General features: G+C 68.0%; 80 protein-coding genes, 3 tRNA genes, 1 other RNA gene and 1 pseudogene (1 of these 85 only partly in view). 33 read left to right on the forward strand and 52 right to left on the reverse strand.

Going from position 1 to position 93,937, the window contains the following annotated elements; all coding sequences use genetic code 11:
- A protein-coding gene (locus tag RAN53_RS03185) for a nucleoside deaminase (protein WP_305795366.1) crosses the window boundary here: on the forward strand, positions 1 to 194 show its final stretch. 283 nt of this gene lie to the left of the window's left edge; the window shows 194 of its 477 coding nt (coding positions 284-477); its start codon lies off the left edge, out of view; it ends in the stop codon at positions 192 to 194.
- Between the two features lie 12 nt (positions 195 to 206).
- Here the strand turns inward: RAN53_RS03185 and RAN53_RS03190 are convergent, their stop codons facing one another.
- The 6 genes from RAN53_RS03190 to RAN53_RS03215 all read right to left on the reverse strand — a co-directional run bounded on the left by RAN53_RS03190 (position 207) and on the right by RAN53_RS03215 (position 7,543).
- On the reverse strand, positions 207 to 1,088 hold the full coding sequence (locus RAN53_RS03190) for a glutathione S-transferase N-terminal domain-containing protein (protein WP_305795367.1): 882 nt from the start codon (positions 1,086 to 1,088) through the stop codon (positions 207 to 209).
- 87 nt (positions 1,089 to 1,175) lie between these two features.
- Complete coding sequence (locus tag RAN53_RS03195; protein WP_305795368.1) at positions 1,176 to 2,141, reverse strand: putative zinc-binding metallopeptidase; 966 nt, start codon at positions 2,139 to 2,141, stop codon at positions 1,176 to 1,178.
- A 210-nt stretch (positions 2,142 to 2,351) separates the two neighbouring features.
- Positions 2,352 to 4,163 (reverse strand): acyl-CoA dehydrogenase C-terminal domain-containing protein, encoded by a 1,812-nt coding sequence (locus RAN53_RS03200; protein ID WP_305795369.1) that lies wholly within the window; start codon positions 4,161 to 4,163, stop codon positions 2,352 to 2,354.
- A 197-nt stretch (positions 4,164 to 4,360) separates the two neighbouring features.
- Positions 4,361 to 5,125 carry an SDR family NAD(P)-dependent oxidoreductase gene (locus tag RAN53_RS03205; RefSeq protein ID WP_305795370.1) on the reverse strand — a complete coding sequence of 255 codons (765 nt, stop codon included), beginning with the start codon at positions 5,123 to 5,125 and terminating at the stop codon, positions 4,361 to 4,363.
- Between the two features lie 19 nt (positions 5,126 to 5,144).
- Complete coding sequence (locus RAN53_RS03210) at positions 5,145 to 6,818, reverse strand: AMP-binding protein (RefSeq protein WP_305795371.1); 1,674 nt, start codon at positions 6,816 to 6,818, stop codon at positions 5,145 to 5,147.
- 149 nt (positions 6,819 to 6,967) lie between these two features.
- Entirely contained in the window at positions 6,968 to 7,543 is a 576-nt protein-coding gene (locus tag RAN53_RS03215; RefSeq protein ID WP_305795372.1) for a TetR/AcrR family transcriptional regulator, read from the reverse strand.
- 198 nt (positions 7,544 to 7,741) lie between these two features.
- On the opposite strand from RAN53_RS03215, the gene RAN53_RS03220 reads away from it, so the two are divergent.
- Complete coding sequence (locus RAN53_RS03220; RefSeq protein ID WP_305795373.1) at positions 7,742 to 8,929, forward strand: acetyl-CoA C-acyltransferase; 1,188 nt, start codon at positions 7,742 to 7,744, stop codon at positions 8,927 to 8,929.
- On the forward strand, positions 8,929 to 9,711 hold the full coding sequence (locus tag RAN53_RS03225) for an alpha/beta fold hydrolase (RefSeq protein ID WP_305795374.1): 783 nt from the start codon (positions 8,929 to 8,931) through the stop codon (positions 9,709 to 9,711). The genes RAN53_RS03220 and RAN53_RS03225 overlap by 1 nt, the downstream gene beginning before the upstream one ends.
- 110 nt (positions 9,712 to 9,821) lie before the next feature.
- On the opposite strand, the gene RAN53_RS03230 is transcribed toward RAN53_RS03225, so the two are convergent.
- Together RAN53_RS03230 and RAN53_RS03235 are read right to left on the reverse strand one after the other, a co-directional pair.
- Positions 9,822 to 10,805 carry an MDR family oxidoreductase gene (locus RAN53_RS03230; RefSeq protein ID WP_305795375.1) on the reverse strand — a complete coding sequence of 328 codons (984 nt, stop codon included), beginning with the start codon at positions 10,803 to 10,805 and terminating at the stop codon, positions 9,822 to 9,824.
- A gap of 67 nt (positions 10,806 to 10,872) precedes the next feature.
- Positions 10,873 to 11,460: a TetR/AcrR family transcriptional regulator gene (locus RAN53_RS03235; RefSeq protein ID WP_305795376.1), complete on the reverse strand. Its 588-nt coding sequence runs from the start codon at positions 11,458 to 11,460 to the stop codon at positions 10,873 to 10,875.
- 541 nt (positions 11,461 to 12,001) lie between these two features.
- Here RAN53_RS03235 and RAN53_RS03240 point away from each other — a divergent pair.
- The 6 genes and pseudogenes from RAN53_RS03240 to RAN53_RS03265 form a co-directional block, all read left to right on the forward strand.
- Positions 12,002 to 12,145 (forward strand): annotated as a pseudogene (locus RAN53_RS03240) (arsenical resistance protein ArsH); the annotation flags it as partial.
- Positions 12,146 to 12,158: 13 nt separating this feature from the next.
- Positions 12,159 to 13,259: an ACR3 family arsenite efflux transporter gene (gene arsB / locus RAN53_RS03245; RefSeq protein ID WP_305795377.1), complete on the forward strand. Its 1,101-nt coding sequence runs from the start codon at positions 12,159 to 12,161 to the stop codon at positions 13,257 to 13,259.
- Between the two features lie 3 nt (positions 13,260 to 13,262).
- On the forward strand, positions 13,263 to 13,547 hold the full coding sequence (locus tag RAN53_RS03250) for a CC/Se motif family (seleno)protein (RefSeq protein ID WP_305795378.1): 285 nt from the start codon (positions 13,263 to 13,265) through the stop codon (positions 13,545 to 13,547).
- 47 nt (positions 13,548 to 13,594) lie between these two features.
- A complete protein-coding gene (locus RAN53_RS03255) occupies positions 13,595 to 14,806 on the forward strand; it encodes an MFS transporter (protein ID WP_305795379.1) in 1,212 nt (403 codons plus the stop codon).
- Between the two features lie 95 nt (positions 14,807 to 14,901).
- Positions 14,902 to 16,254, forward strand: coding sequence for a permease (locus RAN53_RS03260; RefSeq protein ID WP_305795380.1), 1,353 nt, complete (start codon positions 14,902 to 14,904; stop codon positions 16,252 to 16,254).
- Positions 16,255 to 16,297: 43 nt separating this feature from the next.
- The gene (locus RAN53_RS03265; protein WP_305795381.1) at positions 16,298 to 16,531 is read left to right on the forward strand and encodes a thioredoxin family protein; all 234 of its coding nucleotides are present in this window, start codon (positions 16,298 to 16,300) and stop codon (positions 16,529 to 16,531) included.
- A gap of 103 nt (positions 16,532 to 16,634) precedes the next feature.
- Here RAN53_RS03265 and RAN53_RS03270 read toward each other — a convergent pair whose 3' ends face one another.
- The 10 genes from RAN53_RS03270 to RAN53_RS03315 all read right to left on the reverse strand — a co-directional run bounded on the left by RAN53_RS03270 (position 16,635) and on the right by RAN53_RS03315 (position 26,634).
- Positions 16,635 to 16,985 carry a metalloregulator ArsR/SmtB family transcription factor gene (locus tag RAN53_RS03270; protein ID WP_305795382.1) on the reverse strand — a complete coding sequence of 117 codons (351 nt, stop codon included), beginning with the start codon at positions 16,983 to 16,985 and terminating at the stop codon, positions 16,635 to 16,637.
- 226 nt (positions 16,986 to 17,211) lie between these two features.
- Positions 17,212 to 18,450, reverse strand: a complete 1,239-nt coding sequence (gene arsJ / locus RAN53_RS03275; protein WP_305795383.1) for an organoarsenical effux MFS transporter ArsJ — start codon at positions 18,448 to 18,450, stop codon at positions 17,212 to 17,214.
- Positions 18,443 to 19,474 carry an ArsJ-associated glyceraldehyde-3-phosphate dehydrogenase gene (locus RAN53_RS03280; protein WP_305795384.1) on the reverse strand — a complete coding sequence of 344 codons (1,032 nt, stop codon included), beginning with the start codon at positions 19,472 to 19,474 and terminating at the stop codon, positions 18,443 to 18,445. Before RAN53_RS03280 ends, arsJ begins: the two co-directional genes overlap by 8 nt.
- Before the next feature lie 63 nt (positions 19,475 to 19,537).
- Positions 19,538 to 19,960 (reverse strand): arsenate reductase ArsC, encoded by a 423-nt coding sequence (locus tag RAN53_RS03285; RefSeq protein WP_305795385.1) that lies wholly within the window; start codon positions 19,958 to 19,960, stop codon positions 19,538 to 19,540.
- 146 nt (positions 19,961 to 20,106) lie between these two features.
- Entirely contained in the window at positions 20,107 to 20,943 is an 837-nt protein-coding gene (gene pstB, locus RAN53_RS03290) for a phosphate ABC transporter ATP-binding protein PstB (protein WP_305795457.1), read from the reverse strand.
- A 33-nt stretch (positions 20,944 to 20,976) separates the two neighbouring features.
- On the reverse strand, positions 20,977 to 22,143 hold the full coding sequence (pstA, locus tag RAN53_RS03295) for a phosphate ABC transporter permease PstA (protein ID WP_305795386.1): 1,167 nt from the start codon (positions 22,141 to 22,143) through the stop codon (positions 20,977 to 20,979).
- A gap of 18 nt (positions 22,144 to 22,161) precedes the next feature.
- On the reverse strand, positions 22,162 to 23,418 hold the full coding sequence (gene pstC / locus RAN53_RS03300) for a phosphate ABC transporter permease subunit PstC (RefSeq protein ID WP_305795387.1): 1,257 nt from the start codon (positions 23,416 to 23,418) through the stop codon (positions 22,162 to 22,164).
- A 105-nt stretch (positions 23,419 to 23,523) separates the two neighbouring features.
- Positions 23,524 to 24,534: a substrate-binding domain-containing protein gene (locus RAN53_RS03305; RefSeq protein ID WP_305795388.1), complete on the reverse strand. Its 1,011-nt coding sequence runs from the start codon at positions 24,532 to 24,534 to the stop codon at positions 23,524 to 23,526.
- A 188-nt stretch (positions 24,535 to 24,722) separates the two neighbouring features.
- Positions 24,723 to 25,457 carry a sulfite exporter TauE/SafE family protein gene (locus RAN53_RS03310; RefSeq protein ID WP_305795389.1) on the reverse strand — a complete coding sequence of 245 codons (735 nt, stop codon included), beginning with the start codon at positions 25,455 to 25,457 and terminating at the stop codon, positions 24,723 to 24,725.
- Entirely contained in the window at positions 25,450 to 26,634 is a 1,185-nt protein-coding gene (locus RAN53_RS03315) for a Bcr/CflA family multidrug efflux MFS transporter (RefSeq protein ID WP_305795390.1), read from the reverse strand. Before RAN53_RS03315 ends, RAN53_RS03310 begins: the two co-directional genes overlap by 8 nt.
- A gap of 134 nt (positions 26,635 to 26,768) precedes the next feature.
- Between RAN53_RS03315 and tal the strand changes: the two genes are divergently transcribed.
- Positions 26,769 to 27,707 (forward strand): transaldolase, encoded by a 939-nt coding sequence (gene tal, locus RAN53_RS03320; RefSeq protein WP_305795391.1) that lies wholly within the window; start codon positions 26,769 to 26,771, stop codon positions 27,705 to 27,707.
- A 73-nt stretch (positions 27,708 to 27,780) separates the two neighbouring features.
- Here the strand turns inward: tal and RAN53_RS03325 are convergent, their stop codons facing one another.
- The 9 genes from RAN53_RS03325 to RAN53_RS03365 all read right to left on the reverse strand — a co-directional run bounded on the left by RAN53_RS03325 (position 27,781) and on the right by RAN53_RS03365 (position 40,646).
- On the reverse strand, positions 27,781 to 28,293 hold the full coding sequence (locus tag RAN53_RS03325) for an STAS domain-containing protein (RefSeq protein ID WP_305795392.1): 513 nt from the start codon (positions 28,291 to 28,293) through the stop codon (positions 27,781 to 27,783).
- Positions 28,280 to 29,440 (reverse strand): PP2C family protein-serine/threonine phosphatase, encoded by a 1,161-nt coding sequence (locus RAN53_RS03330; RefSeq protein WP_305795393.1) that lies wholly within the window; start codon positions 29,438 to 29,440, stop codon positions 28,280 to 28,282. Before RAN53_RS03330 ends, RAN53_RS03325 begins: the two co-directional genes overlap by 14 nt.
- Positions 29,441 to 29,449: 9 nt before the next feature.
- Positions 29,450 to 30,226 carry a VacJ family lipoprotein gene (locus RAN53_RS03335; RefSeq protein WP_305795394.1) on the reverse strand — a complete coding sequence of 259 codons (777 nt, stop codon included), beginning with the start codon at positions 30,224 to 30,226 and terminating at the stop codon, positions 29,450 to 29,452.
- Between the two features lie 25 nt (positions 30,227 to 30,251).
- Positions 30,252 to 31,373, reverse strand: coding sequence for a beta-ketoacyl-ACP synthase III (locus tag RAN53_RS03340; RefSeq protein WP_305795395.1), 1,122 nt, complete (start codon positions 31,371 to 31,373; stop codon positions 30,252 to 30,254).
- 63 nt (positions 31,374 to 31,436) lie between these two features.
- Positions 31,437 to 35,462, reverse strand: a complete 4,026-nt coding sequence (gene hrpA / locus RAN53_RS03345; protein WP_414842952.1) for an ATP-dependent RNA helicase HrpA — start codon at positions 35,460 to 35,462, stop codon at positions 31,437 to 31,439.
- Between the two features lie 260 nt (positions 35,463 to 35,722).
- Complete coding sequence (locus RAN53_RS03350) at positions 35,723 to 37,408, reverse strand: AMP-binding protein (protein ID WP_305795396.1); 1,686 nt, start codon at positions 37,406 to 37,408, stop codon at positions 35,723 to 35,725.
- Positions 37,409 to 37,536: 128 nt separating this feature from the next.
- The gene (locus tag RAN53_RS03355) at positions 37,537 to 38,352 is read right to left on the reverse strand and encodes a class II glutamine amidotransferase (RefSeq protein ID WP_305795397.1); all 816 of its coding nucleotides are present in this window, start codon (positions 38,350 to 38,352) and stop codon (positions 37,537 to 37,539) included.
- Positions 38,345 to 40,180, reverse strand: a complete 1,836-nt coding sequence (locus RAN53_RS03360; protein WP_305795398.1) for a VWA domain-containing protein — start codon at positions 40,178 to 40,180, stop codon at positions 38,345 to 38,347. Before RAN53_RS03360 ends, RAN53_RS03355 begins: the two co-directional genes overlap by 8 nt.
- Before the next feature lie 37 nt (positions 40,181 to 40,217).
- A complete protein-coding gene (locus RAN53_RS03365) occupies positions 40,218 to 40,646 on the reverse strand; it encodes a hypothetical protein (RefSeq protein WP_305795399.1) in 429 nt (142 codons plus the stop codon).
- Between the two features lie 45 nt (positions 40,647 to 40,691).
- On the opposite strand from RAN53_RS03365, the gene RAN53_RS03370 reads away from it, so the two are divergent.
- Entirely contained in the window at positions 40,692 to 42,779 is a 2,088-nt protein-coding gene (locus RAN53_RS03370) for a S9 family peptidase (RefSeq protein WP_305795400.1), read from the forward strand.
- A 45-nt stretch (positions 42,780 to 42,824) separates the two neighbouring features.
- Here the strand turns inward: RAN53_RS03370 and RAN53_RS03375 are convergent, their stop codons facing one another.
- The 6 genes from RAN53_RS03375 to dnaX form a co-directional block, all read right to left on the reverse strand.
- The gene (locus tag RAN53_RS03375; protein WP_305795401.1) at positions 42,825 to 43,271 is read right to left on the reverse strand and encodes a YcgN family cysteine cluster protein; all 447 of its coding nucleotides are present in this window, start codon (positions 43,269 to 43,271) and stop codon (positions 42,825 to 42,827) included.
- Positions 43,271 to 43,582 carry a YcgL domain-containing protein gene (locus RAN53_RS03380; RefSeq protein ID WP_305795402.1) on the reverse strand — a complete coding sequence of 104 codons (312 nt, stop codon included), beginning with the start codon at positions 43,580 to 43,582 and terminating at the stop codon, positions 43,271 to 43,273. Before RAN53_RS03380 ends, RAN53_RS03375 begins: the two co-directional genes overlap by 1 nt.
- Positions 43,579 to 44,706 carry a ribonuclease D gene (gene rnd, locus RAN53_RS03385; RefSeq protein WP_305795403.1) on the reverse strand — a complete coding sequence of 376 codons (1,128 nt, stop codon included), beginning with the start codon at positions 44,704 to 44,706 and terminating at the stop codon, positions 43,579 to 43,581. The genes RAN53_RS03380 and rnd overlap by 4 nt, the downstream gene beginning before the upstream one ends.
- Before the next feature lie 42 nt (positions 44,707 to 44,748).
- Positions 44,749 to 45,354 carry a recombination mediator RecR gene (gene recR, locus RAN53_RS03390; protein ID WP_305795404.1) on the reverse strand — a complete coding sequence of 202 codons (606 nt, stop codon included), beginning with the start codon at positions 45,352 to 45,354 and terminating at the stop codon, positions 44,749 to 44,751.
- Positions 45,355 to 45,504: 150 nt separating this feature from the next.
- Complete coding sequence (locus RAN53_RS03395; RefSeq protein WP_305795405.1) at positions 45,505 to 45,834, reverse strand: YbaB/EbfC family nucleoid-associated protein; 330 nt, start codon at positions 45,832 to 45,834, stop codon at positions 45,505 to 45,507.
- Between the two features lie 20 nt (positions 45,835 to 45,854).
- Positions 45,855 to 47,795, reverse strand: a complete 1,941-nt coding sequence (dnaX, locus tag RAN53_RS03400) for a DNA polymerase III subunit gamma/tau (protein ID WP_305795406.1) — start codon at positions 47,793 to 47,795, stop codon at positions 45,855 to 45,857.
- Positions 47,796 to 47,954: 159 nt separating this feature from the next.
- Between dnaX and RAN53_RS03405 the strand changes: the two genes are divergently transcribed.
- Positions 47,955 to 48,920: a DNA-binding protein gene (locus RAN53_RS03405; RefSeq protein WP_305795407.1), complete on the forward strand. Its 966-nt coding sequence runs from the start codon at positions 47,955 to 47,957 to the stop codon at positions 48,918 to 48,920.
- Between the two features lie 12 nt (positions 48,921 to 48,932).
- On the opposite strand, the gene RAN53_RS03410 is transcribed toward RAN53_RS03405, so the two are convergent.
- The 5 genes from RAN53_RS03410 to ffs all read right to left on the reverse strand — a co-directional run bounded on the left by RAN53_RS03410 (position 48,933) and on the right by ffs (position 53,055).
- The gene (locus tag RAN53_RS03410; protein ID WP_305795408.1) at positions 48,933 to 49,979 is read right to left on the reverse strand and encodes a histone deacetylase family protein; all 1,047 of its coding nucleotides are present in this window, start codon (positions 49,977 to 49,979) and stop codon (positions 48,933 to 48,935) included.
- 31 nt (positions 49,980 to 50,010) lie between these two features.
- Positions 50,011 to 50,805, reverse strand: coding sequence for an ABC transporter ATP-binding protein (locus RAN53_RS03415; RefSeq protein WP_305795409.1), 795 nt, complete (start codon positions 50,803 to 50,805; stop codon positions 50,011 to 50,013).
- Positions 50,802 to 51,683 carry an ABC transporter permease gene (locus tag RAN53_RS03420; protein WP_305795410.1) on the reverse strand — a complete coding sequence of 294 codons (882 nt, stop codon included), beginning with the start codon at positions 51,681 to 51,683 and terminating at the stop codon, positions 50,802 to 50,804. Before RAN53_RS03420 ends, RAN53_RS03415 begins: the two co-directional genes overlap by 4 nt.
- 74 nt (positions 51,684 to 51,757) lie before the next feature.
- Complete coding sequence (locus RAN53_RS03425; protein WP_305795411.1) at positions 51,758 to 52,720, reverse strand: ABC transporter substrate-binding protein; 963 nt, start codon at positions 52,718 to 52,720, stop codon at positions 51,758 to 51,760.
- 238 nt (positions 52,721 to 52,958) lie between these two features.
- An RNA gene (ffs, locus tag RAN53_RS03430) (signal recognition particle sRNA small type) lies at positions 52,959 to 53,055 on the reverse strand.
- Between the two features lie 246 nt (positions 53,056 to 53,301).
- Between ffs and RAN53_RS03435 the strand changes: the two genes are divergently transcribed.
- The 3 genes from RAN53_RS03435 (at position 53,302) to RAN53_RS03445 (ending at position 57,433) form a co-directional block, all read left to right on the forward strand.
- The gene (locus RAN53_RS03435; RefSeq protein WP_305795412.1) at positions 53,302 to 54,525 is read left to right on the forward strand and encodes an ATP-grasp domain-containing protein; all 1,224 of its coding nucleotides are present in this window, start codon (positions 53,302 to 53,304) and stop codon (positions 54,523 to 54,525) included.
- A gap of 84 nt (positions 54,526 to 54,609) precedes the next feature.
- Positions 54,610 to 56,649 (forward strand): hypothetical protein, encoded by a 2,040-nt coding sequence (locus tag RAN53_RS03440; protein ID WP_305795413.1) that lies wholly within the window; start codon positions 54,610 to 54,612, stop codon positions 56,647 to 56,649.
- Between the two features lie 19 nt (positions 56,650 to 56,668).
- On the forward strand, positions 56,669 to 57,433 hold the full coding sequence (locus RAN53_RS03445; protein ID WP_305795414.1) for a TlyA family RNA methyltransferase: 765 nt from the start codon (positions 56,669 to 56,671) through the stop codon (positions 57,431 to 57,433).
- A gap of 52 nt (positions 57,434 to 57,485) precedes the next feature.
- On the opposite strand, the gene mscK is transcribed toward RAN53_RS03445, so the two are convergent.
- Positions 57,486 to 60,845 carry a mechanosensitive channel MscK gene (gene mscK / locus RAN53_RS03450; RefSeq protein WP_305795415.1) on the reverse strand — a complete coding sequence of 1,120 codons (3,360 nt, stop codon included), beginning with the start codon at positions 60,843 to 60,845 and terminating at the stop codon, positions 57,486 to 57,488.
- Between the two features lie 211 nt (positions 60,846 to 61,056).
- Here mscK and RAN53_RS03455 point away from each other — a divergent pair, with 211 nt between their 5' ends.
- The 4 genes from RAN53_RS03455 (at position 61,057) to RAN53_RS03470 (ending at position 63,222) form a co-directional block, all read left to right on the forward strand.
- On the forward strand, positions 61,057 to 62,118 hold the full coding sequence (locus RAN53_RS03455) for a phospholipase A (RefSeq protein ID WP_305795416.1): 1,062 nt from the start codon (positions 61,057 to 61,059) through the stop codon (positions 62,116 to 62,118).
- A gap of 96 nt (positions 62,119 to 62,214) precedes the next feature.
- The gene (locus RAN53_RS03460) at positions 62,215 to 62,538 is read left to right on the forward strand and encodes a DUF883 family protein (protein WP_305795417.1); all 324 of its coding nucleotides are present in this window, start codon (positions 62,215 to 62,217) and stop codon (positions 62,536 to 62,538) included.
- Positions 62,538 to 62,945 (forward strand): phage holin family protein, encoded by a 408-nt coding sequence (locus RAN53_RS03465; RefSeq protein ID WP_305795418.1) that lies wholly within the window; start codon positions 62,538 to 62,540, stop codon positions 62,943 to 62,945. The genes RAN53_RS03460 and RAN53_RS03465 overlap by 1 nt, the downstream gene beginning before the upstream one ends.
- Positions 62,935 to 63,222, forward strand: a complete 288-nt coding sequence (locus tag RAN53_RS03470; protein ID WP_305795419.1) for a YqjK family protein — start codon at positions 62,935 to 62,937, stop codon at positions 63,220 to 63,222. The genes RAN53_RS03465 and RAN53_RS03470 overlap by 11 nt, the downstream gene beginning before the upstream one ends.
- Before the next feature lie 7 nt (positions 63,223 to 63,229).
- Here the strand turns inward: RAN53_RS03470 and RAN53_RS03475 are convergent, their stop codons facing one another.
- Together RAN53_RS03475 and RAN53_RS03480 are read right to left on the reverse strand one after the other, a co-directional pair.
- Positions 63,230 to 63,712, reverse strand: a complete 483-nt coding sequence (locus RAN53_RS03475) for a barstar family protein (protein ID WP_305795420.1) — start codon at positions 63,710 to 63,712, stop codon at positions 63,230 to 63,232.
- Entirely contained in the window at positions 63,709 to 64,086 is a 378-nt protein-coding gene (locus tag RAN53_RS03480; protein ID WP_305795421.1) for a ribonuclease domain-containing protein, read from the reverse strand. The genes RAN53_RS03475 and RAN53_RS03480 overlap by 4 nt, the downstream gene beginning before the upstream one ends.
- Before the next feature lie 162 nt (positions 64,087 to 64,248).
- Here RAN53_RS03480 and RAN53_RS03485 point away from each other — a divergent pair, with 162 nt between their 5' ends.
- Together RAN53_RS03485 and RAN53_RS03490 are read left to right on the forward strand one after the other, a co-directional pair.
- Complete coding sequence (locus RAN53_RS03485) at positions 64,249 to 64,707, forward strand: CopD family protein (RefSeq protein ID WP_305795422.1); 459 nt, start codon at positions 64,249 to 64,251, stop codon at positions 64,705 to 64,707.
- 102 nt (positions 64,708 to 64,809) lie between these two features.
- Entirely contained in the window at positions 64,810 to 65,544 is a 735-nt protein-coding gene (locus RAN53_RS03490; protein WP_305795423.1) for a ParA family protein, read from the forward strand.
- Positions 65,545 to 65,585: 41 nt separating this feature from the next.
- Here RAN53_RS03490 and RAN53_RS03495 read toward each other — a convergent pair whose 3' ends face one another.
- Positions 65,586 to 66,761 (reverse strand): NAD(P)/FAD-dependent oxidoreductase, encoded by a 1,176-nt coding sequence (locus tag RAN53_RS03495; RefSeq protein WP_305795424.1) that lies wholly within the window; start codon positions 66,759 to 66,761, stop codon positions 65,586 to 65,588.
- A 234-nt stretch (positions 66,762 to 66,995) separates the two neighbouring features.
- On the opposite strand from RAN53_RS03495, the gene RAN53_RS03500 reads away from it, so the two are divergent.
- Together RAN53_RS03500 and RAN53_RS03505 are read left to right on the forward strand one after the other, a co-directional pair.
- Positions 66,996 to 68,090 (forward strand): efflux RND transporter periplasmic adaptor subunit, encoded by a 1,095-nt coding sequence (locus tag RAN53_RS03500; protein WP_305795425.1) that lies wholly within the window; start codon positions 66,996 to 66,998, stop codon positions 68,088 to 68,090.
- The gene (locus RAN53_RS03505) at positions 68,090 to 71,203 is read left to right on the forward strand and encodes an efflux RND transporter permease subunit (RefSeq protein WP_305795426.1); all 3,114 of its coding nucleotides are present in this window, start codon (positions 68,090 to 68,092) and stop codon (positions 71,201 to 71,203) included. The genes RAN53_RS03500 and RAN53_RS03505 overlap by 1 nt, the downstream gene beginning before the upstream one ends.
- A gap of 65 nt (positions 71,204 to 71,268) precedes the next feature.
- On the opposite strand, the gene RAN53_RS03510 is transcribed toward RAN53_RS03505, so the two are convergent.
- Positions 71,269 to 71,712 (reverse strand): DUF3617 domain-containing protein, encoded by a 444-nt coding sequence (locus tag RAN53_RS03510; RefSeq protein WP_305795427.1) that lies wholly within the window; start codon positions 71,710 to 71,712, stop codon positions 71,269 to 71,271.
- A 202-nt stretch (positions 71,713 to 71,914) separates the two neighbouring features.
- Here RAN53_RS03510 and RAN53_RS03515 point away from each other — a divergent pair.
- Positions 71,915 to 72,002: transfer RNA gene (locus RAN53_RS03515), tRNA-Ser, on the forward strand.
- A 157-nt stretch (positions 72,003 to 72,159) separates the two neighbouring features.
- Here the strand turns inward: RAN53_RS03515 and RAN53_RS03520 are convergent.
- Positions 72,160 to 73,662 carry an SLC13 family permease gene (locus RAN53_RS03520; RefSeq protein WP_305795428.1) on the reverse strand — a complete coding sequence of 501 codons (1,503 nt, stop codon included), beginning with the start codon at positions 73,660 to 73,662 and terminating at the stop codon, positions 72,160 to 72,162.
- 945 nt (positions 73,663 to 74,607) lie between these two features.
- Here RAN53_RS03520 and RAN53_RS03525 point away from each other — a divergent pair.
- The 9 genes from RAN53_RS03525 (at position 74,608) to RAN53_RS03565 (ending at position 87,190) form a co-directional block, all read left to right on the forward strand.
- Positions 74,608 to 75,690, forward strand: a complete 1,083-nt coding sequence (locus RAN53_RS03525) for a TRAP transporter substrate-binding protein (RefSeq protein ID WP_305795429.1) — start codon at positions 74,608 to 74,610, stop codon at positions 75,688 to 75,690.
- A gap of 2 nt (positions 75,691 to 75,692) precedes the next feature.
- Complete coding sequence (locus RAN53_RS03530; protein WP_305795430.1) at positions 75,693 to 76,319, forward strand: TRAP transporter small permease subunit; 627 nt, start codon at positions 75,693 to 75,695, stop codon at positions 76,317 to 76,319.
- Positions 76,312 to 77,670, forward strand: coding sequence for a TRAP transporter large permease (locus RAN53_RS03535; RefSeq protein WP_305795431.1), 1,359 nt, complete (start codon positions 76,312 to 76,314; stop codon positions 77,668 to 77,670). Before RAN53_RS03530 ends, RAN53_RS03535 begins: the two co-directional genes overlap by 8 nt.
- 108 nt (positions 77,671 to 77,778) lie before the next feature.
- Positions 77,779 to 78,048 (forward strand): hypothetical protein, encoded by a 270-nt coding sequence (locus RAN53_RS03540; protein WP_305795432.1) that lies wholly within the window; start codon positions 77,779 to 77,781, stop codon positions 78,046 to 78,048.
- 308 nt (positions 78,049 to 78,356) lie between these two features.
- Positions 78,357 to 81,071: an EAL domain-containing protein gene (locus RAN53_RS03545; RefSeq protein WP_305795433.1), complete on the forward strand. Its 2,715-nt coding sequence runs from the start codon at positions 78,357 to 78,359 to the stop codon at positions 81,069 to 81,071.
- A complete protein-coding gene (locus RAN53_RS03550) occupies positions 81,068 to 82,072 on the forward strand; it encodes a GGDEF domain-containing protein (RefSeq protein ID WP_305795434.1) in 1,005 nt (334 codons plus the stop codon). Before RAN53_RS03545 ends, RAN53_RS03550 begins: the two co-directional genes overlap by 4 nt.
- A gap of 133 nt (positions 82,073 to 82,205) precedes the next feature.
- Complete coding sequence (locus tag RAN53_RS03555; RefSeq protein WP_305795435.1) at positions 82,206 to 82,940, forward strand: helix-turn-helix domain-containing protein; 735 nt, start codon at positions 82,206 to 82,208, stop codon at positions 82,938 to 82,940.
- 159 nt (positions 82,941 to 83,099) lie between these two features.
- Positions 83,100 to 84,785: a diguanylate cyclase gene (locus tag RAN53_RS03560; protein ID WP_305795436.1), complete on the forward strand. Its 1,686-nt coding sequence runs from the start codon at positions 83,100 to 83,102 to the stop codon at positions 84,783 to 84,785.
- Positions 84,785 to 87,190 carry an EAL domain-containing protein gene (locus RAN53_RS03565; RefSeq protein WP_305795437.1) on the forward strand — a complete coding sequence of 802 codons (2,406 nt, stop codon included), beginning with the start codon at positions 84,785 to 84,787 and terminating at the stop codon, positions 87,188 to 87,190. The genes RAN53_RS03560 and RAN53_RS03565 overlap by 1 nt, the downstream gene beginning before the upstream one ends.
- A gap of 14 nt (positions 87,191 to 87,204) precedes the next feature.
- Here RAN53_RS03565 and RAN53_RS03570 read toward each other — a convergent pair whose 3' ends face one another.
- From RAN53_RS03570 to RAN53_RS03605, 8 genes are all read right to left on the reverse strand, one after another.
- Complete coding sequence (locus tag RAN53_RS03570) at positions 87,205 to 89,430, reverse strand: putative bifunctional diguanylate cyclase/phosphodiesterase (RefSeq protein ID WP_305795438.1); 2,226 nt, start codon at positions 89,428 to 89,430, stop codon at positions 87,205 to 87,207.
- 88 nt (positions 89,431 to 89,518) lie between these two features.
- Positions 89,519 to 90,019, reverse strand: a complete 501-nt coding sequence (locus tag RAN53_RS03575; protein WP_305795439.1) for a YiiD C-terminal domain-containing protein — start codon at positions 90,017 to 90,019, stop codon at positions 89,519 to 89,521.
- A 1-nt stretch (position 90,020) separates the two neighbouring features.
- Positions 90,021 to 90,581, reverse strand: a complete 561-nt coding sequence (locus tag RAN53_RS03580) for a nitroreductase (RefSeq protein ID WP_305795440.1) — start codon at positions 90,579 to 90,581, stop codon at positions 90,021 to 90,023.
- 259 nt (positions 90,582 to 90,840) lie between these two features.
- The gene (gene queF, locus RAN53_RS03585; protein WP_305795441.1) at positions 90,841 to 91,674 is read right to left on the reverse strand and encodes an NADPH-dependent 7-cyano-7-deazaguanine reductase QueF; all 834 of its coding nucleotides are present in this window, start codon (positions 91,672 to 91,674) and stop codon (positions 90,841 to 90,843) included.
- On the reverse strand, positions 91,671 to 92,444 hold the full coding sequence (locus RAN53_RS03590) for an ABC transporter permease (protein WP_305795442.1): 774 nt from the start codon (positions 92,442 to 92,444) through the stop codon (positions 91,671 to 91,673). The genes queF and RAN53_RS03590 overlap by 4 nt, the downstream gene beginning before the upstream one ends.
- Complete coding sequence (locus RAN53_RS03595; protein WP_305795443.1) at positions 92,441 to 93,433, reverse strand: ABC transporter ATP-binding protein; 993 nt, start codon at positions 93,431 to 93,433, stop codon at positions 92,441 to 92,443. The genes RAN53_RS03590 and RAN53_RS03595 overlap by 4 nt, the downstream gene beginning before the upstream one ends.
- A gap of 328 nt (positions 93,434 to 93,761) precedes the next feature.
- A tRNA-Gly gene (locus RAN53_RS03600) sits at positions 93,762 to 93,836 on the reverse strand.
- A gap of 25 nt (positions 93,837 to 93,861) precedes the next feature.
- Positions 93,862 to 93,937 (reverse strand) — tRNA-Glu (locus RAN53_RS03605).

The raw sequence follows: 93,937 nt of genomic DNA on the forward strand, positions 1-93,937 counted from the left end.
TGGGCCTGGGGCGGATCGTCTACGCCAGCTCCTCCCAGCAGCTCATCGGCTGGCTCGAGGAGATGGGCGTCTCGCCGGCGCCGGTGGCCCCGCTGCCGATCCAGCAGGTGGTGCCGAACGCGGTGGCCGAGGGCCCGGTGCCGGCCTTCGCCGAGCGGATCCGCGAGCTGCACCGCCGCCTGCACGGCGCCTGAGGCGCGCTGTCCTCAGCCGGTGACCCGCGCCTGCTCGATGAATGCCGCACAGCGCCGCTGGGCAGGCCGTTCGGCCAGGCCCGCCCAGTAGGCCTCGAACTCGGGGCGACGCGGCAGGGTGCCGAACTGCATGCCCCAGCCGATGTGTGAGCCCACGTAGACATCCGCCGCGCTGAAGGCGTTGCCGGCGATGAAGGGCCGGTCCGCCACGGCGCTGGCCAGGGTCTCCACCAGCGTCCAGTAGTCTCCATGGCCCATGCGCATCTGCTGCTCCGCCGTGGGCGTAACGCCCAGGCCGTTCAGCGCGATGGCGGTCTCCAGCGGGCCGGCGGCGAGGAACAGCCAGCGGTAGTAGTCGCCCCGCGCGGCGGGCGGTGGCGCAAGGCCCGCCCCGGGAAAGGCATCGGCGAGGTAGGCGCAGATGGCCGCTGCCTCGGTCACCACGGTGTCGCCATGGCGGATGGCCGGCACCTTGCCCAGCGGGTTGATGGCGAGGTACTCCGGCGCCTTCATGGTGGCGCCGTACTCCAGCATCACCGTGCGGTAGTTGACGCCGAGCTCCTCGAGCATCCAGTGCACGATGCCACCGCGCGACAACGGGTTGGTGTAGAACACCAGCTCGGCGGGCACCGCTTGGGCCGTGACACCCTCGCCCTGCCCGGTCGCCTCGGGCTCCGCCAGGGCCGGCGGCGGCAGGGTGACCTCGGGCGGCAGCACATACCCCTCGCCGGGCTGGTTGACCACCTCGATACCCACCGCGCGCAGCACGGCGATCTCCTGGTAGAGCGTACGCAGCGAGATGCCCAGCGCCTCGGCAAGGGCGGGGCCGGGCATGGGCTCCCGGCGATGGCGCAGCAGGCGGATCAGCGCCTGCAGACGGAGGGTTCGTGACATGGGCGATTCCTCTTGGACGTTGTTGTTGTGCCACTCGCCATCGCGGCGGAGCGTGAAGCGGTCATCATGCCTCCGACTCGTGTCGGCTTACAGCCCCTGGGCGCCACGACGCAGCCAGTCATGCACGAAGGCAAGCTTCTGGCGTGCGGCATCCGAGAGCGCGAAGGGGTAGAGATCGGAGAGCCCCATGGAGCGATTGACGTGGTTGACGCCTGCCACCAGGCTGGTCGCGACCCGGATCAGGCGCTCGGCGTCGGGCTCCACGTAGGGGTCCCAGTAGGGGCTCGGCAGCTCCGGGGAGGAGAGCCCCGCCGCCACGAAGCTGTCGGTGATATCGGTCAGGTGCAGCAGATGGGCGGCGGTCTCGGCCCAGTCCTCGTGGGGATGCGCGGAGGCGTAGGTGGTCAGGAAGCGTAGCCGCCAGTCCGGCGGCGGACCGTCATGGAAGTAACGCTGGAGCGCGGCGGGATAGTCCTCTCGTTCATCGCCGAACATGGCCCTGAAGGCCTCGAGGAAGTCCTCGCGCAGGCTGAGGCGCCACCACAGCATATGCGAGATCTCGTGGCGCATATGGCCGATCATGGTGCGGTAGGGCTCCTCCAGGGCCTCCCGGCGCGTGGTTCGCAGCACCTCATCCGCCTCGGCCACGCTGATGGTCACCACGCCCCCGGCATGGCCCATGGCCACCGGAGTCGGCCCCTCGGCCAGCATATGAAACACCGGCGGTGCGCCGGGATCCTCGGGGCGAAACCAGTGCCAGCGCCCCAGGTTGTCGAGCACCCAGCGCTTGGCGGCCTCGGTCTGCGCCCAGTTGGGCATGGCATCGGGAATGGAGGGGTCCGGCGCCAGCGCGGTCATGGCACAAGAGCGGCAGAAGGCGCCCTGCCTGGGGGCGATCCAGTTGCAGCCGATGACCTCGCGATTCACACAGAACGGCGGCATGGGTAAGAAGGCCCTGGCCTGGGGGTCATAGGCGACGGGCGTGCCGTCGGCGGTGGCGAGGTTGTCGAACCACAGGGCCCCGGCACCGACCGGGTTGGCAAAGACACGCATGAGGCAGTCACTCCGCGGTTACCGCAAGGCAGATGGCCCGACGCTCTATCGCGCATCGTCCTCCTTGTGCGGCAGCCGAGCAAACGCCACTCTCAACGCGAAACGTTCTTCCCAACCCGAAACGCCTTGCTCAACATAAAACAACAAGGCGGCAAAGGAAGCCCCTGCCGCCTGTCGTTCGTCGCGATGAGCGCAAGCCCATAACTCGACTCAGATTTCAAACCCCAGGCCGAAGTCCTCGGCGCTGATCGCCATCAGCGAGTCGGCGCCGGCCTCGATGGACCCCTTGTGGGCGCGGGTACGCGGCAGCAGGCGCTGGTAGAAGAAGCGCGCGGTATCCAGCTTGGCACGGTAGAAGGCGGCCTCGTCGGTGCCCTCGGCCAGCACGCCGCGGGCCTGCTTGGCGGCGCGGGCGAACAGGTAGGCCAGGGTCACGTAGCCCGAGTACATCAGGTAGTCGACGCTGGCGGCGCCCACCTCCTCGCGATCGCTCATGGCCTTCATGCCGATGGCCATGGTCAGCTCGCCCCACTCCTGATTGAGCTTGGCCAGCGGGCGCACGAACTCGGCGAGCTCGGCGTTGCCCTCCTCGGCCTGGCAGAACTTGTGGATCTCCCTGGTGAAGACCTTGAGGCTCTCGCCCTGGCTCATCAGCACCTTGCGGCCGAGCAGGTCGAGCGCCTGGATGCCGGTGGTGCCTTCGTAGAGGCGGGTGATGCGCGCGTCGCGCACCAGCTGCTCCATGCCCCACTCCTGGATGAAGCCGTGGCCGCCGAACACCTGAACCCCTTCATTGGTGGCCTCGAAGCCCACCTCGGTGAGGAACGCCTTGACGATGGGGGTCAACAGGCCCAGCAGGGTCTCGGCCTGTTCCTTCTCGGCGGCATCAGCGCCGTGCTCGACGATATCGATCATCTGGGCGGTGTAGAGCGCAAGCATGCGGCCGCCCTCGGCGAAGGCCTTCTGGGTCAGCAGCATGCGGCGCACGTCCGGGTGGACGATGATCGGGTCGGCGGCCTTCTCCGGCGCCTTGGGGCCTGAGAGCGCGCGCATCTGCAGGCGGTCGCGGGCATAGGCCAGGGCGTTCTGAAAGCTCGCCTCGGTGAGGCCCAGGCCCTGGATGCCGACGCCGATACGGGCGGCGTTCATCATGGTGAACATGCAGGCCAGGCCCTTGTGGGGCGCACCCACCAGGTAGCCCTTGGCCGCATCGAAGTTCATCACGCAGGTGGCGTTGCCGTGGATGCCCATCTTGTGCTCCAGCGACCCGCACACCACGCCGTTGCGCTCACCCGGCTCACCCGCCTCGTTCGGCAGATACTTGGGCACCACGAACAGCGAGATGCCTTTCGAGCCCTCGGGGGCGTCGGGCAGCTTGGCCAGCACCAGGTGGACGATGTTCTCGGCCAGGTCGTGCTCGCCGGCGGAGATGAAGATCTTGGTGCCGGTGATGTCATAGGCGCCGTCATCGGTGGGCACCGCGCGAGTCTTGATCAGGCCGAGGTCGGTGCCGCAGTGGGGCTCGGTCAGGCACATGGTGCCGGTCCAGGTGCCCTCCACCAGCCTGGTCAGGTAGGTGGCCTTCTGCTCGTCGGTGCCGTGGTGGCGCAGGGCATCGGCGGCCCCGTGGGAGAGCCCCGGGTACATGCCCCAGGCCAGGTTGGTGGAGCAGACCATCTCGTTGAGCACCATGGCAAGCGAGTGCGGCAGCCCCTGGCCGCCGTGCTCGGGGTCGGCGGCCAGGCTCGGCCAGCCGCCCTCCACGTACTGGGCATAGGCCTCCTTGAAGCCCTTGGGCGCCTTCACCTCGCCGCCCTCCAGCAGGCAGCCCTCGCGGTCGCCGCTCTGGTTCAGCGGCAGCAGCACCTCGCGGGCGAAGCGCGCGCCCTCCTCCAGGATCGCGGCGACCACGTCGGGGCTGGCCTCCTCGCCGCCGGGCAGGCGGGCGTAGTGGGCCGGGTAGTCCAGCATCTCGTCCATGACGAAGCGGATATCGCGCAGGGGGGCCTGATAGTCGGGCATCTCAACTCTCCACAATCAATGGCGCCGGTAACCGGGCGCAGGAAGGCGGCGGCGGCCGCTTTCAAACATGTGTTTGAAATTACCCGCGAGAGAATGGAGAGTCAAGCGTTCGTTTGAAGAGGCGGAAAGGATCAAGGGGTCAAGGAGTCAAGGGACGCCTCCCCTTGCTCCTTGACCCCTTGTGGCTGGCCGAAGGCCTACTGCATGCGAATGCCGCCGTCGAGGCGGATCACCTCGCCGTTGAGCATGGGGTTGGTGATGATCTGCTCGGCCAGGCGGGCGTACTCGTCGGGCTTGCCGAGCCTTTTGGGGAACGGCACGGCGGCGGCCAGGGCCTGGGCGGCCTCGTCGGGGATCTCGCTCATCATCGGGGTCTCGAACACCCCGGGCGCGATGGCCATCACGCGCACGCCGTGGCGCGAGAGCTCCCGGGCCGCCGGCAGGCTCATGCCCACCACGCCGGCCTTGGAGGCGCTATAGGCGCACTGCCCCACCTGACCGTCCATGGCGGCGATGGAGGCGGTGTTGATGATCACCCCGCGCTCGCCATCCTCGCTAGGGGTGTTCTTGGCCATGGCCGCCGCGGCCAGGCGCATCACGTTGAAGGTGCCCACCAGGTTGATCTGGATGGTGCGGTTATAGGCCTCGAGGTCGGCGGGGTTGCCCTCGCGGTCGACCAGTTTGGCCACGCTGACCACGCCGGCGCAGTGCACTACTCCGGCCAGGCGCCCGTCGCCGAGGGCCACGGCGGCGGCTACCGCGGCCTGGATGTCGTCACCCGAGGTGACGTCGCCACGCACCGCCCGGGCGGCATCGCCCAGGCGCTCGGCGTGGGCGTCGACGGCATCGCTCAGGTCGCAGAGCACCACCCGGCCACCCGCGGCCACCAGGCGCTCGGCGGTGGCCGCCCCCAGCCCGGAGGCGGCGCCGGTAATCAGAAAGGTATTGTCCTTGACTTGCATGTTGGTTTCCTCGGGGGCGTCATTTGGCCGGGGTCTCATCGGCCTTCTCGGAGGCATCGGCGCGCAGCTTGAAGCGCTGGATCTTGCCGCTGGGGGTCTTGGGCAGCTCATCGACGAACTCGATCACCCGCGGGAAGGCGTGGGTGGAGAGGCGCTCGCGCACCTGCTTGCGGATCGCCTCGGCCAGCTCGTCGCTTGGCTCGAAGCCCTCGCGCAGCACCACGTAGGACTTGATGATCTCGCCGCGAATCTCGTCGGGCTGGCCCACGGCGGCGGATTCGGCCACCGCCGGGTGGGTCATCACGCTGTTCTCCACGTCGGTGGGGCCGACGCGATAGCCGGCGGTGGTGATGATGTCGTCGTCGCGGCCGGCGAACTGGAAGGTGCCGTCGTCGTTGCGAATCACCACGTCGCCGGTCAGGTAGTACCCCTCGGCGAAGGGGTGCTTCTCCTGCCAGGTGTAGCCGGGGAAGAAGAACGCCGGGGAGTTCGCGATATCCACCGCCAGCACCCCCGGCTCGCCGGCGGGCAGCTCGTTATACTCGGCGTCGAGAATCGCCAGGCGGTAGCCCGGCATGGGCACGCCCATGCCGCCGACGTGCTTGGGATGCGCCAGGGCATGGTGGTTGTTGCAGGTCATGCCGGTCTCGGTCTGGCCGTAGTGGTCCATGACCGGGCAGCCCAGGGAGCGCTCCACCCAGGTGACCACCTCGCTATTGAGCGGCTCGCCGGCGGAGCTCGCCGCGCGCAGCTCGAGGGTCTGGTGGGCGTCGTCGAACAGGCCCGAGGCCTTCATCAGCCGGTAGGCGGTGGGAGCGGCGGCGAAGTTGGTGATGCGGTGGCGCTGCATGAAGGCCATCGCGCCCTCGGCGGAGAAGCCCGCCTCGCAGAAGTGGGTGGTGACGCCCAGCAGCAGCGGACCGGCGATGGCGTAGTAGAGGCCGTAGGCCCAGCCCGGGTCGGCCATGTTCCAGAAGCGGTCGCTGTCGCGCAGGTCGACGGCCAGCTCCATGTAGAGGGCGAAGGCCGGCATGGCGGAGAGCGGCACCGCCACGCCCTTGGGCTTGCCCACGGTGCCGGAGGTGAACATCTGCAGGAAGGGCGCATCCCGACCCAGGCGCGGCGGCGTGGCCTCGATCGGCGAGTGGGCCAGGGCATCGGTCCAGTCGAGGTCGTCGCCATAGTCGGCGCTGGGCCCGCCCACGGCGAGCACCGGCGGGCACTGGGACAGGCCGTCGAACTTGAAGCGGTTGGCGTGATCGGTGATCACCAGGCGGGTGTCGGCGCGGCCCAGGCGGTAGTCCACGGCATCCGGGCCGAAGGCGGTGAACAGCGGCTGGTAGACGGCACCGATGCGCCAGGTCGCCAGGATGGCGACCAGAAGCTGCGGCGAGCGCGGCAGCATGCAGGCGATGCGGTCGCCCACGCCCAGGCCGCGCTCGGCCAGCCAGCCGGCGAGCCGGGCGCTCTCGGCCTCGAGCTCGGCATAGGTCAAAGTGTTGACGTTGCCCTGGGTGTCCTCCTGGACCAGCGCCAGCACCTCGCCCCGGCCGGCGCGCAGGTGGCGCCCGCAGCAGGACTCGAAGGCGTTGGCCTTGCCGTCCTGGTGGTCGTCGAGGCGAGCGATGACCTCATCGATGGAGAAACGCTCCAGATAGTCGCGGTAATCGGGCAGATGGGCGTGCGTGCTCATGGGCTGTCCTCGTGGAAGGTTTGTGGTTGTTATGGATTGCAGTTAACGTAAGCGTAAACCTATCAAGCGCTAGGTCCAAGCTAGCGAGTCGGACCGCACAGGGCAAGGGCAGAGAGCAGGAGAAACGACTAGACGTTGGTCGACCGTATTCAGTCGGCCGAACCGGAGCGGGTGATCATGGCCACCAGTTCATCGGCCAATTCGTCGGGGGTACGGGGGCCTTCCGGGTCATACCAGCGCACCGTCCAGTTGAGCGCGCCCATCACGAAGCGCGACACCAGGAAGCGGTCGCCGTGGATGAGTCCTTCGGCCAGGGCCGCATCGATCACCTGCTCCCACAGCGCCTCATAGGCGTCGCGCAGATGGCTCAGGTGAGCGCGGGCCTCGGGGTCGAGACGGCGCCAATCGTAGAGGGCGACCACATGGGCGCTGCGATCGGTGAGCAGGGTCTCGAGGTGGGCGCGGGCCATGGCATGCAACCGCGCCGAGGCGCTGCTGTCACAGCGAGCGAGGGCCTCCCGGGCGATGATCAGGGCGTTCTGGGTCCCCTCCTCGATCACCGCGGCCAGGATCTCCTGCTTGTCGCGGAAGTGATGGAACAGGCTGCCGGACTTGATGCCCATCTCCTGGGCCAGCATGCGCACCGTAGTGCGGTCGAAGCCCTCCTGGACGAACAGCTGGGCGGCCTGGCGGGTCAACTCCTTGCGGCGCGGTGACTCATTCATTACATTCATCGACGTTTACACTAGCGCTTGCTTGGTTGACCCTGAGAAGACCACAGCCCCGCCGGTGGGTCAACGCGGTGCGGGGCAGCCTGCAATCACGAGCAATACAACCGCGAAATTCATTCGCGAAATACAATCGCGAAATACAATGACAAGGCGGCTCCAGCGGGAACCGCACGCCACACCGGGAGAATCACCATGAGCCACTCCAGCGATATCGTCTTCCTCGCCGCCGCCCGCACCCCCATGGGCGGGATGCTCGGCAGCCTCGCCAGCCTGACCGCCCCGGAGCTGGGCGCGGTGGCCATCCGTGCCGCCATCGAACGCGCCGGCATCTCTGCCGACAGCATCGACGAGGGCGTCCTGGGCTGCGTGCTGCCCGGCGGGGTCAAGCAGGGCCCGGCCCGCCAGGCCATGCGCCAGGCCGGCATTCCCGATGCCATCGGCGCCACCACCATCAACAAGCTGTGCGGCTCGGGCATGAAGGCCACCATGCTGGCCCACGACCTGATCCGCGCCGGCAGCGGCGAGGTGATGCTGGCCGGCGGCATGGAGTCCATGTCCAACGCCCCCCATGTGCTGACCAAGGCACGCACCGGCTATCGCCTGGGCCACGGTGAGCTCAAGGACCACATGTTCCTGGATGGCCTGGAGGACGCCGAGACCGGCAAGCTGATGGGGGTCTTCGCCCAGGACGTCGCCACGGCCCGGGACTACAGCCGCGAGCGCCTGGACGACTTCGCCATCGCGTCGCTCGAACGTGCCATGGCGGCCACCGAGGCCGGCCACCTGGACGCCGAGATGGCGCCGGTCACCGTCACCGACCGCAAGGGCGAGACCGTCGTCAACCACGACGAGCAACCCTTCCAGGCCAAGCTGGACAAGATCCGCTCGCTGCGCCCCGCCTTCGCCAAGGAGGGCACCATCACCGCAGCCAACGCAAGCTCCATCTCCGATGGCGCCTCGGCGCTGATCCTGGCAAGCCAGGCGGCCGCCGAGCGCCTGGGTGCCAAGCCCCTGGCACGCATGCTCGGCCACAGCACCCACTCCCAGCACCCCAGCGAGTTCACCATCGCCCCGGTGGGCGCCATCGACAAGCTGCTGAAGAAGCTCGACTGGACGGTGGACGACGTCGACCTCTTCGAGATCAACGAGGCCTTCGCGGTGGTCACCCTGCTGGCCATGGACGGACTGGACATCCCCCACGACAAGGTCAACGTCTTCGGCGGCGCCTGTGCCCAGGGCCACCCCATCGGCTCCACCGGCTCGCGGATCATCGCCACCCTGATCCACGCCCTGCGCACCAAGGGCGGCAAGCGCGGCATCGCCAGCCTGTGCATCGGCGGCGGCGAGGCCACCGCGGTGGCCGTCGAACTGATCGACTGATGGAGGCCTTCACCCTCGAGACCCCGGCGGGCAGCATCCATGTCGCCCGCTGGCGTCCGGAAACGACCGAGGCGCTGCGCAGCCCCATCGTGCTGCTGCATGATTCACTGGGCTGCGTGGCGCTGTGGCGAACGTTCCCGGCGCTGCTCAGCCAGGTGACCGGCCGCGAGGTGATCGCCTATGACCGGCTGGGGTTCGGCCTCTCCGCGCCCTACCCCGGCAAGCTGCCCATGAGCTTTATCGCCGACGAGGCCCGCACCACCTTCGCCGCCCTGCGCGAGGAGCTGGGGCTCTCGGGGTTCGTGCTGCTCGGTCACAGCGTGGGTGGCGGGATGGCCATCGAGGCCGCCGGCCAGCACGCCGACGGCTGCGAGGCCCTGATCAGCGTGGCGGCCCAGGCCTTCATGGAGCCGCGCATCCTGGCCGGCATCCGCGAGGCGGACGCCGCCTTCCGCGACCCAGACCAGCTGGCGCGCCTGGCTCGCCACCATGGCGACAAGGCGCAGTGGGTGCTGCGCGCCTGGGTCGACACCTGGCAGACCGAGGCCTTCGCCGATTGGGACCTGGCCGCGGCGCTTTCCCGGGTGCACTGCCCGACCCTGGCAATCCACGGTGAACACGACGAGTTCGGCTCACCGGCCCAGGCCCGCTACATCGCCGAGCGCAGTACAGGTCCCGGTGAAGCACGGATCCTGCCCTGCGGCCATGTGCCCCATCGCGAGTGCCCCGAGCGGCTGATCGCCACCCTTCTTCCCTTCCTGACAACGCAGACGACGGCCTGACGCCGGAGCGTCCGCCCGACACAACCGGCACGGCGGAAGCCCCGCCTGCGCCGGTTGCCGGTTGCCGGTTGCCGGTTGCCGGTCGCCGGTCGCTGAGGGTCAGTCACTCCTCAGCGCGTCATCTCCACCACCAGGCGCCCGCGGATCCGGCCGGCCAGCAGGTCGTCGGCCGCCTCGACGGCTTCGTCGAGGGCGATGGTGCGGGTGATGGCATCGAGCTGCTCGGGGGCCAGCAGCTCGCCCAGCCGCCGCCAGGCCTCGAGGCGATCCTCGCGGGGGCGCATCACACTGTCGATCCCCGCCAGGGTCACGCCACGCAGGATAAAGGGCGCGACACTGGCCGGCAGGTCCATGCCCTGGGCCAGCCCGCAGGCCGTCACCGTACCGCCGTAGCGGGTCGCCGCGAGGACGTTGACCAGGGTGTGGCTGCCCACCGAGTCGACCGCCCCCGCCCAGCGCTCCTTGGCCAGCGGACGCCCCGGCTCGGACAGCTCCGCCCGGTCGATCACTTGCTCGGCCCCGAGCGCCTTGAGATAGTCCGTCTCCTCCAGGCGCCCGGTGGAGGCCACCACGCGATAGCCCAGCCGCGCGAGCAGCGCGATGGCGTAGCTGCCCACGCCGCCGTTGGCGCCGGTCACCAGCACCTCGCCCTGATCCGGGGTGACGCCCTGACGTTCCAGCGCCATGACCGAGAGCATGGCCGTGTAGCCGGCGGTACCGATGGCCATGGATTGCCGGGCCGTGAAAGCCGACGGATGGGGGATCAGCCAGCGACTGTCCAGGCGAGCCTTCTCGGCCAGGCCACCCCAGTGGGTCTCGCCCACGCCCCAGCCGTTGAGCAGCACCGTATCGCCCGGGGCATAGGCCTCGCTCGTGGACGCCTCCACCGTGCCGGCCAGATCGATCCCCGGCACCATGGGGAACTTGCGCACCACCGGGCCCTTGCCGGTGATGGCCAGGGCATCCTTGTAGTTGAGGGTGCTGCACTCGACCCTCACGGTGACATCGCCATCCGGCAGGCGCGACTCGTCCAGCGTCTCGAGCCCTACCTGCTGACCCTTGTCGTTCTTGTCGATCAGAATTGCCTTGAACATCATGCACCTTGCGTTGCAGAGCATTTATAGACCGGTCGTCTATAAAAAAGCCATGAAAGGCACCCATCTAGCGGGGCAGCCCTTCCATGTAAGTCGTGATAAACACCTCCAGGGGGCGCGGACCGGCTTCCAGCCGGGCGCGCATCACGGCCCCTTCCCAGCCGATCCAGAAGGCCTCGGCAAGCCTGTCGCAATCGGCGTCCTGGCTGAGGTCGCCGGTCGCCTGGGCCTCGCGCAGACAGCGAGCCAGTCGCTGCTGCCAGTCGGCGAGAGTCGCGCGCAGCCAGTCGCGATAACCCGCCGGCAGCCCCCCGGCCTCCTGTCCCAGGTTGCCCACCAGGCAGCCCCGGCGAAAATCGTGCCGGGCCATGCCCGCCCTGGCATCCTCGACGAAGGCTTCGATGCGCGCCAGCGGCGGTCGTGCGTCGTCGCTCAGGTAGCGCTCGAGCTTGGCGGCAAAATAAGCCCCATAGCGCTCCATCACCGCCCGTCCGAAGGCTTCCTTGCTGTCGAAATAGTAATAGAAGGAGCCCTTGGGCACGCCGACCCGCTTGAGGATGCCGTCGATGCCCGAGGCGATGAAGCCCTGCTCGGTCAGCACCTCGAGTCCGCTGCGGATCAGCGTGGCGCGGGTGTCGGGGTCATCTCGTGCCACCTTGGGGGGCCGGCCTCGGCGACGGGGCTTATGGGAGGTTGTCTGAGTCATGGGATCAATATAGACCAGTCGTCTACTTATTCCAAGCCGCCTCGTGCAAAGGGCAGGGGTTCTAGCCGGCACGCCCCGGCTCGGCGCAATGCCCCTGAGCGACATGGCAAGGTTGTGCGCGACGGGCCGCGCCAACGTCGCCTTGTGCAGGGAACGACATTGAGGATATATGATTTTTCATATATCGTAAGCCGCACAACAGCCTGATCCCCGCCCCAGCGCCTGTCTCGATGGAGACACCATGAACGTACTGTTTCTCTACACCGGCAACGCCTGCCGCTCCACCTACGCCGAGGCTCTGCAGCGGGCCCGTGAAGAGATCCACCGGCGCGCCTCCCGGGAAGAGGCAACACAAGGAGATACCGCGTGCCCCCCATCCCCTGGACGACCTGCCCAATATCGATCGCGAACGGTTCCGGGTACCGGACGGCGTGAGCCTGGGCATTCCCACCGCAGGCGAGCACGTCCCGCGCATCCTGCGTCTCTCTCTGACAGCATCGTCGACGTGATGGAGGAGCCGGTGAAGTTCACGCTGCTGGTGCGCGGCCGCAGCGAGGCGCTGACCGACCGCTACTCCGAACGCAAGGAGTCGGTCGAGCAGCTCTCCGCCCGGGTCAATCAGCGCGCCATCTGACAGGAGTCACATCATGACCGCACATCAGGAATCCCAGTCACCCAGCACCAGTGAAGGCATGGGGCTCTTCGAGCGCTTCCTCTCGGTCTGGGTGGCACTGGCCATCGTCGCCGGGGTGCTGCTCGGCCAGTTCGCCCCGGCGATCCCCGAGACGCTCTCGCGGTTCGAATACGCCCAGGTGTCGATCCCGGTGGCGATGCTGATCTGGGCGATGATCTTCCCGATGATGGCGCAGATCGACTTCACCGCCATCCTCGGCGTGCGCCGCCAGCCCAGGGGGCTGGTCATCACCACCACCGTGAACTGGCTGATCAAGCCCTTCACCATGTTCGCCATCGCCTGGTTCTTCCTGACGGTGGTATTCGCCCCCTTGATTCCTGCCGAACGCGCCAGCCAGTACCTGGCCGGGGCCATCCTGCTGGGCGCCGCCCCCTGCACGGCCATGGTCTTCGTGTGGAGCTACCTGACCCGCGGCGACGCCGCCTACACCCTGGTTCAGGTCGCCCTCAACGACCTGATCATGCTGTTCGCCTTCGCCCCCATCGTGGTCTTCCTGCTCGGCGTCTCCAACATCCAAGTGCCCTGGGACACGGTGGCGCTGTCGGTCTTCCTGTATATCGTCATCCCGCTCACCGCGGGGTATCTGACCCGGCGCATCCTGATCGCCCGCCGCGGCAGCGAGTGGTACGACAACGTCTTCATGAAGAAGGTGGGCCCGATCACTCCCGTCGGGCTGATCATCACCCTGGTGCTGCTGTTCGCCTTCCAGGGCGAGGTGATCCTCGAGGCGCCGCTGCATATCGTGCTGATCGCCATCCCGCTGATCCTCCAGACCTTCCTGATCTTCTTCATCGCCTACGGCTGGGCCAAGGCGTGGAAGGTGCCTCACAACGTGGCGGCCCCCGGGGCGATGATCGGCGCCAGCAACTTCTTCGAGCTGGCGGTGGCGGCCGCCATCGCCTTGTTCGGCCTGCAGTCGGGCGCGGCGCTGGCCACGGTGGTGGGCGTGCTGGTGGAGGTGCCGCTGATGCTCGCCCTGGTGCGCATCGCCAACAAGACCCGCCACCACTTCCCCGAGGCCGGGACGAAGGCCACGGCCGAGGCCCGGGGCTGAGCCATGGCCATCGAGGTCAGTGACCGCGCCCGGGAATGGCTGCGAAAGAAGGGCGGCGTGGCCACGGTACGACTGTCTCCCCGCCACGGCTGCTGTGGCGGCGGGGCCGACATCGCGGTGGCCGAGGCCAAGGCCCCGGATGCGCCGGCGTGCTATACATGCGTCGAGTTCGAGGGGCTGAGGCTCTACATCGACCCGACGCTGGTCGACCAGGGACTCAGGCTCGACGTCGAAGGCTTCCTGGGCCTCAGGCATCTCTTCGTGGACGGCGTACCGGTGTCGAGATAGCCCTCTCGCCGCTTGCGCCGCGGCGCCTTCCCGGTGAGGATCAAGGAATGACTGCAACCCTCCTGCGGCGCTTCCCGCTGCTGACCATCGTGCTGGCCCAGCTGTTCGGCACCTCGCTATGGTTCTCCGTCAACGGCGTGGGGCTCTCCCTCTCCCGCGACCTGGGATTCTCTGAGGCGGACCTCGGCCGACTGACCCTGACCGTGCAGGCCGGCTTCATCGCCGGCACCCTGTTCATCGCCACCACCGGGCTGGCCGACCGCTTCCGCGCCAGCCGCATCTTCGCCGCCGCCTGCCTGGCCGGCGCCCTGGCCAACGCCGGCTTCGTGCTGGTGGCGGACCAGTGGTCCCTGGCGATCATGTTGCGCCTGCTGACCGGACTCTGCCTGGCCGGCATCTACCCGCTGGGCATGAAGCTGGTGATCGGCTGGACGCCGAAGCACACCGGGGCGGCGCTGGCCTGGCTGGTGGGCATGCTGACCCTGGGCACCGCCCTGCCCCACCTGCTGCGCGGCGCCAGCCTGGGCCTGCCCTGGGAGTGGCCGCTGCTGGGGGCATCCTGCCTGGCCCTCGCCGGCGGCGCCCTGATCCTGGCCCTGGGCGATGGCCCACACCTGCCGTCCTCGAGCGGCAAGGCGCGCCTGCTCGACGGGCTGGCGGCGCTGCGCGAGGCGCGCTTCCGCGCCGTGGCCGGGGGCTACTTCGGCCACTGCTGGGAGCTCTACGCGCTGTGGACCCTCGCCCCCTTCCTGGTGGCCCGCGAGGTGGCCCGACTCGGTGCCCCGCCGGCCTGGATTCCCTGGCTGTCGTTTTCCGTCATCGCCCTGGGGCTGGCCGGCTGCGTCGGCGGCGGAACCCTGAGTCGCCGACTGGGCAGCCTGTGGGTGGCACGCCGGGCGCTGGCCGCCTCGGGGGGGATCTGCCTGGCCTACCCGCTGCTGACCTGGCTGCCGCCGGGGCTGCTGCTGAGCGTGCTGGCGCTGTGGGGGCTGACCGTGATCGCCGACTCGCCGCAGTTCTCGGCGCTGGCCGCGGCCAGCGCCCCGCGCGAGCGGATCGGGGCGACCCTGGCGGTGATGAATGCGGTGGGCTTCGCCCTGACCATCCCCGCCATCTCGCTCACCACCAGTCTGTGGGAGCTGCAGGGCGCCTGGGTGCTGTGGTGGCTGCTGCCGGGGCCGGTGCTGGGCCTGTGGGCGATGCACCGCCTGCCTGCCGAACGCCTCGAGCCGACGACGACGCGCACCATCAAGGATTGATGCCGGTCAGGGCGACGGCGCGACACACTGGGAAATATACGATTATGCATATATTCTGACGAAATACCTGTCGCCCCGCCACCATGAGGCCACCGATGTCGGATACCTCCTCCAGTCACGACGCTGCCCCTGCCCGCCTGCTGGCGCTGGCCCGGGAGAACCCCGACCAGGTCCGCTGGATCGGCGCTGTGGTGGGCATCTTCCTGCTGGTCTACTTCCTGCCCGCCGGCACGGCGCGCTTCGACAACGCCGTGCTGGAGGGCATCCGGCTGACCCACTGGTACGCCCAGGAGCACGTGATCCTCTGCCTGCTGCCGGCCTTCCTGATCGCCGGCGCCATGGCCGCCTACCTGAGCCAGGGCGCGGTGATGCGCTACCTGGGCCCGGCGGCACCCAAGCCGGTGGCCTTCGGCATGGCCTCGGTATCGGGGATGCTGCTGGCGGTCTGCTCCTGCACCGTGTTGCCGCTGTTCGGCGGCATCTACAAGCGCGGCGCGGGCCTGGGGCCGGCGGTGGCCTTCCTCTACTCGGGGCCGGCGATCAACGTCATGGCGGTGGTGGTCACCGCCAAGGTACTGGGCCTGGAACTGGGCCTGGCGCGGGCCATCGGCGCCATCGTCTTCGCGGTGGTGATCGGGGTGATCATGCACCTCATCTATCGTCGCGAGGAGCTGGCGCGCAGCCAGCAGAGTGCTCGCGGCTTCGCCATCGACGACGACGGCCGTCCGCTGGGCCAGGTAGCGGCCTTCTTCGGCCTGATGGTGGGCATCCTGGTATTCGCCAACTGGGCCGCCGCCGACAGCCCCACCTGGATGGTCATCCACGCCTGGAAGTGGCAGATCACCGCGGTGCTCGGCGGGCTCTTCGCCCTGCTGCTGATGCGCCGCTGGGGCTGGCCGCTGCGCCAGGTGGCGGTGCTGTCCGGCGCCGTGGCGCTGGCCGCCCTGCTGGTGCCCGGCATACCGGAGCTGGCCTTCGCCGTAGGCATCATCGGCATCATGCTGATCGCCACCCTGCGCGACGACGACCGCGAGTGGGCCGAGCAGAGCTGGGACTTCACCAAGCAGATCATGCCGTTGCTGCTGGCCGGGGTGTTCGTGGCCGGGCTGCTGCTGGGGCGTCCCGGCGAGGAGGGGCTGATCCCCTCCGAGTGGGTGGTGATGGCGGTGGGCGACAATGGCTTCCAGTCCACCTTCCTGGCCTCGCTGCTGGGTGGCTTCATGTACTTCTCAACCCTCACCGAGGTGCCCATCGTCCAGGGCCTGATCGGCAACGGCATGGGCAAGGGCCCGGCCCTGGCCCTGCTGCTCGCAGGCCCCGCCCTGTCGCTGCCCAACATGCTGGTCATCCGCACCATCATGGGCACCCAGAAGACCCTCATCTACTGCACGCTGGTGGTGGTCATGGCGACGATTACCGGCTACCTCTACGGCCAGCTATGGCCCTGACTCCCGTCATTCCGGAACACCGCCATTCCAACAGGAGAGCACCATGAAACTGAGCATCTACGGCAAGGGCTGCAAGAAGTGCGAGCAGCTGACCGCCAACGCCCAGCAGGCCGCCGAGGCCCTGGGCCTCACGGTCGAGATCGAGAAGGTCACCGACATGAACGCCATCATCGACAAGGGAGTGATGCGCACCCCGGCACTCGGGGTCGACGGCGAGGTGGTGCTCGAGGGCAAGGTGGCCAGCGCCGAGGAACTCGAGACGCTGCTCAAGGGCTAGGCCTGAGGCCTTTCTCGGGTCGAGCGGCCTCAAATCGGTCAGTCTCGACCCGATTTGCCGCAATACGAGTTTCCTCAACCCGATCATCTCAACACGCTTTTCCTTAACACAGCGCCGCCCGTCGTTCTGGGCGGTTGCCCATGCTCACCAGACGCACCTGCAGCGCCGCGACGCCCGCCGCCTGCCCCTCGGCTGCGGCCTCCAGGGCCGCCGTCGCCCAGGCGGGCAGCGACGGCGCCAGGCCGTAGTAGACCCACTGCCCCTCGCGCCGATCGTTGAGCAGCCCGCAATTGCGAAGCTGGGCGAGATGGCGCGAGACCTTGGGCTGGGAGGCCTCCAGGGCGTGGGTCATCTCGCAGACACACAGCTCCCCCTCGCGCAGGATCAGCAGGGTAAGCATCAGACGCGTCTCGTCACTCAGGCATTTGAACAGGCGCAGCGGGTCCAGCGTCATCTGGGGTTCCTTGATCGAGGCTCTTAACCATTCTACGCCACGACCCGGGCCAAGTTCAGGCCCGGGCGCCCAAGGGAACTGCGACTCACAACACCGCTCAAGGCTTTCCCGGCGACAGGCCTCCGAGGGGGCGCTGTGAACCCCTCCCTGGGCGCTACCGATGCCATCCATGGCATAGGACCCCCTCTACGACCTGTTCCCGGCGCCTTTCGCTATCGCAGCTTGTCTAGTTGCTATTGTCCAACCGGGCTTCTCGCGGCAGGGCCAGGGCCATCAGGGCACTGGCCGCCACCAGGGCGGCGGAGATCCACAGGCAGGCGGCAAGCCCGTACACCTGGTAGACCCAACCCGACAGCAGCGTGCCCAGCAGGCGGCCCATGGCGTTGGCCATGTAATAGAAGCCCACGTCCATGGAGACCCCATCGGCGCGGGCATAGTGGACGATCAGGTAGCTGTGCCAGCTGGAGTTGACGGCGAACAGCACGCCGAAGGCCAGCAGACCCGCCACCAGCCAGCCCACCTCGGCCAGGGGCAAGAAGGCCAGCAGCGCCGGCAGGCCGGCAAGCGCCAGGGCCCAGAAGGCGGTAATGCCCCGCGCCCCGCCCTTGACCAGGCCGGTGAGACGCGGCGCCTGGGTCTGCACGCCGCCGTAGCCGATCACCCAGATCGCCAGCAGGCCGCCCACCGTCCAGTGGCTCCAGCCATGCTGGTCGTAGAGGAACACCGGCAGGGCCACCACGAACCACACGTCCCGGGAGGCGAACAGGCAGAGCCGCGCCGCCGAGAGCACGTTAATCACCTTTGAGGAGGAGAACACCTCGCTGAACTTCGGCTTGCGCTTCTGGCGGCCCAGGTCGGCCTTGAGGCGCACGAGCGACATGACCAGCACGACGGCGAGCATCGATGCCATGACCAGCATGGCGCCGCGAAAGCCGATCAGCGTCAGCAGCACACCCCCGAGGAAGAAGCCCGCACCCTTCAGCGCGTTCTTCGAGCCGGTGAGGATCGCCACCCAGCGGTAGAGGGCGCTGCCGGCGCTGGCGCTGTCCTTGGGCACCAGCACCTTGACCGCGCTCTTGGCGCTCATCTTGTTGAGGTCCTTGGCGATGCCCGAGAGTGCCTGGGCGGCCATCACCCAGGGCACGCTGAGCGCCGCGGCCGGCACCATCAGCATGGCCAGCGCCAGGATCTGCAACGCCAGGCCGGCGTTCATGGTGCGATTGAGCCCCAGGCGTGCGCCCAGCCAGCCCCCCACCAGGTTGGTGACCACGCCGAAGGCCTCGTAGAAGAGGAACAGCATGGCCACTTCCAATGGCGTGTAGCCCAGTTGGTGGAAGTGCAGCACCACCAGCATGCGCAGGGCGCCGTCGGTCAGCGTGAAGGCCCAGTAGTTGCCGGTGATCAGCAGGTACTGGCGCACCTCGAAGGGCAGCGCCTTGACGCGTGAAGCAAGCGATTCAGCCACGTCCCACCCGCTCGTTCCCGACCTTCAGGGCCAGCTCGGCGGTGCGGTTGGCGTAGCCCCACTCGTTGTCGTACCAGGCGTAGAGCTTGAGCTGGGTGCCGTTGATGACCATGGTCGAGAGCGCATCGATGATCGAGCTGCGCGGGTCGGTGCGGTAGTCGATGGAGACCAGCGGGCGCTCTTCATAGCCCAGGATGCCGGCGAGCTCGCCTTCAGCTGCCTGCTTCAGTGCCCCATTAACTTCCTCCACCGTCACCTCGCGCTCGAGTTCGAAGACCATGTCGGTGAGCGAGGCGTTGGCCAGCGGCACACGGATGGCATGGCCATTCAGCTTGCCCGCAAGCTCCGGGAAGATGGCGGTGATCGCCTTGGCCGACCCCGTGGTGGTGGGGATCAGGCTCATGCCGCAGGCCCGCGCGCGCCTGAGATCCTTGTGGGGAGCGTCGAGGATGACCTGGGTGTTGGTGATATCGTGCACCGTGGTCATGGAGCCGTGGCGGATGCCCCAGGTCTCGTGGACCACCTTGACCACCGGTGCCAGGCAGTTGGTGGTGCAGCTCGCCGCGGTGACGATGCGATGGACGTCGGCGTCGTAGGCGTCATCGTTGACACCCACCACCACGTTGAGCACGCCCTCCTCCTTGACCGGCGCGCTGACCACCACCCGCTCGACGCCCTGGTCGAGGTAGGCCTGAAGCTTGGCTTGCGTCTTCATCTTGCCGGAGCACTCGATGGCGACCCGGCAGTTGGACCAGTCGCTCTCTTCCAGCGTCTTGTTGGCACTGAAGGCGATACGACGGCCGTCGATCAGGATGGCGTCATCCTCGGCCTGGATGCCCTGCCCCGGGCTCCAGTGGCCGTGCACCGAGTCGAACTCGACCAGGTGGGCGAAGGTGGCCGCGTCGCCGCCGGGGTCGTTGATGCGCACCAGTTCCACCTCGCCGGCCGCGACGCGGGGCCACAGGCTGCGTAGCACCAAGCGTCCCATGCGCCCGAATCCGTTGATGCCGATACGAAGTGTCATACTGCTCTCCAGTGAAATTCTCGTGTGAAACTCTCGTGTGCTATCCGTCGCCTGGCTCGCGGCTCAGTTCCGGGCATCCCGCGCCTTGATCTGTAGCCACAGCGAGAGGCGTCGACGAATCTCCTGCAGCGCCTGCTCATAGGCATCCTCGCGGCCGATCAGGCGCGGGTCGCGAATGTCCCAGTAGAGGTGCTCATCGCTGCTCCCCTGCCAATCACGACATGCCTGCTGGGCCTTGTCGCAGAGCACGATCACCGCTGCGAAATGCTCGCCGACGAAATCATCCAGCGACTTGCTGGCCAGCCCCTCGGTGGAGATCCCCTGCTTCTTCAGGGCCGCCAGGGTCATGGCATGGGGCTGGTCCGGCTCGCTGCCGGCACTGAAGGCCTCGAAGTGATCGCCGGCGAGGTGGCGCAGCAGGGCCTCGCCCATCAGCGAACGGGCGGAATTGGCGTTGCACAGGAAGAGCACGCGCTGCTTGTCCATGGGATGTGGCTCCTGACGACATATGGAATTTCATATATAACGCCGCCGGATGTCAATCCCGTGACAACCTTCGATCCGACGACCACCGTTTACGACGACGGGGAGGCCAAGGCCTCCCCGTCGTGATGTCCACTGGCGACATGCGATCAGCCGTAACGGCCGGTGATGTAGTCCTCGGCCTTCTTGGTGGCCGGGTTGGCGAACATCGTCTTGGTGTCGTTGTACTCGATGATCTCGCCCAGGTGGAAGAAGGCGGTGTAGTCCGCCACCCGCGCGGCCTGCTGCATGTTATGGGTCACGGTGATGATGGTGAACTGCTCCTTCAGGCGGTCCATCAGGTCCTCGATGGTCGCCGTGGAGATCGGGTCCAGCGCCGAGGTGGGCTCGTCCATCAGGATGACGTCGGGCTGCACGGCGATGGCGCGGGCGATGCACAGACGCTGCTGCTGGCCGCCGGAGAGCGAGGTACCGGGCTGGTGCAGCTTGTCCTTGACCTCCTCCCACAGGCCTGCATCGCGCAGCGCCTTCTCCACCAGCTCGTCCTGCTCCGGCTTGCGGCTCACCAGGTCGTGCATGCGCGGGGCGTAGGCGATGTTCTCGTAGATCGACTTGGGGAAGGGATTGGGCTTCTGGAACACCATGCCCACCCGGCGGCGCAGGGCCACCTCGTCCATCTTGGTCTGGTTGACGTCATGGCCGTCCATCTCCACCAGTCCCTCGACACGCACGCTGGGAATCAGGTCGTTCATGCGGTTGAGGCAGCGCAGGAAGGTCGACTTGCCGCAGCCCGAGGGGCCGATCAGCGCGGTGACGTTCTTCTGGAAGAGGTCGATGTTGAGCCCCTTGAGTGCCTGGCTCTCGCCGTACCACAGCTTGAGGTCACGCACGCGAATGCTCAGGTCATGGCAGGCGGCCTCATTGCGCGTGTGGGGCTGACCCACCTCGGGCGCGGCACCGAGAGTCTGACGGGGAGCGGCTTGCATATTCATAGCGGATTCCTCTTGGGCGTGCCGGGTCTACCAGCGACGCTCGAATTTCTTGCGCAGGATGACGGCGGAGGCATTCAGGAAGATCAGGATGGCCAGCAGCACCAGGATGCCACCCGCGGTCTTCTCGACGAAGGCCTTCTCCGGCTCGCCCGCCCAGGTGAATATCTGTGCCGGCAGCACGGTGGCCGCCTCGGTGAAGGAGGCGCCCACATCCGGTATGAAGGCCACCATGCCGACGATGATCAGCGGTGCGGTCTCGCCCATGGCCTGGGCCAGGCCGATGATCGAGCCGGTCATGATGCCCGGCATGGCCAGCGGCAGCACGTGGTCACGCACCACCTGCCAGCGCGAGCAGCCCACCCCGAAGGCGGCGTGGCGGATGGAGTCCGGCACGCTGCGCAGTGCGGTACGGGTGGCGATGATGATCACCGGCAGGGTCATCAGCGCCAGGGTCATGCCACCGACCAGGGGGGTGGAGCGGGGCACCCCGAAGAAATTGATGAAGATCGCCAGCCCCAGCAGGCCGAACAGGATCGAGGGAATCGCCGCCAGGTTGTTGATATTGATCTCGATCAGCTGGGTCAGGCGATTGTCGGGGGCGAACTCCTCCAGATAGACGGCGGTCATCACCCCGATGGGGAAGGAGATGGCCAGGGTCACCAGCATGGTCATCACCGTCCCCATCACGGCCGAGAGAATCCCCGAGGCTTCCGGCATCTTGGAGTCGCCGGTGGTGAAGAAGTTGGTGTTGAACTTGAGCGCCGCACGACCCTGCTCGACCAGGGCATCGACGGTGGCCTGCTGGTCATCGCTCAGCTTGTGCCGATGCCCTTTCAGATACTGGTCCACCTCGCTGTCGGCGAGTACCCAGCGGGTCTCGGTGGTGCCCAGCAGTTCGGGGTTCTCGCGCAGCTCCACCGGTATCAGGCGTTCGAAGGTACGGCTCACCAGGCGCGACTCGTCCGGATCCAGGGCGGCGCGCCCCATCCGCTGGGCGTCCTCGTTGTAGTCGATCTCCACCTGGATCTGCGCCTGCTGGAAGGCCGGCAGGCCCTTGACCAGCATGTCGGCGAAGAACAGCACCAGGAACAGGCCGGCCAGGCCCAGCGCCCCCATGGAGATCCACTTCAGCCGCGCGGAGCGACGATGGCGGCGCTTCAGCTGGGCACTGATGTCGTCGAAGGTATGACTCATCTCGGCGATTCCTCGGTGTTAGAGGTTGTTGACGCGGTACTTCTCGCGGAAGCGACGGATCATCAGCACCGACACCAGGTTAAGGCTCAGGGTGACGGCGAACAGCACCAGGCCCAGCGCGAAGGCGGAGAGGGTCTCGGCACTCTCGAACTCCAGGTCACCGGTCAGTGCGGCGACGATGCGCACCGTCACCGTGGTCATGTCCTCGAACGGGTTGGCGGTGAGGTTGGGCCGCATGCCCGCCGCCATCACCACGATCATGGTCTCACCCAGCGCCCGCGACACCGCCAGCAGCGAGGCGGAGATGATCCCCGGCAGCGCCGCCGGAATGACCACGTCGCGAATGGTCTCGCCCTTGGTCATGCCCAGCGCCAGCGAGCCCTGACGCATGCTGTCGGGTACCGCATTGATCACGTCGTCGGAGAGCGAGGAGATGAAGGGGATGATCATGATGCCCATCACCACCCCCGGCGCCACGGCGTTGTTGTAGGCGGCATCGATGCCCAGGAAGCCGGCCAGGTCGACGATCAGCGGCGCCACGGTGATGGCGGCGAAGAAGCCGTAGACCACGGTGGGAATGCCGGCCAGCACCTCGAGGGTCGGCTTGGCCAGGGTACGCACCCTGGATGGGGCGAACTCCGCCATGTAGATGGCCGAGAGCAGGCCCACGGGGATCGCCACCAGCATGGCGATGGCGGTGATCATGAAGGTGCCGGCGAACAGCGGCACGGAACCGAACTGGGCGCCGGTGGCACCCGCTTCGGCGCGCCCGGCGGCGGCCAGGAAGCTGGCGCCCGGGTTCCACACCGTGCCGGTGATGAAGTCCCAGAAGCTGTGCATCTTGAAGAAGCGCAGCGCCTCGAAGATGATCGAGAAGAGGATACCGAAGGTGGTGAAGATCGAGATCATTGCCGCGGCGACCAGCACCCAGCGAATCACCCGCTCGATGGCCTGGCGGGCGTGAAAGTCGGGCTTCACCTGGCTGACCCCGACCAGCAGGCCGATGGCGGCGATCACCAGGCTGCCGGCCAGCAGATAGAGGGTCGGGATCTCGGCGCCCAGCAGCAACATCAGGAAGGCCCCGATGGCGCCCACGGTGATCGCCGGGCCGGCGGTGGCCAGCACGGCGAACCAGGCATACTGGTCGGGCTGGGCATACATGGCCGTGCCGCTGGCGCGCACTCGCGCGGCCTTGGCACGACCCAGGAAGAAGGCTATCAGACCCAGCAGCAGCAGGACGCCGCTGAACATGGCGAGGAGTTGGTTGGTCTGCATAGGTCTCTCTCGGTGAATGACGGTGACAGCGTGCCTGTCGCAACGTGAGACGGCCGGCAGCCGAGGGCTGCCGGCCGGTTCAGGCATCCCTGCCCGTGGTCTTCCTTACAGGTCGGAGACCTGCAGCTCGGCCCGCTCAGCCACCTTCTCACGCGTCTGCTCGCGCTCGGCTTCCGGCAGCGGAATCAGACCCAGGTCACCCAGGTAACCCCCCTCGCCGATCATGGTCTCGGAGACGAACATGTCGACATACTCATACAGCGGTGCCACCTCGTCGGCGTGCTGGTTCTTCACGTAGAACCACAGTGAGCGCGCGATCGGATAGTCGCCGGCGCTGATCGCCTCGGGCTCGGCCTCGACGCCATCGATGGCCGCGGCAATCAGGGTGTTGGGGTTCTCGACCAGGAAAGAGTAGCCGAAGATGCCGAAGGCGTCGGTGTCTTCGCTGAGGCGCTGGACGATCAGGTTGTCGTTCTCACCGGCATCGATGTAGGCGCCATCGGCACGAATCTCGGTATAGGCCTCGCCGCCGTAGGCTTCCATCTCCTCGGAGGGCACTTCCATGACGAGCTCTTCGAAGGCGTCACGGGTGCCGGAGGTGCTGGGCGGCCCATAGATGGAGATCTCGCGATCCGGCAGGGAGGCGTCGATGTCGCTCCACTTCTGGTAGGGGTTGTCGACCAGCTCGCCCTCCACCGGCACCTTGGCGGCCACGGCCAGGAACAGCTGCTCGAGGGTCAGGTCGACCGCCTCGTTCTCGCTGGACTGGGCGAAGACGATGCCGTCGGAGCCGATCTTGACCTCGGTGACGTCGGTCACGCCGTTCTCGATGCAGCGCTCCAGCTCTGAGACCTTGATGCGACGCGACGCATTGGTGATGTCCGGGGTACCCTCGCCCACACCATTACAGAACAGGCGCAGGCCGCCACCGGAACCGGTGGACTCGATGACCGGCGTCGGGTTGCCGGTCACCGCGCCGAACTCCTCGGTCACGTAGCTGGCGAACGGGTAGACGGTGCTGGAACCGACGATGCGGATCTGGTCACGGGCGTGGGCCACGGTGGCCACACCCATGACGGCGGCGGCAATGGCAGTGGTCTTGAGGATGCGATTCATGGAGCGATCTCCTGATGGGGACAGTGTGCAACCTGCGCGAGTCATACCTTGCCCCACCTAGATGACAGCTTCATGACAGTGCTGTCTTGCCGGCAGGGAGCACGATGTACTCGGCACGAGGCACACCCTGCCCCAGAGAGATGACAGCAACGTGACATCGGTCCGTTACGGTCGCGAGAAGGCCCCGTTCAGAGCAGCAGCCCCAGCGCCGCCAGGGTACAGAGCGAAAGCGACGCCCCCTGCAACAGCCGCCGATCGAGACGGTGAGCGACCCGACTGGCCAGCCAGCTGCCGGCCAGCACCCCGGGAGCGAAGCTCAGCGCCATGCCGAAATGCCAGGCGTGGATCAGCCCCGCCGGCGCCAGGGTCAGCAGCGTCATCAGCGCCGTGACGACGAAGAAGGCCGAGAGGGTGCCGCGCAGGCGGTCCGGCGAGAAGCCGTGCAGCAGCAGCACCATGGGCGGCCCACTCAGCGCGGCCACGGTACCCAGGATCCCCGAGACGATGCCCGCCCCGAGCAGGGTGAGGCGGTTGACCGGCAGGCGGAAGCGGAACAGGGTCACCGCCACCGCGAACAGCACGCTGCCGGCGATCAAGGTTTCCAGCACCGCCATGGGGGCGACGAGCAGCAGCCATAGCCCCAGGGCGTTGCCGGGAATCCGCCCGATCAGGGCCATGCCGACCTCGGCCAGGCGCACCTCGCGCCAGTAGTGGCGCAGGGTGGTCAGCGCCACCGTGAAGCCGAACAGCACCAGGATCACCGGCACCAGCCGCGGCTCAAGCATCAGCAGCAGCGGCGCCCCCACCACCGCCAGGCCGAAGCCCGTGGCACGCTGCACGAAGGCGCCCAGCGCCAGCACCGCGGCACAGCCTAGCCAGACCCCGAGGCTCATGTCGGCCCAGGCCAGCAGCCCCTCAGGCATCGCCGGCACGGCCGGAGAGCACGCGGATCGCCAGGTTGGCCAGCAGCGTGGCACCCAGCATGGTGCCGACCATGGGCCAGGCGCTGTCGATCTCGAAGGCGCCGACCATGACCCCGGCCAGGGCGCCGCAGGAGAACTGGATACTGCCCTGCAGGGCCGCCGCGGTGGCACTCATGTGCGGGAAGCGGTCGAGCAGCGAGGTGATGGCGTTGGGCGCCACCAGGCCGATCGTGCCGGCGAACAGCATGATCAGCGGCACCATGGTGACAAGCGACTCCAGCCCGCTGGCCACCATGAAGGTCAGTCCGAGGCCGGCGCTCAGCTGGATCCCCAGCCCCAGGCGCAGGTTCTGCAGGGGCGTTCGCCACCTCAGCAGGCGGATATTGAGGCGATTGGCGGCCACCATGACCACCACGTTGACGCCGAACACCAGCGGATAGAGCGACGGCGTCAGGCCGAAGTGCTCGAGGTAGAGAAAGGGCGAGGCGGTGACGAAGGCGAACAGCCCGGCGAACGACATCGAGGCGGCGGCGATGAAGCCCATGGCGTGACGGTCTCGCAGCACGCTCACGTAGTTGGCCAGCACCGTGGCCAGGGTGGCCGCGGAATGGCCGGGGGGCCGTGTCTCCGGCAACTTGGTACCCAGCAGCCACATCAGGAAACCTGCGTAGACGGCCAGGAACACGAAGATCAGCCACCAGTCGGCAAGATAGAGCAGCCCGCTGCCCACCACCGGCGCCACCAGCGGCGCCATCAGCATGATGATCGCCATGGTCGACATCACCTTGGCGGCCTCGCTGCCCTTGAAGCAGTCACGCACGATGGCCGCCGAGTTGACCACCGTGGCACCACCGCCCAGCGCCTGCACGAAGCGCCAGCTCAGCAGTTCACCCAGCGAGCCCACCGTGGTGATCGCCAGGCTGGCCAGCAGGAAGACCACCAGCCCGCCCAGCAGCACCGGCCTGCGGCCGACCCGGTCGGAGACCGGGCCGAACACCAGCTGCCCCAGGGCGAAACCGGCCAGGAAGGTGGAGAGCGACAACTCGGTATGGTGGATGCTGGCGCCCACGTCCTCCGCCAGGGCGGCCATGGCCGGCAGGTAGGCATCGATGGCGAAGGGGGCCAGCGCGGTATTGGCCGCAACCAGCAGCGCCAGACGGCGGGCGGTGAGCGTCAAGGCGACTCCTTGCGAGCAGATGAAAGGCTTGGATAGGCTGCAAAGGATACCCGAATATACGCACGCCTGCCGGGAGCTGTTCGCCCCCCGGCCGGCTTGCTAGAGTGGGAAGCCGATTCACGGAGGAGCCCATCATGGCCGACGACCTGCTATCACAACTCAAGGAAATGACCACGGTGGTCGCCGACACCGGCGACATCGATGCCATTCGCCGCTTCCAGCCCACCGATGCCACCACCAACCCCTCGCTGATCCTGCAGGCGGCCCAGCAGGAGGCACGCCGCAGTCGCCTGGCCGAGATCGCGCGCTCGGCGACCGATCTCGACGATGCCCTGGACGCCGTGGCGGTGGAGATCGGCAGCGAGATCAGCGGGCTGGTGCCGGGCTATGTCTCCACCGAGGTGAGCGCACGCCTCTCCTTCGATACCGACGCCACCCTGGCCCGGGCCCACTCGCTGATCGAGCGCTACGCCCGCCACGGCGTGGGTCCCGAGCGCATCCTGATCAAGGTCGCCGCCACCTGGGAGGGCATCCGCGCCGCCCGCCGACTGGAGCGCGAGGGCATCCACACCAACCTCACCCTGCTGTTCAGCTTCGCCCAGGCCCAGGCCTGCGCGGATGCCGGCGTCACCCTGATCTCGCCCTTCGTGGGGCGCATCCTCGACTGGCACAAGGCCCAGCAGCCGGAGGCCGACTTCAGCGGCGACAACGACCCGGGCGTGCGCTCGGTGAAGCACATCTACGAGCACTACAAGGGCCACGGCTACCAGACCGTCGTGATGGGGGCCAGCTTCCGCAACAGCGGCGAGATCAAGGCACTCGCCGGCTGCGACCGCCTGACCATCTCCCCTGCCCTGCTCGCGGAACTCGCCGAGACCCGCGGCCATCTCGAGCGACGGCTGACGCCCCAGGACGCCGAGACCCGCCCGCCTGAGCCGCTGGACGAGGCGGAGTTCCGCTGGGCGTTCAACGAGGACGCCATGGCCACCGAGAAGCTGGCCGAGGGCATTCGCAAGTTCATGGCCGATCAGCGCAAGCTGGAGAGCCTGCTGGGGGAGCTGAGAAAAGGCTAGGGCAAAGGGGCCCGGGAAAGTTGTCGCACCGCCTGCTGGCACCGAGGGGCATGCTGCCCGGCCCCACTAGCCATCACTGCTGGTGGGAGGAGCCCTCCTCCTGGGCCTCGAGCATCTCGACGAGGGGCTGGAACTCCTCGCGGTTATGCTCGTTCATGCGCATCAGGATGCGATGCGCCTCGAGGATGCGCCGGCGGGTCTCGTCGACGTCGGTGGGAATCTCGGGCAGGTCACAGAGCTCGCAGGTCTCGGTGATGGGTGACTCCACCATGGTGAAATAGCGCGCAAACCCCATCACGTCCAGCATGCGCTGGACATCGGGATTGTCGGCGACGATGGTGGGCCGCTCGGACAGACGCCCCTGTACCGCCATGGCCACCTTGGCCAGGAAACCCAGGGCGGTGGAGTCCACGTTGCTGGTGTCACGCAGGTCGATGATCAGCGTCTCGAGACCGGGTGTCTTCGCCAGCTGCTGGGCCTGGCGGTCCAGGGTGGCGCAGAGAGTGAGCCGCACGTCGCCGCACAGCTTGAGGACGAATACGCCGGCATCGAATGCCGCCTTGATGCGTCCTTCATGAATCAGCATGGCCAAATCCGCTCAACATCATGATCGTCAGGTCGTCGGGCAAGGCTTCATCACCCGGCGTGAGGTCTAGGGCCAGATTGGCCCGCAGGTCCGCCAGCGTCGCACTGGCCTGAATCTGCTGCTCGAGTTCCCTGAGCCGCGAGTCGAGCGTATCGCCCGGCAGGCACTCCAATACTCCATCCGAACACAGCCACAAGTGGAAGTTCTCGGGTAGCGAGCAGCCCAGTGTCGGGTACTCGGCGCCCGGAAAGAGCCCCACCGGCATGCCTTCGCCGGCCAGTGTGGTCACCTTGCCATTCACCACCAGCAAGGGCATGGGCAGCTGCGCGCCCAGCGAATAGTGCAGATAGCGACGCTCCAGGTCAATGATACCCACGAACAGGGTGGCGTGCTTGCCAATGCCGGTATCCAGCAGCTCACGGTTGAGATCCGACAGCCAGCGGGCCGGCAGCGCCTCGGGCTGCGTGCCGTCCCACTCGGTCTGCCAGCGATTCGCCAGGTACTTGAGCAGCACCGTGACGAAGGCCGAGGAGGCCCCGTGGCCCGAGACATCGGCGAAATAGAACAGCAGGTAGCGCTCGTCGAGCAGGTGGAAGTCGAGGAAGTCGCCCGACAGGTAGAGATAGGGGGCGAACCAGTAGTCGCAGCTCACCCCGCCCAGGGTCTGGGGCCTGAGCGGCAGCATCTTGCGCTGGATCTGGCCACCGGCCTGCTGGTCCAGGCGCAGCATCGCCAGGTGGGTCTCGAGTGTTTCGTTGAGCTCCTCCAGGCGGGCCTGGTCCCGGCGGCGCGCCTCCTCCAGGGCGCGCAGGCGGATCACCTTGCGGATCATGCGCCGCAGCAGCTGGCCGTGCCGGCAGGGCTCGACGATGTAGTCCACCAGCCCCGCATCCACCGCCGAGAGCAGGTCGGGGGCATCGCGGGTATCACTGACCACCAGGGTCGGCAGGTGCTCGCAGAGCGTCGGCCAGTCGGTGGCCGGCACCGCCCTGACATGGGCCACGGCCAGGTCGACGCCGGTCGGCAACTCCTCGGCACGACTCACCGCCACCACCGCCAGACCGTCCCGGGCGATGGTCTCGGCCAACGCATCGCGGGCCGGGCCCGGCTCGTCGATCACGCCGATCAGCTGCTTGGGACGGTCCATGGTCAGGCCTCAGTCGGCAAAAGCGTCATCGAAGTCGGCGTCGTCAAAGTCGAACTCATCACTGGCGAAGGGGTCGTCGCCCAGCTCACCGTCGCTGACCTCGAAGCGGCGCTGCTGCAGCCAGGCGTCGCGGATGAAGCTGTAGCGATCGCCCTGGATCAGCGCCTCCTGGTCGAGCAGCCCCGCACGCTTATCCACGATACGCAGTGCCGTCAGCGCCAGGCTGGTCTCGTCATCGTCGACGTAGGTGGTCGGATAGGCGTACATGTCCGCGGGCAGGCCGCCGGTATCGCGCAGGGTGCTCGGTCCCAGCAGCGGCAGCACCAGGTAGCGGGATTCCTCCCAGCCCCAGGCGCCCAGGGTCTGGCCGAAGTCTTCCTCGTCGCCGGTGATCTCCATGCGCGTGGCCACGTCCCAGAGCCCGCCGACCCCCACCGTGGTGTTGATGATGAAACGCGAGGTGGCGATGCTGGCATTGCGCACCTTGCCCTGCAGCAGGCTGTTGAGGACGGTACGCGGCTCACCCAGGTTGGAGAAGAAGTTGCCCACACCGGTCTCCACCGGATCCGGCGTGACGAAGCGGTAGCCCCGCGCCACCGGCTTCAGGGCGTAGCGGTCAAGCACGTCGTTGAAGGCGAACACCTTGCGGTTGAAGCCCTCCCAGGGGTCCTCGGGGCGTGGCTCCCGGTCGACTCCACCACTCGCGCAGCCGGCCAGCAAGGCCGTCATGGCCAGCACCGTCACACCGCCCGCCGTCCGCGCTTCCCGTGCCTTATGTTGTCGCATCGTCATCTCCCTGGAGTTGTTCCTATCAGGCACGCCGTACCACCACGCTGCCAGCACTATAACCGGCACCGAAGGAGCAGATCACTCCGCTGTCGCCGACGGACAGGTCATCGCGATGCAGGTGAAATGCAATGATCGAGCCCGCCGAGCTGGTGTTGGCATAGCGGTCGAGGATCACCGGCGCCACGCGCTCGTCGGGGTCGTACCCCAGCACGCGACGCGCGATCAGGTCGTTCATGTGGCGGTTGGCCTGGTGCAGCCACAGGCGTGTTAGGTCATCGCCGGTGAGGCCGAGGCTCTGCAGGTGATCGCCGATCAACGCCGCCACCATGGGGCACACCTCCTTGAAGACCCGCCTGCCCTCCTGCAAGAACAGCTTGTCCACGGCCAGCGGATCGGCCTCGGTGACCCGATTGAGGAAGCCTGAGTTGTTGCGGATGGCATTGGAGAAGCGCGTCACCAGGCGCGTGCCGAGGATCTCGAAGCGTGACTCGGCGCGGGCCAGGTCATCGCGCTCCAGCACGATGGCGGTGCAGGCGTCGCCGAAGATGAAGTGGCTGTCGCGGTCACGGAAGTTGAGATGTGCCGAGCAGATCTCGGGGTTGACCACCAGCGCACGACTGGCGTTGCCGGCGCGGATGGCGTTGGCCGCCGTCTCGATGGCGAAGGTCGCCGAGGAGCAGGCCACGTTCATGTCGAAGGCGTAGCCGCCGGCGCCGAGCTCGGCCTGCAGCTCCACCGCCAGCGCCGGATAGGGGCGCTCCAGGTTGGAGCAGCCGACGATCACCAGGTCGATATCGGTGGCCGCCACGCCGGAGCGCTCCAGCGCCTCGCGGGCGGCACTGGCGCCCATCTCGCACTGGATGGAGGGCTCGTCGTTGGCGCGCTCGCGCAGCCGGGGACGCATGCGTTCGGGGTCGAGGATACCCTCGGCATCGAGCACATGGCGACTGTGAATGCCCGACGCCTTGACGATGAACTCGCTGCTTGAGTGCGCCAGGGGCTCGCGCTCCCCCGCCGCGATCGCCTCGGCACGGCGGACGTTCTCGGCGTCCACCCAGGCGTTGAACGAGGCCACCAGGGCGTCGTTGTCGATGCTGTGCGCCGGCGTGAAGAGTCCCGTGCCGGTGATCACCACTTGATTCATGCGCTTCTCCTTGCGGCGGCCGCGGCCACCCTGGTCGTCGCGACGACCGTCGCTACCGGGTGCTCAGCCGCGACCGGTGATTTCCGCCCAGCGCTTCTCGAGACGCTTGGCGGAGACCGGAAATGTCGTGCCCAACTGCTGGGCGAAGAGCGAGACACGCAGCTCCTCGATCCACCAGCGAAATTCGGCAAGCTCGGGCGGCACCATCCCGCCGCGCCGCTCGCTCGCCAGGCGTGCCTCGAGGCGCGCCTCGAACGCCTGGACCTCCTGCATGTGCATCTGGTCACGATTGCGCTCCCGCGGGGCCTTCTCCAGGCGAATCGCCGCCGCCTCCATATAGCGAGGATACGCTTCCAGCCACTCCCCCGCCTCAGCGATGAAGCCGGGGTGCACCAGGCGCGCCATCTGCGCCTTGAGGTCAGCGTAGACCAGCGCCAGTGCCAGGTTGAGATTGCCCTTCAGCGCCTTGGTCACGGCCAGGTGCCCCTTGAGGGCCTCCTCGAGGAGGCCCAGCAGGCGATGCGCCTCTGGCAGCAGCGCCTCTCGCCCCTGGGCCAGGCGCGTCTCGAGCTCGCCACTGGAGCGCGGCAGCGGATCCACCGCCAGCGTGCCGGCGAACACCGCGCGCACCAGGTCATCGGCGAGCTGGCGCCGGCTGCCCACCTTGGCGAACAGCAGCGCACAGGTCTCCACGCCCTTGAGGCGCTCGATCTCACGCACGACCTGGGACAGTTCGCGCATGGCCAGGGCCACCACGCCATCGCGGTGGGCCCGATGTGCCTTGTCGGGATGGTCGAGGAGCTCCACCCGGAAGGCCTCGCCGTGGGGCACTAGGGCCGGGAAGGCCTCGACCCGGATGCCCGCCTGGGTGGTCACCCGCGACTCGGGAAGCCCCTCGGCGGGCAGTGTCTCCAGGTCATCGGCCGCGCTCGCCTGCCGGGCGAGGGCCCGCGCGCCCTCCCCCGCGGCGGCCTCGAAGCGTCGCTCCAGCTCGCGGGCATCGCGGCCCTGCCCCAGCGGCTCCCCGGCGTGATCGACCACGCGCAGGTTCATCACCAGGTGCGGCTCGAGCTGGTCCAGGCGCCAGTCATCGGGATGCACGCGGACCCCGGTGCGGCGGCGCAGGAACTCCCCCAGCGCCTCGCTCAGCGGTACGTCATCGGGCACCATGGTCTCCAGGGCCGCATCGACCCAGTCGGGGATCGGCACCACCTGGCGGCGAATCGCCTTGGGCAGCGACTTCATCAGGGCGATGCACTTCTCGCGCAGCAGGCCCGGCACCAGCCACTCCAGGCGGGCCAGGGGCAGCTGGGGCAGCATCGCCGCCGGCACCGTGAGGGTCACGCCGTCGTCCACCGCGCCGGGCTCGAAGTGGTAGCCGAGCGGGTAGCGCACGCCGTTGAGCGTGAGCTCGTCAGGGTAGTCCGCCTGGGTCACCTCGCCGGCCTCCCGGGCCAGCAAGGCGGCACGGTCGAACTTGAGGATATCGGGATTCTCGGCCTCGGCCCGCTTGCGCCACGCCTCGAAGCCCTTGCCGTTGTGGATCTCGGCGGGGAGTCGCTCGTCGTAGAAGGCGAAGAGGGTCTCCTCGTCCACCAGGATGTCACGCTTGCGGGCGCGATCCTCGAGGTCCTCGACCTCCTCGATCAGCGCCCGGTTGTGGGCGAAGAACTCGCCGCGGGTGCGGAACTCGCCCTCCACCAGGGCCCGGCGGATGAACAGCTCGCGGGCCTCCGCCGGGGCGATGGCCCCGTAGTGCACCCGGCGTCCGCTGACGATGGGCAGCCCGAACAGGGTGACCTGCTCGGTGGCAACCACCTGGGCACGTTTCATCTCCCAGTGGGGCTCGGCGTAGCTGCGCTTGACCAGGTGGCCGGCCAGCGGCTCGATCCAGCGCGGGTCGATCCGGGCCACGCTGCGGGCGAAGAGCCTGCTGGTCTCGACCAGTTCGAAGGCCATCAGCCACTTGGGGGACTTCTTGGCCAGCCCCGAGCCCGGATGGATGACGAACTTGCGGTTGCGCGCCCCCAGGTACTCGCGGTTCTCGGTGAGCAGGCCGAGATGCGAGAGCAGCCCCGGCAGCAGCGCGCGATGCAGCGCCACGCTACTCTGGCGGCGTGCCTCGCGGGCGGCCTCCGTCGGCTCGCCGTCCTCGGTCTCGGGGAGGGGCGCCGGCGGCGGCACCTCGATCTGCATGTCGCGCAGCAACTGGCGCAGCTGGCGGAAGGTGTCGTGCCACTCGCGCATGCGCAGGTAGTTGATGTAGCGCTCCTTGCACCAGCGCCTGAGCTGGTTGCCGGAGAGCGACTCGCGCGCCGCCTCGAAGCCCTGCCAGAGGTTGAGCAGCGCCATGAAGTCGGACTCGGGGTCCTGCCAGCGGCGGTGGGCCTGGTCGGCGGCCTGGCGCTTCTCCGCCGGGCGCTCGCGGGGGTCCTGCACCGCCAGCCCCGCGACCACGATCAGCACCTCGCGCAGCCCGCCCTGCTCGGCGCCGGCCAGCACCATGCGCGCCAGGCGCGGGTCGATGGGCAGGTGGGCCAGCTTGCGCCCGATGGGGGTCAGGTGCTGGGCCTGGTCCACCGCGCCCAGTTCGAACAGCAGCTTGAAGCCGTCGGTGATGAAGCGTGCGTCCGGCGGGTCGACGAAGGGGAAGTCCTCGATGTTGCCGAGCTTGAGCGACAGCATGGAGAGGATCACCGAGGCCAGGTTGGTGCGCCGGATCTCGGGGTCGGTGAACTCGGGCCGAGCGAGGAAGTCCTCCTCGTCATACAGGCGAATGCAGACGCCCTCGCTGATCCGCCCACAGCGGCCCTTACGCTGGTTGGCGCTGGCCTGGCTGATCGGCTCCACCGGCAGGCGCTGGATCTTGGAGCGGTAGCTGTAGCGGCTGATGCGCACCAGGCCGGGGTCGATCACATAGCGGATGCCCGGCACGGTGAGCGAGGTCTCGGCGACATTGGTGGAGAGCACGATGCGCCGTCCGGCGTGGGGGGCGAAGACCCGGTTCTGCTCGGCGTTGGAGAGCCGCGCATAGAGCGGCAGGATCTCGGTGCCGCGCAGCTCGGCACGGCGCAGGGTGTCGGCGGTCTCGCGGATCTCGCGTTCGCCGGGCAGGAACACCAGCACATCGCGAGGGCCATGGCGCCAGCCCTTGTCGCGCTCGATCCGCTCGATCTCCTCCACGGCGTGGAGGATGCCCTCCTGCAGGGTGCGGTCCTCCTCGTCATCGGCGTCGCGCACCAGCGGGCGGTAGTGCACCTCCACCGGGTAGGTGCGCCCGGAGACCTCCACCACCGGCGCCGGCCTCGCCTCCCCCGCGGGCCCGGGCAGCGCGAAGTGCGCGGCGAAGCGCTCCACGTCGATGGTCGCCGAGGTGATGATCACCTTGAGGTCGGGCCGGCGCGACAGCAGGCGCCGCAGGTAGCCGAGCAGGAAGTCGATGTTGAGGCTGCGCTCGTGGGCCTCATCGATGATGATCGCCTCGTAGCGGGTGAGGTCCGGATCGTGGCGGGTCTCGGCGAGCAGGATGCCGTCGGTCATCAGTTTGACCAGGGTGTCATCGCCGCTCTGGTCGGTGAAACGCACCTGGTAACCCACCTGCTCACCCAGCGGCGTCTCGAGCTCCTCGGCCAGGCGCGTGGCCACCGAGCGGGCCGCCAGCCGCCGCGGCTGGGTATGGCCGATCAGCCCGCGCCGCCCCAGGCCCAGCTCCAGGCAGAGCTTGGGCAGCTGGGTGGTCTTGCCGGAGCCGGTCTCGCCGGCCACCACCACCACCTGGTGGTCACGCAGGGCCGCCAGGATATCCTCGCGACGCTCCACCACCGGCAGTTCGGGCGGGTAGTTGAGCGTCACCGGCCGCGCCGTGCGGCGCGCCACCAGGCCGGCCGAACGGGCCATGGCCTTCTCGACCTCGGCCAGGCCGCGGTCCACCGGCTTGCCCTCCTGCAGGCGGCGCGCAAGCCCCTTGAGGCGCTTCTCCAGGGTCGAACGGTCGCGCAGCAGCACGTCGCCGAGCCCGCGGCGCAGCTGGTGCAGGCGGTCGGCATCGGACAGGCGTTGGGGGGTGGCGGCGTGGGTCTCGTCGGACACGGCGACTCCGGTCAGGGCTGACAATAACGCCCGCGCCGGGGGCTCCGGCGCGGGCGCTTCATTGTAACGCCGCGGCCATGGCGGCGGCCAATCATGGCCATTGAAACATGAGCTATCGCAGTTACCCGTACCAAGGGGCGCTGGGGACAAGTCGTAGAGGAGGTCCGAGGACCAGGGATGGCCGAGGTAGCGTACAGGGAAGTATTTACAGCGCCTCCTCGTAGGCTTGTCGCCAGATCAGCCCCGAGCCAACAAGCTGCCTACTTCGCCCCGCTCGCCTTCTCCCGCTCCTCGTCGCGGAGCTGGCGACGCAGCACCTTGCCCACATTGGTCTTGGGCAGCTCGTCACGAACCTCGACGGTGCGCGGCACCTTGTAGCCGGTGAGCTCCTTCTTGCACCAGGCCCGCAGCGCCTCGGCGTCGATCTCGGCGCTGCCACGGGGCACCACGAACAGCTTGATCGCCTCGCCGCTGGCCTCGTCGGGAATCCCCACCGCCGCCGACTCCAGCACGTCGGGGTGCTGGGCCACCACGTCCTCGATCTCGTTGGGATAGACGTTGAAACCCGAGACCAGGATCATGTCCTTCTTGCGGTCGACGATGCGGATATAGCCGTCCTCCTGGAGCACGGCGATATCGCCGGTATGGAACCAGCCCCCCGCGTCGATCACCTGGGCAGTCTCGTCATCGCGATTCCAGTAGCCCTTCATCACCTGGGGCCCCTGAACGCAGAGCTCGCCCGGCTCGCCGAAGGCCAGGTCATTGCCGTCGGCATCCACCACCTTGACCCGGGTGCCGGCCACCGGCTTGCCGATGGTACCCAGCTGGATGGCATCCACCGGGTTGAAGCTGACCACCGGCGAGGTCTCGGTGAGCCCGTAACCCTCGGCGATATCGCAGCCGGTGACCTGCTTCCAGCTCTCGGCCACCGCCTTGGTCAGCGCCATGCCCCCGGAGATGGTCAGGTGCAGCCGGGAGAAGTCCAGGGAGCGGAAGTCGTCGCGGTGGCACAGCGCGTTGAACAGGGTATTGAGCCCGATGAAGGCGGTGAAGGGCACCTTGCGCAGCTCCTTGACGAAGCCCGGCAGGTCACGCGGATTGGTGATCAGCAGCGAATGGTTGCCGGTCTCCATCAGGAACAGGCAGTTCACCGTGAAGGTATAGATGTGGTAGACGGGCAGCGGTGCGACCACCACCTCATGGCCGTGATCGAGCCCGGGGCCGATGGCCTGGCCGGCCTGCAGCATGTTGGCCACCAGGTTGCGGTGGGTGAGCATGGTGCCCTTGGCAAGCCCGGTGGTGCCGCCGGTGTACTGCAGCGCGGCAACGTCGTCGAGGTCACGCTCCACATCACGATGCTGGCGCGCGGCGCCCTCCTTCAGGGCCCGACGCAGCGGCGTGTGGCCGGGAAGGCGGAAGGCCGGCACCAGCTTCTTGACATGCTTGACCACCAGATTGATCAGCGGCCTTCTGGGGAAGTCATGCAGGTCGCCAAGCTCGGTCACCACCACGTGCTGGATATCGGTGCGCTCGAGGATCCTCTCGAGCTTGTCGGCCATGTTGGCCAGTATCACGATCGCCTTGGCACCGGCGTCCTTGAACTGGTGGGCCATCTCCCGCTCGGTATAGAGGGGATTGGTGTTGACCACCACCAGGCCGGCACGCATGGCGCCGAATACCGCGACCGGAAACTGCAGCACGTTGGGCAGTTGAATGGCGATGCGATCGCCTGGCTGCAGGGGGGTCTCGTGCTGCAGCCAGGCCGCGAAGTCGCCGGAGAGGCGATCCAGGTCGGCGAAGCTCAACGTCTGACCCATGCAACTGAAGGCCGGCTTGTCGGCATACTTGCCCACCGCGGCGTGGAAGATATCGGTGACCGAGCGGTAGGCCTCCATGCCGTCGAGCTCGGGGCCTTCGAGAATGGGGGCCTGGGCATGTTCACTCATGACGTGTCTCCGCAATATCGCCGATGCGCCATCGACGCTTGTTGTTGTCCCGGGGCTACCTTACTACCACGCCCGGCGCGCTGTAAAACGATCGATTCAAACTATCGTTTACATGCTCGAACCGGCGGCTATTCCAGCGACAATGCCGACGCCTCGCGACGGCCGAAGCGTGCCTGGATCAGGCCATCGCGCCACACCAGCAGCTCGCCGGGCGCCATGCGCTCCCACTCCTCGTTGTCGGTCAAGGGCTCGGTGGCGACCACCGAGACGACGTCGTGGGTGGTGGTGTGCTCGGCGAAGTTGACCGTCAGTTCCGCGTCCGACAGGCTCGCCCTGCCGAAGGGCGCGCGCCGGGTGATATGCGCCAGCTTCGTCGAACAGAAGGTGTAGAGATAGTCCCCGTCGGCGAGCAGCAGGTTGAACACGCCCAGGCCGCGCAGCCGCTCGCAGAGCTGGTGCAGCAGCCGCCACAACCCCTGGCGCTGCTCGTCGTTGCCGGGCCGCTCGGGAAAGCGCCGACGCAGCTCGCCCAGCAGCCAGCAGAAGGCGTGCTCGCTGTCGGTGTCGCCGACTGGCCGGTAGGAGGTCAGCGGCAGCGACTGCCAGCCGGCGAGCTGGCCGTTGTGGGCGTAGCACCAGGGCTGGCCCCACATCTCGCGCACGAAGGGGTGGGTGTTGGCCAGGCGCACCTGCCCCACGTTGGCCTGACGGATATGGCTGATCACGATATGCGACTTGATCGGGTAGTCGCAGATCAGCCGGGCGATGGGCGAGCGCACCGAGGGGTGCGGGTCGCGGAAGTCGCGATAGCCGCCCTCCTCGTAGAAGGCGATGCCCCAACCGTCGCGGTGCGGCCCGGTCCCCCCGCCACGGTGCAGGAAGCCGGTGAAGCTGAAGCAGATATCGGTCGGCACGTTGGCGCTCATGCCCAGCAGTTCACACATGGGGATCCTCCCGATGGGCGCGGCGTCGCTGCTGGCGACGACCGCGCAGCATAAGCAGCAATAGTGCCATCAGCAGCAGGCCTCCGGCCACGGCCCAGGCCAGCGGCCGAGTGGCCAGTGCCGTGAGGCTCGGCAGCCAGCTCGTGCGCCAGCGCTCGACAGCGGCCGCGACGAGCTCGTTGAGGGTGGCGACGAAGCGCTCCACGGCGCCGCCGGGGGCCGCATCACCGACGCGACCGGCGCTGAGGTCCTGGTGGAAACGCTCGGCGGAGAGGTCGCCATCCGCGGCGGCCAGGTCGAGGCCGGTGGCCGACTCGGCAAACAGCACCAGGCGTGGCAGGCGCAGCGCGTGGGTCTGCTCCCCCAGGCGCACCTCGGCGCCCAGCAGCAGCGGCTGGCTGACGCTGTCGTCCAGCTCGGGGAGCGCGATCGACCAGCGCCGCTCGCCCAGCGGCTCGACGGCGAGGCGATCACCGGCGAGCTCCGCCCAGGGGCGCGTATTGTCGTGACCCAGCTCGGGGTGACGCGCCGCCAGCACCACCCGCCGCGCCTCGGGCTCATGGCTGGCCACCAGGGGAGCCAGCAGGTTGATCGCCTGGACGCGCTGTCGGACAAAACCCTCGGCCTCGGCGCTGATCACCAGGCTGGCGGTGCCGGGCAGCGAAGGAGGCGGCAGCACCCCGCGGAAGCGCTCACCTTCACGCGCAAGCGGCGTCGCCGACTGCACCTCACCGTCGTCGGCGATGAGTTCGGCGCGCAGTGCGAGCCCCTCGAGTTCGCCATCGAAGGGCAGGCCATTGCGCGCAAGCCACGCCTCCACCGGCAACGGGAAGCCCAGGAAGGCCGTGGCCGGCAACGGGGCGGTGCGCAGGGCCAGCGCCGAGGCCACCCCGATGCGGCTCCGGGGGGCGATCTCGCCCTGCACCCGCCACTCGCCCGGCATGGGCTCGGGCACCCGCAGCAGGTCGAAGCGCGGCTCCACCTGCCAGCGCCCGCCCGGGGGCGGCGTGGCCACGCGATACTCGCTGCCATCCGGGGCCACCAGCACCAGCGGCTCGGCGCCCGGGTCGTGGAAGAGCAGCGCCGAGAAGGACTCGATGCCCGGCTCGATGCGAAAGCGCCCGCTCTCCAGGGGGATGCGGTCGGCGGGAAAGATGCGTTCGACGATATCCAGGAAGGCACCCAGCAGGCTCTCGGGCGAGGCCACCAGGGCCGGCAGGCCACCGGTCGTGCGCGAGAGGGATTCGACCAGCGCCATGTCGGCCTGGTCGGAGAAGGCGATGGCGTGGACGATCACGCCCTCGTCGGCCAGGCGCGGCGCCAGCTCATCGAGCAGTCGACGGCGCGAGGCGTCATCCACCTCGGGCTTGGCGCCACGCGACGGCGGCAGGTCGATCACCCCATCGGTGAGCAGCACCAGATGACGCCAGCCATCCGCCTCGGCGGCCGCGGCGCGGCGCACCGCGGCCTCGATATCGGTATAGGGCTGCACGCCCGCCAGGGCGGGACGCAGGGCCCGGGCCCGAGCGCGCCAGTCGGTATCCACCTCGCCCGGTGCGAGCGGGTTGGCCACCGTCTCGCCGAATGTCCACACGCCGGCAGCGGTCCCCTCGGGCAGCAGCGACACCAGCAGCTCCAGGGCACTAGCACTGAGCCGGTCGGGGTCATTGGCGCGCATGCTGCCGGAGACATCGATGATCACTCGAACCTCGGGGCGTCCCTCCACCGCCTGCGCCAAGGCGGCATGGGCCGGCATCAGGCACAGGCAGACGAGCGCCAGCCAGCCGCCGACACACCGTCCTGCGAAGCCCCAGGCTCTGCTGGCCATCCTGGCCTCCTTGTTCAATCACCCCGGCCGATCACCCTTAGCCGATCACCGGCTCCCGGCGCTCGGCACCACGCCGATCGCCTGCATCATCTTCCTGCTCCTCCCTGACGCTTGCCACGCCGCGCCGCCTGCCGCGCCACCACAGCAGCAACCCGAAGGCGGCACCCAGCCCGGCGCCCAGCAGCGTCAGGGTCAGGGCCGGCATCAGCGCCCCGGCATTGCGCTCGAGGAAGGCCACCGTCGCCACGACCACCGCCGGCGCCAGACCGGTGTAGACATCCCCCTCCTCGAGCAGCGGCAGGCGGAAGCGCGCCGGCATCCACATCACACCCGCGACCAGCCAGGTGATCGGCAGCCGCAGCAGTCGGGGCAGGAAGGCCAGGCCCAGGTAGCCGGTGAGCAACACCACCAGCGACAAGACGCCGTAGCTCAGCCATAGTAGGCTCATCGATTCGGTAATAGGCATTGCCACCTCACTTTTCTCTCATCCGAGTATGGTACATCTCGCGCCATGAAAGCACAGCCGCCGCAGCACCCCGAGCGCCCCCTTTCCTCTCCGATTGCCCGCTTCCGTCGCCCGGACGACCCCGAGTGGCACTGGCTGGAGGAGCGCGAGGACTCGCGGGTCGCCGGTTTCCTGGAGGCCGCCAACCGCGAATGCGATGCCTGGTTCGCGCCACTGGAGGCACTGGTCGAGCGCCTCTATCACGGCCACCTGGCGCGTCGCGAGCTCGCCGTCCATGGCCTGCGCACCCCGCTTGACCACTATACTTACTGGAGCGAGACCGCCGCCGATGCCGACTACCCGGTATGGTGGCGCCACCCCAACGGCAAGCCCGGCCGCGCCGCGCCCTTCCTCGATCTCGAGGCCCGCGCCACGGCCCATGACTTCCTCGAGCTCGGCGACATGGCCCTGTCGCCCGACGAGCGCTGGCTGGCCTGGACCGAGGACACCACCGGCGACGAGATGTTTGACCTCTTCCTGGCCCGGCTCCCGGACGGCGAGCCGGTGCGCCTGCTGGAGGGCATCGGCGCCGAACTGAGCTGGGCCGAGGACAATGCCACCCTGCTGTTCACCCGCTACGACGCCACCCAGCGCCCCGAGAGCGTGTGGCGCCTGGGGCTGGCCGAAGGCGAGGCGGACGAGCCCGTGCTGGTGCTGCGCGAGGAGGACCCCGAGTTCTGGCTGGGGCTGGGCAAGACCCGTTCCCGGGAGTGGCTGGTGCTGGAGAGCGCCTCCAAGGACACCAGCGAGTGCCACCTGATTCCGGCCCGGTCCCCGGCCACGCCGCCGCGCTGTTTCCGCCCCCGGGAGAGCGGCGTGGAGCTCGCCCTGGACCACCGTCCCGGCCACTTCTACCTGCTGCACAATCGCGGCGCGCCCCATTTTCGCCTCGACCGGTTGGCGGAATCGCACCTCGCCAGCGCCGCCGACGCCGAGCGCTGGCAGCCGCTGGTCGCCCACCGCGACAATCATACCCTGGAGGGGGTCGACGCCTTCGACTGGGGGGTGGTGATCACCGAACGCGACCATGACGAGGCCCAGGTGCACCTGAGGGTCATGGAGTTCGACCCCGACCACGCCGTTACCCGGGACGAGCGGCTGCCGCTGCCGGAGACGCCCTGCAGCCTGGCGCTGGGCGACGAGCCCCACTTCGACAGCCGCCGCCTACGCCTGCGCGAGGAGTCCTTCGTGCTGCCGGTCAGCTGGATCGAGCACGACCTGGACAGCGGGGCGCGCCGCCTGCTCAAGCAGCAGCCGATCCACGGCGACCTAACGCCCGAGCAGCTGACCTGCGAGCGGCTCTGGGCGACCTCCCACGACGGTGAGCGCATCCCGGTCTCGGTGGTGATGCGCGCCGACCTGGTCGGTCACCCGCTCCCGACCCTGCTCTACGGCTACGGCGCCTACGGCGAGGTGCTCGACCCCTGGTTCTCGGTGGCCCGCCTGGAGCTGCTCTCCCGCGGCGTCGCCTTCGCCGTGGCCCATGTGCGTGGCGGCGGCGACCGCGGAGAACCCTGGTACCTGGCCGGCAAGCTCGAGCACAAGGCCAACAGCTTCCGCGATTTCCTGGCCGCGCGTGACGCCCTGGTGGAGCACGGCATCGGCGACGGCGAGCGCATCGCCGCCTACGGCGCCAGCGCCGGCGGCCTGCTGGTCGGCGCCAGCCTCAACCTGGCGCCGGAGGCCTTCTGCGCGGCGGTGCTCGACGTGCCCTTCGTGGACGTCCTGCGCACCATGGAGAACCCCGACCTGCCGCTGACCACCGCCGAATACACCGAGTGGGGCAACCCCGACGACCCCGATGCCCGGCGGCGCATCGGCGCCTACTCGCCGCTGGACAACCTCGCCGAGGCCCCCTACCCCACGCTGTTCCTGCAGGGCAGCTGGCACGACACCCGGGTGCCCTACTGGGAGCCCGCCAAGCTCTACGCGCGCCTCACCGAGCTGGGCTCCGCCCGCGGGCCGGTGCTGTTGCGCACCGACATGGCCGCCGGCCACGGCGGTGCCTCGGGGCGTTTCAAGGCGTGGCACGACGGCGCCCGCCAGGACGCCTACATCCTCTGGGCGCTGGGCGTGGTGCCTCTCGAAGGCTAGCCTGCTACACAACAGGGGGGAGCCGAGGGCTGCCCCCCGGGACAATCAATCGATGGGGATCACCGCGATGATATGGTCCTCGTACTGCTCCTCGGGGACCCCGCGGCTGGAGACGGCGAAGCTGCGCACGCTGACGCCCTTGCGATGGACTCGCTCGGGGTCGCCGCTGAGCAGCGGATGCCAGGCGGCCAGCTTGCGCCCCTCGGCGACCCGACGATAGGCGCAGGAGTGAGGCAGCCAGCGAAACTCGTCCACCCGCTCCGGGGTCAGCCGGGTACACTCCGGCACCCGTTCCAGACGATTGGGATAGTCGCTGCAGCGGCAGCTGTGAATATCCAGCAGCTCGCAGGCCAGGTTGAGCACCGCCAGTTCGCCGGTCTCGTCGTCCTGGAACTTGAGCAGGCAGCACTGGCCGCAGCCATCGCAAAGCGCCTCCCACTCCTCGGCGGTGAGCTCCTCGAGGGGATACTGCTCCCAGAACCGCTCTCGCATCAGTACCTCGCCTCGGTGGGGGTGCGGTAGAGATCCAACAGGTACTCCTCCTTGGCCGGCGGCATCTGCAGGTAGAACCCCTTGTCGCGGATCGCCTGCATCACCTCGGCGGCGCTGGCGCGGCCCAGCCGCTTCTCGGGACTGAGGATCAGCGTCATGGCCGGCTGCGGCTTGCCGAAGCGCTCAAGCAGCGGCGCGGGGACGCGTTCCACGCCCTCGCGCTTGTCGACGAAGAGATACATCCCCTCCATGCGCGGGCTCTTGAACACCTGGCACAGCAACCGGTTGCCGGACATGCGGTCGTCACTCATCGGGGCAACTCCTCGAGGGCCTGAGTCAGGCCGGCATTCAGGCGCTCGCCGCGCCAGCCTTCGGGCAACGGCAGGGCCTCCCCCTCCAGGTGGGCGGTGAGCAGCGCCTCAAGGTCGCGGCGGCGCAGCAGCACCTCCGGGGCCAGGCCCAGGGCCTCGGCCTCGGCGTTGACCACCTTCTTCAGCGCCTTGATACCGCGCTTGAACTCGGGCGCCATGGGCGACGGCAGCTCGCGCGGCAACTCGCCCTCATCGAGGTGACGAGCCTCGGCTACCAGGGCCAGCAGGGTATCGCCGTCGCGCTTGACCAGGCTCGGCTTGACGTCCTCGATGCGCGCCAGCTCGTGGCGATTCCCGGGCATCGCCTCGGCGATGGCGAACAGCACCCGGTCGTGGACCAGCCAGCCCCGCGGCAGGTTGCGGGCACGCGCCTCACCCTCACGCCAGGTGGTCAGCCGTCGGTAGGCCTCGATCTGACGAGGCGCCAGGCGCCACAGCTGGCGCTGACGCAGGTACCACTGGCCGTCGGCGGCCAGGCTGCGCTCGGCCTGGGCCAGCATCGCCTCACCGTCGGCGGCCAGCCACTCGCGGCGCCCCAGGCGCTCGAGCTCGCGGCACTGCTGTTCCCACACCTGTACCAGGTAGACCACGTCCAGGGCGGCGTACTGGCGCTGGGTCTCGGAGAGCGGGCGCGCCAGCCAGTCGGAGCGGGTCTCGTCCTTGGGCAGGCTCTCGCCGACCCAGTGCTCCACCAGCTTCTGATAGCCCATGGCGGGGTTGTCGCCGAGCAGGCCCTGGGCAGCCTGGGTATCCACCAGCGGTCGCGGGGTCACCCCGGCCCAGCGCGTGAACACTTCCAGGTCCTCGCTTGCCGCATGCAGCAGCTTGCGCGGCCCCTCGGCCAGCAGGCGCCGGAAGGCATCGGTGCAGGCCACGGCCTGGGGGTCGACCAGCCAGGCCGGGCCTCCGGCGGAGAACTGGATCAGTGCCGGCACCGGGTAGAAGGTGTTCTCGCGGAAGAATTCGGTATCCAGGGCGATGACGTCGGCATCCATCACCGCCTCGCAGGCGGCATCCAGGGCCTCGGGGGTATCGATCCAGTGAATCTCGGGGGTCAGGGGCATCGGGGATCCGGTGGTGGTGAAAGGGGTAGCGTCAGGGTGGAATCAGTCGCCCTGGAAGGGCAGGCGGCCGTTGAAGGCGCGGCTCAGGGTGCCGCCGTCGACATACTCGAGCTCGCCGCCCATGGGCACGCCATAGGCCAGGCGCGACAGGCGCACGCCGTGGGCCATGAGCTGGGCGGCCATGTAATGGGCCGTGGCCTCGCCTTCCACCGTGGGGTTGGTGGCGAGGATTACCTCCTCGACGCCCCCCTCGGCCACGCGCGCCTCGAGGGCGTCGAGGCCCAGGTCCTCGGGGCCGATGCCGTCCAGGGGCGAGAGGTGGCCATGGAGCACGAAGTAGCGACCGCGATAGCCGCCGGCCTCCTCGATGGCGAGCTGGTCGGCGGGCGACTCCACCACACAGAGCAGGGCGTCGTCGCGACGCGCACTCTCGCACAGCGCGCAGACCTCCTCCTCGGTCAGGGTGCGGCAGCGCCGACAGTAGCCGACCCGCTCCAGCGCATCGTCGAGTACCGCGGCCAAGCGGCGCCCACCGTCACGGTCGCGCTCGAGCAGGTGCATGGCCATGCGCTGGGCGGTCTTGGGCCCCACGCCGGGCAGCACCCGCAGCGACTCCATCAACTTCTCGACGAGAGGAGAAAAACTCATAAAAGGGGTCTCATCTGGCACGAGCTGAAACGAGGCGTGCGAAGATCAGGCAAGGCAAAATTCCTCGAGGGCGCGGAGTTTACGGTAGTAAATGAGCACTCGAGAGGGATTTTAACGCCGCATGATCGAGCGCAGGCCGATTCAGCCGTGTCAGAACGGCATCTTGAAACCGGGCGGCAAGTTCAGGCCGGCGGTCGCCTCTTCCATCTTGGCCTTGGAGTTGGCCTCGACCTTGCGGACGGCATCGTTCACCGCGGCGGCCAGCAGGTCCTCGAGCAGCTCCTTGTCCTCTTCCATGACGCTCTGGTCGATGTCCACCTTGCTGATATCGTGGCGGCCATTCATGGTGACCTTGACCATGCCCGCGCCCGCCTCGCCCAGCACCTCGGCGCGGGCGACCTCCTCCTGGACGCGCTGCATCTTCTCCTGCATTTCCTGGGCCTGCTTCATGATGTTGCCCATTCCACCCTTGTTGAACATGGTGTGTCCTCTCTGGTTGTCTAATGTAGGTCGCCGGCGGGTTTCACCGTGGACTCGATCAGCCGGGCACCGAAGGCCTGCTGAAGTTGCTGTACATGGGGGTCACTCCCCAGCGCCTCAACCGCCCGGGCGTGACGCTGGGCGGCGAGGCGCTCGGCCTGCTGACGGGGCGTCTCGATGTCGGCCGGGATCTCGCCCTCCTCGACCACCAGGCGGCGTGGGACGCCGTGCTCGACCAGGGCCTGCTGCATGCGCTCGATATGGATCTCGGCACGCATGGCGGAGAGGGTCGGGTCGAGGCGCAGCCGCAGCCGCTCGCCGTCATCCTCCTCCACCACACAGCCGGCGGCCAGGTTGCGGGTCAGCCCCCCCAGGCCCAGCGCCTCGAAGCCGGTCAGCCAGTCGGCGTGGGTAAAGCGGCCATGTGCCGTGTTTGACACCCCCGCCGACTCGGGTTCCGCGGCATCGCGGCCCGGGGCCGGGCCTGCCGATGGCGCGGCTGGCGGCGTGGCGTCCACGACGGCTGCGGAGGTCTCGGCCGGTGCCGGGTCGATAGGCGGCGGAGGTGCCACCGCAGGCGCGGGGGCAGGCCGAGGCTCTGGCGATGCTGCCACCGGTTCCGGCGGCGGGACAGGCTCGGCGGGGGGCTCCCTCGATGGCGCCGCGGCCGTGTCGGCGGCAGGCTCGCTCGGCGGCGACGGCTCCCGGCGGGGCGCCTCCGGCGTCGGCTCGGTAGAGGCACCGGACGGCATCGCCTGGCCGGCCGCCGGCCCCCCCGGCTCGCCGCTGGCCGACGAGGAGCCGCCCTCCCCCGACACGGCGCGCAGCGGCAGTGGCGTCGCCGCCGGCCTGGGCACGCCCTGGGGGCGGAAGGCCAGCATGCGCAGCAGGGTCATCTCCAGCGCGGTGCGCAGGTCCGGGGCATTGGCCATGTCGCCGCGCCCCTGGATGCCAATCTGATAGTAGAGCTGCACGTCCTCGGCGGTAAACCGCGAGGCGAGTGCCAGCAGCGCCTCGCGATCCCCCTGGGCGTTGTCCAGGGCCTCGGGCACCATCTGGGCGATGGCCAGCCGATGCAGCACGCCGGTCACCTCGTCGAGCACGCCAGCGAAGTCCGGGGCGCGCTCGGCGAGATTCGCCACCTCGGCGAGCAGGCGCGCGGCGTCCACCTCGGCCAGGGCCTCGACCAGCGCCAGCACGTGCCGCTGGTCGAGGGTGCCCAGCATGGCCGCCACGTCGGCATGCTCGACGCGACCCTGGCCGAAGGCGATGGCCTGGTCGGTGAGGCTCATGGCATCGCGCATGGAGCCCTCGGCGGCACGCCCCAGCAGCCACAGGGCGCTCTCCTCGAAGGGCACCGACTCGGCCTCCAGCACCCTGGCCAGGTGCTCGACGATACGCTCCGGCGGCATGTGCTTGAGGGTGAACTGCAGGCAGCGCGACAGCACCGTGGGGGGCAGCTTCTGCGGGTCGGTGGTGGCCAGCAGGAACTTCACATGGGGCGGCGGCTCCTCCAGGGTCTTGAGCAGCGCATTGAAGCTGCTGGTGGAGAGCATGTGCACCTCGTCGATCAGGTACACCTTGTAGCGCCCCTGGGTCGGCGCGTACTGCACGTTGTCGAGCAGTTCGCGGGTGTCCTCGACCTTGGTGCGCGAGGCCGCATCCACCTCGATCAGGTCGACGAAGCGACCCTCGTCGATGGCCCGGCAGCTGTCGCACTCGCCGCAGGGGGTGGAGGTCACGCCCTCATCACCGCGGCCGCCGGCGGTGCAGTTGAGGCACTTGGCGAGGATGCGCGCCAGGGTGGTCTTGCCCACGCCGCGGGTGCCGGTGAACAGGTAGGCGTGGTGCAGCCGCCCCTGGTCCAGCGCATTGACCAGCGCACGCTGGACATGCTCCTGGCCGACCAGTTCATGGAAGGTGCGCGGTCGCCACTTGCGGGCCAGAACCTGATAGCTCATGCGGCGCGATATCCTTGCGAGAAAACGAAAGCCGGCAACGCCGGCATGAAGCCTTCATTCTAGCGCCCGGGGGGCGCCGCGGAAAGCGAGCCACGATGCCCGTCGCCAGCGTGCTGTGCTAGTCTGGCCGCCACTGGCCATTACAGGGACGACGACGCCATGAGCCAACCCCAAGACCCCGCCCACGGCATCTCATCGCTCACCTACGCGCAGGTCGCCGCCGCCGCCGAGAACCTGGAACAGCGTGGCGCCGAGCCGACGCTTGCACGGGTGCTGGAGCTGCTCGGCACCGGTTCGCCCAACATCGCCCAGCGCCACCTCGGCACCTGGCGTGACGCCCGGACTGCCCCGGAGCCGCCGGCCCCGCGCCTCCCCGCGGCGCTGATCGACGCCCTGGAACGGCAGCTGGCGGCACAGGCCGAACGCGGCCTGAGCGAGGGCCAGCGACTGGCCGACGAGGCGCGCGCCGACGCCTCCACCCTGGCCGAGATCGGCGAGGCCCTGGAGAGGCGCAACGTCGAGCTGGAGCAGCGCCTGGAACAGGCCGAGCGCGAACGCCAGGCCGCCGGCGAGCGTGGCAACACCCTGCAGTCCGAGCGCGATGACCTGCGCGACAAGCTGGAGCGTGAACAGCAGCTGGCCCGCGAGAGCCAGGAGGCCCTAGTGCAGCACCGCCAGCAGGTGGCCATGCTGCGCGAGCAACTGGAGGAGGCGCAGCAGGCGCGCCTGGCCGCCGAGCGCGAGACCCGCGGCATCGAGGAGGAGCGCATCAAGGCCGAGCGCGCCCAGGCGGTGGCCGAGAGCCAGCGCGACGGCGCCCTGGAGCAGGCGCGGGAGAAGGCCGAGCAGATCGGCCAGCTCAAGCGCGAGATGCAGGAGGAGCGCGCCCGCCAGCGCCAGGAGATCACCGAGATGCGAGCCGAGCAGAAGGCACGCCTGGATGCCGTGGAGCGGGCCAAGCAGGAGGCGCAGAAACAGGCCCAGGAAGCCGCCCAGCGCGCCACCAAGGCCGAGATCCGCGCCGAGGCGCTGCAGGCCACCCAGAGCGCCCTCAAGTCCCGCATGGACGCCATGCAGGTCCAGCAGCGCCAGCGCGGCATGCGCTCCCAGGGCGAGCGGGACTAGTCCCGCTCGCCGTTACGTTCCTTCGCGGGCCTCCTGCTCGAAGCCGCTCAGCACATTGGCCACGTTGACGCCGATCTCCTCCACCGCGTAGCCCCCCTCCATCAACACCAGGGTAGGCAGGCCCAGCGCCGCCAGGCGCCGCCCCATCTCGGAAAAGTCCTCGCTGGCGAGGGTGAAGGCGCTGATCGGGTCGCCCGCGAAGGTGTCCACCCCCAGCGAGACGATCAGCAGCTCGCAACCCGCCTCACGGATACGCTCCTTGGCCGCTTCCAGCACGTGGAACCACACCTCGACACCGGTGCCCTCCGGCAGCGGGTAGTTGACGGTATAGCCCGCCCCCTCGCCCTCGCCCACCTCGTCGGCATGGCCCATGAAGTAGGGAAAGCAGTTCATGGGGTCGCCATGGATCGACACGAACAGCACGTCGCTGCGCCGCTCGAAGATCTGCTGGGTGCCGTTGCCGTGGTGGAAGTCCACATCGAGGATCGCCACCCGCGACAGCCCGGCATCCAGCGCCCGCTGGGCGGCCACGGCGGCATTGTTGAAGAAGCAGTAGCCGCCGAACTGGTCGATGGCGGCGTGATGGCCCGGCGGGCGACACAGCCCGAAGGCCGGCTCACCGCTGGCCAGCACGTGGTCCAGCGCCGAGAGCGCCACGTCCTTGCTGGCCATGGCCGCCTCGAAGGTGCCCGGGCAAATCGAGGTGTCCGCCCCCAGGGCGTAGTGGCCCAGGCGCCCGTCGACGCAGCTGGGAATGCGCCGCCCCGGCATGGTCCGGGTAGGCCAGACCCAGGCGATCGCCTCGCCCTCCCGGCCCAGCGCCCGCCAGTCATCCCAGCAGTTCGCCAGGAAGTCGACATAATCGGCGTCGTGCACCGCCAGCACCGGCGCCAGGCCGTGCTCCGCGGGCTCGACCAGGTCCTGGAAGCCGGCATCGCGCAGGCCGGCCAGGATCATGTCGACCCGCTCCGGGCACTTCCAGGGCGGCACCAGTTGGCCGCCGTCGAGTTCGGTCTTCGCGCGGCGTGCCTTGGTGGTCTCGGAATGATAGATACGCATGGCGTGTCTCCTTGTTCGCGCCTCGAGCGCGTCAGCCCAGCAGCAGCGAGTCGTCGTCGACCTGCTCGCCGCGGGCCCGCTCGAAGAGCCTGAGCAGGTCGGGCACGCCGAGCCCCTCGCGCTCCTCGCCCTTGACGTCGAAGGCCACCTCGCCCTGGTCCATCATGATGGTGCGATGCCCCACGTCCAGGGCCTGTCGCATGCTGTGGGTGACCATCAGGGCGGTCAGGCGCTGTTCACGGATGATATCGGCGGAGAGCTCGAGCACGAAGCTGGCGATGCGCGGGTCGAGCGCCGCGGTATGCTCGTCCAGGAGCAGGATCTCCATGGGCTGCAGTGCCGCCATCAGCAGGCTGACCGCCTGGCGCTGGCCGCCGGAGAGCAGCCCGATGCTGTCGTGGAGGCGATCCTCCAGCCCCAGGCCCAGGCGCGCCAGGTTGTCACGCAGGCGGCCGCGCAGGCTGGCGTCGAGTGCCCGCCCCAGGCGCCGACGCCGCCCGCGGGCGAAGGCCAGGGCCATGTTCTCCTCGAGGGTCAGGGTGCTGCAGGTGCCGGCCAGCGGGTCCTGGTAGACCCGCGCCACCAGGTCGGCACGCTTGAAGGCCGCCAGGCGGGTAACGTCGCGCCCGCCGATCAGCACCCGCCCCGGCTGGGCGATGATCTCCCCGGCCAGCACGTTGAGCAGCGTCGACTTGCCCGCGCCGTTGCCGCCGATGACGGTGACGAACTCGCCCTCATCGATGGTCAGGTCGATCCCCTTGAGCACGTGGTTCTCGAGCGGCGTGCCGGGATTGAAGGTGACGTGGATATCCTGTAGCTCGATCATGCGCTACGCCTCCTGAGCTTGAGCCGCGGGAGCACCAGCGCGAAGCCGACCAGCAGGGCGGTGACCAGGTTGAGGTCCTGGGCCTTGAGGCCGATGAAGTCGGCGTTGAGCGCCACCGCCACCATCAGGCGATAGAGGATGGAACCGAAGATGCAGGCCAGGGTGGCCACCAGGATGGTGCGGCCCGGGATCAGCGACTGGCCACCGATCACCGCCGCCAGGCCCACCACGATGGTGCCCACGCCCATGGTCACGTCGGCACTGCCCTGGCTCTGGGCGAACAGCGCGCCCCCCAGCGCCACCAGGGCGTTGGAGAGCGCCATGCCGGAGAGCACCATCACCGAGGTATTGATGCCATTGCCCGAGGCCATGCGCGCGTTCTCGCCGGTGGCCCGCATGGCCAGGCCCACCTCGCTGTTGAGGAAGCGGTTGAGCAGCGCGGTGACCACCGCCAGGCCGGCGAGGATCGCCAGCGGAAAGACGATGTAGCGGCTGACCGGCAGCGACTCCAGCGGCGTGAAGATGGTGTCGTCGGTCAACAGCGCGATATTGGGTCGACCCATCACCCGCAGGTTGATCGAGTAGAGCGCGATCATCGACAGGATCGATGCCAGCAGGTTGAGGATCTTGAGCTTCACCGCCATCCAGGCGGTAACCGTCCCGGCCATGGCACCGGCAATCACCGCCAGGGCGGTGCCCACCCAGGGGTTGCCACCACCCACGATCCACACCGCCGCCACGGCGGCGCCCAGCGGGAAGCTGCCATCGACGGTGAGGTCGGGGAAGTCCAGAACGCGGAAGGAGAGATAGACGCCGAGCGCCACGAAACCGAAGATGAGGCCAAGCTCGATGGCCCCCAGAAAGGCGATAAGACTCATGAAGGCTTCCAAGCGCGAGAAGCAATCCGGGGAGGGTCGCCCCTCCCCGGTTCATTCTCGTCGGGTTTATTCTGTTAGTCGAAGATCTCGACCGCTTGCTCCTCGAACTCGGCCGGGATCTCGTAGCCGATCTGCTCGGCGGCGCGGCGGTTGAGGATCAGCTCGAGCTTCTCGACGGTGCCCACCGGCAGGTCACCGGCCTGCTCGCCGCCCAGGATGCGCGCGATCATCTCGCCGGTCTGGCGCCCCATGTCGTAGTAGCTGAAGCCCAGCGAGGCCAGGGCGCCACGCTCGACGGAGGAGTTGTCGCCGGTGAACACCGGGATATCGGCGTCATAGCCGACCTTGAGCACGCTCTCCAGGGCCGAGACCACGGTGTTGTCCACCGGCACGTAGATGGCGTCGGCGCGACCGGCCAGGCTGCGCGCCGCGCCCATCACCTCGGAGGTACGCGAGGCGGTCACCTCGACCAGCTCGAAGCCGAGCTCGGGCGCCATCGCGTTGAGCTTCTCGGCCTGGGAGACGGAATTGGCCTCGCCGGGGTTGTAGATCACACCCAGCCGCTCGGCCTCGGGGAACATGTCGCGGATCAGCTGCAGCTGCGCCTGCAGGGGCGGCGCGTCCACCACGCCGGTGATATGGCCACCGGGGGCGTCCATGTCGCTCACCAGCTTGGCGATCAGCGGATCGGTGACGGCGGTGAAGACGATGGGGGTATCGTCCTGCAGCGCCGAGGCCGCGGCCTGGGCAGAGGGGGTGCTGATCGCCAGCACCAGGTCGGGGCGGTCGCCGGCGAACTTGCGGGCGATCTGGGCGGCGATGGAGGTGTCACCCTGGGCGTTCTGGAAGTCGACCTCGAGGTTGTCGCCCTCCACGTAGCCGCGCTCGGCGAGTTCATCCAGGGCGCCCTGGCGGCTGGCATCCAGGGCCGGGTGCTCAACGATCTGGGTGATGCCCAGGGTGACGGTCTCGGCCTGTGCCACCCCGGCCATCAGCATGGAGCCCAGCACCGCGGAGAGAATTCGACGCCGCATCATGGTGTTCCCTCTTCTTCTGTTGACGAGTTGTGCGCTTGATGAATTGTTGAAACGCCTCGGCAAGGCGAAGCCAGCACCTTAGCGTGGTTCACGCCTGCGGCCAATACGACTATCCAACGAACGGCCATGTGAGCGTCACCGGGCAGGCCGCAGAGAGGCACGCCGGCCCGCTGAGGGCGGAAGACGATGGAGAAACAAGGGGGAGACGAGGCAGGCTAAGGCCCCAGAATGGAGGCGGCCCCGACAGCCACATCCCGGCACACGCGTCCACCACTACCGTTGCTCCCTTCCGGGCCTGGCGGGGTTTGCGGTCTAGCGTTGCGGGAGGACCGACGGGGCCACCACAGCATGACATCTCGGGGATGCCGACTCGGCAGGTGTGACGTTTGCGATCAACGTCTTGCCGAGTGCGGCGGCACTATAACAGCGCCGCCGGGGGCAAGCAAGGAGGCGCGGCGGCTGAATCCGGGATGTCGGCCAACGCTGTGTGCTGTAGCATGAGGTCATCCCTTCCTTGCGTGATCATCTCTGTACGGTAACGTCAGGGAGGCTTTCCCCATCGCCAAACAAGGAGGCGCCACATGAAGAAGGATCCGAACAAGGGCTATATCGCCCTGCTGGGCTGGAGCCTGAACGCCGTCGAAGCCGCCGAGAACTTCGACCGACGCTACGTCGTGGTGGCGCCGGACTGGGCGGAGGAGTATTGCCAGAAGCATGACATCCCCTACGTGCCGTGGAACTTCGAGCGCCTGAACGACCGCTCCATGGAGATCGCCGAGACACTCAAGGAGATGGGTGTTGACGTGGCCATTCCCATGTTCGAGGAGACCGTGGAGTGGGCCGGCGCCATCAACTCGGTGCTGCTGGACAGCCCGCGTCTCTATGGCCAGTCGCTGCTGTTGCGCGACAAAGCGCTGATGAAGCGCCGCGCCCAGCTGGGCGGCATCCGTGTGGGCATCTTCGAGGAGGCCCACGACAAGGAAGACGTCATCCGCTTCCTCAAGCGGGTCAACCAGACCCTGCTCAAGCTCGACGGCGACCCCAACGACCCCATCCACCTCAAGGCGTTCGACAAGGCCGGCTGCCTGGGCCACCGGGTGATCCGCACCCCGGACGAGGTCGATACCATCCCCGACGAGGAGTTCCCGGTGCTGATGGAGTCGCACCTGGACGGCTGGGAATTCGCCGTGGAGGCGTGGATCCACAACGGCAAGATCGTCTTCCTCAACATCTCCGAGTACGTGACCCTGGGCTATTCGGTGTTCGTGCCCGCCTCGCCGGAGCTGGAAAAGTACCGCCCGCAGATCACCGCCCAGATCGAGAAGCTGATCAAGGCCTTCGATATCGAGTTCGGCCTGATCCACCCCGAGTACTTCGTCACCAATGACGGCGAGATGTACTTCGGCGAGGTGGCCTACCGTCCGCCGGGCTTCAAGGTCTTCGAACTGCTGGAGCGGGTCTACGGCTTCAATGCCTATCAGGCCTCGATGCTGGTATTCGACCCCAAGGCCACCGACGAGGAGGTCAAGGCCTTCTTCCCCAAGGAAGTGGTCGATGCCGACGGCTACGCCGGCTGCTTCGGGGTCTATCCGCGCCGCCGCGTGGTCAGCAAGCTGGAGATTCCCGAAGAGGTCGAGGACGACCCCTACTTCGAGTCCCACGAGCTCACCGCCCCCATGGAGGAGACCGTCACCAAGCGCACGGCCTTCGGCACCCACTGGGGCCTGATCTACTTCAAGGGTGACGAGGCGGCACGCATGAAGGAACTGCTCAGTAACATGGAAGAGCTTGATTTCTATGTCTGAGCTTGATCCCCATGTCCAAGCTTGATTTTCAGGCGAGATCTAGGCGTCATGTAAGACATGACAGCCGGACGACAAGGATTCAGCGTGACGACGCAAGAAGATAACCATCCGGGTGGCGGTGAAACGCCACCCGACGATGCCAAGCTGCGCGGCCTACTGGAAAAGCTCGACGAGGCTACCGCCCTGCTCGACACGGCGCGCGACTTCGCCAAGCCCGGCAAGCTGCCTCGGGTGCTGGATACGGCCCGCCGCGTGCTGCTCCAGGAGGGTGGCGCCGCGGCCATCGAGGCCCGCGCCCAGGTCCTCGAGCAGGCCGGCATCTTCGCCGGCTCCGACTGGGAGACCCCCCAGTACCTGCTGCCCACGCTGACCACCCACGCACTCAAGAGCGCCGACCCCAATACGGTGGTCATCGAGGCGCTGAGCGAATTGCGCCTGCTGACGGTGGCCAAGGGGGAGTACCTTCACCCCATGGTCTCCGCCGAGCAGGCACATCACTACATGACCCAGGTGATGGCCATTAACCTGTGGCTGCTGTTCGGCGCGCCCAGCGAGGCCGAGCGCGAGACCCAGGGGCGCCTGGCCAACATCCCCCGCCACCTGTTCCGTCACCTGGCCGAGCGCATCGGCTACGAGCATATCGTCGACAGCTTGATCGAGGAGATCTGGCGCATCCTGCAGCAGCGGCCCATCCAGGTGGAGCCGGTCAAGCAGATGATCACCCAGATCGCGCTGTGCCAGACCAACCCGAATATCGACCTGGGCGCCAGCGGCCAGGGCGCCGACCGCCTGGTCAGCTCGCTGTTCGGCCCCACCTGGGCCTGCCGCGAGGACCCGGGCATCGAGGCCTACCGCGAACGGCTTTCCAGCATGGACACCGCCGCCCTGCAGGGCGAGGCCACCGGTTTCGCCCGCGCCATGCACGATACCGGCCTGGTCTCGGCCTATCATCCGGTGCTGCTGCGTCACCTGCTGGACCACAGTGACCACCTGCTGGCCGAGGCGCTGGGGCTCTCCGCTACGGGCCGCGACTGCCTGCTCTGCTATCGCGAGCTGGTCTCGGCGCTAATCCGCGGCGGCGTGCACCCGGCCACGCCCCAGGCCGCCTATGGCCTGGCGCTGATGCTCGAGCGCGGCATTCTCTACCAGCCGCCGGTGGCCCCCGCCATGTGGCGCCAACTGGGGCTCTCCCTCTCGGAGTGGTCCCAGGCACGGCTCAACCTGGCCTTCGGCGAGGCGATCTCGCCCCGGGCCCGGCTGCTGGAGGGCGTGCTGTGCATGCTCGGCCAGCCACTGGGGGTGGGCCAGGGCAACAACCCCACCTGCCAGTCGGCCCGGGCGCTCTCCATGTGGGCCTACAACGACCCGGACTACCTGCTGCAGATGGTGGCCTGGGCGGCCCGCGACGACGAGATCATCATGCATTTCGAGGGCCAGCCGATCTCCTCCATGGCCAGCCTGTCGGGGGTGGCCCAGAGCCTGCCCATGGACCTCGACCCGGTATCGCTGATCGTGGTGCCTCACCTCGACCGCATCTACGCCGAGATGGGTCGACGCTGCATCGGCCGCGAGGGTGACCCCCACCGCTGGGTCAACCCCGAATTCCATGGCTGGTGGTCCGGGCGTGGCTTTCGCATCAACGTCGATGTGGCCTCGGGCCAGCTGCATGAGCTGGATGCCTTCCTGCGCCACTTCTATGCCAGCTACCACCCCTACTACAACGGCAACCAGCCGCTGATCCACCCTCAGCCCGCGGGCATTGCCGTTACCGACAGCGCCGCACGCTTCATCGGCTGGCACGCCATCACCGTGCTGCGGGTCAACCTCGACCCCTCCGACGTGATGCGGGTCTACTTCTTCAATCCCAACAACGACAGCGGCCAGGATTGGGGCGACGGCATCAAGGTCAGCACCGCCGGTCACGGCGAGCGTGCGGGAGAGGCATCGCTGCCCTTCGAGCAGTTCGCCTCGCGCCTCTACATCTTCCACTACGACCCGCTGGAGCGCGGCGAGCTGGCCGAGATCACCCAGGAGGAACTCGACCGGGTGATCGGCCATATCCACCGCAGTTGGGGCGCCGACCGCGTGCCCCCCACCGACCTGCAGGCCGACGAGGGCCTGTGATCCTGGAGGCCCACATCACATGCCCAGGCTAGATCAGCTGCTGCTGGAACAAGGCCTGGCCCGCTCCCGCACCCGCGCCCAGCGGCTGATCCGCCACGGCCGGGTGCGCCTCGCCGACTCGGGCCGGGTGCTAACCAAGCCGGGCGAGAAGCTGCCGGCGGAGACCCGGCTTGCGGTCGAGGAAGACCCCGAGGAGCGCTACGTCTCCCGGGCGGGACTCAAGCTCGAGGCGCTGATCGAGACGCTCGGCCTCGACCTGACGGGCCGGATGGTCCTCGACGTGGGCCAGTCCACCGGCGGCTTCAGCGACTGCGCCCTGCGCTATGGTGCCCGCCACGTGATCGGTGTGGAGGTGGGTCACGACCAGCTCGACCCCGGCCTGCGCGACGACCCGCGGGTCACCTGCCTGGAGGGGCTCAACGCCCGGGCCATGGCCGGCGATCCACGCCTGAGGGCGGCCTTCGAGGCTCAGGGCACCACGGGGCCGGAGCTCGCCGTGATGGATGTCTCCTTTATCTCCCAGACCCTGATCCTGCCCCAGTTGGCCGCCCTGCTGCCGGCGGGCGGCGAGCTCGCAAGCCTGGTCAAGCCCCAGTTCGAGGTGGGCCCCGGCGGGGTCAACGCCCGCGGCTTGGTCACCGATGCCGCCCGCCACAAAGAGGTGGAAGCCAAGATCCGCGACTGCTGCACCGAGCTCGACCTCGTCATCCGCCACTGGCAGGAGAGCCCGCTGCTGGGTGGCGACGGCAACCGCGAGTTCCTGCTCCACGCCGTGCGCGGCTGAGAGCTACGCGCCCCCTCCCGGGCAACTCCCCGGGCCACCCGAGACAACGGCCTCAGCGCCCGCCATCGCCTCCCCCACCGTCGGCATCACCGGTCCCGATATCGCCCGGATCGCCCTGGGCGCCCGGTGCCGGATGGAGCTCCGCCAGCGCGTCGGCACCGCGACTCTCCACCCGGCGCTCGAGCCCATCGCTGGCGCGGTGGAGCCGGACGTCGAGCTGATTGAAGGCGATCTCGACGCCATGGTCGGCAAACAGCTCGCCGACCCGGCAGTTGATCTCGTCGGTGGCGAAGAGCCGGTCCCCCAGGCTGTTGACGAAGATGCGCAGCTCGAAGTCGAGGGTGCTGGCGCCGTAGGTCATGAAGAACACCTGGGGCTCGGGGTCGGCCAGCACCCGGGCATTCTCGTCGGCGGCCTGGCGCAGCAGGCGGTGCACCAGGCGATGGTCGGACCCATAGGCCACGCCGTAGGTGAGCACCACCCGGGTTACGGTATCCGAGAGCGACCAGTTGATCAGCTGGTCGGTGACGAAGGTCTTGTTGGGGATGATGATCTCCTTGCGGTCGAAGTCGGTGACCGTGGTGGCACGGATGCGGATGCGGCTCACCGTGCCGGTGAGGTTGCCCAGGGTCACGGTGTCCCCGATGCGCACCGGCCGCTCGAAGAGGATGATCAGCCCCGAGACGAAGTTGGCGAAGATCTCCTGCAGGCCGAAGCCCAGGCCCACCCCCAGCGCCGCCACCAGCCACTGCAGCTTGTCCCAGGAGACCCCCAGGGTGCCCAGCGAGGCGACCAGGCCGGTGCCGACGATGGTGTAGGAGAGCAGCGAGGTGATGGCGTAGGCGCTGCCCTGCTTGAGCTCCAGCCGCGACAGCACGCTGACCTCCAGCAGGCCCGGCAGGTTGCGCGCCATCATCAGGGTCAGGGCGATGATCAGCAGTGCCGCGAACAGGTCGGCCACCGACAGCGCATCGCTGACCAGGTCGTCTCCCCCGCCACCCCAGAGCGCCACCCCCTCCAGATAGCCCAGCACGGTGAGCAGGTCGGCCCATACCAGGTAGAACAGCAGCACGAAACCGATCAGCAGGATCAGCTTGGAGAGCCGCAGCGACTGCTGGTTGATCTGCTCCATGTCCAGCGGCGGCTCTTCGACGATCTCCGGCCCACCGTCGGCGCTCTCTTTGCCCTCGGCACGGCGCCGCGTCAGGGCACGCCGAAACGCCAGGCGCCTCGCCGCCACGGCCAGGCCCCGTACCACCGACGCTTCCACCAGGATCCATAGCCCCAGCAGGTAGAGGGTGATGACGAAGCGACCGATCAGGCTCAGGGCGGTGTACTCGAAGCCGCTGACGATCAGGCCGATCAGCACCAGCGGCACACACGCCATCGCCAGGCCCAGCGCCAGGCGGAACAGCCTGACCCCGAAGAACGGCGTGTGGGCGAGGATCAGCCTGGCCAGCAGCACGCTCATGGCCAGCAACCCGAGCAGCAGCAGGGTCAGCGCGAGCGGACGATGATTCAGGCCGAACTCGGACTCGCGGGCCAGGATCGCGATGCCCAGCACCGGAATCAGGGCGAGCCCCAGCCAGCCGAGTAGCCGCCGCAGGCGCGCCACGTAGTCCGCCGGCCAATGGAAGTGCTGGGTGGCCACGCCATCCGAGGCCAGCAGGCGCCGCGACCACGCCACCACGCCCCATGCCAGGGAGAGCTGCACCCCGGCTAGGCCCAGCGCATCGGCGAGGGCATCGCCACCGGCGAACAGTGCCAGGCTCGCCGCCGCCAGCAGCAGCGGGCCCGGCGCCGCCAGCAACGCATTGAGCAGTATCGCCAGCGGCGTATGCCGCTGGCTATCGCTGCGCAGGCGTCCGATCTGCTCGTGCAGGCGGGCGAGGCACACCCGGATACGCCGGCGCTTCCAGAGCAGGGCAGCCGCCAGCAGCAGCGGCGGCAATCCCGCCAGGGCGCCCGCCGAGGGCAGCTGCCAGGTGGTGGGCAGTACCTGGCGCCACTCGCCCTCGCGCCACTCCAGGGCGAGGTTCTCGGGTAGCTGACGCAGCCAGGCCAGGCCCAGCGGCCGCGTATTGGCGACCCAGAACAGCTGCTCATCGATGGTGGCACGCAGGCCACGCGAGGTCTCAAGCAACTGCTGCTGGTTGAGCTGTAGCTCGATGGCCGAGCTGAGCAGGCTGCCGTAGGTCTGCTCGAGCCGATCGACCAGTTCGCGGCGCGACTGGTAGAGCCGCTGCAGGGAGTCGACCAGCCCGGGGTTGCTCTCCACGCCCGCCTCCGCCAGGCGCTGGTTGGCCATGCGCTCGCCCTCGCGCAGCTGGTCGCGCTGGCGTGCCAGGTCGAACTGGCGCAGCCGCAGGTCGGCGATCTCGTCCTGCAGGTCGCGATGCGCGCCCACCTGGGGCAGTGCACGGCGCTGTTCCCGAAGGATGCGCGCCAGCAGGGTCGAGCCACGAATCGCCTCGATCTGTTCGTTGAGGCTGCGCTCCAGCTGGCGCACCTGATCGAGCTTGCTGCGCACGGCGAGGCCCTCGCGCACCAGGGCGTTGCTGCGATCATTGGCACGCAGCAGCTCCTGACTGAGGGTGCGATTGATCTGCTGGGCGCTCTCCAGCACCGGATGCCCCTGCTGGAGCAGGGGGTCATCCCGGACCGCATCGGCGATGGCCTGTTCGGAGGCCAGGCGTCGCTTGCGCTCGATGACATCCTGCAGCAGCGCAAGCTCCGCCTCCTGGCGCACCTGCTGCCGCGCCAGCAGTTCCTGACGCCGCTGGTCCAGCTCGCGCAGGCGGGTATTGGTACCCAGCTCACGCTGGTGATAAAGCAGCTGTGCCTCGGCCAGGGCCCGCGCCACCTGCCGCCGCCAACGCATGGGATCGTCCGCGGCTACATCGTTGACATCCAGTTCGTCGAGGTTCCGTCGCGCCTGTTCCAGCCGGCGCATGGCGTCGGCGATGGCCTGCTGGGCGCGCTCCGGCAGGGTCTGGGCGGTCAGCAGCTGCGCATTGACCTCGGCGAGGCGATCCTGAAGGCGCTGCAGCTCCACCACCGCTTCCTGCTGACGGGCTTCCAGCTCGTCCAGGCTCAGCTCATCGAGTTCGGTGGCGGAGACGCGGGTGGCCGCCCCCTCGTTCTCCAGCTCGCGCTCCAGGCGCAGCAGCTCCTGGGGCGCCTGCTCCACCCGGGTCTCGAGGGCCTCACGACGCTGCTCGACCTCGGCCAGGGCATCGAGGTCGGCCAGGGTCTGGGTGAGAAGCTCGATGGCGGCCTGATCCTGGCTCGAGACGGCCTCCTCGCCGCCACTCTCCTCCAGCTCGGCCAGCCGCGCCTCCACGTCGGCGCGCTCGGGCAGCGGCGCCTGCTGGGCCAGGGCCGGCAGCACCAGCACCAGGGCCAGACACACCAGCCCCCATCGCCAGCAAGGCGCTGGGCGCCACCCGAAAACAGCGGCTATACCGCCTGCCCATCTGCTCACGACGCTCTCCTGTGGGTTTTCCCTGGCCATCGATTCTCCGCCCACGCCCGCGGCATGGCAATCGCCGGACGGCCCGATGGTTGACTTGCCTCGCCGGCGTGGTAGAAGGAAGATCCCATCCCGCACCCGGACCCCCGCCATGCGCCTGCCGATACGCACCGCTGCCCTCGCCGCCCTCTCCCTGCTCGCCGCCGGCATGGCCCAGGCCGAACCCGCCGAGACCGAGCGGGCCGCCCTCGAGGCACGCCTCGCCGAGCTGCGCAGCGAGGCCGCCGCGCTACAGGCACAGCTCGAGGCCCTGGAGCCGGCGCCCGGCGATGCCACGGCGCGCTCCAAAGAGTTCCCCGGGGAGTTCAGCTGGCCGCTCGCCCCGGGTGACGTCGCCGTGGTCGAGGCCGCCGGGCGGCGCCAGCTGGAACAGGCCTCCAACCGCAACCCCTATGCCATCACCGCCTACCGGCGCAACTATCTGTTTCCGCTCACCTACAACCGCAGCCCCAACCATCCGGCCTATGCCGACCTGACCGGCCAGGAGCGCATGGAACGCAGCGAGCTGAAGTTCCAGTTCAGCGCCAAGGTCGCCCTCGCCGAAGGGCTGTTCGGCAACGCCGGGGACCTGTATTTCGCCTATACCCAGCGCAGCTGGTGGCAGGCCTACAACACCGACGACTCCTCGCCCTTCCGCGAGACCAACTACGAGCCCGAGATTTTCCTCAATTTCGACAATGACTGGCAGCTGCTGGGCTGGGCCAATATCCGCAATCGCGTGGCCATCAACCACCAGTCCAACGGCCGCTCCAACGAGCTGTCGCGCAGCTGGAACCGCCTCTATCTGGAGACGATCTTCCAGCGCGGCGACTGGGCGGTGAGCCTGGCCCCCCACTACCGCCTGCCAGAAACCACTGGCGATGACGACAACCCCGACATCGAGCGCTTCATGGGCTACGGCGACGTGACACTGGCCCGGCGCTTCGGCGACAACGAGCTCAGCCTGATGGTGCGCGGCAACCCCGGGGCGGGACACATGGGGGGGCAGTTCGACTACTCCTGGCCGCTCTTCGACAGCAAGGTGCGCGCCCATGTGCAGTATTACCACGGCTACGGCGAGAGCCTGATCGACTACGACCACAACACCCAGCGCCTGAGCCTGGGCTTCAGCCTCAACCCGCTGTTCTCTCCCAGCAGCGGCCTGCTGCGCTAACCCTGGCCGGTGTCAGGCATCGGTGGCATGGACGCTGTCAAGCCGCGCCCCGACTGCTATGCTGGCCCTGTCACTCACCGTCACAGGAAGACTGCCATGGCGAATCGCACCCAGGAATCAACCGCGCAGCTCAAGGAAGACCTGCAGCACCTAAGCCAGACCATCGAGGAGCTGGTCAGCGCCACCGCCGACGACTCGCGCGGCAACATCAAGGAGCTGCGTGAACGCGCCGAGAAGCGCCTCAAGGACACCCGCGAGCGTCTCGAGTCCCGCGGCGAGCGCCTCTATGGGGAAGCCCGCGAGACCCTCGACCATCAGGTCGACGCCTGTGATCGCTACGTCCGCGACAACCCCTGGACCAGCATCGGCATCGGCGCCGGCGTAGGGGTCGTGATCGGCATGCTTATCGGGCGCCGCTGATGTCATCCAGCCAGGGACCGGCTCAGCGAGTCTTCACCGCCGGCAGGCGCCTGTTGGGCAGCCTGCTGGCCACCGGCGAGACGCGCCTGCGTCTCGCCGTGCTGGAGCTGGAAGAGGAACGCGCCCGCCTGGTGGGCATGCTGCTGCTCGCCGGGCTGGCACTGATCCTGCTGCTGCTCGGCATCGCGGTACTCACCACCCTGGTGATCGTGGCCTTCTGGGACAGCTACCGGCTGACCGCCATCGCCGTCAGCGCCGGCGTACTGCTCGGTGGCGGCGCGCTGCTCTGTCTGCGGGTCATGCAGCTGGCGCGCCGGCGCACCCTGCTGGCCAGCACCCTCAAGCACCTCGCCACCGACCGCGAGCTGGTGGAGCACGACCGTCGGGAGGCCCGCCATGACGACTAGCCGCCGCCCCCGCCGCGCCGACACCAAGGCCGAGCTGGAGGCGAAAATCGAGCAGCAGCGCGTGGATATCCTGGTGGCGGCGAGCCGCTGGCGCAGCGCCACTCGGCCCATCGATGACGGCTGGCGCACCCTGATGCGCTTCAAGGCGCCCCTCTACGCCGCCGGCGGCCTGCTCCTGCTCCGCCTCGGCCGGCATCCGGGACGCCTGCTGCGTCTCGGCCGCCGCGCCGCCGCCGGTGCCCTGGTGGTCAACCGCGCCCGCCGCCTGCTGCGCTGAGGCCCTACTACCCGGTCGCCTCCCGGGGCAAGGCAGGTACTTCCCGCGCCCACGCCGGCGGCTCTCCCTCCCGCAGAATCAGCGTGACCAGCGCATGGCCGCGGGCCGCCCAGTGCTCGGCGGCATCCCGCATCAGCGCCAGGAAGGCGGCCATGGCGGGCGCATCGGCGGGGGCGGCGGGCACCACCACCACCAGGGCCCGCCGAGTCTCCCACTCCAGCTCCGTCAGGCAGTCCCAGGCGGCGTCCCAGTTGCGCCCGAAATAGTCGGGAAATCCCAGGCTCTCGGCCAGGCCATCGAGCAGTGCCTCACGGCTCCAGCATGGCGGAGCGGCCATACGACGCCAGTCGAGCCCTGCAGCGCCGCTGACTGCCGCGTCCCGTGCGTTATGCCACGCCTCGGCCCGCGAGGCCTCCAGGCAGTACACGCCGGCATGGGCGGGATCGCTCAGGAAGCGTGCCAGGGTGTCACGCGGGGAAAGCGGACTCATCGCCGATCCTCCAGCACCCGGAACGAATCATAGTGGTCATCGGTGTAGTAGAAGATCTCGGGAGGATCGCCACCGGTCACGAGGCGGCGAGCCCCACGGTGGGACAGCCCCGGCGTCTCCACGGTGTACTCGCGATAGTAGCCCCGCGATTGCTGCGGCAACCGCCCCTCGCGGTTGAAGAAGGTGGTGCCGTCCTGGGAGTGGGGGAAGGGGCCGCCGCGCTCGATCAACCGCAGGGTCGCGTCGATCTGCGCCTGCCCCGGCAGCCGCTGCTCCACGGCGGGGGGCTCCCCGCCGCCACGCCACTCCAGCGCCCCCTCGAACCAGGAGAGGCCCGCCAGGGCCAGCAGCGCCACCCACAACACTCTCTTCATCACGGCCTCATTGCCCAGCCAAACGGCTTTCATGATGCCGCGCGGAGCCCGCCACCGCCAGCGTACCCGCCTGAACGCCTGGGCAGGGGGGCCGGCCTGGGGTAAGGTGCCAACAGCAGCACCCCTGCCCACCGCTACCCGATTCTGCCCGAGGAGCCACCCATGACGCTCGCCATCACACTGCACGTCCTCGCCGCCGTGATCTGGGTCGGCGGCATGTTCTTCGCCTGGGTCGTGCTGCGCCCGGTGGCCGCCGGCCAGCTGGAGCCACCCGCTCGCCTGACCCTGTGGCACGGCGTGTTCGCGCGTTTCTTCCCCTGGGTGTGGGCCGCCGCGGCAATCCTGCTGGCCACCGGCCTGTGGATGCTCTTCGCGGTGTTCGGTGGCATGGCCGGGGCCCGCTGGCACATTCACCTGATGCTGGCGCTGGGTCTGGCCATGATGGCCATCTATCTTCACCTGTGGTTCGTGCCCTGGCAGCGCCTGCAGCGCGCCGTGGCGGCCGAGGCCTGGCCGGAAGGCGGCCAGCAGCTGGCCAGCATCCGCCGCCTGGTGGGCCTCAACCTGATCCTCGGCCTGCTGACCAGCGCCATCGCCGCCGGCGGCCGCTATCTGGCCTGAGGCCTCGTCGCCCCCTCTGTCACGTCATAGATCTGTCACATGGCCACGGCAATCGCCTGGTATCATCGACTTACCTTCACTTTCTGACTCGGGAGATGCGTCTTGCGCATGCTGGCCCTCTACAGCATCAAGGGCGGCGTCGGCAAGACCGCCTCGGCGGTCAACCTGGCCGCCGAGGCGGCCGCCGACGGGCAGCGCGTGCTGCTCTGGGACCTCGATCCTCAGGCGGCTACCACCTTCTATCTGCGCGCCAAGCCCAAGGTGCGCGGCGGTGTCGCCCGGCTGGTCAAGGGCAAGGCCGCCTACGACAAGGTGATCCGCGCCACCCAGGTCGACAACCTCGACCTGCTGCCGGCGGCGCTGGCCTCACGCGAGCTGGACCATCTGCTGGCCGAGCAGCACGAGAACCAGCTCAGGCGCATCCTCAAGCCGATTCGCGATGACTACGACCTGGTGATCCTGGACTGCCCGCCCAGCCTCTCGACCCTCTCCGAGAGCGTCTTCGCCAGCGTCGACGCGCTGTTGGTGCCCATCGTGCCCACGGTGCTGTCGCTGCGCACCCTGGAACAGCTGCGTGGCTTCCTGGACGAGCGGGATATTCCTTGCCCGGTATGGCCCTTCGTCACCCTGGCCGACCGTCGCCGCACCCTGCACCGCGAGGTCATCGACTCGCTGCCGGAGCGCTGGCCGCTGCGCCTCTCGCACACCATCCCCAGCGCCAGCGTGGTCGAACGCATGGGGCTCGAACGCGCCCCGCTGCGCAGCTTCGCGCCGCGCACCGCCGCCGCCCAGGCCTACCGCCAGCTATGGGGAGAGGTCGCCCAGCGCCTGGGCTGAGCGACGCCTGTTTTTCGGCTTTCGGCTTTCGAACAACGCGCCTACAGGTTCTGGCCGCAGGCCACCCCGCTCGCCCACGCCCACTGGAAGTTGTGGCCACCCAGCTCTCCGGTCACGTCCAGCACCTCACCGATGAAGCGCAGCTGGGGCAGCCCCGCCACCGCGAAGTCCCGGGACGACAGCGCCCGGGTATCCACGCCGCCCAGGGTCACCTCCGCGGTGCGCCACCCCTCGGTGCCGGCGGGCTTGAGCCGCCAGCGATTGAGCGCCTCGGCCCAGGCCTCAAGGCGATCATTGCCGCACTCGGCCAACACCCCGTCGTTGCCCTGCCACGCCACCAGCGCCTGGGCCAGGCGCCTGGGCAGGCGCTCGCCAAGCCAGGTGGAGAGGCGCCGCCTGGGGGTCTCGGCGCGGGCGTCGCACAGCGCCGCGAAGGCATCTTCACCGGGCAGCAGATCGATGACGATCTCGTCGCCGGGTTGCCAGTGACTCGATATCTGCAGCATGGCCGGACCGGAGAGCCCGCGGTGAGTGAACAGCATGGGCTCTCGGTAACGCCCGTCTCGGCAGCGGGCCTCCACGTCGCAGCTGACCCCGGCCAGCGCCTCGGCACGCGCCTTCCAGTGTGACGTCAGGGTGAAGGGCACCAGTGCCGGGCGCATGTCGGTCACCGCCAGCCCGAACTGACGGGCGATCTCATGGCCGAAGCCGCTGGCCCCCATGGTGGGGATCGACAGGCCGCCGCAGGCCACCACCAGGGCGCCGGCATCGAGCGTGCCGGCGGACGTCGCCAGGCGGACGCCCTCCCCCCGTCGCTCCACCGCGTCGATGCGCGTCTTCAGGCGGATCTCCACCCCCGCCCACTCGCACTCGGTAAGCAGCACGCGCACGATCTCCTTGCTGGAATCGGCGCAGAACAGCTGCCCCGGGGCCTTCTCGACGTACTCGACGGCGTGGCGTTCCACCAGCTCGACGAAGTGCTCGGGGCGGTAGCGCTTGAGGGCCGAGATGCAGAAATGCGGGTTGCCGGAGAAGAAATTGGCCGGTGTAGAGTTGAGGTTGGTGAAATTGCAGCGCCCACCCCCGGACATCAGGATCTTCTTGCCGGCCCTGTTGGCATGGTCCACCACCAGCACCCGCCGCCCGGCATAGCCGGCGGTAAGCGCGCACATCAGGCCGGCGGCGCCGGCGCCGATCACCACCACATCGTATGTCACTCTCGAGCCCTCCCGGCTATTGCCTGTACCGCCAACGGCGAGGCGCGCATTCTAGCAGTCGCGCCGAGCCAGGCCGAGGGTGGCCAATCATGTACAAGCCTTGTACATTGTATGGACAGAGGCGGCGCACCGGGTTGTGAATTATTGCCACACTCTCACGACCCAGCCCGGTTTACGCTGTACAAGTGTGTCTCCGATCGCCATCAGCCACCGTCCACCGACAAGACTGCTCCCATGCCCCTACGCCATGTCCTACGTCCCCTGCCCCTGCTGCTGGGCCTGCTGCTGGCGGTGGCCACACCCCTCCAGGCCCAGCAGCCCACCGCGGTAATCGCCGCCGAGGCGCGCCTGGCTCCCTGGTCCGATCCACTGGATTCACTGGGGACGCTGCGCGCCGACGAGAGCGTGACACTCTCGGCCACGGTCACCGACGTGGTGAGCGAACTGAACTTCCAGGACGGCGACAGCGTCGAGGCGGGGCAGCTGCTGGTCCGCCTCGCCGATGACGAGGCCCAGGCCGACCTGCGGGCCGCCCAGGCCCTGCGCGAGGAGCGCCGCAATGCCGTCAATCGCCTGAGCCAGCTGCAGGAGCGCAACCTGGCCCCGCGGGGCGACCTGGAAGACGCCCAGGCCCGGCTGCGTCAGGTCGAGGCCGAGATCCAAGCCCTGGAGGCGCGGCTCGCCGACTACCGCCTTCTAGCGCCCTTCGCCGGCCGAGTGGGCTTTCGCAACGTCAGCGTGGGCACCCTGGTCACCCCGGGCGCCGAGCTAGTGACCCTCGACAAGCTCGACGTGATGAAGCTCGACTTCACCCTGCCGGAACGGGCCCTGGGCGAGATCACGCCGGGGCTGGCGTTGAATGCCACCAGTGCCGCCTATCCCGACACCGCGTTCCGGGGAGAGATCGACACCATCGGTACCCGCGTCGACCCGGTCAGCCGCAGCATCACCGTGCGGGCACAGATCGACAATCCCGACGGCCACCTACGTCCCGGCATGCTGATGAACGTGGCAATCCAGCGCGAGGCCCGCCAGGCACTGGTGATCCCCGAGTCGGCGCTGATCCCCGAGGGGCGCCGCCAGTTCGTGCTGACCCTGGACCAGAGTGACGAGCACCGCGTGACACGCCGCGAGATCACCATCGGCGCCCGCCGCCGGGGCGAGGTCGAGGTCATCGACGGGCTGGATGCGGGCCAGCTGGTAGTGGCCCATGGCACCGAGCGGGTGCGCGACGGCCAGCCGACCCGCCTGCTGGGCATCCTCGACGACAGCACCAGCGTCCCCGAACTGTTGCGTCAGGACCGTGGCGATACGGAGGCCAACGGCTGATGCGCCTCTCCGATATCTCCGTCCAACGGCCGGTGCTGGCCACGGTGCTGGCGGCGCTGATCGTGGCCTTCGGCCTGCTCGCCCTGCAGCGCCTGCCGCTGCAGGAGTATCCCTCCATCGACCCGCCCATCGTCAGTGTCGATACCCGCTACCCGGGTGCCTCGGCCAGCGTGGTGGAGACCCGCATCACCCAGGTGCTGGAGGATCGCATCGCCGGCGTCTCGGGCATCGAGGTGATCTCCTCCTCGAGCCAGGACGGACGCTCCAGCATCAATATCGAGTTCGGTCTCGACCAGGACATCGACTCGGCGGCCAACGATATCCGCGACCGCATCTCCGACGCCGCCGGCAACCTGCCCGACGAGGCCGACCCGCCCGAGGTCGAGAAGGCCGACTCCAGCTCCGAGGTGGTGATCTGGTTGTCGCTCTCCGGCGCGGGCTACACCATGGCGGAGCTCACCGACTACGCCAACCGCTTCCTGGTGGACCGCTTCTCGATCCAGCCCGGCGTATCGCGGGTGATCATCGGCGGCGGGCGGGAGTACGCCATGCGCGTATGGCTCGACGCCGATGCCATGGCGGCCCGGGGCCTCACCGCCGGCGACGTGGAGGACGCCCTGCGTGCCGATAACGTCGAGCTGCCGGGGGGCTCCATCGAGTCCAGCGAGCGCCAGTTCATCGTCCGCCTGCCGCGCGGCTTCGCCACGCCCGAGGACTTCCGCAGCCTGGTGCTGGACGAGGCCGACGACGGCTATCTGGTGCGCCTGGGCGACATCTCCCGGGTGGAGGTCGGTGCCGTGGAGGAGCGCACTATCTTCCGTGGCAACGGCACCCCCATGGTGGGCCTGGGCATGGTCAAGCAGTCCACCGCCAACGTGCTGGAGATCTCCCGCGAGGTGCAGGCCGAGATGGCGCGGCAGCAGCCCGGCCTGCCCGAGGGCATGACCCTGGCCCTCAACTTCGACTCCTCGGTATTCGTCGAGGGCGCCATCTCCCAGGTGGTGCAGACCCTGGTAATCGCCATGGGCCTGGTGGTGGTGGCGATCTTCCTTTTTCTGGGCAACCTGCGCACCACCCTGATTCCCGCGGTGACCGTGCCCATCGCCCTGATCGGCGCCTTCGGGGCCCTGGCGGTGATGGGCTTCACCATCAACCTGCTCACCCTGCTGGCGCTGGTGCTGGCCATCGGCCTGATCGTCGACGACGCCATCGTGGTACTGGAGAACATCCACCGCCGCATGCACGACCACGGCGAGACGCCGCTGGTGGCGGCCTTCCACGGCACCCGCCAGATCGCCTTCGCGGTGATCGCCACCACCCTGGTGCTGATCGCGGTATTCGTGCCACTGAGCTTCCTCGAGGGCGATATCGGCCGGCTGTTCTCGGAGTTCGCCCTGACCCTGGCCGCCGCCGTGGCCATCTCCAGCCTGCTGGCGCTGACCCTGACGCCGATGATGGCCTCCAAGATCCTCAAGCAGGGCATGCACGAGGGCCGCCTGGCCCGCGGCGTGCAGTGGGCACTGGAGCACTCGCGCTGCGTCTATCGGCGGCTGCTCGAGCGAGCCCTCAAGCTGCGCCTGCTGGTGGTGGCGCTGCTGCTCGGGGTGATCGGCGGCATGCTCTGGCTCAACAACGAACTGCCCAACGAGTACACCCCCCAGGAGGATCGCGGCAACTTCTGGGTGCTGGTCAACGGCCCCCCCGGCGCCACCTACGACTACATGCTCGACTACATGGACGAGATCGAGGCACGGCTGCTGCCGATGCTCGAGACCGGCGAGGTCGACCGTGTGGTGGTGCGCGCACCACGCGGCTGGGGCAACATCGAGAACTTCAACAGCGGCTTCGTGATCGTCAACCTGGCCGACTGGGGCAGTCGGCGTTCGGCCTGGGAGATCATGGACGAGATCCGCCGTAACCTCGCCGACCTGCCCGGCGTGCGCGCCTTCCCGGTGATGCGCCAGGGCTTCGGCTCGAGTGTCGAGAAGCCGGTGCAGTTCGTGCTCGGCGGCGGCACCTACGAGGAGCTGGCCGACTGGCGCGACACGCTGTTCGAGCATATCCGTGAGGACAACCCCCGGCTCACCGAGCTGGACAGCGACTACGAGGAGAACCAGCCCCAGCTCGAGGTCGACATCGACTACCAGCGGGCCGCCGAGCTGGGCGTCACGGTGACCGAGATCGGCCGCACCCTGGAGACCCTGCTGGGCGGGCGCACCGCGACCCGCTATATCGACGACGGCGAGGAGTACGACGTCATCCTCGAGGGCGAACCCGGCGCACGGCCCAGCCCACAGAGCCTGGAGAGCCTGCGCGTGCGCTCACAGCGCAGCGGGGAGTTGATTCCCCTGGCCAGCCTGGTGAGCATCTCCGACTTCGCCGGCCCCAGCACCCTCAACCGCTTCAACCGGGTACGCGCCATCACCCTCGAGGCGGACCTGGCCGACGGCTATCCGCTGGGTGAGGCCCTGGAGTATCTGGAGGAGACGGTGCGCGAGCTCCTCCCGCCCGAGGCCCAGACCGACGTCAAGGGCGCCTCGCGGGACTACCAGGAGGCCAGCGGTGCCACCGGCTTCCTGCTGGGCCTGGGCATCCTGGTGGTGTTCCTGGTGCTCGCCGGCCAGTTCGAGAGCTTCGTGCACCCCTTCGTGATCATGCTCACCGTGCCCCTGGCGATCTGCGGCGCCCTGCTGGGACTCTATGTCACCGGCCAGTCGCTGAACATCTACAGCCAGGTGGGGCTGGTGATGCTGGTGGGGCTCGCCGCCAAGAACGGCATCCTGATCGTGGAGTTCGCCAACCAGCTGCGCGACCAGGGCATGGCCTTCCACGAGGCGCTGGTGGAGGCCTCGGTGACCCGCCTGCGCCCCATCGTGATGACCGCCGCCACCACCATGGCCGGCGCCGTGCCGCTGATCATCTCCAGCGGCGCCGGCGCCGAGACCCGCCTGGTGATCGGCATCGTCATCCTCTGTGGCCTGGCCGCCGCCACCCTGTTCACGCTGTTCGTGGTACCGGTGGCCTACGACCTGCTGGCGCGTCGCACCGGCTCCCCCGGCGACGTGGCGAGGCGCCTGGAGCACGAGATGGAGGCCACCCCGGAAGGGCATTGAACCCGCGCAACGCGAGACGGCCACCTCAGGGTGACCGTCTTGCGTTGCAATCCGGGTCGGCGCCGTCAGCAGTCGCCGATACGACGGCCGGTCACCTCGGTGTTCATCACCATCTCGCCCATCTGTGGCGACTGGACGGTGACCTCCACGCGACCCTCGGTAGTCTCGCCCAGGAAGTCCATATGGCCGACGATGTCCGCCTGGCCACCCTCGGCCTCACAGACCATCCGGTAGTCCATGCCATCGACGCTGACGTTATGCTCGAGCAGCTCGCAGCCCTCCTCTTCCTCGATCATCTGGAAGTCGGGATCGGCGAGATCGCCCTGGGCGATGCACTCACGGGTGGTATCGGTCTGGTCGGGGATCGGCAGGTCGCCGGAGACCGAGGTGGTGCTAGTGAACTCCCACTCCCCGGGCACGATGTTGGGCGTCTCGGCCAGGGCGGTGATCGGCAGTGCCAGCAGCAGGCCGGCGAGCATCGGGGGTAATGACATGGTGCGTAAGGACATGGGACTCTCCCTGTCGTGGGTTCGTCCCCAGCATAGCGGACCGGCACACCCCGGCACAGCCCGCCACAGTTCGAGAGGGTAAGCCGGCCCGGCGGCGCTGGTCGATGGCCGGAAACCGCTTGCATTCGCGCACTTAGATCGATAACATATGCGCCGTTCTGACGCGAAAGGCCTTGCTGCCCAGGCGTGAGAACGACAATGCGGAGGGGTGTCCGAGTGGTCGAAGGAGCACGCCTGGAAAGTGTGTAAGTCGAAAGGCTTCGAGGGTTCGAATCCCTCCCCCTCCGCCACCGAATATAGATAAGCCGCTGAGAAATCAGCGGCTTTTTCTTTTGTCTGTCGTTTCTTGAAGCGCACCTCTCCCCAGCCTTGGCAGGTGGCCCGGGGAGAAGCAGCTCATACAGCGACGGCGCCACAAGGGCGCCGTCGAGAGCATCTCTTATCGGGTCAGAACGAGACGTTGAAGACCAGTGGCACGATGGTGTAGAGCGCCACCATGATCACCAGCAGGCCGATCACATTGAGCCAGATGCCGGCGCGGATCATGTTCTTGATCGGCAGGTCCCCGGTGGCGAAGGCGACGGCGTTGGAGGGTGTCGCCACCGGCAGCATGAAGGCACAGCTGACGGCGAAGGTCACCACGATGGTCATCAGGAAGGGCTCGATACCCAGCCCGACGGCAATGGCGCCCATGATCGGGAAAAAGGCCGCCGCCGTGGCCGTGTTGCTGGTCAGCTCCGTGAGCAGGATGATCACGATGGCGGTGACGGCCAGGATCATGATCGGCGGGAGCCCCGACAGGCCCGAGACGCTCTCACCAATCCAGACGCTCAGCCCGGTGGCCGTGAACTGCGCTGACAGGGTCAGGCCACCCCCGAACAGGATCAGTACGCCCCAGGGGACATCGCGGGTGGCCGTCCACTCCAGCAGCGCGCCCTGCCCCCTGGAGGCCGGAATCACGAACATCAGGATCGCGGCCAGGATTGCCACGCTGGTGTCGTTGATGTTGGAGAGCCACGGCAGCGCGCCCTGCACCGCAGGAATCCTTGCGATCAACGGCAGGAACACCCAGCAGAAGACCGCCCCGGCGAAGACCATCAGCACCCGCCCTTCTTCCGGGGTCAGTCGCCCCATGGCCTTGAGCTCGGACTCGATCATCTGCCGGCCGCCCTTGATGTCCTCGACCTCGGCGCGGAACACGACCTTGTTCAGCACGAACCACGCCAGAACCAGCATGGTGGCGGAGAACGGGACGCCCATCAGCATCCAGTGGCCAAAGCCGATGGACAGGCCATGGGTGTCTTCCATGTAGGCACGCATCAGCGCCATGGGCGGCTGACCGATCAGCGTCGCCATGGAGCCGATGGTGATGGCGTAGGCGATACCCAGCAGCACGGCAGCCGAGAACTTGGGCGTGTCCTCACCATTCCCCAGCGACTTCACCAGGGCAATGATGGAGCCGCCGATCGGCACCATGATCACCGCGGTGGCGGTGTTGCTGACCCACATGGTGATGAACCAGCTGGCGAACATCAGCCCGAAGACGATCTGCGCGGGCTTGGTGCCCACGGTGAGCACCGTCAGCAGGGCGAAGCGTCGATGCAGGTTCCAGCGCTGCGTCGCCAGGCCGAGCAGCACCCCGCCCAGCACCAGGAAGACGATACTGTGCGCATAGGGTGAGGCCGCGGTCCCCACCGAGGCGATGTCGAAGAAGGGGAACAGCACCAGTGGCAGCAGCGAGGTGGCAGGGATCGGGATGGCCTCGGTCATCCACCAGGTGGCCATCAGCATGGCGATGGCCGCCACGATACGGGCGTTGACGGCCAATGACTCGGGCAGCAGGAAGAACATCCCCAGGCCAATGACGAGTCCCAGCACGAGAGAGAATGGCTTGAAGGCAGCCGCTTCGGTGTAGGGCGCCCGTTCGGCCGCGCCGGTGGAGTTCGACATGATGGTCACCTGCAAGGGAGTAACAGTGCAGGTCAGTGTCACGGCTGGGCAAATGCACCTCCAATACCTCCCGGGTTGGCCCGCATACTCAACAGGACACGGATACCCATCGACGTACATACCGGACTTCACGAAGAAACAGTCGTTTAACTACGTCAGGGCTGTCACCCACTCATTAAGCCCGCACAATCAGCCCACTGGCCAAGGATCATCCAGCGGCGTGACCGCTGATAGCCTACGACTAATGGATTCTCCGAATCGGTCGCCGCCAACGTCAGCAGGGGGCGGGCAAAGAAGAGAGGCCGGGAATTACGCCGAGGCCTGGAGGGTGGAGCGAAGCGCGACCCTCTACACGACATTAACGACGTGCCACTCGGGGCGCACCGGGCTGGGTTAGGTGCGGTGAGCCCCAAGGGCGGCGCGAGCGGTGAAGTCCACCGCCGATGCAGCAGAGTTTCAGCAATGCAGGCCCGGGGGCAACGGTAAGTCGACTGGCCCATGCACTGTTCGGGGTGGTGGAAGTGATGGCGTATGGGTACGTCAGTCTTTTCGGTAGCAGGCACCGCCGCAGCCGCAGGGGCTCAATAAGTGTTTAATAAGGCCAGATAATCCAGAAAAGGGCGGCTAACCATGCCTCCCCGACTGTTTCTTCAAAAAGCGGCATGTCGCATCGCCGGTGAAAATGCATTAGACCTTTGGCTCTAATGCCAAAGGTTAAAAAATGACCTCAAAATGAAACAGCAGGTTACGAAGAGATCATGGAGGACAGATTTTGGGAGATAGGCACCGATAAAAAACAATATGGGATATGCTTATCTCCAAATTCATCACTATCGATACCTTTTTGGTATGCCAAACAACTCAAAAAGTAATTGCCGTGGTTGATAGCGGCTGTAAGCCTTCACATGCCTGACAAGCACACTCAGACATATAAAAGGCTGTGACATGAAGACAAACACCTCTAAGCTCCTGACAAAACCTTCTTCTCTGCTTCCGCTGGTAGCTGCTGTGGCGGGTATCACCGCAGGTGCGGCGCAAGCCAGCGAAAAGCTAGATGTTGCCAGCGCCTACTCGACGCAGAATATCTTCGGGCAGAGCGCTCAGAATATCTCTGACAGAATCAGCACGCTGACTGGCGGGGAGTTCGAATTCGCTGTCCACGACCCAGGCGAGCTCGTACCTCCGTTCGAGATCTTCAACTCGGTCTCTTCAGGTGCGATCCCTGCTGGTTGGACTAGCATCGCCTACCTCTCCGGCAATCTCCCTATTGCCAACCTCTACGGCGCCCTCCCCTTCAGCCCGCCGGCTGAAGCGGTATTCTCCTGGACATCTGCTGGTGAAGGCAGCGAGCTGCTGCAGAAGGCGCTGGACCCGTACAACGTGAAATTCCTGGCCTGCTCGTATCTGCCCCAGGAGCCCGGCGGCTGGTTCAACAAGGAGATCAACAGCACCGACGACCTGGACGGCCTGTCGATGCGAATTTCCGGTCTCGGTGCCCAGGTCCTGAACAAGTTCGGCGCGTCGACCCAGCTGATCCCCGGCAACGAAGTCTATCTCTCCCTGGAGCGTGGTCGGGTTGATGCGGCTGAATTCTCAATTCCTCAGGTCGACAAGGCTATGGGGCTGGACGAGATTGCCGAGTACTACTACTTCCCCGGATGGCAGCAAGGGGCTGGCTGGCTCGCACTGCTCATCAATCAAGGCGTCTGGGACGGCTACAGCGACGCCCAGCGTGAGCAGATCACCACCGCATGTCAGGCCAATATCCAGAAGGAAGCCGATGAGGTGATCCCGGCGCAGGTCGAGACACTCCGCGAACTGGAAGAGAGTGGCGTCAAGGTCCGCCGATTCCCCGATGAAGTTCTCGCCGCTCTGCACGGCGCCTGGGAAGAAGTCCGCGACGAGCAGATGGCCGATAGCCCCGAATTCGCCGAGGCCTACACTTCTCTGATGGAGCATGCCGAAAAGATGCAGCAATGGCATGAACTCCAGACCCTGTCTGGCACTGTGAACACCCAAGGAGACTGACCATGCCGTCGGCCCCTCTCGCCCCTTGGCGTGAGCGCGGCGCCGTGGTCACCGCTGCCCTGGCCCGACCCTTGGTCGGGCTAGGGTTGTGGGTAGGCCGAGTCACCAGCTGGCTAGTTCTGCTGGTGATGGCGACCGTACTCATGACAGTCCTACTCAACGCAACCGGTATCAACGAGATAGCAAGCTGGAACGACAGAGTGCTGCTGTTCGGGGATGCCCTGACAATCAACAGCATCACCGAACTCCAGTGGCATATCTTCGGCGTACTGACGCTACTCGGCGGCACCTATGCCCTGCACCACGATACCCATGTGCGTGTTGATCTGGTTTATCACCGACTATCACCCAGCGGGCGCGCGATTGTGGATGTGGTCGGGCACTTGGTGCTGCTGATCCCCTTCTGCCTGCTGATCGCCTGGCTCTCCCAGCACTTCGTCACGATGTCGTACATGACCGGAGAGAAATCTAACTACGGCGGCCTGACCGATCGCTACCTGATCAAAGCTATGCTGCCTATCTCACTGATCTTCCTGGCCTTGGGTGCCCTCGGCCAGGTGTTCGAAAAGCTTTCTATCATTCTGGATCCGCGCCATGCGGATACCAATCAAGAGGTCGACCATGGCTGAATTCATCAGCGAATACTATCTGGCGATGCTGATGGTGGTAGCGCTGCTGGCCGGCATCTTCACCGGCTACCCAGTAGCCTTCCTGCTAGGCGGTCTCGGCATCATCTTCGCCTTCATCGGCGGCATACCAGTAGCCTTCCTTGCCACCGTGGGCTCGCGCATCTTCGGTGGCGTGGTAGAAAACTGGCTGATGATCGCCATTCCGCTGTTCGTGTTCATGGGGCTGATGCTGGAGAGCTCTGGCGTGGCAAGACGGCTACTGCTGACACTTCAGCGTGTCTTCGGGCGTACGCCCGGTGGCCTTGCAATCTCCGTGGCCATTCTGGGGGTCGTGATGGCTGCCAGCACCGGCATCATCGGCGCTTCGGTCGTCATGCTTGGCTTGTTGGCATTACCCGTGATGATGCGCCAGGGGTATCACCCAGAAATGGCCTGTGGTGTGATCGCGGCATCCGGCACTTTGGGTATCCTGATCCCTCCCTCCATCATGCTGGTACTCATGGGCTCTATCCTGCAGGTATCGGTGGGCGATCTGTTCAAGGCCGCGTTGATCCCCGGGCTGTTGCTCGGCGGCCTATACATTGGCTACCTGTTGGTGATCGCGCGCATCAAACCTCACTGGGCGCCGTTGCCAGACGCCAAGGCCACCGACACCGACACCTCTCCGCTTGCGCTCGCCCTGCTGCGCGACCTGTTTGGTCCCTGTGTGCTGATCTTCGCCGTGCTAGGTTCCATCATGGCCGGGATTGCGACGCCGACCGAGGCGGCGGCAATCGGCGCCTTGGGAAGCATGATCCTGGCTCTGCTGATGCGTAGCTTGAGCTGGAGCACGCTGGGCAAGACCGTACGGGAGACCTCTCGAACGTCGGCAATGATCCTCTTCGTGGTGGTCGGTGCCACCTGCTTCTCCGTGGTATTCAAGAGGCTGGGGGGCGACTACATGATCGAGGCGTTGATCACCGGAACCGGTCTCGGCCCATATGGCCTGCTCCTGCTGATAATGGGGCTGATTTTCGTACTTGGCTTCTTCTTGGAGTGGATCGAGATCAGCTTTGTGGTGCTGCCCCTGGTCGCCCCAGTAGTGGAGCTTCTGGACTTCGGCATGGGACTGAGCAGTCAGGCACTGCTGATCTGGTTCGCGATTCTGGTGGCCATCAACCTGCAGACAAGCTTCCTGACACCGCCGTTCGGATATGCGTTGTTCTATTTGAAGGGCGTCACAGCAGGCGAAATCGGCATTGGCACCATCTACCGTTCCATTATCCCGTTTGTGCTGCTGCAGATCACCGGACTGGCGCTGTGCATCTTCTTCCCCGCCATCGCATTATGGTTGCCTGGGTTGATGCCGTAACAATACCTTGCCCCACTGCCCACGGCTGCAAAGATATGAGCATTGCAGCGGTGGGCAAAGAAGCTTGTCGTTCAATCATATGGACAGTCACAGGCTTTGACGGTAAGGATGGTTATCGACCATGTCGTTCGCCATCGCACCATATCCAATCCCAACGCCATCAGGCTGCTTCACAAACTACTTATGCACCTGCCCTACCGGGCACGGAAGCAGCTCGGCTTCGCTGAACACCTGCCCCATGCATTGTCCTGGTCGCAAGGTCTGGCACTGCATCTGGGCAGGCATGGCACTGGCTTCGATCGCGCAGTCGTCAGCTTTGCCCGACGCACGCTGAGACCTCATCATTTCCTCTCGGTCGCCGCCTATGAAGGGGCATGACATCCGCTGGTCAGGGAACATCTGCTGCGCATGGCGGAGGGCCAGGTGGGCTATCCGCTGCCACCCCACGAAGCGCGAGAGCTCCCTTCTCTGAAGGAGCATGCGAGGCGCCTCCTGCAGTCAGCCAGCCAACAGCCACCACTGCTGGATTGAAGGAGACAGTCGCGGCTTTCGTCTTTGCTTGGTTCTGCCCGCCTCCCGGCATGTCGTCGACCGATGCCACACCGAAGCAACCTTGGCTATCGGCACTGTGCCGAAATGCTATGGTGGTTGTGTGCCTGGAGTGCCATTGGAACAAGGATGAAGCGATGCAAGCCCGCGTGACCGCCGAAGCCGCCTTCCGGCTGTTGGCAGACGGGATGAGCCGCGCCACCGGCGATACCTTCTTCGTCACCCTGGTGGCGAAGCTGGCGGAGATCCTCGACGTGGACCACGTGCTGGTGGCCCGGGTCGGCGACGATCATCGCGCGCACACCATGGCGGTGTGGTCGCAGGGCGGGCTGGCACCCAATCTCAGTTACGACCTGACCGGCACGCCCTGCGAGACGGTGGCGGGCCAGGAGGTCTGCCTCTATCCCGAAGGCGTTCAGCGGCGCTTCCCCGACGACGAGCTGCTGCAGCGGCTCGGGGCGGAGAGCTATCTGGGCCTCCCCCTCTTCGCCCTGGACGGCCGACCGCTGGGCCTGCTGGCGGTACTCAACAATCGCCTCATGCAGCTGGCGGGCCTCGAGTCCGAGATCCTGCATATCGCCGCGGCCCAGGCGAGCGCCCAGATCGAGCGCAGCCAGACCAGCCAGGCGCTGCAGAGGAGCGAGGCGGTGGCCCGCGAGAGCGAGCGCCGCCTCGAGACGCTGCTCAACCACCTGCCCGGCATGGCCTACCGCTGCCTGAACGACGCCGACTGGACCATGCTGGTGGTGAGCCAGGGCGCCGAGGCGCTGACCGGCTATCGGCCCGAGGCGCTGCTGCACAACCGCGAGGTCAGCTACGCGGCGCTGATCCATCCGCTGGACCGCGCCAAAGTGGATACCGCCGTCGAGGAAGGCGTCGCCGCTCGCAGCCCCTTTCGGGTCGTCTATCGGCTACGCATCGCCGACGGGCAGTGGCGCTGGATGCTGGAGCAGGGCCAGGCGCTCTACGACGCCGAGGGCGAGGTGAAGGTGCTGGAGGGCTTCATCAGCGACATCACCGAGCAGTACGAGGCCCAGCGGGTGCAGGATGCCGTGGCGCGGGTGGCGGCGGCGATCACCACGCGCATCGGTGACGGCTACTTCCATCAGCTGGTGCGCCACCTGGTGGAGATCCTCGAGGCCGATGCCGGCTTCATCGCCACCTTCACCCAGCAGGATTCCCGACGACAGGGCACGGCCTCGGTCGCGCCCTGCCACCTCACCACCGTCAGCGCGGTGGGCGATGGCGGGCGCCTGGAGAACCACGCCTGCGACCTGTCGGCCTCGCCCTTCGCGGCGCTGATGACGACGCCAGAATGTGCCGAGCAGGCGGATCCACCGCTACGCTGGCCGGGCCTGGCCGAGGAGCAGGCTGCCTGGATCGGTCGGCGCCTGGACAACACCCAGGGCGAGCCGGTGGGCGTCATCGTGGTGCTCTACCGGGAACCGCCGGAGACCAACGGCTTCGCCTCCTCGGTGCTGCGCATCCTATCCAGCGGCGCCGCGGCGGAGGTGGAGCGTCGCCAGGATCATCGGCGCATGCGCCAGCTCGCCTATTTCGACGGTACCACGGGGCTCGCCAACCGCGTGCGCTTCATGGAGGACCTGGTGGCGATGCGCGACGCCGCCGAGCGTGAGCTGAAGCCGCTGGGCCTGCTGCTGCTGGACATCCGGCGCTTCAAGGAGATCAATGACCTCCACGGCCACCAGCTGGGCGACAGCCTGCTGGCCACCCTGGCGGGACGCCTGCAGCGCTCGGTGGCGCCGGGCGAAGCGCTGTCGCGGCTCTCTGGTGACGAGTTCGCCCTGCTGGTTCCCGATGCCACCCCGGAACGCATCGAACAGTGCGTGGCCCGCATGCGCGGGGTCATCGCACGGCCCATTTATCTGGAGCACCACGCCTTCTCGCTGCGGGTCTCAATCGGCCTGGCGGGTTACCCGCGCGATGCGCGAACGCCGGGAGAGCTGTTCAAGGCGGCCAGCATCGCGCTCTATCACGCCAAGCGCGAGGACGATGGGGTCTGCCCCTTCAGCGCCTCCATGCATCGCGACCTGGAGCGCCGCCAGCAGATGACCGAGCGCCTCGGCGAGGCCATCCGCGAGGACCGCCTGGCGCTGTACTACCAGCCCCAGATCGACCTGCGCACGGGGGAGCTGACCGGCGCCGAGGCGCTGTGCCGCTGGCAGGATGCCCAATGGGGCTGGGTCAGCCCCGGCGAGTTCATTCCCCTGGCCGAGGAGCGCGGGCTGATCCGCCCGCTGGGAGACCGCGTGCTGGAGCAGGCCACCCGCCAGCTGCTGGCCTGGGGCGAACAGGGGCTGACGCTGCCCGGCAGGCTCTCGCTCAACATCTCGGCCCAGCAGTTCGCCGACCCTCACCTGGCCGAGCATATCCAGCGCCTGACCGCCGGGCTCTCCACCACCGCCATCGCCCTTGAGCTCACCGAAAGCGACTTCATGCGCGACCCCGAGCAGGCGGTGGTCATCACCCAGGCACTGCGCAAGGCGGGCTTCACCCTGGCCATCGACGACTTCGGCACCGGCTACTCGTCGCTGGCCTACCTGCGCCGCTTCTCCGCCCAGGCGCTCAAGATCGACATGTCCTTCGTCCGGCATATGCTGGCAAACCCACACGACCGCACCATCGTCGACACCGTCATCGCCATGGCCCAGGCGCTGGGCATGAAGACCGTGGCGGAAGGGGTCGAGACCGCCGAGCAGGCCGAGGCGCTCGCCGAGATGGGCTGCGACGAGGCCCAGGGCTACTACTTCGGCCGTCCGCTCGCGGCCAACGCGTTCGCCGAAGAGTGGCTCGGCCCCGCGACACCCACGGATTCCGAGGAGGCCGAATGAACGACCGAGTCGACCCGCAGTCGCTGCTGCAGACGCCAGTACTCGGCGCGCGCCTGGAGGCGGTAATACGCCCGCTGCTACGCCTGCTGGAGGAGGTCACCGGGCTACATTCCACCTACTTCACGCTGATCGACGAACAGGCCGGCGTGCAGCGGGTGTTGTATGCCCGCAACAGCGGCAGTCTGCAGCTGCCCGAGGGGCTCTCGGTGCCTTGGGAGGACACCCTCTGCCGCCGGGCGATCCTCGAGGGGCAGCGCTACACCGCCGACGTGGCGAGCTGCTGGGGGGATTCCGAGGCGGCGCGCGAGCTCGGCCTCCAGACCTACCTCAGCCAACCGATTCGCCTGGGCGACGAGACGCTGCTGGGCACCCTTTGCGCGGCCAGCGATGAGGCCATCGAGGTGTCGGCGGAAGCAATGGAGACGCTGGACACCTTCGCCGAGTTGATCGCCCGCTACGTGGACAGCGAACGTCTGCTGCGCCAGCTGGTCAGCGAGAACCGCACCCTGGCCCAGCATGCCAACACCGACCCGCTGACCGGCATCGCCAACCGCCGCGCGCTGCTCCAGGAGCTGACGCGGCGCCTCGAGCAGGCGACACGCGCCGGTACTTGCCTGCATGTGTCCTTCATCGACCTGGACGGTTTCAAGGCGATCAACGACCAACATGGCCACGACGCGGGGGACCGCTTCCTGATCGAGATGGCCCACCGCCTGGTCGGCGGGTGTCAGGCCGACGACCTGGTGGCACGCTTCGGCGGCGACGAGTTCGTGGTCGTGCGCCGGGCAGGCGAACGTCCAGCGGCCGAGTGTGATGCCATCAAGGCGGCACTGGAGGCGCTGACCTCCGGCGAGTTCTGGGTCTGCGGCGAGCGCATCCTGTACCCCGGGGCCAGCGTCGGCGTGATCACCTCGACGCCGAGCGATACCGATGCCATGACGCTGCTGCAGCTGTCGGATGCCGAGATGTATACGCGCAAGCGGGCCCGCAAGGCGCGCTAGAGGCGCCCCCCCTACCCGGCCCTTGCAGGCCAGCCGCCTGCGCACACCCTACTCCATCCGCCTATTAAATTTGGCCTTGGTGGACTAGGCTGACCCGGGTCAAGGTCTGATCGGCAACATCCAAGGACGAAAGATGACCGCCACCGAACAGGACCCCGGCACCCGTTTGCCGGGCGCCCATTGTGATGCCTGCAGCCTGCATGGCGTCTGCCTGACGCAGAACCTCTCCGAGGATACTCTGGAGGGCCTCGATGCTCTGCTCGACCAGCCCAGTCCTCTCAAGCGCGGTGAATCGCTGATCACCCAGGGCAACGCCTTCACCAGCCTCTATCTGGTGCGCAGCGGCAGCCTCAAGCAGGTGGTCAGGCCGCTGGGCCAGGAGCTGGAGCACGTAGTGGGCTTCTACCTGCCGGGTGAGACGGTAGGCCTTGAAGGGATCGGCGAATCGCGCTGCCCCGCCTCGGTAGTGGCAATGGAGACCACCTTCGTCTGCGCGCTGCCCTATGCCCGCCTGCGTGAGTTGTACTACAACAACCCCTCCCTCAGTGAGTCGCTTCTTCATCGCATGAGCCGCGAGCTGCGCGGCGAGAAGCGCCAGCTCTGTCTGCTCTCCGGGCGCACCGCCGAACAACGCCTGGCCGGCTTCCTGCTCGGCCTCTCCGAGCGCTTCCAGCAGCGCGGCTGCAGCCGCTACCAGTTCCGCCTGGCCATGTCCCGCGGCGATATCGGCAGCCACCTGGGGCTGGCCCTGGAGACGGTCAGCCGTGTGCTGGGGCGCTTCCAGCGCCAGGGGCTGATCCAGCTCGCCACACGGGAGATGACCATCCTCTCCCTCGAAGGACTGCAGGCCATCGTCGAAGAGAGCTGAGGGCGCTAGCGCCGCCCGCCAGGCCGCCATGGACGACCTCACCGGCGCGTTGACGAAGCCCGTGCCCTGCGCTGAATGGCTGGGCTAGCATTCCGGGTATGCTATCCCCTTGGCGAGTCGCCGCCACGCCGGCGCGAGTGGGGAACGAAGGAGAACGCCTTGAGCCTGAAACTGCGCTTCCTGCTGGTGGCGGCGGCCCTGATGCTGGGCGCCTCGCTGCTCGCCTGGTTCAGCTTCCAGTACATGGCGGAGCGGATCGTCGAGCAGTGGGGGCGGCGGGTGGCCGAGGTACAGGTTCAGTACGACAGCGCTCGCCTGCTGCAGCCGCTGGAGCGCGAGATCGCCCTCGCCCACCAGCTCGCCAACTCCCAGGTGCTCAGGCGCTGGGCGGCCAACCCCGAGGAGCCGACGCTCAAGGCCCAGGCGCTCAGCGAGATGGAGAGCTTCCGGCGCAACTTCATCCACCAGAACTACTTCGTCGCCCTGCGCGATAGCGGCGCCTACTACCACAACAACGCCGATGACGATTTCGGCGACGCCCCGCTGCGCTACCACCTGCGCGAGAACCGCCCCGCCGATGCCTGGTTCTATCAGCTGATCGAGGAGGGGCGCGACTTCCACCTCAACGTCAACCCGGACGTCGAGCTTGGCATCACCCAGTTGTGGATCGACGTGCTGATGCGCGACGCCAGCGACGAGATCCTCGGCGTGGTGGGCACCGGCATCGAGCTGGAGAGCACCCTCGAGCAGATCATCGACATCGACCAGCGCGGCATCACCACCCTGTTCGCCGACATCAACGGCGCCATCCAGCTCTACCGCGACCCGCGCTTCATCGACTTCGCCAGCTTCGTCAAGCCGGAGGGCCAGAAGCGCACCCTCGACCTGCTCTTCGACCTGCCCAGCGACGGCGAGAGGGTGATGGCGCGCATGCGTCGCCTGCGCGACGCTCCGCTGGAACAGCCCAGCGTGATCACCGACTTCGTCACCGTGGATGGCAAGCGCCACCTGGCCGGCATCGCCTACCTGGCCAGCATCGGCTGGTTCGAGGTCACCCTGCTCGATCTCGACGAGGTGATGCCGGTGGCCTCCTTCGTGCCGGCGCTGGGCCTGCTGATCGCCTTCCTGCTGGTGGCGCTGGTACTGTTCTACTGGGCGCTGCACCGCCAGCTGCTCAGCCCCATGGCCTCACTCAGGCAGGCCATGGGCGACCTGCGCCAGGGGCGCCGCGAGGTGAGCCTGCCCCGCGGCAGCGGCGAGATGGGGCAGCTGATCCGCCACTTCGGGGACATGGCCGACGAGGTCACCCGCCACACCGAGGCGCTGGAGGCCAAGGTGCGCGAGCGCACCGAGGAGCTGGAGCGCCTGGCCCGGGTCGACGTGCTCACCGGGCTGCTCAACCGCCGCGGCATGACCCTGCTACTGGCGGAGCAGACCGCGCGGGCGGCCCGCGACAACCTCGCCTTCGGCCTGATCTGGCTCGACCTGGACCGCTTCAAGGAGATCAACGACAGTTCCGGCCATGCCGCCGGCGACCAGGCGCTGTGCGAGGTGGCAAGGGTCCTGGAGGCCGGCCTGCGCCGCTACGACCACGCGGCGCGTTGGGGCGGCGACGAGTTTCTGGTGCTGCTGACCCCCTGCGAGGCCGAGGATCTCACGGCCATCGCCACCCGCCTGCGCCGCGAGATCGCCGAACAGGCCCGCTATTCGGAGGATGGCGTCACCGTCAGCGTGGGCGCCTGCCTGGCCCTGCCCGGCGAAACGCTGGGCAGCGCGCTGCAGCGGGCCGACGAGGCGCTCTACCGCGCCAAGGAGAGCGGCCGCGACCGCCTGGTGGTGGCCTGATGCGCTGGGGCCTGCGTCGACTGGCCCGCTGGGGTGCGCCCTGGCTGCTGCTGGCCGGCTGCCTGGGGCCGGCCGCCCAGGCGCAGCCCGGCGCCGAGGCCGCAAGCGACGCCATCCAGGTACTCGCCTCCTACCACCGCGGCAGCCCCTGGTCCGACGAGCTGGTCGAGCGCATCCAGGAGGCGGTGACCCAGCTCGGCTGGGAGGATGGCATGGCCGTGGACTACCTGGATGCCCGCCGCCTGGGCATCGAGACCGCCTTCGACATCGAGCGCCGCCGCCTCGCCGAGCGGCGCGCCGTGTCCCCCGCCGAGCGGCTGCTGCTGATCGACGACGCCGCCCTGCGTTTCTACCTCCGCCACCCCGCGGCCCTGGACCACCCCGCCCGGGTGGTGGCGATCGGCATCAACGACCCCGAGCTGCTCGCCCAGGCCATCGAGCACGGCGTGCGAGTGATCGTCACCCGCACCGTCGAGGACCAGTCGCTGGCCTTCCTGCGGGCGCTCTTCGGCGAGCCGCTGTCGCTGCTGGTGCTGGGTGACGAGCGGGGCAGCGGGCGCTACCTGACCCGGCATTTCCTCGACAGCGTCGCCGAGGAGCCCGGGATCAGGGCCGCCCGGGTGCTGTGGGAGTGGCGTCCGGAGAGCGTGCTGGCCGCCCTCGAGCGCCTGCCGGCGGATACCCGCGTCTACCTCGTGGAGGGCCACACCACCGGTGCTCAGGACCTCTACCCCGGCTCCCGGGAGTGGCTGGAGCGGCTCGCCGAGCGCGGCGTGCGGGTCTTCTGCCACCTCCCCTACCAGGTGCAGCTGGGCTGTGCCGGAGGCGCCCTGCTCGACACCCGGCGTCTCGGCCGGCTGGCGGTGGAGTCGCTGATCAGCCCCGCCTTCGAGGCCCTGCCCGCGCTCCAGGAGGTGGGGGTGGGGCGCTACGCCCTGCACGCCAGCTTCCATCGCCAGGCCCCCGAGGCCTACCGCGACACCATCGAGTGGCTCGCGGTGGAGGGCACCATCGCCAGCGCCGACAGCCGGATCTCGCTGCTGGTTCGCGGGGGCGCCGCGGTCACCGCGGTGCTGCTCGCGGCCCTGCTGCTGATGGGGCTGTCGCGGCGACGCGCCCGGCGCGCCCAGCGCCGGCTGGCCATCGACCCGGGCAGCGGCCTGCCGACACGCCAGGTGCTGGAGAGTGAACTGCCCGGGCTGTGCCGGCGCCATGCCGGGGGCTGGCTGTTTGCGCTGGTCTCGCCGGGGCTGCGTGACTACCGCCAGCACCTGGGCCTGCCCGCCGCCCAGGCGCTGTTCCGGGAGCAGCTCGCCACGCTGCGCAGGCTGCTGCCGCGCACGGGCCGGCTCTACCTCAACGCCGACCTGGGGGTGATCGGCTTCCTGCCGCTCCACGATCGCCAGCAGGCCGAGCCCCTGGTCGACCGGATGCTCACCTCCCTGGGGCATGCCCGCGATGAGGGCGGCATGCGCCGCCTGGCCTGGTACGCCAGCCTGCTGCGCCTGCACGGCAGCGAGGCGGACTTCCCCCAGTGCCGCGCCGCCCTGGACGACGGCCTGTTTCGCCTCGAACGCCAGGGCTGGCGCCAGCCGCTGATCCGGGTCGAGCCGGTCGACCGGGAGCGCGCCACCCGCTTCCGGCAGCTCTCCGATGCCCTGGAGGGGCTGATCGACGACCCCGTCCGCGAGTGGCGGCTGGTGCTGCAGCCCAAGGTGGCCGCGGCCGATGGCAAGCTGCGCGGCGCCGAGGTGCTGCTGCGCTGGCATCACCCCGCGCTGGGCGAGATCTCTCCCGGCGAGTTCCTGCCGGTGGCGGAGATCCTCGGGCTGGCCTCACGGCTGGACCACTGGGTGATGCAGGAGAGCCTCGCCTGGCTGGCCGCCGCCAGGCCGCGGCTGCCCGGGCTCGGCAGCCTGGCCATCAACGTCAAGCTGGCAACGCTGGCCGAGGATGCCTTCCGGCGCGGGCTGTTGGAGCGCTTGCAGCACCTGGACCTGCCGGCGTCGATGATCGAGCTGGAGATCACCGAGCACTCCGACTTCCGCGACCTGGAGGCGGTGGAGCAGCACATGAACGACCTGCGGGCGCACGGCGTGCGGCTGGCGCTGGACGACTTCGGCACCGGCAACACCTCCTTCCAGCTGATCCAGCGTCTCCCCTTCACGGCGATCAAGATGGATCGCAGCCTGCTGCTGGGCGCCGATCGCTACCCCAGGGCCCGGGAGGCCTATGTCGCCATGGTGCAGTTTGCCCACCACCTGGGTCTCACGGTGGTGGCCGAAGGGGTCGAGGAGCCCGAACAGGCCGAGTGGCTGCGCTCGCTGGGCATCGAAGAAGTGCAGGGCTTCCTGTTCGCCCGACCACTGGAGCCGGAGGTAATGCTGGCACAGTACGGCCGCTGAGACCGAGAGCCGCCTTACGCCGACAGCCCCGGGAACCGCTCCCCCGCCTCCAGCGGCGCCGGCCGTGCGTAGAGATAGCCCTGGAAGCGCAGGCAGCCATGCTCGCGCAGCCAGTTCGCCTGGGCCTCGCGCTCCACTCCCTCGGCGATGACCGATAGCGAGAGCTTGTCGGCCAGGGCGATGATGGTCTCGACGATGGCGGCGTCGGCGGGGCTCGCCAGCAGGTCGCGCACGAAGCTCTGATCGATCTTGAGCTCGTCGAGGGGCAGGCGCTTGAGGTAGCCCAGCGACGAGTAACCGGTGCCGAAATCATCCAGGGCGAAGCGAACGCCCAGGGCGCTGAGCGCCAGCATACTCTCGCGGGCCAGCTCCGGCTCCTGCAGGAACAGCGACTCGGTCACCTCCAGCACCAGGCGCCGCGGTTCGGCGCCGGTGACCGCGAGGGTCTCGCGCACGCCGTCGACGAAGCCCGCCTCGCGGAACTGCACCGGGCTGACGTTGACGGCGATGGAGAGCGCCCCGTAGGCAGGGTGGCCGGCCCACTCGGCGAGCCGCCGGCAGGCCTGCTCCAGCACCCACCCGCCGATGGCGACGATGCGCCCGCTCTCCTCGGCCAGGGGGATGAATACCCCGGGCGAGACCATGCCGCGCCCCGGGTGCTCCCAGCGCAGCAGCGCCTCCAGCCCCACGGTGACACCCGCGGCATCGACCTGGGGCTGGTAGAAGAGGCGCAGCTGGTCGGCATCGAGGGCACGCTCCAGGTCCGCCTCCAGGTGGGCTCTCTCGACCACCTGGGTCTGCATGGCGCGGTCGAAGAAGCGCAGCGCCGCCCCGCCCTCGCGCTTGGCCTCGTACATGGCGAGCTCCGCCTGCTGGATCGCCTCGGCGGCGTCCAGCTCATCATCGTGGAACAGCGCGATGCCGATGCTGGCCGAGAGCGGCAGGGTCGCGTCGTCGACGCCGGCCAGGCGCACCACCTCGTGAAGCAGCTTGTCGCCCAGCCGCTCGGCGCCGCGGGCGGCGTGGGCCGGCTCATCACCCAGGTCCTGGACCAGCAGGGCGAACTGGTCGCCGCCCCAGCGCGCCAGGGTGTCGCTCTCGCGCAGGCGGCCGCGCAGCCCCTCGGCCAGCCGACGCAGCAGGGTGTCCCCACGGGCGTGGCCCAGGGTGCTGTTGTAGGCCTTGAAGTTGTCCAGCCCCACCAGCAGCAGGGCGCCATAGTGGTCACGCCGCCGGGTGTGCTTGATCACCTCGCCCAGGCGATCGATCAGCAGGCGGCGATTGGGCAGGCCGGTCAGCGGGTCGTAGAAGGCCAGGCGCTGGATGGTGGACTCCGCCGCCTTGGTCGCGGAGAGGTCGGTGAGGGTGGCCACATAGTGCCGCACGCCGCCATGGTCGTCGTGGATGGCGCTGATGGTCAGCCACTGGGGATAGACCTCGCCGCTCTTGCGGCGATTCCACACCTCGCCCTGCCAGCTGCCCTCGGCGGCGATGGTCTGCCACATCTCCCGATAGAAGGCCGCAGCGTGACGGCCCGAGGCCCACATGCGGGGATTCTGGCCCACCACCTCCGCGGCGGTGAAGCCGGTGATATGACTGAAGGTACGGTTAACGCGCAGCACCCGACCCTGGGCATCGGTGATGAACATGCCGAGGTGGGTATCGAAGGCCATGGCGGCAATCTTGAGCTCCGCGGTGCTCTCCTCCAGGCGCCGCTGGGCGGCGGCGCGGTGGCACGCCTCCTCGCGCAGGCGACGCTTGGTGGTCAGCAGGCTCAGATGGCGGCGCAGGGCGACGAACCCCACCAGGGCGACGAACAGCCAGCCGGCGGCGAGCATCGCCAGCTGCTGCCACCAGGGCGCCAGCACCTGGCGCAGGTCGCGGCCGGCCACTACAAGGTAGGGAGCGCCCTCCAGGCGGCGGGCGGAGAAGAGGCGCGGGGTGTCGTCCAGCGGCGAGGGAAAGATCAGGCCGTCGAGGCTCTCGTCCTCGGCCGGCATGCCCCCTAACGCGCGGTCGGCGTCGTCGGCGCGGTCGAACAGACACATCGCCTGCACCGCCGCGGGCGAGCGCTCCTCGCCGAGCTCGATCACCGGCGAGAGGTCGCGCAGGCGCCGCTCGGCGAGTGTGCCGGCCATCACCAAAGCGGTGACCGTCAGCACGGCGAGGTAGAGAAGCAGCGCGCGGCGACGCAGGATGTCCTGGGGAGCGCCGTCGTAAGAGGCAAGGAAACAAGACAACAGCATTACCCCAGGATGAAACGGTGCAGAAGCTTGTCATGGATCAAGGAAATCAAACAACATCTTAACGTCACAACCTTGACCTGCATCAAGCTTCCGGCAACACCGCATAGTCACCGCGCGCCTCCAGGCACAGGGTGTCACCGCACCACAGGCGCTGCACCAGGGCGATGCGCCCGCGCCCCTTGTCGGCAAGGCGGGCGGCGAGGCGCCCGGGTCCCGCCGCGTCCTCGGGCAGGCACTCCAGGCGATAGTCGCCGGTCACCGGGGCGAGGAAGCGCTGGGTGGCCTCGGCCACCACGACGTCGCGGGAGAGCCCGTGGCGGCGCAGCCAGAGGGTGGTCCAGCACCAGCCCAGCAGGGTGGTCTGGGCGGCCAGGGCGCCGCCGAAGCCGGTGCCCTTGTCGTTGAGGCTGGGGGTGAGGGCCAGCGCCCAGATGAGCCGGTCACCGTCGCGGCGCATCTCGCGGATGCCGAGGTGGTGAACCAGCGGAATCGCCTCGCCGAGCCAGGCCAGGAAGGCCGCAGGGTCGTCCTCGCCGTCGAGCGGCAGCGGGAGTCGCGGATGGGGAACGCCGACCTCACGCATCTCAGCGCCAGCGCTCCACGAAGGCCTCGACGTCGTGCTCGGGGATCGGCTTGTGGCGCCCGCCGAGATGGCCGAGATAGATGAAGGCCACCACCTCGTCCTCCTCGGCGAGGCCCAGCCCCTTGCGCACCACCGGGTCGAAGGCGTACTTGCCGCTGCGCCACATGGCGCCGAGCCCTTGGGCGTGGGTGGCGAGCAGGATGGCATGGGCGGCGCAGCCGGCGGAGATCACCTGCTCGATCCTGGGCACCTTGGGCACGTCCGGCGTCACCCGGGCGATCACCGCGATCACCATGGGCGCACGCAGTGGCTTCTTGCGAGCGGCATCCAGGGCGGCGTCGCCGACATGGGGATCCTCGCGGTAATCCGCCTCGGCGAACAGCTCGCCCAGGCGTTCGAGGCCCTCGCCGGAGAACTCGATGAAGCGCCAGGGGCGCAGCTCCTTGTGGTCGGGCGCGCGCAGCGCCGCCCGGTAGATGGCCTCGAGCTCCGCGGGGTTCGGCGGCGGCCCCATCAGCTTGCCCATGGAGCTGCGTTCATGCAGCAGCGTCATCGCATCCATCGCTGTCTCCCTGATCGTGGTCACGCGAGAATCAATGTCACCAACTCTACCAGCGCGCCGGCTGGCTGTCCTCGCCCCGCGCTACTGAAGGGCTATCGCAGATAGAGACTGCCTATTGTGGGAGCCCGATTTATCGGCGATAGCGGTGGTATCAGAGCGCTTATCGATACCATCGTCGAAGCGGCAGAATCTGTGTTCCCCAGCAGAGCGCCTGTCGGCGCCATCGCGCAGAATCTGCGCTCCCACAAAGGGCAACGGGCTACTGGCGCGCCAGCCGCAGCGGCTCGGGCGGGCGCTCGCCCGGGGTGGCGCGCCAGGGACTGATGTCCAGACCGCCGCGGCGCACGTAGCGCGCCAGCACCAGCAACCGCTCGGGGCGCGCGCGGGCCATCAGGTCCATGAAGATATGCTCCACGCAGTGCTCGTGGAAGTCCTGGTGCTGGCGATAGCCCACCAGATAGCGCAACAGCCCCTCGCGGTCGAGGCGTGGCCCGCGGTAACGAATCAGCACGCTGCCCCAGTCGGGCTGGCCGGTGACCGGGCAGTTGGACTTGAGCAGGTGGGAGTGGAGCGTCTCCTCCACCACCTCCTCCCCTGCCCTCAGGTGCTCGGCGCTGGGCGTGTAGTCATCGATGGCGATATCGAGGTCGTCCAGGCACTCCCCGGGCAGCCGGCGCGGCGCGAGCGCCTCGTCGTCGACCGCGAAGAGTTCGACCGACACCGGTGCCGCGGCCGCCGCGGCCAGGTCGCGCTCCAGGATCTCGACGACCGCCTCACGGCTGGCAAAGCGGCTCTGGTTGAAGCCGTTGAGGTAGAGCTTCCAGGACTTGGACTCGATCAGGTTGGGCGAGTCCGCGGGCAGCCGGAAGCGCGCCACGGCCACCACCGGCTTGCCCCGGGGGTTGAGCCAGCTGACCTCGAAGGCGTGCCACTCGTCCTCGCCGACGAAGGGTAGCGCCCCCTCCTCGATCCCCAGCGGGGCCCGATTGGCGGCGCGGGGGATGGAATAGAGCAGCCCGGCATCGTAGCGCTCGGGATAGGCGGATTCGCGCCCCAGGGGAGCATGGGCGAGGGTCTCCGGTCGCCGGCTCATGAGCGGATCCCCTGGCCACGCTCCAGCATCCGCAGGGCGATGCTGAAGAGCACCGCGATGAAGGCCAGGATGGCGGCCAGCGCCCAGCCCACCGGGATGTCCGAGACGCCCAGGAAGCCATAGCGGAAGACGTTGACCATGTAGAGGATGGGGTTGAGCATCGACACCCCCTGCCAGAACTCCGGCAGCAGCGAGATCGAGTAGAAGACCCCGCCCAGGTAGGTCAGCGGCGTCAGGATGAAGGTCGGCACGATGGAGATGTCGTCGAACTTCTTGCCCAGCAGGGCGTTGATGAAGCCACCGATGGCGAACAACGCCGCGGTCAGCACCACCACCAGCAGGGTGAGAACCGGGTGCGCCACGTCGAGGCGGGTGAAGAACAGCGACACGATGGTGACGATCAGCCCGACCCCCAGGCCACGGGCCATGCCGCCGAGCACGAAGCCTGAGAGGATCACCCAGTTGGGCATCGGCGACACCATCATCTCCTCCACGCTGCGCTGGAACTTGTTGGAGAAGAACGATGAGGCGACGTTGGAGTAGCTGTTGGTGATCACCGACATCATGATCAGGCCGGGGACGATGAAGTCCATGTAACTGTAGCCGTCCATCTCGCCGATGCGCGAGCCGATCAGGTTGCCGAAGATGATGAAGTACATGGTCATGGTGATCGACGGCGGCAGCAGGGTCTGCGGCCAGATGCGCGTGAAGCGCTTGATCTCCTTGACCACCAGGGTCCAGAGGGCGATGGCGATCTGACGAGGATTCATGCGCGGGCCTCCTTGTCCGTGTCACTGCCCTTGCCGCCAGCGGCCTCGGCGGCCCGGTCCAGGGCCTGGTTGCCCTGCTCCACCATGCTGACGAACATCTCCTCGAGGCGGTTGGCGCGGTTGCGCATGGAGACCACCTGGATGCCCTGAGCGGAAAGGACCTCGAAGATATCGTTGAGGCGCTGACCCCGATGCACCGCCACGCTGAGCTGGGCGGGCTCCGACTGGCTGACCTCGAAGCCCGGCACCTCCGGCACCTCGTCCAGCGGATGGGCCAGGTCGAGCAGGAAGGTCTCGGTGTCCAGCTCCATCAGCAGGTCCCGAACGCTGGTGTTACGGATGATCTCGCCGTGGTTGATGATCGCCACGTTGCGACAGAGGCTCTCCGCCTCCTCCAGGTAGTGGGTGGTGAGGATGATGGTGGTGCCCTCCTCGCGATTGATGCGCCGCATGTACTCCCACATGCTGCGACGCAGCTCGATGTCCACGCCCGCGGTGGGCTCGTCGAGGATCAGCAGCTTCGGCCGGTGCATCAGCGCCCGGGCGATCATCAGCCGGCGCTTCATGCCACCGGAGAGCATGCGCGCACTGCCGTCGCGCTTGTCCCACAACCCCAGGTCACGCAGCAGCTCCTCGGCACGCGGCAGCGCCTCGCGTCGCGACATGCCGTAGTAGCCGGCCTGGGCCAGCACGATGTCGATGACCTTCTCGAACTGGTTGAAGTTGAACTCCTGGGGTACCACGCCGAGATGGTACTTGGCGCGGGCGAAGTCGCGGTCGATATCGATGCCGAAGATCGACACCTTGCCGGCGCTCTTCTGCACCAGCGAGCAGACCACGCCAAGCGTGGTGGACTTGCCGGCACCATTGGGGCCCAGCATCGCGAAGAAGTCCCCCTCGGCGACGTCGAGGTCGATGCCCTTCAGGGCCTGGAAGCCATTGCCGTAGACCTTGGTCAGGCCACGGATGGACAGAGCCGGTTCGGCCATGCGCAATCCTTGAAACGTTTCGGGGTTCGATAGCGGGCATGCCGCAAAGGCATAGTCATATGGGGACGAAGCCGCACGAGTTCAAGCCGGGGGGCTCATACCCGGATGACAGACACACGAACGGCCTGCACATGGGCAGACTTCAACAACATCACAAAGGGGGGATAAAGGGCCGAATGGAGCGGGAAAGGAGATGCGACTGGGCCGACTTTCGGCTCCTGATGCGAGCCTTGGCCTGTTGCAGGTGACCGATTGGAGCGGGAAAGGAGATTCGACCGGGCTGGCGTTCCAGATCCTGACCCGAGCCTTGGCTCTCTTACCGCACCGTTGGAGCGGGAAAGGAGATTCGAACTCCCGACCCTCGCCTTGGCAAGGCGATGCTCTACCACTGAGCTATTCCCGCTTTTCGGTACCGCCTGAGCGCGAGGTGGCGTCCCATAGGGGGTTCGAACCCCTGTTCCCGCCGTGAAAGGGCGGTGTCCTGGACCACTAGACGAATGGGAC

Source organism: Halomonas sp. SSL-5 (assembly GCF_030708455.1).
In the GTDB taxonomy this organism is placed as follows: Bacteria; Pseudomonadota; Gammaproteobacteria; order Pseudomonadales; family Halomonadaceae; genus Halomonas.

What these genes read in the sequence shown, in the direction of transcription:
- RAN53_RS03425 (WP_305795411.1), bottom strand. Translation starts at nt 52,720, where the DNA reads ATGATGCGGCGTCGAATTCTCTCCGCGGTGCTGGGCTCCATGCTGATG.
- pstA (WP_305795386.1), bottom strand. Translation starts at nt 22,143, where the DNA reads ATGAGTCATACCTTCGACGACATCAGTGCCCAGCTGAAGCGCCGCCAT.
- RAN53_RS03465 (WP_305795418.1), top strand. Translation starts at nt 62,538, where the DNA reads ATGTCATCCAGCCAGGGACCGGCTCAGCGAGTCTTCACCGCCGGCAGG.
- RAN53_RS03550 (WP_305795434.1), top strand. Translation starts at nt 81,068, where the DNA reads ATGAACGACCGAGTCGACCCGCAGTCGCTGCTGCAGACGCCAGTACTC.
- RAN53_RS03575 (WP_305795439.1), bottom strand. Translation starts at nt 90,019, where the DNA reads ATGCGTGAGGTCGGCGTTCCCCATCCGCGACTCCCGCTGCCGCTCGAC.
- RAN53_RS03420 (WP_305795410.1), bottom strand. Translation starts at nt 51,683, where the DNA reads ATGAGTCTTATCGCCTTTCTGGGGGCCATCGAGCTTGGCCTCATCTTC.
- RAN53_RS03480 (WP_305795421.1), bottom strand. Translation starts at nt 64,086, where the DNA reads ATGAAGAGAGTGTTGTGGGTGGCGCTGCTGGCCCTGGCGGGCCTCTCC.
- RAN53_RS03270 (WP_305795382.1), bottom strand. Translation starts at nt 16,985, where the DNA reads ATGACGCTGGACCCGCTGCGCCTGTTCAAATGCCTGAGTGACGAGACG.
- RAN53_RS03475 (WP_305795420.1), bottom strand. Translation starts at nt 63,712, where the DNA reads ATGAGTCCGCTTTCCCCGCGTGACACCCTGGCACGCTTCCTGAGCGAT.
- RAN53_RS03500 (WP_305795425.1), top strand. Translation starts at nt 66,996, where the DNA reads ATGCCCCTACGCCATGTCCTACGTCCCCTGCCCCTGCTGCTGGGCCTG.
- RAN53_RS03510 (WP_305795427.1), bottom strand. Translation starts at nt 71,712, where the DNA reads ATGTCCTTACGCACCATGTCATTACCCCCGATGCTCGCCGGCCTGCTG.
- RAN53_RS03370 (WP_305795400.1), top strand. Translation starts at nt 40,692, where the DNA reads ATGAAAGCACAGCCGCCGCAGCACCCCGAGCGCCCCCTTTCCTCTCCG.
- RAN53_RS03540 (WP_305795432.1), top strand. Translation starts at nt 77,779, where the DNA reads ATGGTTATCGACCATGTCGTTCGCCATCGCACCATATCCAATCCCAAC.
- RAN53_RS03215 (WP_305795372.1), bottom strand. Translation starts at nt 7,543, where the DNA reads ATGAATGAGTCACCGCGCCGCAAGGAGTTGACCCGCCAGGCCGCCCAG.
- RAN53_RS03535 (WP_305795431.1), top strand. Translation starts at nt 76,312, where the DNA reads ATGGCTGAATTCATCAGCGAATACTATCTGGCGATGCTGATGGTGGTA.
- RAN53_RS03580 (WP_305795440.1), bottom strand. Translation starts at nt 90,581, where the DNA reads ATGGATGCGATGACGCTGCTGCATGAACGCAGCTCCATGGGCAAGCTG.
- pstB (WP_305795457.1), bottom strand. Translation starts at nt 20,943, where the DNA reads ATGCAAGCCGCTCCCCGTCAGACTCTCGGTGCCGCGCCCGAGGTGGGT.
- RAN53_RS03250 (WP_305795378.1), top strand. Translation starts at nt 13,263, where the DNA reads ATGGCCATCGAGGTCAGTGACCGCGCCCGGGAATGGCTGCGAAAGAAG.
- RAN53_RS03340 (WP_305795395.1), bottom strand. Translation starts at nt 31,373, where the DNA reads ATGAATCAAGTGGTGATCACCGGCACGGGACTCTTCACGCCGGCGCAC.
- RAN53_RS03565 (WP_305795437.1), top strand. Translation starts at nt 84,785, where the DNA reads ATGCGCTGGGGCCTGCGTCGACTGGCCCGCTGGGGTGCGCCCTGGCTG.
- RAN53_RS03405 (WP_305795407.1), top strand. Translation starts at nt 47,955, where the DNA reads ATGAGCCAACCCCAAGACCCCGCCCACGGCATCTCATCGCTCACCTAC.
- RAN53_RS03285 (WP_305795385.1), bottom strand. Translation starts at nt 19,960, where the DNA reads ATGGACAAGCAGCGCGTGCTCTTCCTGTGCAACGCCAATTCCGCCCGT.
- RAN53_RS03410 (WP_305795408.1), bottom strand. Translation starts at nt 49,979, where the DNA reads ATGCGTATCTATCATTCCGAGACCACCAAGGCACGCCGCGCGAAGACC.
- RAN53_RS03195 (WP_305795368.1), bottom strand. Translation starts at nt 2,141, where the DNA reads ATGCGTGTCTTTGCCAACCCGGTCGGTGCCGGGGCCCTGTGGTTCGAC.
- RAN53_RS03305 (WP_305795388.1), bottom strand. Translation starts at nt 24,534, where the DNA reads ATGAATCGCATCCTCAAGACCACTGCCATTGCCGCCGCCGTCATGGGT.
- RAN53_RS03395 (WP_305795405.1), bottom strand. Translation starts at nt 45,834, where the DNA reads ATGTTCAACAAGGGTGGAATGGGCAACATCATGAAGCAGGCCCAGGAA.
- RAN53_RS03205 (WP_305795370.1), bottom strand. Translation starts at nt 5,125, where the DNA reads ATGCAAGTCAAGGACAATACCTTTCTGATTACCGGCGCCGCCTCCGGG.
- RAN53_RS03545 (WP_305795433.1), top strand. Translation starts at nt 78,357, where the DNA reads ATGCAAGCCCGCGTGACCGCCGAAGCCGCCTTCCGGCTGTTGGCAGAC.
- rnd (WP_305795403.1), bottom strand. Translation starts at nt 44,706, where the DNA reads ATGCCCCTGACCCCCGAGATTCACTGGATCGATACCCCCGAGGCCCTG.
- tal (WP_305795391.1), top strand. Translation starts at nt 26,769, where the DNA reads ATGGCCGACGACCTGCTATCACAACTCAAGGAAATGACCACGGTGGTC.
- queF (WP_305795441.1), bottom strand. Translation starts at nt 91,674, where the DNA reads ATGAGCCGGCGACCGGAGACCCTCGCCCATGCTCCCCTGGGGCGCGAA.
- dnaX (WP_305795406.1), bottom strand. Translation starts at nt 47,795, where the DNA reads ATGAGCTATCAGGTTCTGGCCCGCAAGTGGCGACCGCGCACCTTCCAT.
- RAN53_RS03280 (WP_305795384.1), bottom strand. Translation starts at nt 19,474, where the DNA reads ATGACACTTCGTATCGGCATCAACGGATTCGGGCGCATGGGACGCTTG.
- RAN53_RS03445 (WP_305795414.1), top strand. Translation starts at nt 56,669, where the DNA reads ATGCCCAGGCTAGATCAGCTGCTGCTGGAACAAGGCCTGGCCCGCTCC.
- RAN53_RS03525 (WP_305795429.1), top strand. Translation starts at nt 74,608, where the DNA reads ATGAAGACAAACACCTCTAAGCTCCTGACAAAACCTTCTTCTCTGCTT.
- RAN53_RS03435 (WP_305795412.1), top strand. Translation starts at nt 53,302, where the DNA reads ATGAAGAAGGATCCGAACAAGGGCTATATCGCCCTGCTGGGCTGGAGC.
- RAN53_RS03555 (WP_305795435.1), top strand. Translation starts at nt 82,206, where the DNA reads ATGACCGCCACCGAACAGGACCCCGGCACCCGTTTGCCGGGCGCCCAT.
- arsB (WP_305795377.1), top strand. Translation starts at nt 12,159, where the DNA reads ATGACCGCACATCAGGAATCCCAGTCACCCAGCACCAGTGAAGGCATG.
- RAN53_RS03530 (WP_305795430.1), top strand. Translation starts at nt 75,693, where the DNA reads ATGCCGTCGGCCCCTCTCGCCCCTTGGCGTGAGCGCGGCGCCGTGGTC.
- RAN53_RS03590 (WP_305795442.1), bottom strand. Translation starts at nt 92,444, where the DNA reads ATGAATCCTCGTCAGATCGCCATCGCCCTCTGGACCCTGGTGGTCAAG.
- RAN53_RS03520 (WP_305795428.1), bottom strand. Translation starts at nt 73,662, where the DNA reads ATGTCGAACTCCACCGGCGCGGCCGAACGGGCGCCCTACACCGAAGCG.
- RAN53_RS03255 (WP_305795379.1), top strand. Translation starts at nt 13,595, where the DNA reads ATGACTGCAACCCTCCTGCGGCGCTTCCCGCTGCTGACCATCGTGCTG.
- RAN53_RS03335 (WP_305795394.1), bottom strand. Translation starts at nt 30,226, where the DNA reads ATGCGACAACATAAGGCACGGGAAGCGCGGACGGCGGGCGGTGTGACG.
- RAN53_RS03415 (WP_305795409.1), bottom strand. Translation starts at nt 50,805, where the DNA reads ATGATCGAGCTACAGGATATCCACGTCACCTTCAATCCCGGCACGCCG.
- RAN53_RS03375 (WP_305795401.1), bottom strand. Translation starts at nt 43,271, where the DNA reads ATGCGAGAGCGGTTCTGGGAGCAGTATCCCCTCGAGGAGCTCACCGCC.
- RAN53_RS03200 (WP_305795369.1), bottom strand. Translation starts at nt 4,163, where the DNA reads ATGCCCGACTATCAGGCCCCCCTGCGCGATATCCGCTTCGTCATGGAC.
- RAN53_RS03505 (WP_305795426.1), top strand. Translation starts at nt 68,090, where the DNA reads ATGCGCCTCTCCGATATCTCCGTCCAACGGCCGGTGCTGGCCACGGTG.
- recR (WP_305795404.1), bottom strand. Translation starts at nt 45,354, where the DNA reads ATGAGTTTTTCTCCTCTCGTCGAGAAGTTGATGGAGTCGCTGCGGGTG.
- RAN53_RS03210 (WP_305795371.1), bottom strand. Translation starts at nt 6,818, where the DNA reads ATGAGCACGCACGCCCATCTGCCCGATTACCGCGACTATCTGGAGCGT.
- RAN53_RS03470 (WP_305795419.1), top strand. Translation starts at nt 62,935, where the DNA reads ATGACGACTAGCCGCCGCCCCCGCCGCGCCGACACCAAGGCCGAGCTG.
- RAN53_RS03330 (WP_305795393.1), bottom strand. Translation starts at nt 29,440, where the DNA reads ATGGACCGTCCCAAGCAGCTGATCGGCGTGATCGACGAGCCGGGCCCG.
- RAN53_RS03380 (WP_305795402.1), bottom strand. Translation starts at nt 43,582, where the DNA reads ATGAGTGACGACCGCATGTCCGGCAACCGGTTGCTGTGCCAGGTGTTC.
- RAN53_RS03310 (WP_305795389.1), bottom strand. Translation starts at nt 25,457, where the DNA reads ATGCCTGAGGGGCTGCTGGCCTGGGCCGACATGAGCCTCGGGGTCTGG.
- RAN53_RS03365 (WP_305795399.1), bottom strand. Translation starts at nt 40,646, where the DNA reads ATGCCTATTACCGAATCGATGAGCCTACTATGGCTGAGCTACGGCGTC.
- RAN53_RS03455 (WP_305795416.1), top strand. Translation starts at nt 61,057, where the DNA reads ATGCGCCTGCCGATACGCACCGCTGCCCTCGCCGCCCTCTCCCTGCTC.
- RAN53_RS03265 (WP_305795381.1), top strand. Translation starts at nt 16,298, where the DNA reads ATGAAACTGAGCATCTACGGCAAGGGCTGCAAGAAGTGCGAGCAGCTG.
- pstC (WP_305795387.1), bottom strand. Translation starts at nt 23,418, where the DNA reads ATGCAGACCAACCAACTCCTCGCCATGTTCAGCGGCGTCCTGCTGCTG.
- RAN53_RS03230 (WP_305795375.1), bottom strand. Translation starts at nt 10,805, where the DNA reads ATGTTCAAGGCAATTCTGATCGACAAGAACGACAAGGGTCAGCAGGTA.
- RAN53_RS03325 (WP_305795392.1), bottom strand. Translation starts at nt 28,293, where the DNA reads ATGCTGATTCATGAAGGACGCATCAAGGCGGCATTCGATGCCGGCGTA.
- RAN53_RS03350 (WP_305795396.1), bottom strand. Translation starts at nt 37,408, where the DNA reads ATGAGTGAACATGCCCAGGCCCCCATTCTCGAAGGCCCCGAGCTCGAC.
- RAN53_RS03485 (WP_305795422.1), top strand. Translation starts at nt 64,249, where the DNA reads ATGACGCTCGCCATCACACTGCACGTCCTCGCCGCCGTGATCTGGGTC.
- RAN53_RS03225 (WP_305795374.1), top strand. Translation starts at nt 8,929, where the DNA reads ATGGAGGCCTTCACCCTCGAGACCCCGGCGGGCAGCATCCATGTCGCC.
- RAN53_RS03190 (WP_305795367.1), bottom strand. Translation starts at nt 1,088, where the DNA reads ATGTCACGAACCCTCCGTCTGCAGGCGCTGATCCGCCTGCTGCGCCAT.
- RAN53_RS03360 (WP_305795398.1), bottom strand. Translation starts at nt 40,180, where the DNA reads ATGGCCAGCAGAGCCTGGGGCTTCGCAGGACGGTGTGTCGGCGGCTGG.
- RAN53_RS03355 (WP_305795397.1), bottom strand. Translation starts at nt 38,352, where the DNA reads ATGTGTGAACTGCTGGGCATGAGCGCCAACGTGCCGACCGATATCTGC.
- RAN53_RS03595 (WP_305795443.1), bottom strand. Translation starts at nt 93,433, where the DNA reads ATGGCCGAACCGGCTCTGTCCATCCGTGGCCTGACCAAGGTCTACGGC.
- RAN53_RS03460 (WP_305795417.1), top strand. Translation starts at nt 62,215, where the DNA reads ATGGCGAATCGCACCCAGGAATCAACCGCGCAGCTCAAGGAAGACCTG.
- RAN53_RS03220 (WP_305795373.1), top strand. Translation starts at nt 7,742, where the DNA reads ATGAGCCACTCCAGCGATATCGTCTTCCTCGCCGCCGCCCGCACCCCC.
- RAN53_RS03260 (WP_305795380.1), top strand. Translation starts at nt 14,902, where the DNA reads ATGTCGGATACCTCCTCCAGTCACGACGCTGCCCCTGCCCGCCTGCTG.